This is a genomic window from uncultured Williamsia sp. (assembly GCF_947494875.1).
GTDB lineage: Bacteria > Actinomycetota > Actinomycetes > Mycobacteriales > Mycobacteriaceae > Williamsia_A.
Genome location: NZ_CANLWM010000004.1, coordinates 338,409 through 423,973 on the forward strand (window position 1 = coordinate 338,409; position 85,565 = coordinate 423,973).

Below are 85,565 nucleotides of genomic sequence, written 5' to 3' on the forward strand. Positions count from 1 at the left end.
TTGTTGGCCGGTGACCCCGAGGCGAGTGCCTGTTCCGCCATCACGGGAAGCCTTTCCTCCCACAGGCTCTCGTCGATGCCGTGGGACGCGGGGGTCGGCACCTCGACGTCGGCGCACAGCTGCGTCAGCTCGTCGACGAGTGCGTGCGCCGCGGATCGGTCGTCGGTGGTGTCGGAGACGACGCGCATCGCGCGGGCGCAGTCGGCGTACCGCGTGACCGCGGCGTCGACCGAGAAGCGGGTGACCGCGGGCAGCAGCATCGCGTTCGAGAGCCCGTGTGCGACATGGAAATGACCGCCGATCGGTCGGCTCATCCCGTGGACCAGGGCGACCGAGGCGTTCGAGAACGCCATCCCGGCCTGCGTGGCGGCCGCCATCATCGCCGCCCGGGCGTCGCGGTCGCCGCCGTCGGCCCACACCCGCCGCAGCGCGCCCGCGACGGTCCGCATCGCGGCCAGCGCCAGCCCGTCACTGAACGGGTTGGCCTTGCGGCTCACGTAGGCCTCGATCGCGTGGGTGAGCGCGTCGACACCGGTGTCGGCGGACAGTCGTGCCGGCATCGACAGCGTCAGGTCGACGTCGACGATGGTCGCGATCGGCAGGAACGACAGGCCGGGGCAGAGCATCTTCTCGTCGGTGGCGCTGTCGGTGATGACCGTGAACTGCGTCGCCTCCGACCCCGAGCCGGCGGTGGTCGGGATCGCGATGATCGGCAGTGCAGGCCCGGCGTACGACCCGGGCGCCCGGTGGTCGGCGATGGTGCCGCCCGTCCGGGAGAGGACGGCCAGCGCTTTCGCCGTGTCCATCGGGCTGCCACCCCCGAGCCCGATCACCGCGTCGGCGTCGGCGTCGCGGACCGCCCGGAGGCCGGGTGCGAGCGAGTCGGTGCTGGGGTCGGGGACGGTGCCGTCGAACACCGTCGGCGCCGCGCCCGCGGCGGTGAGGAGGTCGACGACGCGACCGGCGACGCCGTTGTCCACCATGAAGCGATCGGTCACCACCACCGGTCGCCGGACCCCGAGGGTCGTCACGACCGACCCCAGCCGATCGAGTGCACCGGACCCGATGTGGGCCAGGCGGGGCAGGGCGATCGCGGCGACGGCCGTCGGGTCGGTCATGGGACCGACCCTCCCACGTCGGGGTCCGTGTGCGGACCGTTCTCCCCGTCGGGGATCAGGCGCGGTACTCGCGCCCGGCGAGGAGCAGTTCGACGGTGAGCTCCAACCGGTTGGTGACGTCGACGGCGGTGACGCGCCGGGTGAGCCACTGCACGAGGTTCGACATCCACACGTCGGAGATGACGCGTGCGATCTTCAGGTCCTCCTCGGACGGCTCGCCCTCGGCGATCGCACCGGCGAGCAGCCGGTCGAGGATGGAGGCGACCGTGTCGACCTCGGTGGCCGCGGACGCGTCGGCGAACATGAACGCGCGCGTCATCGCCTCGGTCAGCAGCGGGTCACGCTGCATGGCCAGCGTGATGAGGTCGAGGACGTGGCGCAGTCGCTCGACGGCGGTGTCCCCCTGCAGCTTCGAACGGTCGGCGCGGGACTCGACGCGGGCCATCTCGCGGGCGAGGGCGGTGACCAGCAGGTGCACCTTCGACGGGAAGTAGCGGTAGAGCGTCCCGACGGCGACGTCGGCCTTGTCGGCCACGGCGCGCATCTGGACGGCGTCGTATCCTCCCTTGCTCGCCAGGGCGAGGGTCGCGTCGAGGATGCGCCGCCGACGCTCACGCTGGGCGGTGGATCCGAGGTCCGCGTCGGTGGCAGCGGTGGGCGCGGATGTCGTCGCGCCGGGTGTCGCCGGGGTGGCCATCTCAATTCCTCACTCGCGCGCCGTGGGACGAGACGGCCGACCGACGTCGACACCCCCGGAGCCCATCGGCGAACCCTGGTCCGTTCGCATCACGATATTCCCCGCGGTGGGGGAACGACGATTCGCGGCTCCGGACGGCATGGCATGATTAGAACACGTTCTAGTTCGTCTGACACGTACGACGAGGGAGGTCGCGACGATGTCGATCGCCGATTCCACCGACCACGCGTCCTTCACCGAGGCCGTCCGCACCTGGGCGGATCGCGCCGACCCCACGGCGGCCGTGCGCGGTGCACTCGACGGGCAGGGCCCCGCGATCATGCCCGGGGCCGCCGATCTCGGGCTGTTCGCGGTCACCGCACCCGAGCAGGCCGGTGGTCTCGACGCCTCCGTCGTCGATCTCGCCGTCATGTTCGAGCAGTGCGGCCACGACCTGGTCCCCGGCCCGCTCGTGTCGACCGCGGTCGTCGCCGATCTGCTGGCGCGTGCCGAGGGGTCCGTCGCCGCCGCGGCGTCCGACCTCGCCGGCTCCGTGATGGCCGGTGAGGTGCCTGTCGGCCTCGTCCCGAGCATGCTGACCACGCCGCAGTCGGTCACGGCCCGTGACGCGGGCGACGGTGGGCTGATCGTCGACGCCGACCACCTCACCACCGTCGGTCTGCTGGACGGGGGACTGATCCTGCTGGCGGCGACCATCGAATCCTGGACCCGGTGGATCGTCGTCGACTCCGGGAGCCCGGGCGTGGAGACCAAGTCCCTCACCGCGGTCGACGGGACCGATCCCGTGGCGGTGGTGTCGCTGCGGGGTGTCGGGGTGCCGCCGCACGCCGTCCTCGACGCCCCCGCCGCAACGGTCCGGGCGATGCTGGTCGCGGGACTGGCCGCGTACGCCTCGGGCCTGGCACGCTGGGCGCTCGACACGGCGACCGAGCACGCCAGGTTCCGCGAGCAGTTCGGCAAGCCGATCGGGTCGTTCCAGGCCGTCAAGCACCTGTGTGCCGAGATGCTCTGCCGCAGCGAGGAGATGACCGCCGCGGCATGGGACGTCGCGCACGCCGTCGAGGACGGACGTGGCACCGGCGACGCCGACCAGATGGCGCTCGCGACCGCCGTCGCCGCGGCGGCCGCCGCCGACCTGCCGGTCGAGAACGCCGCCGACTGCATCCAGGTGCTCGGGGGCATCGGATTCACCTTCGACCACGCCGCGCACCTGTACCTGCGCGCAGCGCTCGGACTGCGACAGCAACTCGGCGGTACGTCGGGGTGGCGTCGGGAGGTCGCCGATGCCGTCACCTCGGGGGTGCGTCGTCGGGTGGACGTCGACCTGTCCGAGGTCGACCACCTCCGCGACGAGGTCCGTGCGACCTGCGCGCGTATCGCGGCCGCGGACGACCGCCGCCGCGCGTTGGCGGAAACCGGCTACCTGATGCCGCACTGGCCCCGGCCGCACGGACTCGGTGCCGGGCCCGCCGAGCAGCTCCTCGTCGACGACGAACTCGCGAGGGCCGGCGTGACCCGACCGGACATCGTGATCGCGGGCTGGGCGATCCCCACGATCATCGAGCACGGCACCGACGAGCAACGGGAGCGGTTCGTCGGTCCCACCCTGGCCGGGGAGATCGTGTGGTGTCAGCTGTTCAGCGAGCCCGAGGCCGGTTCCGACCTCGCCTCGCTGCGCACGAGAGCGGTCCGGACCGACGGGGGATGGCTGCTCACCGGGCAGAAGATCTGGACGTCGGAGGCGCACAACGCGCAGTGGGCGATCTGTCTCGCCCGGACCGACCCGGACGCCCCGAAACACAAGGGCATCAGCTACTTCCTCGTCGACATGCACGCGCCGGGCATCGACGTGCGACCTCTGCGCGAGATCACCGGCAACGCGCTGTTCAACGAGGTGTTCCTCGACGAGGTGTTCGTCGGCGACGACTGCATCGTCGGCGCTCCCGGTGACGGGTGGCGTCTGGCCCGAACCACCCTCGCGAACGAGCGCGTCGCCATGGGCGGTTCGGGTCTGGGCAAGGAGATGGAATCGCTGCTCGCGCAACTGGACCGGTCCGACACCCCGCTCGACGCGGTGGCCACCGACCGCCTGGGTGATCTGTGCGTGCACGCTCAGATCGGCCGTGTGCTCGACGCGCGGTCGGTGGTGCGGCGACTGGCCGGGACCGACCCCGGTGCCATCTCGAGCGTGCGCAAACTGATCGGCGCGCGGCACCGACAGGAGGTGCCGGAGTTCGCGCTCGCGGTGCTCGGCACGGACGGGCTCGCGATGTCCGACGCCGCCGACCTCTACCTGCGCAACCGGTGTCTGACGATCGCCGGGGGCACCACCCAGGTCCTCGCGACCGCGGCCGCCGAACGCATCCTGGGCCTGCCGCGCTGAGAACGGCTGCGCGTCAGTCCGTCCCGGGCTCGTCCTCGTCGCGGAAGTCCGGCGCCGCCGACGACAGGTCGGGGGTACGGCCGGTGGCCGTCGCCCCGGCACGGGCGAGCGGCTCGATCTCGGCCAGGGATCTCGGGGTCGCGTAGTAGTACCCCTGCGCGAAGTCGCACCCGACGCCGGCGACCTTGACGGCCTGGCTGGAGGTCTCGACGCCCTCGGCCACCACGCGCATCCCGGTGGCATGCGCCATCGCCACGATGCTCGAGAGGATCGCCTGCGCCTCGACGCTCTCGTCGAGGGCGTCGACGAACGGCTTGGCCGTCTTCAGGATGCTGATGGGCAGACGGTAGAGCTGGTTCAACGACGATGCGCCCGTGCCGAAGTCGTCGATGGCCACCTGGATGCCCAGCTCGCGGACGGCTGCGACGGTCGAGGTGGCGCGGCTGTCGACGACACCGATCGCGCTCTCGGTGATCTCGACGCACAGTCGCTCGGGCGCGAGTCCGGTCGCGACCAGTGCCCGGTTCAGCCGGGACAGGAGGCTGCGGTCGGTCAGCTCGCGGCGGGACACGTTGACGCACAGGGTGATGTCGCCCGTCCACGACTGCTCGGTGAACTCCCGGGTGGCGGTGCGCACGACGAAGTCCCCGACGAGGCCGATGAGGTCGGTCATCTCGGCGATGGGGATGAACTCGGCGGGCGAGATGCGGCCGAGATCCGGGTGGTCCCACCGCAGCAACGCCTCGACAGCGACCAGTCGGTGGTCGGTGGTGGTGACCAGTGGTTGGTAGTCCAGGCGCAGACCCGTGGCGTCGGCGAGCATCGCCGATCGCAGGTCCTGCTCGATCCGCTGACGCCGCTGCAGGTCCTCGCGGTGCGCGACACGGAAACGCACGTACGGCGTCTGCGAACTGGTCTCCATCTTCGCCTGGAAGAGCGCGATGTCCGCGTCGCGGAGGAGATCGGTGGGGGAGCGGCTGTCACCGAGCGCGGCGACCACGACACCGATGCTGATGGTGAGACGTTCGCTGCGCGAGCCGAGCGCGATCGGGCCGCTCACCGCGTCGTGGATGCGGCGGCTCTGGCGCTCGATCGTGTCGGCATAGTCCGACGAGAGCGGGGACACGATGACGAACTCGTCGCCGCCGATCCGCCCGATGGAGCTGCCCGCCGGGGTGATCCCGTCCAGGCGCCGGGCGATCTCCTGCAGCACCTCGTCCCCGGCGGAGTGGCCGAGCGAGTCGTTGACGAGCTTGAAGTTGTCGAGGTCGAGGTAGAACACCGCGACGCGGTCGTCGGGCTCGGCCAGCGCGTCGAGCTGCACGGCCAGCCGCCGCAGCACGCCGCCGCGGTTGAGCAGGCCGGTGAGGAAGTCGTGGTTGGCCTCCCACGCGAGCTGCGACGTCCGCTCGTGCCGATCGGTGATGTCGACGATGGAGACCAGCGCCGCCTGCACGTCGACGTCGTCGTCGATGGCCCGCACGCTGCAGGACAGCCAGCGGCGGCCCGCGTCGGTGGTGAGGGAGGCCAGGCGGTCGACGACGGGGCGCCCCGTCCGCAGGCACGAGACGATCGGTGACGTCGCGTCGTCGGGGAAGTCGAGGTCCACCGAGTCGACGGTGACACCGGGGATCTGGGCGGCCGTGAGGCCCAGGATGGTGAGCGCCGCCGGGTTGGCCAGCGCGATCCTGCCGTCCTCCTCCACCACCATCACGGCCTGGTGCAGCGACGTGACGATCGTCCCGAGACGTTCGATCAGCGGGCGCCGTGTGGCCGCCCCGACGAGCAGGTAGCCGTCGCCGAGGGCGGTCACCGAGAGATGCACCAGGATGGCGCGGCCGGAGTCGCCCCGGTGGTGCACGGCGTCCACCGACCCGCCGGTGGCGAGGATGGACTGCGGGTCGACGTCGGCGTCGACCACGACGGTGAACGGCAGACCGACGGCCGCGGCCGGCGTGACGCCGTAGAGGCGGCGTGCGCCCTCGTTCCACGAACGGATCCGCAGCTCGGAGTCGAGGGAGATGACGGCGTCGCTGACGTGGTCGACGAGCGCCGCCTGGTGTCTCAGGGCGATCTCCGCGGCCTTCTGCGCCGCGACGTCGCGCATGATCACCTGATAGGCGGGCGCGTCGTTCCAGACGGTCCTGACCGACGTCACCTCCATCGTGCGCGTCTCCCCGGAGAAGTTGGTCATCAACATCTCCTCGGGCATCGTCGACGCCCCTGCCTCGTCGCCCATGGCGGTGATGCGTTCGAGCATGCGGGGCAGTGAGTCGGGGTGGACGAAGTCCGAGATGGGGCGGCCGATGAGCGACTCGGGGTTCTCGACCCGGGCGAAGTGCACCGCGGCGGAGTTCACGTAGACGATCTCGCCCGCCTGGTGCACGGCGATGGAGTCCGGACTGAGTTCGAGCAGCAGCCGATAGCGTTCGGCGACCGACGAGGACGCGGGTGTGGTCATGGGCACGGCCGCCGGCGCCACGATGTCCCGACCGTCATCGTCATCCACGACCTCTCCGAACCCTCGGTGTACGCGCGCATCCGGCGTGATCCACCTCGCATTGTCCCGCACAGCGATATCCCACCCAAGGACCCGCGCAAAGCGGACCGACCGCGATTTGTGAAATGTCCCGCACTCGCCATGTCCCCCCATTGTGGGACATCGTGGATATCGGCCCCTGACCTGGGCCGATGTGCGATATGCGATCGCTTATCGCGGAGGACGACAAGGAGTTCACGATGGGAAACACCACACACCGCGCGAGGATATCCGGGGTCGGTGCGGTCACCGGGTACGGATGGGGCCGGGCTCGTCTGTGGGATGGGCTCGTCTCGGGCAAGCCCGCCGCCTCCCTGCAGGCCGGGTTCGGGATGACGGGCGACGACCCGGGCTGGGTCTCGATGATCCCCGAGGGCGGCGATCCGACCGACGGGTACACCCGGTACACCCGGGCGCTTCGGTACGCCGCGCGCGAGGCGCTCGAGGACGCGTACGCGCGTGGCTGGACGCCGGGCCGCAGGGTCGGGGTCGTGCACGCGGCGGTCATGGGCGACACCGCGATGTACCCCATGTTCGCTGCTCCGGCGGGGTCCTTCTCCGGTCGGCAGTACGTCGCGGTGACCCCGTCGACGGCGCTGTCGCTGCTGATGGCCGAGCACGGGTTCCACGGTCCGGTGATGAGCGTGTCGTCGATGTGCGCGTCGGGCTCGGCGGCGGTGATCACCGCGCGGACGTGGCTCGACGCGGGGATGGTCGACGACGTCCTCGTCGTCGCCACCGACCTCTCGGCGACGCCGGAGATCGTCGGCATGTTCACCCGCCTGGGGGTGGCCATCACCGACGACGAACCGCTCTCGGCGTGCCGTCCCTTCCAGGAGGGCAGCCGGGGCTTCAGCTTCGGCGAGGCCGCCATCGCATTCACGATGACGAATCGCGATGACGTCGCCGGATACGCGGATGTACTCGGTGGAGCGATGACTCATGACGGATTCCACCCCACGTCCATCGATCCGTCGCTCGAACACGTGCGGCGGTGCGTCGACGTGGCGCTCGATTCCGCAGGAGTCGACGGCCGTGATGTCCGTTACCTCAACGCCCACGGGCCGGGCACCGCACAGTGCGACGCCGCCGAGGGCACGATCCTCGCCGACGTCACCCCGGGGGCGTCGGTCTTCTCGGTGAAGCCCCTGGCCGGCCATTGCCAGGCGGCGGCCGGTGCCGTCGAGCTGACGGCGTCGCTGCTCGGGTTCGAGAACGGACGGATCCCGGCGTCGCCACAGGTGTCGACCCCGACCACCACGGCCCTGCTCGACGGCGCGACCGACGCCGAGCCGGGGCTGACGCTGAAGACGTCTCTCGGGATGGGCGGATACACGGCAGCGCTGGTGGTGGCACCGACGGAGTGAGTCGATCCCGGGACCGGGGAGGCGGCGCGCTGGGGACGACGTACCGCCTCCCCGGATCACCCCTGTGTTTGCGCGGACATCGCTGATATAACTAGAACAGGTTCTAGATTTCGGCTGGGGCAGCGGTCTGACCAGGACCGCGTGCCCTCGCCGTCCAGCGAGAGGGAGCGCGCGCAGCATGGATTTCACGCCGGATCCGACCGCCGTCGCCGTCGCCGACGTCGCGACCGACGTGCTGCGCCGGCACGAGCCGGTCTGGGACGACCGCTTCGACCGCGCCGGCGGCTTCGAGGAACGACTGTGGTCGGCGATGGGCGACGCGGGCATGACCGTGTTGCCGCTCTCGGAGTCCCGTGGCGGGGACGCGGTCGGGGTCCTCGGACTGGCTCCCCTGTTACGCGCGCTCGGCCAGGACGCCGCCGTGACACCCGCCCTGGGGACGCTCGCGGCCGCCGTCGCCGCGGGTGACACGCCCGCGGCGGGGACCGTCGCCGAGATCGTCTCGGCCGGTGGCCATGTCGCCGTGGCGGTCTCGGAGCCGGGTGCCGCGCTCACCCCGAGTCCGCAGACATCCGTGGTCGACGGTCGGGTCACGGGCACCAAGACCGGTGTCCTGCACGCCGAGACGGCACGCGCGGTCGTCGTCACCACCGACACCGGAGCCCTCCTCGTCCCCGTGAACGCGCCCGGCGTCACGATGCAGCGCACCCCGACGTCCTCGGGATGGGGCGAGTACACGGTCACCTTCGACCGCACACCCGTCGACGTCGAGGCCGCCACCCTGGGCGGTGACGCGCGCGTCGTCCGCGATCTCCACCGCTTCGCGCTCGCCGCCTACGCCGACGGTCTCGTCGCCGGCGCCACCAGGATCACCGCCGACCACGTCACCCAGCGGGAGCAGTTCGGCAAGCCGATCGGCACCTTCCAGGCGGTCAGCCAGCAGATCGCCGACATCTACGTCATCGGCCGGTCGATGAACCTCGCCGTCACCGCGGCGGGATGGCGGCTGGCCGAGGGGCTCGACGCCGACCGCGACCTCGCGCTCGCGACGTGGTGGTTGGCCGCGGAGTTGCCCGCCACGGTCCGCACCATGACCCATCTGCACGGCGGCGTCGGTGTCGACATCACCTACCCGCTGCACCGCTACTTCTCCGTCGTCAAGGATCTCGCACGACTCGTCGGAGGGGCCACGGCCCGCCTCGACGAGCTCGCCGAGCAGGAGTTCTGAGATGTTCATCGACCTCACGCCCGAGCAACGCGCCCTCAAGGCCGAACTGCGCGAGTACTTCTCGTCGCTCATCTCGCCCGAGGAACAGGCGGTGATGCGCACCGAGCGCCACGGACCCACCTACCGGGCGGTGATCCGGCGGATGGGCGCCGACGGTTGGCTCGGCGTCGGCTGGCCGACGGAGTACGGCGGCAAGGGCTTCGGTGAGATCGAGCAGCAGATCTTCGTCAACGAGGCCGCCCGCGCGGACATCCCGCTGCCCGCGGTGACGTTGCAGACCGTCGGGCCGACGCTGCAGACGTACGGCACGCAGGAGCAGAAAGACCGCTTCCTGCCCGCGATCCTCGCGGGCGAGGTGCACTTCGCGATCGGTTACAGCGAGCCGGGCGCCGGCACCGACCTCGCATCGCTGCGCACCTCCGCCGTCCGGCAGGGCGACGAGTACATCGTGAACGGCCAGAAGCTCTGGACCACGGGCGGCCACGACGCCGACTTCGTGTGGTTGGCCGTCCGGACGGATCCCGACGCCCCCAAGCACAAGGGCATCTCGATCCTCATCGTCGACACCAGCGATCCCGGGTACAGCTTCACCCCGATCATCACCGCCGACGGCGCCCACCACGTCAACGCGACGTACTACTCCGACGTTCGAGTCCCGGTCGGGATGCTCGTCGGCGAGGAGAACCGCGGCTGGAAGCTGTTGACCACCCAGCTCAACCACGAGCGCGTGATGCTGGGGCCGGCCGGTCGCATGGAGGGCGTGCTCGCGCGGGTCGCGGCCTGGGCGGAACGGCCCGGGGCCGACGGCACCGTGCCCGCCAAGAACCCCGACGTGAAGCGGGCCCTCGCCGACATCGCCGGGCACGCGCGGATCAACGAGCTGCTGAACTGGCAGGTGGCGTCCTCGGGCAACGAGGCGATCTCCATGGCCGACGCCGCCGCCACCAAGGTCTTCGCGACCGAACGCATCCAGCGCATCGGCCGCCTCGTCGACGAGATCGTGGGCCGATACGGCGATTTCACCGACCCGGAGACCGTGGCCCTCGTCGACTGGCTCGACGCGCAGCAGAAGCGGAACTCGGTGATCACGTTCGGCGGCGGCGTGAACGAGGTCATGCGCGACATGATCTCCACCGCCGGACTCGGTCTGCCCCGAGCGGCGCGGTGAGCCGCCGGTGACCCTGCAGAGCGTGAGCCCCGCCGCCCTCGAGGCCGACCGGATCCGCGCGGCCGCCGACGCCATCCGTGCGCAGGGTGCGAGTTCCCCTGTCGCAGGACGTGATCCGGTGAACACGCCGATGATCGCGAACTGGACCGAGGCCATCGGTGACAGCAACGCGATCTACTCCGACGACTCCGCTGCCCGCGCCGCGGGGTGGGACGGTGTCGTCGCACCGCCGGCGATGGCACAGGTGTGGACGATGCGTGGACTGCACGGTCGTCGCACCGACGACGACCCGCTGGGCGCGGCGTCCGCGCTGTTCGACGAGGCCGGCTACACCTCGGTGGTCGCGACGAACTGCGACTCGACCTATCACCGCTATCTCGCGCCCGGCGAGGAGGTGACGCTCTCCGCCGAGCTGACCGACGTCGTCGGACCCAAGACCACCGGTCTGGGGGAGGGCTGGTTCTTCACCACCCGCAACGTGTGGCGGGTCGGTGACGAGGTCGTCGCCGAGATGAACTTCCGAATCCTCAAGTTCCGTCCCCCGGCAGCAGCGCCGGTGGCAGCCACGGGCATCGTCTCGTCGCTCGGAGCCGACACCGGTGACCTCGACGCCGCGACGATGATGCGTCCCAGCGCATCCCGTGACACGGCGTTCTTCTGGGAGGGTGTGCGCGAGCACGAGCTGCGCATCCAGCGCCGACCCGACGGCGCCCTCGTCCACCCACCCGTCCCGGCGTTGTGGGCACCGCCGGGCGAGCCGACCGATCACGTCGTCGCGACGGGACGGGGGATCGTCCACAGCTTCGTCGTCCACCACGCCCCCCGGGTACCCGGCCGCACGCTGCCGTTCGTCGTCGCCCTCGTCGAACTCGACGAGGGGGTCCGGATGCTGGGCCAGCTGCGCGGTGTGGACCCGTCGACGGTGCGCATCGGTCTACCGGTCGAGGTCGAGTTCCTCGACTTCCCCGCCGATCCCGACGGGCCACCCGGCGCCGACGGGCCGTGGACCCTGTACGCGTGGCGCGCCCGCGAGACCGGAGACGACGCATGACCGCCCCCACCGCACCACCGACGGTCGCCGTCGGTGACACGCTCCCGGAACTGCGGATCGAGGCGACACCGACTTTCATCGTCTCGACCGCCCTGGCCACCCGGGACTTCCAGGACGTCCACCACGACCGCGATCTCGCACAGGCCAAGGGGTCCAAGGACATCTTCGTCAACATCCTCACCGACACCGGTCTGGTCGGCCGGTTCGTCACCGACTGGGCGGGTCAGCGCGCGCAGATCCGGTCGATCACACTGCGACTCGGGGTTCCCTGGTACGCCTACGACGCGATGGTGATGACGGGGACCGTGACGGCCCTCGACGCCGGTGTCGCGACCGTCGACGTCGTCGGGACGAACGCGCTCGGCAAGCACGTCACCTCGACGGTCACGGTCGTCCTCGACCGCACCGCGCAGGACGCGTCATGACCCGCTTCGCACTGTCGGGTGCCGCGGCGATCGTCGGTATCGGTGCCACCGACTTCTCGAAGGACTCCGGCCGCAGCGAGCTGCGTCTCGCTGCGGAGGCGGTGACCGCGGCTGTCGCCGACGCCGGGCTGACGCCCGCCGACGTCGACGGTCTCGTCTCGTTCACGATGGACACCAACACCGAGATCGCCGTGGCGCGTGCCGCCGGCATCGGCGAGCTGACCTACTTCTCGCGCATCCACTACGGCGGCGGTGCAGCGTGTTCCACCGTCCAGCAGGCAGCGATGGCCGTCGCGACCGGTGTGGCCGACGTCGTCGTCGCCTACCGGGCGTTCAACGAGCGGTCGGGGATGCGGTTCGGGCAGGTCAACGCCGGCCTGGCCGCGCAGGACAACTCCTCGGGCACCGACAACGCGTTCAGCTATCCGCACGGGTTGTCGACGCCGGCGGCGTTCGTGGCCATGGTCGCCCAGCGGTACATGCACGAGTACGGCGCCACGAGTGAGGATTTCGGGCGGGTCGCCGTCGTCGACCGCAAGCACGCCGCGGTGAACCCGAACGCCTTCTTCCTCGGCAAGCCGATCACCCTGGAGGACCATCAGAACTCGCGGTGGATCGCCGAGCCGCTGCACCTGCTGGACTGCTGTCAGGAGTCGGACGGCGGTGTGGCGCTGGTGATCACGTCGCCGGAGCGGGCGAGGGATCTGCCGCACACGCCGGTGACGATCGCGGGCGCCGCATCGGGGAGCGGTCAGGACCAGTACATCATGACCAGCTACTACCGCGACGACCTCGCGGGACTGCCCGAGATGGGGCTGGTCGGCCGACAGCTGTGGGACCAGTCGGGTCTGGGCCCGGACGACATGGACGTCGCCGTCCTCTACGACCACTTCACCCCGTACACCCTGATGCAACTCGAGGAACTCGGCTTCTGCGGCCGGGGCGAGGCCAAGGACCTCGTCCGCGAGCCCGGCGCGCTCGAGGTGGGGGGCCGTCTGCCCCTCAACACCCACGGCGGGCAGCTCGGCGAGGCCTACATCCACGGGATGAACGGCATCGCCGAGGCGGTCCGTCAGCTGCGCGGGACCTCGGTCAACCAGGTCCCCGACGCCCACCGCGCCGTCGTCACGGCCGGTACCGGAGTCCCCACGAGCGGATTGGTTCTCACGCGATGACCGACACCACCCTGCCGCCCACCACCGAGAGCACCGCCGAGGTCGCGACCGACTTCAACCTCGGCGACATCTTCGAGGCCATCGCCGACGCCGTCCCCGACCGGCCCGCGATCGGCTTCGAGGGCACCGACGTCAGCTACCGCGAGCTCGACGAGCGTGCCAACGCCATGGGGCATCTGCTGCAGTCCCAGGGGATCGGTCCGGGCGACCACGTCGCCCTGTACCTGAAGAACAGCCTGGAACACGTCTACGCCATGGTCGCGCTTCTGAAGATCGGCGCGACGTCGGTGAACGTGAACTACCGCTACACCCCGGCCGAGCTGACCTACATCCTCGACAACGCGGACGCCACAGCGGTGTTCGTCGAGCTGCCCGAGCATCAGCGGACGCTTGCCGCGGTGCTGGCGGACAGTCGGGTGCGCACGGTCCTCGTCGTGGGCGACGTCCTCGACGAGCTCACCGAGGCGGCCGGAGACGGCGTGTCGGTGGTGCCTGTATATCTGGACGAGCACAGCACCGCACGGGATTTCCCGCCCCGCAGCGGTGACCAGCTCTACCTGCTCTACACCGGCGGCACCACCGGGTACCCGAAGGGCGTCATTTGGCGCCACGACGACTTCTTCCACAAGCCGCTGTCGGGCGGGAACCCGTACGGCCCGGAGTCGTTGACCGACCTCGCCGCGGTCGCGCACAACGCGAGCACGTTCGCGCCGCTGTCGTTCCTGCTCGCCGCCCCGCTCATGCACGGCGCGGCGATCTACTCCCTGTTCATGTTCTTCATCAACGGCGGGCGGCTGGTGCTGCAGCGCGACTTCGTCGCGTCGAGGGTCCTCGACGCCGTGGAGGACAACGGGGTGCAGATCATCCTCATCGTCGGCGACGGGATGGGTGCGCCCCTGGTGGAGGAGATGGAACGCCGCCAGGCCGCCGGCACTCTCGACGTGTCCGGGTTGCTGTCCGTCACCAACGGCGGTGCCATCTGGTCGACGTCGGTGCGGGAGCGGATGCGTGCGGTCAAGCCGGACCTGTGGTTCCGGGACAACTTCGGTGCCTCGGAGACAGGCAACGACGGCGAACTGTTCATGGACGAGCACGGCACGCTGCGCTCGGCGCCGAGCCCCGGGATGACCGTGCTCGACGAGGGGCTCGACCCGCTCGAGCCGGGCTCCGACGAGATCGGGTACATCGCCCGCGTCGGCCGCGTCCCGCTCGGCTACTACAAAGACCCCGAGAAATCCGAGCGCACCTTCGTGACCCTGCCCGACGGCCGTCGGGCTGCCGTCCTCGGCGACATGGGGCGCCTCGAGGCCGACGGGAGCATCGTCTTCCTCGGCCGTGGTTCGGGCTGCATCAACACCGGTGGCGAGAAGGTGTTCCCCGAGGAGGTCGAGGCGGCCGTCCAGGGTCACCCGGGAGTGCGCGACGTCCTCGTCGTCGGCGTCCCCGACGAGCGGTTCGGACAGAAGGTCGCGGCCGTCATCTCGGCGCCCGACGGAGCGCAGCCCCCGTCCCTGGAGGATCTGCAGGCGCACTGCCGTCAGACCCTGGCGGGGTACAAGGTGCCGCGCGTCGTCGTCGCCGTCGACACGGTCCGGCGGACCCCGGCCGGCAAGGCCGACTACCGATGGGCCGGTGCGACCGCGACCGCGGCACTGTCGCCGACCACCTAGCCATCTGTCGGGCACCTGGAGCCATTCGTTGGGCGTTTGGAGCCATTGGTTGGGCAGCGGGAACGACCCGTCGGGCACGTGGTGTCCATGGCCTGTCTCATGTGCCCAACGAACGGCTCCTGGTGCCCAACGAACGGTTCCGGGTGCCCAATGAACGGGCGCTCAGTCCTCCGTCGCGCGAGCCGCGCCGGTGTCGATCGGTGCGGCGTCCTGCGCCTCGGGCATCCGGGTGGGCGTCCAGAACGCCAGGACAACCGATCCGACGAGGACGATCGAGCCGAGCACGACGTAGGCCTGGCTCATGGGCTGCAGGAACGCGTTCCGCGCGCCGGATGCGATGGTGTCCGCGACTGGACCGGGGATGCGTTGGCGCAGTTGGTCGGACACCGCCGACGCCTCGGCCAGCGACCGACCGATGCGGTCGGTGATGACGTCGATCTGACCCAGGATCGACTGTCCCTCCGCGACGCGACCGGCCGACGAGAGCTGGTCGGCGACAGCCCGGAGCTGTTCGCGGGTGGCCTCGACCGTCCCGGCGATCCGGGTGGTGAACCCTGCCGCGACGATGCTGCCGCCCAACGCCATCCCGATCGCGGCACCGAGCTCGCGGGAGGTGTCGTTGACCGCCGATGCGACGCCCTGGTTGTCCGCGGGGGTGGAGACCATGATGCCGGTCGTCGCGGGTGCGGTGCTCAGCCCGAGCCCGATCGCCATCACCGACACCTGGGCGGTGATGACCCAGTAGTCGTCGGAGTCGAAGACACCGAGGATGACGATCCCCGCGCCGAACAGGAACATCCCCGTCGGCAGCACCGCGCGGAAACTGAACCGCACCGCGAGCCAATTGCCCAGGAGCGACGTCACCATGACGATCAGCACCAGCGGGATGAGCGCGACGGCGGACCGCAGCGGCGAGTACCCCATGATCAGCTGGAACCGCTGCAGGATCAGGAAGAACACCCCGAAAGACCCGACGAACTGCAGCGCGATCGCCAGCGATCCCGCTCCGAACGCGCGTCGCCGGAAGAGTCGGACGTCGAGGAGGGTGCGCCGCCCGCGCAGCTGCAACGCCACGAACACACCGCCGAGAGCGAGGCCGCCGATCAGGCCGACGAGGACGAGGGGGTCGGCCCAGCCGCGGACCGGGCCCTCGATCAGACCGAAGACGACCGCGGCGACGGCCGCCGCGGAGGCGATCGACCCGAGGACGTCGAACGGTGGCGGGTCGGAGTCCCGCGAGGTGCCGATGGTCAGTGCCAGGGCCGCCATGACCCCGGCGGCGATCGCGAAGGCGATGAAGATCGAGTGCCAGGGGAAGAACTCGAGCAGCAGGCCCGTCACGAAGAAGCCGATGATGGCGGCCCCGCCCGCTACGCCGGCCCAGATGCTCACCGCGAGAGGGCGTTTGCTCTCCGGGACACCGGAGGTGATCAGCGACAGCGTTGCCGGCATCACCAGTGCCGCACCCGCGCCGGCGACGACGCGGGTGGCGATGATCTCCGTGGGGGACGACAGCAGGATCGCCGCGACGGACGCCGCGGCGAACACCACCAGGCCGACGACGAGGACGCCGCGTCGGCCGAAGCGGTCGCCGAGCGCGCCGCAGGGAAGGAGCAGGGCCGCCAGGGTGAGCGTGTATCCGTCGACGAGCCAGGTGATCTGCGTGGACGACGCACCGATGTCGGGCGCGATCTCCGAGAGCGCGATGTTCAACGAGGCCATCGCCGCCACCACCGCACTGAGTGCGGAGCAGGCTACGACGAGGAGCCAGATGTCCCGCAGGGTGAGGCGATCGGCGGCCGTGGTGCTCGTCGCGGACGTGATGGTCATGCGTCAGGCCTCGGCGTCGTGGCGGTCGTGACCGCGGTGTTGTGTGATCGTGACCCCGCGACACGCCCGGCCTACCGTGCACCATATGTAACTTGTGTCACTCTGGTTGTCGCTAGTCACAAGATCACTCATTCCGGGTCGACGCAGCCCCGGGCGAAAGGAACTGTGATCATGGCCGCGACTCTCCCCCGCGACACATCCCACTCGAGCACGTCGGTCCGGATATGGCGGATCGTCGCCATGCTCGCCCCTCTCGCTGCACTGGTCATCGGAATGCTGCTGGTCGTCGGCTCGATGGGCTGAGGGCCATCGTCCCTCTCCGACCGAGACTAACAGCATTTTTGAGACAGGTAGTCTCGTCACGTCCGGACCCGATCCGGCCTTCGTGACAGGCGGTGTCCCACCATGCGACGGACCGATCCACGCCCCGCGCGGTCGCGGGCGAAGATCGTCGACGCCGCAGCCGCCCTCGTCCGTGACCATGGGCCGACCGCCGTGGCGGTAGATGCGGTCATCGACGCGGCGGGGGTGTCGCGAGCGACGTTCTACCGCCATTTCGCCGGCGTCACGGAACTCGTGGCGGCCGCCTTCGCGGTCGTGATCCCCTCCGCGTCGGCGCCGTCCGCGACCGGCTCCGTACACGAGCGGCTCACCGAGCTCGTGCTCTCGCAGGCGCGTCTGTTCGCCGAGATCCCCGCCACGACCAGCGTTCTCGCGTGGCTGTCGCTCGGCGTCGACCTGGACGCGAGTTCACTGGACCGGGTCCGCGGCGGGGAGGGTGCCGAGATGCTCACGCTGCGTGAGCGCGTGGCCGACCGGTTCCTGCGGCCCTTCGACGAGGTGCTGTCGAGCCCCGACGCGGTCGCGGAACTCGGTGACGTCGACAGCGTGTCGGCGGTCGCCCTCCTGCTCGGTCCGCTCGCCATGGGACGGCTGAGCACTCTGCCGTCGTTCGACTACGAGGCGGTGGCGCGGGCCGCGGTGGACGGGTTCATGGCGGTCCACACCCGCGACAGCTGACGGCTCAGGCCTTCTCGACGACGACGTTGGCGAGGACGGGAGACGCGTCCCGCTGGACGGCGACGGCGGTCGCGACGAGGTCGGATCCGCGGTCCCACACCGAGATCCGCAGGGTCTCACCGGGGAACACGACGCCGGCGAAGGTCGCGCCGAAGGACCCGACCGCGGTCGGGTCACCCCCGAACACCGCGTCGACCACCGCACGGCAGGTCAGCCCGAAGCTGCACAGGCCGTGCAGGATCGGCGCCGGGAACCCGGCCCGCTGCGCGAACGCGGGATCGGAGTGCAGCGGGTTGCGGTCCCCGCACAGTCGGTACAGCAGCGCCTGATCGGGGCGCGTCGGGACCGTCACGACGTGGTCGGGCGGGGTGTCGGGGTAGTCGACGCGGGTCGACGTGCCCCGGTCACCGCCGAAGCCGCCCTCGCCCTTGGCGAAGATCGCCGTGCGGGAGGTCCACAGTCGCGTCCCGTCGGAGCCGGTCGTCTCCGACTCCTTGACGATCACCGCCGCTGATCCCTTGTCCTGCACATCCGCGATGCGGGTACGCGTGGTCGCGGTCCCCGACGGTGGGATCGGTGCGTGCGCGATGACGTGCTGGCTGCCGTGGACGACCTTCGCGAGGTCGATCTCGACACCGGGGAACGACACCGCAGGCGGATCCGTGTCGTGGAAGCCCTCGGCGACCGTCGCGAACGTCGGCAGGACGATCGGGGAGTGGTCGTCGACATACCGCAGCCCCGCCGTGTCCAGTGGGTCCGCGGCCGCGCCCACGGCGAGGTTGTACAGCGCAACGTCCGACGCGGTCCACGAGAACGTGGACTCACCGAGGTCGGCGCCGAGCGCGACAGCGAGGTCGATCGGCATCAGACGGCGTTCGCGTCGGTGGCGACCGTCTGCGCGGCCATGTCGAGCGCGGCGAGGTAGCCGAACACCATGGCGGGTCCGATCGTCGCGCCGGGGCCGGCGTAGGTGTGGCCCATGACCGGTGAGCTCGTGTTGCCCGCGGCGTACAGGCCCTCGATGACCGACCCGTCGGCGCGCAGGGCGCGGCCGGAGGTGTCGGTGTCGATGCCGCCCTTCGTCCCGAGGTCACCCGGATACATCTTCACGGCCCAGAACGGCGCCTTCGTCAGTTCGCCCAGGCCGGGGTTCGGCTTGTTCGTGATGTCGCCGTAGTAGTGGTCGTACCCGCTCTCGCCGCGGTGGAAGTCCTCGTCGACACCGGAATTCGCGAAACCGTTGAAGCGCTCGACGGTGGCCTGCAACGCGTCCGCCGGGACCTCCATCTTCGCGGCCAGCTCGGCGATCGTGTCGGCCTTGACGATCGCGCCGGAGGCGAGCCACTTCTTGGGGAGCGGCTGCCGCCCTGCGACGCCGGCGAACAGATAGCGGTCGCGATAGCCCTGGTCGAAGACGAGCCAGGCCGGCACGTTCTCGCCGGGGCCCTCGCCCTGACCGAATTCACCGCCGTACATCCGGTGCACGGCCTCGACATACGGCAGCGACTCGTTCATGAACCGGTGTCCGCGCATGTTCACCATGAAGCTGCGCGGGAGCGAGCGCTCGGCGAGGGCGAACCACGGGCCGCGCGGGAGCATGATCGTCGGACCCCACCACGAGTCCTCCATGAACGACACGGCCGCACCGATCTTCAACCCCGCGTTGATGCCGTCGCCGGTGTTGCTCGGCGCACCGGTGGTCCACTCGGTACCGATCGGGTCACGCTGGTACTTGCGGCGCATCTCCTCGTTGTGCTCGAAACCGCCGCACGCCAACACGACTCCGCGGCGTGCGGTGATGGTGCGGCGCTCGCCGCGGTGTTCGACGACGACGCCGGTGACGCGGCCGTCCTCGGTGACGAGGTCGAGCAGCGGTGTCTCGAGGAACATCGGGATGCCCGCGCGGCGCAGGCCCACCAGCAACCCGGACATCAGCGCTGCACCCATGCCGACGATGCGCTTGCCGGTCATCTTCGCGGTCATGGTCCGCATACCGACGGCCATCATCTTCACCGGGCCCCGCCAGTGCCGCAGACCGGTGCTCATCCAGCGGTAGTCGGACTGCTTGACCACCACGTTCATCGGCGCCTTGGTGTACGGCGGGTGCATCGTCTTCGCGTCAGGCCCCAGCGTGCGGGTGTCGAACGGCCTCGGCTCGCAGGACCGCCCGTGCAGGCGACCCCCCGGCGCCTCGGGGTAGTAGTCGGAGTAGTTCTTCACCCACTCCAGGTTCAGTGCCGATCGCTCGATGAGGAAGTCGAGCGCCTCGGGCCCGCGGTCGAGGTAGGTGTCGATCTTCTCGGGCGCGACAGCGTCGCCCACGATCGAGGTCACGTAGTCGCGCGCGGCCTGGGGGGTGTCCTTGACGCCGTCGCGCCGCAGGACCGAGTTGTTCGGGATCCAGACGCCGCCGCCGGAGCGGGACGTCGACCCACCCCAGTAGGCCGCCTTCTCGACGAGCACCGTCGACAGACCGCGGGATGCCGCCGTGATCGCAGCGCTCATCCCGGCTGCACCCGACCCCACGACGACGACGTCGTAGGCCGACTGCAGCTCGGCTCCACCGGGAGCGTTCTCGCTGGTCATAGGGTGGCCCTTCCCTCATTTCTAGAACACGTTATAGAATTGCCGCTCGAGCCAGTTATACCAGCCCGCGGGCCGTTCTCCACCCCCGCGGATCGTCCCGGACGCCCGACGCGTTCACGACAGCAGGGAGTGCGCATGACGGTCGCCGACGACGTCCGGGGACGGATCGCCGACGACCTCGCGCGGGCGGAGCAGACGGGTGTGGCGGTCGATCCGCCGACGGCGTCGCATCCTGATCTCGACGTGGTCGACGCCTACGAGATCCAGTTGATCAACATCCGTCGTCGTCTCGATGCGGGTGCGCGGATCGCGGGGCACAAGGTGGGTCTGGCGTCGGAGGCGATGCAGCAGATGATGGGCGTCGACGAGCCCGACTACGGCCATCTGCTCGACACGATGCAGTACCACGAGGGCACGCCGATCGACGCCGGCGCGTTCTGCTTCCCCCGCGTGGAGGTGGAGGTCGGGTTCCTGCTCGGTGAGGACCTGCCCGGTGCGAACTGCACCAACGGTGACGTGATCGACGCGGTCGCGGCCGTGGTGCCGTCGATCGAGTTGATCGACAGCCGGATCCGTGACTGGAAGATCACCCTGTGCGACACGATCGCCGACAACGCGTCGTCGCTGGGATGGGTGCTCGGAGCCGAGCGGGTCGAGATCGACGAGATCGACGTCGCCGACATCGACGCGGTGCTCGAACGCAACGGTGAGGTGGTCGCGAAGGGCAACTCGTCGGCGGTGCTGGGCAATCCGCTGAACGCGGTCTCCTGGCTGGCCCGCAAGGTCGAGTCCTTCGGGGTGCGGTTGAGGGCCGGCGACGTGATCCTCCCGGGCACGGCGACGCGCGCGATCGACATCCGTCCGGGCGACCACTTCCGCGCCGAGTTCACCGGCCTGGGCAGCGTCACCATCGACTTCCGCTGACGCACAGCGACATCAGCGTTCACGAACAGGGCAGGAGAACACAGTGCCGGAGAAGGTCACCGCGGCCATCATCGGGTCGGGCAACATCGGGACCGATCTGATGTACAAGTTGGAGCGGTCGGAGGTGATCGCGCCCCGCTGGATGGTCGGTATCGACGCCGACTCCGAGGGCATGAAACGTGCCGCCGACCACGGGTTGATCACGATGTCCGGGGGTGCGGAGGAGCTGTTGGGCTCGTCGGAGTTGCCGGATCTGATCTTCGAGGCGACGTCGGCGTATGTGCACCGCGAGTACGCGCCGCGGTACGAGGCGGCGGGGATCACCGCGATCGATCTGACGCCGGCGGCGGTCGGACCGGCGGTGGTGCCGCCGGCGAATCTGCGCGAACACCTGGACAAGCCGAACACGAACATGATCACGTGCGGTGGTCAGGCGACGATCCCGATGGTGCATGCGGTGTCGTCGGTGGTGCCGGTGGCGTACGCGGAGATCGTCGCGTCGGTCGCGTCGGTGTCGGCCGGGCCCGGGACGCGGGCGAACATCGACGAGTTCACCAAGACCACCTCGCGGGGGATCGAGACGATCGGTGGCGCCGGCCGGGGCAAGGCGATCATCATCCTCAACCCGGCCGATCCGCCGATGATCATGCGCGACACCATCTTCTGCGCCATCCCCGCCGACGCCGACACCGACGCGATCGCGGAGTCGATCCATCGTCGGGAGAAAGAGATCCAGTCCTACGTGCCTGGATATCGGCTGCTGCAGGACCCGCAGTTCGACCCGCCGAGTGTGGTCAACGGCGGCATGGCGCGGGTGTCGATCTTCGTCGAGGTCGAAGGCGCCGGGGATTACCTGCCGCCGTACGCCGGGAATCTCGACATCATGACCGCCGCCGCGACCAAGGTCGGCGAGGAGCTGGCCAAGCTGAAGTTGGGAGTCCCCGCATGAGCACCGATCTGATGGCGAATGCCCGCGCCTACAGCGACACCCTGGACATCCGGGTGACCGATTCGTCGTTGCGCGACGGCAGTCACCACAAGCGTCACCAGTTCACCGTGAACGAGGTGCGATCGGTGGTGGCGGCCCTCGACGGCGCGGGGGTGCCGGTGATCGAGGTGACCCACGGCGACGGTCTGGGTGGGTCGTCGTTCAACTACGGGTTCTCCAAGACCCCCGAACAGGAACTGATCGCCGCGGCGGTCGAGACCGCGACGACGGCGAAGATCGCGTTCCTGATGCTGCCCGGGCTCGGGGTGAAGGACGACATCCGCGCCGCGCAGGACAACGGGGCGTCGATCTGCCGTATCGCGACCCACTGCACCGAGGCCGACGTCTCGATCCAGCATTTCGGGCTCGCCCGCGAATTGGGGTTGGAGACGGTCGGGTTCCTGATGATGAGTCACTCTCAGCCGCCGGAGGTCCTCGCCGCGCAGGCCCGGATCATGGCCGACGCGGGATGCCAGTGTGTGTACGTCGTGGACTCCGCCGGTGCCCTGGTCCTGGAGCAGGTGTCGGATCGGGTGGCCGCGGTGCGCGCCGAGCTCGGTGACGACGCGCAGATCGGGTTCCACGGCCACGAGAACCTCGACATCGCCGTCGCCAACTCGATCGCCGCGATCCGTGCCGGGGCGCAGCAGGTCGACGGGTCGGTGCGTCGGTTCGGTGCCGGTGCGGGCAACACGCCGGTCGAGGCGTTCGTCGGGGTGTGCGACAAGCTCGGCATCCGCACCGGTATCGACTTCGCGATGATCGCCGACGCCGCACAGGATGTCGTCGCCCCGATCATGCCGTCGGAGTGCCTGGTCGACCGCGCGGCGATGATGATGGGCTACGCCGGCTGCTACAGCTCGTTCCTCAAGCACGCCGAAGGCCACGCCGACAAGTACGGCGTCAAGGTCGCCGACATCCTCCTCGAGGCCGGCGCCCGCAAACTCGTCGGCGGCCAAGAAGACCAACTCATCGACATCGCCCTCGAACTCAAGAAGAAACAAGACGCCAACGCCGGCGTCTGACCGCGTTCCCGCCCCGATCTCGCCGATCCGCGCCGTGCACGCCGCGGGTCGACGCCGACGACGCGGATCCGCTGTCTCCGCGCGGATGCTGCCGCACCCGCGCCGTGCCGGCCGACCCGCCGCGGATCTCGCCGTCCCGCGCTGTACCCGCCCGCCCGCCCGTGCTCGGCGCGGGGAGACGGGGAGGGCGCGGGTCAGGCGGCGATCAGTCCGAGCCGGGTCAGCCAGTCACGGACCATCGGCACCACCCGGCCGTGGACCAGGTCGTCCCAGGTCCAGCGGATCACCATGATCCCCATCCGTCGGAGTGCGTCCTCGCGTTCCTTCTCGCGTCGCATGGCCTCGAACGGGGTCTCGCCGGGACGCAGGTGCTTCTGGTACTTCACCATCCCGTCGAACTCACCGACCAGGACGTCGCCCCACGCGAAGTCGGTCCGGGCGACGAGCTCGCCGCGATCGTCGACGAACTCGCGCTGGAGGTCGTCGACGGGCAGTCCGGCGTCGATCATCTGGGCGCGACCCCACGACTCGCCGGGGTTCTCGGCGCGGCCGTCCGCGTGGCGCAGAGCGCGCCGTGCCGGCCCCACCCCGCGTCGTGCCGCCAGCAACATCCCGGCCATACGATCGCGGTCGGCGCCCAGGCGTAGCGCCGAGTCGAACACGGCGAGGGCGCCCGCGAACCCCATCGACGACGTGCAGGCCACGTCGACGGCGGTCCGTTCCAGCGACGTCATCCGGACCCCGTCGCGCACCACGATGTCGTCGGGACCGAGGTCGGCCTCATGCTCGTGACGAGTCGCCGTGCGGTGCGCGCCCGTGCCGATCGGGACGCTGAGGTGCACGCGCTCGAGGTCGGGTCGGAGCACCTCGAGTCCCAGGACGGCCGCGGCCGACTGATGGCTCAGGACGGCGTCGGGACAGATCGCCGCCACCGCGATCGCCGCCAATCGGTGGTGCTCGCGCGGTCTGCGGTCCACGGCGACGGCGAAGGCGCCACGGGTCAGTCGGACGAGCTGCCCGCGGGCGACCGCCTGCGCCAACTCGCTGTCACTGACACCGGCGGCGACGGCGCGACTGCGGAGCACGATCCCGTGCCGATCGATGGGGATGTTCAGCATGTCCATTGGACGCGCCCGCGGCTCGTTCGGATCCGACGGACCATGAATCCGCGTCGAGCGAGAGAACCCGCGCCGGGTACGGCGCGGAACCGTGCGAACGACGCGGGACTGCGTGAACGGCGCGGGACTGCGTGAACGGCGCGGGACTGCGAGAACGGTGCGGGTTCTCCGGCTCACCACCGAACCCGCGTGGACCGTGCCAACCCGCGCCGGGCACGACTCGGGACTGCGAGAACGACGCGGGTTCGGCTACATGCCGGGCGGGGGAGAGGCGTAGCAGAAGATCGCGCCCATGGGGTCCTTGGCCGCCGCGAGGGTGCCGAAGGGGGTGTCCTCGCCGCCCATCATCACCTCGCCGCCGAGGTCGGAGACCTTCGCCGTGGCTGCCGCGACGTCGTCCACCGTGATGTAGAACTGCCAGAACGACGGCACCTCGGGCGGGAAGACCTTGGTGGCGTCCATGATCCCGGCGTACCCCATCTCGCCGAACATCAACTGCGTGTACCGCTCTGGCGCCTGCACGCTCTCGTCACCGCCGCTGCCTACCTCGAGCGGCGACGCCCCGGCCACCGACGAGTAGAACGCGACGGACGCGTCGTAGTCCTTCGACTGACACTCGAACCAGTATGGCGCGCCGTGCTCGCCCCACGTGGTGTAGCCGGGGTGCTGGTCGGGCTGCCAGAAACCGATCGCCGCGCCCGCGGGGTCGGACACGAGGAGCATCGTCCCCTCGGTCCCGACCGCCATCGGCGGGAACAGGACCTGGGCCCCGGCCTTCTCTGCTGCCGCGGCGGTCGCCGCCGCGTCGGTGGTGTGGAGGTACACCGACCACACGTCGGAGGGGACTCCGGCGCCGTCCATCACCGGGCTCATCCCCGCGATGCGACTGCCGGCGCGCGTGAAGTTCTGGTAGCCGCCGAACTCCGCGCGCGGAGCCTCGACATCCCAGCCGAACAGCGCGCCGTAGAACTCGGCGGCGCGGGCCGGGTCGGAACTCATCAGGTCGAACCAGATCGGTGCGCCGACAGGCGCGGAGTACTCGGGCATCGTCGGATCCTCTCGCGTGGGTGACACCGGTACAGACCGGGCCGGACGCGGGAAATCATCGCGGGAGACTAGAGGTATCCGTCAGGGTCTTCGGTCGGTCCGTGCGGAGGGATGATGCCCTCGGCCACGCCGTGGTCGATGCTGGCCGACAGCCGGCTGCACGTCGGTGTCATGGCCGGGTTGCCGCCGGACTCCCGCACCGATCGCAACTCGGAGCACGACGCCCGTGCCCCAGCCGTCCACTGCACGCTCGTCTGCGACGGCGAGGTCTTCTTCACCAGGACGCAGGCATGGCACGAGCGGCACTCGATCTCGTGCAACCCGCCGTCGAGATAGTGCGCCCGGTCGCGGCGCGTGTGCTCACGCACCGACTCCCGTCGCGCGGGGTCGTCGTCGAAGGCCGGGGCCTTCGCCCATCCCGACGACTCGACCGAGCGTGTCACGTCAGACCTTCGCCGCGTCGTTCGTGGCCGCGAGCTTCGCCTGCTCGGCGCGCACCGACGCCTCGGTGTCCTCACCGGCGGCCTTGCGGCGCAGGTTGTCCTCGATCTCGACACCCCAGTTCTCCAGGGCCTTGGTGGTGTCGATCTCGTACTCGAAGCGCTGGGTCATCTCCTCGGTGACGTCGGCGGCGTCGACGTAGAACTGCTCGTACCAGCGACGCAGCTGATAGACCGGCCCGTCCTCCTCGACGAGGAGCGGATTGTCGATGCGACTCTTGTGTTTCCAGATCTCGACGTCCTGGAGGAACCCCACCTCGACACCCTCGGCGATCTTCGCCGCCATCCCGGCCGCCTGCTCGGAGGTGAGGCCCTCCGGCTTCTTGGCCATGACGCCGAACATGAGCACGAACGAGTTGTTGTCGATCGGGTAGTGGCAGTTGGTGAGGATCGTCTCGATGGCGTACTCGCCGTACGTCTGATGCATCGGGTTGAGCATGTAGGACGGCCCGTAGTACGCGGCGATCGAGCGCAGGTAGCTGTCGCCGTAGGCCGACGTCAGCTCGATGTCCGGGCGGCCCCGCGAATTCATGTACTGCGCCGCGGTCTCGCCCTCGAAGACGTTCTTGAAGTAGTCGGGCAGGGCGTAGTGGATGTAGAAGAAGTGCGCCATGTCGACGACGTTGTCGATGATCTCTCGGCAGTTCGAGCCCTCGATGACGATGCGGTTCCAGGTCCACCCGGTCCACTCGTCGGTGCCGATTTCGGCGATCTCGGGGATGACGACGTCCTCGGGAGGCGGGTTTCCCTCGGGGTCGTTGTAGACGAACACCTGGCCGTTCCGGATCATCGTCGGCCACGACCGCGTCTTCGCCAGCTTGGGCGCGCGCTTGGCGTAGGGCACGCCGGCGCAGCGCCCGTTGCCCCTCCAGCGCCAGTCGTGGAACGGGCAGGCGATGTTGCCGTCCTTCACGCTGCCCTGCGACAGGTCGCCCCCCATGTGCCGGCAGTAGGCGTCGAGGATCTTGATCTCCACCGGCTCGGCTGTGACATCGGGCCCGCTCGCTTCGCTCCCGGCGCCCGCCCAGACGACGAGCTTCGTGCCGAAGGCGTCGACGGAATGCGGCTTCCCGTCGGTGAACTCCGAGACCAGGCCGAGGCAGTGCCAACCGCGTGCGAAACGGGTCGGTGGGGTGCCGGTGTCGATCTCGCGGACCGCGACGTCGTCGTGCGACGTGGTCATCGCCTACCTCCTGGTGGTCGCCGACGTGGGACGTCGATCGCGGACACGATGAGAACATGTTACAAAAACGGGGGTTTCGACGCCACTGGCATCGGAGCGGATTTCGGCGCTGACGTCGACAAAAGCCCAGTACTCGACACAAATGAGAACGTGTTCTAATATTGGTCGTCGAACAGTCACCGACCGTAGGAGTGCAACGATGTCGCAGCGGAGTGAGGCCGGCGCCGAGGTCCTGGAGCGGATCAGCGCCCTGCTCCCGGAGATCGAGAAGCGCGCGCAGGAGTGCGAGGACCAGCGTCGCATCCCCGTCGAGACCATCGACGCGCTCGACGAGGTCGGCTTCTTCAAGCTCGTCCAGCCCGCGCAGTGGGGCGGCCACGAGGTCGACCCGGTCACCTACTACGAGGCGGTGCGTCGCATCGCCAGTGCCTGCGGGTCCACCGGATGGGTCTCGTCGATCCTCGGCATCCACAACTGGCACCTCGCGCTGTTCCCGCAGCAGGCGCAGGACGAGGTGTGGGGCGACGACCCGACCGTGCGCATCGGCTCCTCCTACGCCCCGATGGGCATGGGCGAGGTCGTCGACGGCGGGTACACGGTCAACGGCGAGTGGCACTGGTCGTCCGGGTGCGATCACGCGCAGTGGACCTTCGTCGGCGGCCCGGTGTTCAAGAACGGCAAGCCGGTCGACTTCGTGAGCTTCCTGCTGCCGCGCAGCGACTACGAGATCCGCGACGTCTGGCACGTCTCCGGGCTCAAGGGCACGGGCTCCAACACGCTCGTCGTGAAGGACGCGTTCGTCCCGTCGCACCGGATGCTGAGTTTCAAGGACATGGCGATGGGCACGGCGCCGGGGTTGGAGAACAACACCGCGCCCGTCTACCGGATGCCCTGGGGCACCGTGCATCCCACCGTCATCTCCACGCCGGTCGTCGGCATGGGCTACGGCGCTTACGCAGCGCACGTCGAGGCGCAGGGCAAGCGGGTCCGCGCCGCCTACGCCGGCGAGAAGGCCAAGGACGACCCGTTCGGCAAGGTGCGCATCGCCGAGGCCGCCAGCGACATCGACGCCGCCTGGCGTCAGCTGACCGGCAACCTGCAGGACGAGTACGACTGCATCCTCGCCGGGCAGGAGATCCCGATGGAGATGCGTCTGCGCGCCCGCCGCGATCAGGTGCGTGCCTCACAGCGGTCGATCTCGGCCATCGACCGTCTCTTCGAGGCCGCCGGCGCCCGTGCACTCGACAGCGACCAGCCGCTGCAACGGTTCTGGCGTGACGCCCACGCCGGACGCGTGCACGCCGCGAACGACGCCGAGCGCGCCTACCAGGCGTTCGCCAACGGCGAGTTCGGCATCCCCATCGGCGACACGATGGTCTGAGGCATCCCTGTCGCCTCTCGCGCCGACTTCGCACACGACGACGGAAACGGTTCTGAGTATGACTGCGTCCTGCCCCATCTCCTCGCTCGGCTACATGCGGATCGAGGCCACCGACGTCGCCGCATGGCGGGAGTTCGGACTCAAGGTCCTCGGCATGATCGAGGGCACCGGTGCCGTCGACGGCGCGCTGTACCTGCGCATGGACGATTTCCCGGCGCGCCTGGTGATCGTCCCCGGTGAGCTCGACCGCCTCGCCTCCGCGGGCTGGGAGTGCCCGGACGCCGCTGCGCTCCAGGACGTCCGCGACCGGTTGTCGGCAGCCGGCGTCGTCTACCGCGAGGCCAAGGACGAGGAACTCGCCGACCGTCAGGTGGTGGAGATGATCGTCTTCTCCGACCCCAGCGGACACGTGCTGGAGGCGTTCCACGGTGTGGCCCTGCAGCATCGGCGGATCGTCAGCCCCTACGGTCACCGGTTCGTCACCGGCGAGCAGGGCCTCGGGCACGTCGTGTTGACCACCGACGACGATCGGGCCGCCCTCGAGTTCTACCGCGACGTCCTGGGTTTCCGGCTGCGCGACTCGATGCGGCTGCCCCCGCAGGCGGTCGGGCGCAACGAGGGTGATGAGGTGCCGTGGTTGCGGTTCCTCGGGTGCAACCCGCGACACCACAGCCTCGCGTTCCTGCCCATCCCGAACAGCACCGGCATCGTCCACCTCATGGTCGAGGTGGAGAACTCCGACGACGTGGGCCTCGCCCACGACCGCGCCCTTCGCAAGAAGGTGCCGATGTCGGCGACACTCGGCCGCCACGTCAACGACCTGATGCTGTCCTTCTACATGAAGACCCCCGGCGGGTTCGACGTCGAGTTCGGATGCGAGGGACGCACCGTCGACGACACCGCCTGGGTCGCCCGGGAGAGCACCGCGGTCAGTCTGTGGGGCCACGACTTCTCGGTGGGACTGAAGAACGCCTGAGCGACACCATGACCCACGTCTCCCACGGCAGCCAGGACTTCGACCCCCGCCAGTTCCGGACCGCGATGGGGCAGTTCTGCACCGGTGTCACGGTCATCACGACGCTGAACGACGCCGACGAACCGGTCGGGTTCGCCTGCCAGTCGTTCGCCGCGCTCTCGCTGGACCCGCCGCTGGTCCTGTTCTGCCCGCAGCGCACCTCCCGTAGCTGGAAGGTGATCGAGTCGACGGGGCGGTTCTGCGTCAACGTCCTCTCCAATCACCAGCAGGAGGTCAGCGCGGTGTTCGGAGCCCCCGGTGAGGACAAGTTCCGCACCGTCGAGTGGGACCCGTCGCCCAGTGGCCTCCCGGTGATCAAGCGCAGTCTCACCTGGGTCGACTGCACCGTCGAGCGTGTCGAGGACGGCGGCGACCACTTCGTCGTCATCGGTCGGGTGCAGACACTCGGGGACGTGCTGCAGGACAAGCCGCTCCTGTTCTACCGGGGTGGCTACCTGTCGACCGAGCATCCGCGGGTGACACCCGCCCAGGCCGAACTCGAGAACTTCCTCACCTGGACCGGAGGCGACACATGGCTGTGACCGACACCGTGACCGACCCGACGTCCACGGATGCGCCCGCCGCCGACCTCACCGAAGATCTCGCCGACGCCATCCGGGAGGCCGAGCGGCGCATCGCAGCTGCGGAGTTCATCCGTTCCGACGTCGACCGCGCGGAGGGGTACACCTATCTCGCGCAGTGTGTGCAGGCCGTCATGCAGCTCGCGTGGGCGCGCAACCACTCCCATCCGCATCTCGTCACCGCCACCGGACCGTGGACGAAGATGGGCCTCGACAATCCCGACACGCTGTACTGGAGTGCCGATCTCGAGCCTGGCGGTCACTACCTGATCCGGGGCCGACGAGGCACCACCGCCGACCTCAGCTTCCAGGTGATCGCCGGCCACTACGACGCGGACACCGTTCCGAACGGCGACACCGCGTTCGACGACCGCCGCCTCACGATCGCCGACGACGGGACGTTCGCGTTCACCCTCGGCCCCGAGGGCGCCGGCACGTCCGGCACCGACCACTTCGTCCTGCCGGAGGGCGCCACCACCCTCGCGGTCCGGGAGGTGTACTCCGACTGGACGGCGACGCGCGGCTCGATCGCCATCGAGCGCGTCGACACGGTCGGCACCGCCCCCGTCGAACCCGACATGACGCTGCTGCGCAAGCGGTATCGCGTCGCGGCGAAGATGTTGCTGTCGCGGATCGACACCTGGTTCAACTTCCCGAAGTGGTTCTACCTCGACCTCCCGGTGAACACGCTGACCGCACCGCGACAGACGCCGGGCGGGTTGGCGACGCAGTGGTCCTCCGTCGGCCACTTCGACCTCGCCGACGACCAGGCCATCGTGATCACCGTGCCGAAGTCCGCTGCGCCGTATCAGGGTTTTCAGCTCGGCAGCCTCTGGTACATCTCGCTCGACTACGTCCACCACCAGACGAGCCTGAACTCCCATCAGGCCCAGGTCGATCCGGACGGGATGATCCGGATGGTGGTCGCGCGTCGCGATCCAGGTGTGGCGAACTGGATCGAGACCACCGGCCGCACCCGCGGGATCATGCAGTTCCGGTGGCAGCGCGTCGACGAACCCGTCACCGACGGCCCGACCGCGGTGGTCGTGGACGTCGACGGCATACCCGCCCACCTTCCGTTCCACGAGCACAACGTCATCGACGCCGACGGCTGGCGGATGCGGATCGCCGCGCGGCAGCGCGCCTTCGCCGACCGGATGCTCGGGTGACCGGCCTGCTCGACGGCAAGGTCGTCGTCGTGAGCGGCGTCGGCCCGGGCTTGGGGCGGTCGATCGCGCTGCAGTCCGCCGGGGCCGGCGCCTCGGTGGTCATGGCCGCCCGCACCGAGGAGCGGCTGCGCGCCGTCGCCGACGAGATCGATGCCGCCGGCGGGCGGTCGCTGGTCGTCCCCACCGACATCACCGACGACGCCCAGGTGCAACGCCTCGTCGACACGACGGTGTCCGAGTTCGGCCGGGTGGACGCGCTGGTCAACAACGCGTTCGCGCTCCCGTCGATGAAGCCGCTGGCGCGCACCGACTTCCAGCAGATCACCGACAGCCTGGACCTGACCGTCCTCGGCGGCCTGCGGGTCACGAAAGCGTTCACCGACGCACTGGCGGCCACCGCCGGCGCCGTGGTGATGATCAATTCGATGGTGCTGCGCCACAGCGAACCGCGCTACGGCAGTTACAAGCTCGCGAAGGCGGCGCTGCTGGCGATGTCGCAGACCCTGGCCACCGAGCTGGGGGAGCGGAAGGTCCGCGTGAACAGCGTCGCCCCCGGCTACATCTGGGACGACCAGCTGAAGTGGTACTTCGGCGAGATCGCGAAGAAGTACGACATCTCACCCGACGACGTCTACGCCGACACCGCGAAGAACTCCGACCTCAAGCGCCTTCCCGAGCCCGACGAGATCGCCCGAGCCGTCGTGTTCCTCGCGTCGGACTGGGCGAGCGCCGTCACCGGCCAGACGCTCGACGTCAACTGCGGCGAGTACCACAGCTGAACAACGGAGGATCGATGACACCACGTACGGACGTCGGCACCGTCGAGGACCTGCACGCCTCCGCGGCGCGCGCTTCCGGTCTCGACGACTTCGGCGCCGACGATCCTGCCGAGGCGCTCGGGGTGCTGCTCGAGTCCTACCGTTCCGAGGCGGGTCTGACCGAACTGGGCAGCAAGATGTCCCGCTTCTTCCTCAAGGGGGCGCTGGTCGCGCGGCTGCTCAGCGAGAAGGCGTTCACCGACCACCCGGAGCACGCCGAGATCCCCGTCGAGCGTCCGATCTTCGTCACCGGACTGCCCCGGACCGGGACGACGGCCCTGCACCGCCTGCTGACCGCCGACCCCGACCATCAGGGTCTGGAGATGTGGCTGACCGAGTACCCCCAGCCGAGGCCGCCGCGCGACACCTGGGACTCCGACCCCGTCTACCAGGCCATCAACGCGAACTTCGAGCGGCACCACGTCGAGAACCCGGAGTTCATGGGCCTGCACTACATGAGCGCCGAGGACGTCGAGGAGTGCTGGCAGCTGCTCCGCCAGACCATGAAGTCGATCTCCTACGAGTCCCTGGCCTACCTCCCGACGTACTCGCGCTGGCTCGACGCGCAGGACTGGACCGACGCCTACCGACGCCACAAGCGCAATCTGCAGCTGATCGGATCCCCCGACGCCGAGAAGCGCTGGGTCCTCAAGAATCCCAGCCACCTCTTCGCGATCGACGAACTGCTGTCGGTCTATCCCGACGCGGTCATCGTCCAGACGCACCGCGCACCGCGCACAATCGTCGCGTCCATGTGCTCGCTCGCGGAGAGCGCCACCGCGGGGTGGTCCACCACGTTCGTCGGCGAGACGATCGGGCGGACGCAGCTCGAGCTGTGGTCGCGGGGTCTGCGGCGCTTCGCCGAGGCCCGATCACGCCACGACGCAGCACATTTCGTCGATGTCGACTTCGACGACCTGCGGCGTGATCCGGTCGGTGTGGTCGAGGGCATCTACGCGGCGGCGTCGATCCCGTTCTCCGACGCGGCGCGCTCGGCGGTGACGGAGATGGACGCCGAGAGCAAGAAGGGTCCCCGGGCGCCGAAGCACCACTACGACCTCGCCGACTACGGCCTCACCACCGACATCGTCGACGAGACCTTCGACGGGCTCGTGCCCACGCCCTGAGGCCCGGCGTCAGAGCGTCGCGCCGGGTCCCAACACCCCGAGCAGTCGGAGCGCCTCGGCGTCCCGCGATCCTGTCGGGGCGGTGTAGAGCACGAGGTGTTGGTCGACCTCGGGGAGCATGAGGACGGTGCAGTCGACCGTCACGTCGCCGACGACGCGATGCCGGAAGGTCTTGCGGAGCGCCGTCGGGGGTTGGATGTCGCGGCGCTCCCACAGCCGGACGAACTCCGGACTCCCGGCGAGGAGTTCGTCGATCAGCTGCGCCACCTGCGGATCGTCGGGGTAGCGGGTGTACGCGATTCGTAGCTGCATGACGGCACCCTGGCGGAACTCCTGCAGATCCGACACGCCGTAGAGCGCAGGCCGACCCGCCGGCGGCGGCAGGAACGCCTGACGGGCCAGGTTCCGCTCGGCGGGGGACGCGTCGGCGAAGTCGTCCATCAGCGCGCGGGCCAGGTCGTTCCAGGCGAGGATCTCGTACACCGCCGAGCTGACGAACCCGGCGGTGTCGGGAAGTCGGTCGAGGAGGGCGTGGATGCTGGGCCGAACCGTCCGGCACACGAGGGGGTCGCGGGGGCGCACCGTGTCCGAGAGGACGTGCAGGTGGTCGGTCTCGGCCGACGTCAGGCGCAGGGCCCGGGCGAGAGCCGAGACCACCTCCACCGACGGTCGCGGTGCCCGTCCCTGCTCGAGGCGCACGTAGTACTCGGTGGAGATGTGTGCGAGGACGGCCACCTCCTCCCGCCGGAGTCCTGGTGTCCGTCGGCGCAACCCGGAGATCAGACCGACGTCCTCGGGCCGGAGCCGCGCGCGACGACTACGCAGGAACGCGGCGAGCTCTGCGGTGTCCACGACGACAAGTCTGCCGCGATGAATGCCCGCGAGGGTGGTACCACCGCTACCTGTCACGCGCCGGGGGACGGTCCGAGACTGGGCTCATGACACAGACATCGGACCACGCACCCACCCCCCGCCCCGTCGGCCTGCTGGCCGGCAAGGTCGCGCTCGTCACCGGCGCCAGCCGCGGCATCGGAGAAGCCGCCGCACGGCTGTTCGCCGCGGAGGGCGCAGCGGTCGTCCTCGCCGCACGCAGCGTCGACGTCCTGGACGGCATCGTCGCCGACATCCGAGCCGAGGGCGGTGTCGCGGACGCCGTCGCGCTCGATCTGCGCGACCCCGACGGCGCGCGGGAGGTGGTCGAGCGCACCGAGCAGCTGCACGGTCGACTCGACGTCGCGTTCAACAACGCCGCCGTCGTCCAGCGACCCGGTCCCCTCGACGAGACGTCCGAGGACGACATCGAGACGCAGTTCGAGGTCAACTTCCGCGCGCAGTGGACGGCCATGCGCGTGGAGGCCGAGGCGATGCGGCGTGCCGGCGCGGGAGCGATCGTCAACACCTCGAGCATCGGGAGCAGGCGTGCCAATCCGGCGCTTCCCGCCTACGGGGCCATGAAGCGGGCGCTCAACAGCCTCACCGAGACCGCCGCGGTCACGTGGGCTTCGCAGGGTATCCGGGTCAACGGCATCACACCGGGCGGCACGGAGACGGCGATGATCGACGAGTGGGAGGACGCGACGCCGGGAGTCCGTGACGCGGTCATCGCGTCGATCCCGATGGGCCGTATGGCCGCGCCGTGGGAGATCGCCGAGGCGGCCGCGTGGCTTCTCAGCGATCGCGCGTCGTTCGTCACCGGGGCGGTGATCCCGGTCGACGGCGGCGCGGGGGCGTGAGGCGCGCGGCTCAGAGGTCGGGGATCACCGGGACCGGCCCCGGCCGCTGGAACAGGAAGCCTTGCGCCTGAGGGCATTTCATCGCGACGAGCGCACGGTTCTGTGCAGCGGTCTCGATGCCCTCGGCGATCACGATGAGCCCGTTGGCCGACCCGTGGTCGATGAGTCCGCGGATCAGGTGGTCGACGGCCGGGGTGCCCAGCGACGACGTCAGCGACGCGTCCAGTTTGAAGCCGTCGATCGACCAGTGCACCAGTCGTGACAGCGACGACCACCCACGGCCGAGGTCGTCGACGACGACGTGCACGCCCAGGTCACGCACAGTCTCGAGGGCTCGGTGCGTGTGGTCGTCGTCGCCGACGGTCGACTCGATGATCTCGACGGCCAGGCGCTCGGGCGGCATCGCGGCGCCACGGAGGGCATCGAGCAACCGCTGGAGCCGTGCCGACCGACGGAGATGCCCACCCTCGATGTTGACGTGCAGCACGAGCTCGTCGCCGAGGGTCGCCTCATGCGCCCGCATCAGGTCGGCTGCGGCCCTTAGGATGTCGAGGTCGAGGTCGAGCATGATGTCCGTCGCACGGACCGCCGGCAGGAAGTGCGCCGGGGTCAGCACCCCGTGGACCGGATGGACCCACCTGCTCAGCGCCTCGAAGCCTCGGACGGCACCGTCGGACGGGTCGACGATGGCCTGGAACCACGGTTGGATCTCCCCGCGCGACAGGGCGGCGGCGACGTCGTCGAGCCCGGTGTCGTCGGGGAGTCGGGTGCGGTCGCGCTGCAGTTCGAGTTGCTCCTCGACGACGCGCGCGTACTTCTGCAAGAGGGTCACGTCGGCGGCGCTGATCGAGTGGGGGACCGGGTCGGTCACGCAGAGGGTGCCGATGGCGGTGTGCTCCCGGCTGAACAACGGCACACCCACGTAGGTACGGAGGCCTGCGGCGGTGAGGGGTGTCGTGAGCGCGGGGTCGACCGGAGCGGTCTGCGCGTCGCCGATGACGAGGGGTTCGGCGCTGTCGACCACCGCACGACAGGTCGTCGTCGACCTGTCGACGACGAGCCCGACGCTGTCCGGATCTCCGTAGGCGGCGAGGACGTACTGGTGCTGCTCGTCGAGGATGTGGAGTCGGGCGTGCGAGAAACCGACCGCGAGTGCGGCGAGTTCGAGGGTGGTGGACAGCGTCGCGCTGACGGGACCGTCACCGAGGTAGTTGGTGGCGTGCCCGGCGCGGGACGCAGCACCGTCGTTCATCGTCCGAATACTAGTCGCGGCACGGGGGAGACTCTGGCGAGTTCCGCGGTGCGGCGTCTGTCTGTTCTGGCCGTGGTGACCTCCAAGGCCGGAACGGCGTGTCCGCTCGCGAGGGGGAGGACCTCCTCACGGAGTGGATGCGCCCGGCGTCCGTCTCGTGAGGGGCCCTCGTGTCCCATGCCGACGTCGTCCCCGGCCTGGTCGCCCGTCACCTGATGGCCGAGCGTGTCGCGGCTGGGTGGCCCCAGCCCGTGTCGGGGTCAGCGGAGGTCGACGGTGACACCACCCGAGAACACCGAGTCATGCAGTTCGATCTGCGTCGCATCGGTACCTGCGGGCAGGTCGTAGACCACCGTCACCTGCAGAGCGTTGCCGGGGTTGATCTGCTCGTAGAAGACTGCGGCGTCGTCGACCTGGATGGTGGCCGCCGTGTTGGGTGAATACTCGGTTCCCTGCGCCGACAGAACCTTCTGCGACGAGATGTCGAGGCTCTGCGCCTTGTCGCCGACGTTGCGCACGGTCAGGTCGACCAGCAGGAACTCGCCCTGGGCACGTTCGGCCATGAAGTCGGGGCCGATGCTGGTGCCGCCGGGGCGGACGCCCCGCACCACGAACTCGAACTTGCCGTCGCGCGCCGGTGCACCGATCCCCGGTCGGGGTGCGGCGGCGGACTCCGCGCTGGTCGCGGACGCGCCTGCCGAGGCGGGGGCGGTGCCGCCCGCAGGGGCCGCATCCGGCGAATCGGTGGAGCCGCCACCGCTCGTCGCGACCGAGATGACGACGATGAGCAGCACGAGGCCACCGAGCACGCTGAGCACCTTGTGGCGAGCGAACCAGTTCTTGCGCGGCGCCGGCGGCGGGTAGGGCGAGACGAAGGACTCGGGCTGGTGGGGATCGGACGGGTTCCGGTTCATGGCAGTACCTCTCGGGGAGTCGATGTTCTCGACCACTGCACCGTGACCGCCCGGTCCACCACATCCTCCGATCGGTCCGTCGGCCTCATCCGATCGGTCCGCGTCGACCCGTCCGATCGCCGGATGGTGGTCTGTCGGTCGCCACCCGTACCGTCGCGGCCATGATCCCCCTCGGCCCGGTGTCGCCACCGGCGTCGTCGTGGCCGCAGAAGGCTCCCACCGCTGCGCCCGGTCGCGTCCGCCGCCGGCTGGTGACCGTCGCGGCCGTCGCGGCCAGCCTGTTCCTGACGATGATGACCGCGGGGCTGGCGGGGGCCGCGGGGACGCCGGTGTGGAACGTGTCGCTCGGTTTCATCCTGAACGTCGCAGCGGCGGTCGCCCTCGTGTGGCGGCACCAACACCCCATCCGGGTGCTCGCCGCCGCGGTCGCCGGACCGCTCTTCTTCGCCACCGACGCGACAGCGGCCCTCATCGCGCTCTACGCCGTGGCATCGGTGGTACGCGACCGCCGGCTCCTCGTCGCCACCGGCGCGGTGTGGGCGGCGTGCGTGGTCTCGCTGCTCTACGACTCGTCTCGACGCCGGGACTACTCGGCGCTGACCATCGGTGTCCGGGTGCCCGAGGACGGTCCGGTGCCGGAGTGGGACCTGCCCATCTGGGTGGCGTTCCTGGTCGCCTCGGTGCTCGTCGCATTGGTGGTCGCAGTGGCCGTCCAGCGACGCACCAGCAGTCAGCTGAGCGTGGTCGCAACGGCTCTCGACGATCAGACGCGCGAGTCGGAGGTGATGCGCGCGGAGATGGCGGTGGCAGCCGACCGTGCACGGATCGCCCGCGACATGCACGACACGCTGGCGGCCACGCTGAGCCGGATCTCGTTGACCGCCGGCGGCCTCCAGGTCAACAGCACCGAAAGTCCTGAGCGGGTGGCGAACTCGGCGTCGCTGATCCAGAAGACGGCCCACGACGGGCTCGACGAACTCAAACGCATCATCGGCGTTCTGCGGGGTGGGGGCGACGCGGGGTCGGCGTCGGGCGCGCAGAACCTCGACGGAGTGTCCGATCTCGTCGCGTCGGCACGATCGGCCGGGGTGTACGTGACGTCATTCGTCGACGTGCCGCCGCAGCCGGTCGGCCCCTTGTCGGGACACGTGGCCTACCGGGTGGTGCGCGAGGCGCTCACGAACGCCTCACGGCACGCGGTCGGTTCGCCCGTGGGCCTGTCGGTCCAGGGGTCGCCTGACGACGGGCTTCGCGTCGAGATCCGGACGCGCACCGGTATCCCCGTCCCGTCGACGGATGGAACGGGGACGGGACTCCGCGGGATCGCAGAAGCGGTGACCGGCGCCGGTGGATCGTTCGGCGCCGACCGGATCGGCGACGAGTTCGTCGTGAACGCCTGGCTGCCCTGGTACTCCTGAGGAGTTCACCGCGGCGGTCGATCGGCAGAGGCGTTCCGGTCAGCACGGTGTCGGGATCCGTGCTGTCGGACGTGCTGCCTACCATCGGCACCACCATGACAGCGCCCATCGATCTCGTCGTCGTCGACGACGACCCGTTCGTGCGCCGGGGACTGCTCGACATCTTCGCCGCCTCGGGGGACATCCGCGTGGTCGCCGAGGCGGACGACGGTGACCAGGTCCCAGCGGTGCTCGCCCGGCACCGACCGCACGTGGTCCTGATGGATCTGAAGATGCGGCGTGTCGGGGGCATCGATGCCATCGCCGCGGCGATGGCCCAACCGAATCCGCCGCGCGTGGTCGCGATGACGGCGCTCGACGTCGACGACCTCGTCCTGGCAGCCATCCGCGCCGGCGCCCACAGTTTCATCCGCAAGGACGAACCGCCGCAGTCGTTCGGTATGGCGGTCCGCGCGGTCGCGGCCGGGACGACGCTGTTCAGCGAACAGTCGCTCCGCGAGATCGTCGCGGCCACCGGTCCGGGGGTGACCGGCGAACCACACGGCTCCGACCGCTCGGATGCGGCGCGCGCGGTCACGACGTTGTCCGATCGCGAGTCGCAGATCCTCCGGGCACTCGCCTCGGGTGCCACCAACGCAGCGATCGCCGGGGATCTGTACCTGAGCGAGACCACCGTGAAAACCCATGTGTCGCACATCTACACGAAGCTGCGCGTCACCACGCGCGTCGAGGCGGCGATGGAAGCCCTCCGCGGCGGACTGGTCATCTGACCCGCGCCGTCAGATCCCGGCGGCCTGCTCGATCGCGGCGGCGTGGGACCACGGCCGGTTGAGGAGCAGCGTGGTGGCGTGGGCACGCTTGAAGAACAACTGGATGTCGTGCTCCCACGTGATGCCGATGCCGCCGTGCATCTGCACGGCCTCACCGGCGACCGCGGTCACCGTCTCCGAACAGAGCATCCGGGCGGCGGCGACCGCCTCGTCGACGTCGAGGGTGCCGCGAACGAGAGCGTCGACCGCGTCGTACGAGACCGAGCGCGCCGTCTCGACGGCCGCGAACATGTCGGCCATCCGGTGCTTGAGCGCCTGGAACGAGCCGACGGGCCGCCCGAACTGGGTGCGGGTGGAGGTGTGGGCGACGGTGCGCTGCAGGGCACCGGCCGCCACACCGACCTGCTCGGCGGACAGGGCGACCGCCCCGACGGCCAGCAGGCTGTCGACGAGGTCGGCAGGTGCCGCGATGACGGACGACGGGGTCTCGTCGAAGGTGACCGACGCGAGGGCCCGCGTCGGGTCCATGAGGGGGAGCGCGACGCGCGAGACCCCGTCGGCGTCTGCGGCCACCTCGTGGAGGGTGGTCTGCTCACCCGAGCGGGCGACCACGAGCAGCACGTCGGCGAACTCGCCGTCGAGGACGTAGTGCGCGGTGCCCGTCAGCAGACCGCCGTCGGCGACGACACCGCCCCGAACCCACCCAGCGGCGTCGGCCCAACAGACCGACGCGACGGTCTCGCCCTCGGCGATCCCGGGCAGGAGGCGCTGCGCGGCCTCGTCGTCCCGGGTCAGCAGGACGGCCTGGGCGGCGAGCACCGCCGACCCCAGCATCGGGACGGCCGCGAGTTCCCGCCCCAACTCCTCGAGAACGATGTGCGTCTCCGCGAGACCCGCGCCGACGCCGCCGAAGCGCTCGGGGATGGCCAGCCCGGCCACCCCGACCTGCTGGGAGAGGGTGCGCCACAGCTCCCGATCGGTCCGTGGGCTGGCGGCCATCGCGGTGCGCAGGCGGTCGGACCCGCCGTGGCGTCGCAGGACGTCGGCCACCGCCGATCGCAGGGCGGCCTGCTCGTCGGTGTCCACACCCGGTGACTCGACGGGGCTGATCGCCTCGCTCACGGCGTGATCGCCTTCAGCACACGACGGCGATGCTGGGCGGGCGTGCCCCACGCGGTGAGGAGTGCGCGGGTCTTGGTCAGGTAGAGCGACAGGTCGTGTTCTCGCGTGTAGCCGATCGCGCCGAGGGTCTGCAGACCCGTGCGCGCCGCGAGATCCGCAGCGCGCCCGCAGGCGACGATCGCCGCGGACACGTCGCGGGTGACGTCGGTCGGCACGGCGTCGGCCGCGTCCTCGGCGTCGGCCGCGTCCTCGGCGTCGACCGCGAGGGCAGCGCCGTGGACGAGGGGTCGGGCCATCTCGATCGCGATGGCCACGTCGGCGAGGTGGTGCTTGACGGCCTGGAACGAGCCGATCGCCCGCCCGAACTGCGTGCGCGACCGGGCGTGGTCGGAGGCGAGCGTCAGCATCCCCGACGCGAGTCCGAGGAGCTGGGCGGCCGTCGCCAACACGCCGAGATCGCCCGCGCGTCGCGCGTCGACCCCGTCCGCGAGGGTGTCGCCCGGTGCGACGTCGGAGACCGTGCGCGCCGGGTCGACCGAACGGTGGGTGTCGAGGACCGTCGCGACGGTCAGACGGGACCCGTCGAGCGCCAGCACGGTCGAGCACAGTCCGGTGTCGGCGGCCCGACGGGCCAGAGTGGCGTGGGCGATCGTCGCCGGCTGCCCGGACAGGACCGGATCGAGCAGGTCGGTGCGACCGGCGGCGGCGAGGAGCCAGGGCACCACGGCGACCGACTCGGCCACGGGACCGGGCACACAGTGGCGTCCCAACTGCTCGACGGCCACCACCATCTCGATCGCGCCGGCGCCCATCCCGCCGGACTCCTCGCCGACGAGCAGCGCGGTGACGCCGGTGTCGGCCAGGCGCGACCACACATCGGCGGTGGGGCGCGCATCGCCGTCGACGAGCGCGCGGACGACCTTGGGGACGTCGGTGCGGGTCAACATCGCGTCGATGCTCGACGCGAGGTCGGTGTGCTCGGACTCGAGCAGGAATCTCATCGGTCACCCCGGGGCAGTCCCAGCAGACGTTCGCCGATCACGTTGCGCTGGATCTCGTTCGTGCCCGCGTAGATGGGGCCGGACAGCGAGAACAGGTAGCCGTCGAGCCAGCCGGCATCCGGACCGTCGGCGAGTTCGCCGTCGGGGCCGAGCAGATCGAGGGCGGTCTCGTGTGCGGCGATGTCCCACTCGGACCAGAACACCTTGTTGATCGACGACTCCATACCCAACTTCCCGCCGTCGAGCAGCCGGCTGACCGTCGCGTAGGTCGAGAGCTCATAGGCCCGCGCGCCGATCCAGGCGTCGACGACGCGATCGGCGGTTCCGTCGGGTGCGTCGTCCCGGGTCCGTCCCCACAGGGCGAGAAGGCGATCCGTCGTCGCGAGAAATCGTCCGGGTGATCGCAGCGAGAGGCCGCGCTCGTTGGCCGCCGTGCTCATCGCGATGCGCCACCCGTCGTTCGCCGCGCCGATGACCCCGGACTCGCCGGGGCGGTCGGGATCGTCGGGGACGAAGACGTCGTCGAGAAACAGTTCGGCGAAACCCGGCTCACCGTCGAGCTGGTCGATCGGTCGCACGGTGACACCGTCGGCGCGCAGGTCGAACATGAAGTAGGTCAGACCCCGATGTCGCGTCGCGTCGGGGTCGGAGCGGAACAGCCCGAACCCGCGGTCGGCGAAACTCGACCGCGAACTCCACGTCTTCTGACCGTTGAGCACCCAGCCGCCGTCGACGCGGGTCGCGGTGGACCGCAGGGAGGCGAGGTCGCTGCCCGCCTCCGGCTCGCTCCACGCCTGGCCCCAGATGTCGTCGGCGCGCGCCATCCGCGGCATGATCGCGGCGAGCTGGTCGGGGTGGGCGTGCTCGAACAGCGTGGGCGCCAACAGGAAGATGCCGTTCTGGCTGACGCGGCCCGGTGCGCCGCTGCGGTGGTACTCCTCCTCGAACACCAGCCAGTGGACGAGATCGACGTCGCGGCCGCCGAACTCGGCGGGCCAGCTCACCACCGACCACCGCGCGTCGGCCATGCGGCGCTCCCACTCGCGGTGGGCCTCGAACCCGTCCTTCGAGTCCATCGACGGTAACGGCTTGTCGGGGACGTTGTCGCGCAACCACTCCCGGACCTCGGTGCGAAACGCCACGACCTCCGGGTCGAACGTGAGGTCCATCAGGACGCCCCGCCCGCACTGGCCTTCATGGACTTCGCGTCCATGCCGCCCAGCGAGTCCCCGTCGGCCTCGGCGTTGGCGCTGTGCGCGAAGTGGTGCCACCCGAAGACGGAGTCCATGGCGGTCCGCAGGCCCATCTGGTCCTCGCAGATGTTGACCGCCTTCTTGCACAGGGCCAGCCCGAGCTGCGGCATCTCGGCGATCTGCGCGGCGATGCCGTCGACCGTGGACTGCAGCTCGTCGCGGGGGACGACGTGGTTGACCATCCCCCAACTCTCGGCCTGCGCCGCGGTGAAGCGCGTGCCGGTGAACAGCAGTTCCTTCGCGCGACGCGGACCGAGGACGAACGCATGCGCGAAGTACTCGACGCCCGGGATACCCATGCGGGCCACCGGGTCCGAGAAGAACGCGTCGTCGGAGGCGACGATGAAGTCGCAGATCCAGGCCAGCATGAGGCCGCCGGCGATGCACGCGCCGTGCACCTGCGCGATCACCGGCTTGGGGATCTCCCGCCACCGACGACACATCCCGACGTAGACCTCGATCTCGCGGGCCAGGCGCTGATCGCCACCGCTGCGGTCGGTGTGGTCCCAATAGAGGGACGCGGTGTTGGGGTAGCGCACGTGGAAGTCACGCTCGGGCGTGCCGATGTCGTGACCCGCCGAGAAGTGCTTGCCGTTCGCGCGGAGCACGATCACCTTCACCGCGGCGTCGTCGACCGCCCGGACGAACGCCGCGTCGAGGGAGTACGTCATCACCGAGTTCTGGGCGTTGCGGTACTCGGGGCGGTTCAGCGTCACGTAGGCCACCCCGTCGGCGACCTCGTACGCGACCGGCGTCGAGTCCGCGGTCAGGTCGTCGCCGGTCAGAGGCGGTGGGATGGGGGTCTCGGACATACCTCGGACAGTACCTAGCAAGTGCTTGGTTGGTAAAGCGGGTCCACGCTCGCGTTCGCATTGTCGAACGTGGGATTCGAGGATCGTCGTAGCATCGACGGCCATGGACACCGACGGCGCACGGGATCGATCGGTGTCGCCCCCGACCGACCGCGTCGTCGCCGTCATGGAGATGCTCGCGGTCGAGCCCGACCGCCGGTTCTCGCTCGCCCAGATCTGCCGGACCCAGGGCATCACGCGGGCGACCGGCCACGCCATCCTCGCGACGCTCGTCGACCGCGGCTGGGTGCACCGGGACGAGGCGGACACCACCTACGGGCTCGGCGATCGGATGGGTGCGGTGTTCGCCCGCGGGCGGGCGCCCGGCCGCGTCCTCGACGAGCTCCTGCGCGCGCTGGGCCGCGACCTCGACATGCCGGTCTCGCTGGCGACGTTGCGCAACCGGTTCCTCGTCGTGACCGACACGGTGTCGACGCCCTCGGTCGCGCCGCAGGTCTCGGCGGGTCTCGCGCTTCCGGTCGTCGCACCCTTCGGTCGCGAGTACGTGGCCTGGGCCGACGGCGACGTCAGGGCGGAGTGGATGCGAGCGGTACCCGACCGTAGTCCCGAACTGGTCGCTCGCCTGGACGCCGTACTCGCGACCATCCGCGCGCGAGGGTTCACCGTCGACCGGTTGTCCCGTCCCCTGGTCCGCGTCCACTCGGCGCTCCAGGCGCTCGGGGGCGACATCGTCGTCGACGAGCTGTCGGCCTCGCTGGCGGCCACCTACGCCGCGCTCGCGACGATCGACGTCACCGAGGAGGAACTCGACGCCGGCGACGACGTCTCGGTGGCGACGATCTCGGTGCCGATCGCGTCGCGCGATCGTCCGCAGGCTGTGACGATGTCCCTGGCGGCGCAACCGTTCGCGCGGCTGTCCCCGGGGGACATCAGGGGTGTCGCCGGGGCGTTGCGCGAGGCGGCGGAGCGAGCGCAGGTGACGCTGGCGGAGGCCGACTGAGGCCTGTGTCGTGCCGGATGGCCGGTTGACGGTGTTCGCGCCCGGACCCTACAGTTGCGTCGGATAGTCGACTGACAGGTTCGAATAGTCGACGGACGACAGATCGGACGCCCGCATGACCGCACCCGCCGCACCGTCCTACGAGCTCTCGCACCTCGCCGCGCTGGAGGCGGAGTCGGTCCACATCTTCCGCGAGGTCGCCGCGACGTTCGAGCGCCCCGGGATGCTGTTCTCCGGTGGCAAGGACTCGGTGGTGATGTTCCACATCGCCCGCAAGGCGTTCTGGCCCGCGCCGACGCCGTTCCCGCTCATGCACGTCGACACCGGGCACAACTTCGACGAGGTGATCGACTACCGCGACCGGGTGGTCGCCGAGACCGGCGTGCGTCTCGTCGTCTCGTCGGTCCAGGACGACATCGACGCCGGACGAGTGGTCGAGCAGACCGGTCGGGGCGCGAGCCGCAACCGCCTGCAGACCACCGCGCTCCTGCGGGGGATCACGGAGAACCGGTTCGACGCGGTGTTCGGCGGCGCGCGTCGCGACGAGGAGAAGGCGCGGGCCAAGGAGCGGGTCTTCAGCTTCCGCGACCGGTTCGGCGCCTGGGACCCGCGTGCGCAACGGCCCGAGCTCTGGAACCTCTACAACGGCAGACACGCGCCGGGCGAACACATCCGGGTCTTCCCGCTGAGCAACTGGACCGAGCTCGACATCTGGCAGTACATCGCCTCCAAACGCATCGAGCTGCCGACGATCTATTACGCCCACGAGCGCGAGGTGATCCCGCGCGACGGGATGCTGTTGGCGCGCACACGGTTCCTCGAACCCGAGGAGGGTGAGGAGACCCGGACCGAGACCGTCCGCTTCCGCACCGTCGGCGACGCCACCTGCACCGGGTGCGTGCTCTCGACCGCGGCGACCGTCGAGCAGGTCGTCGAGGAGGTCGCCGCCACCCGGCTCACCGAGCGCGGCGCGACCCGCGCCGACGACCGGATCTCGGAGTCCGGCATGGAGGACCGCAAGAAGGAGGGGTACTTCTGATGACGGTCACCGACCACGACATCGCCGGCGCGACCGTCGATCTCGGCCGCAAGGAACTGTTGCGTCTGGCCACCGCCGGCAGCGTCGACGACGGCAAGTCCACCCTGATCGGTCGACTCCTCTACGACTCGAAGTCGATCTTCTCCGATCAGATGGAGTCCATCGAGCGGACCAGCGCCGAGCGTGGTGACGAGTACGCCAACCTCGCCCTGCTCACCGACGGCCTGCGCGCGGAACGCGAACAGGGCATCACCATCGACGTCGCGTACCGCTACTTCGCCACGCCGCGAAGGAAGTTCATCGTCGCCGACACCCCCGGCCACGTCCAGTACACCCGCAACATGGTGACGGGCGCGTCCACCGCCGACCTCGCGATCGTGCTCATCGACGCGCGCAAGGGTGTGCTCGAGCAGACCCGACGGCACGCGTTCCTCTCGTCGCTGCTGGGCATCCCGCACCTCACCCTGGCGGTGAACAAGATGGACCTCGTCGACTTCTCGCAGGAACGGTTCGACCGGATCCGTGCCGAGTTCGCCTCGTTCGCGTCGAAGCTGAACGTGACCGACCTGACGTTCGTCCCGGTGTCGGCGCTGCTGGGCGACAACATCGTCGACCGGTCGACGAACATGCCCTGGTACCAGGGCAGCCCGCTGCTGCACCACCTCGAGGAGGTGCACATCGCCTCCGATCGCAACCTCATCGACGCACGCCTGCCCGTCCAGTACGTCATCCGGCCGCAGCGCGCCGACGGCTCCGACCACCGCAGCTACGCCGGCAGCGTCGCGGGTGGTGTGTTCCGTCCCGGCGACGACGTCGTCGTCCTGCCCGGCGGCTTCACCTCACAGATCGCGGAGATCTGGGGCCCGGGCGGGGCCCCCGTCGCGGAGGCGTTCCCACCGATGGCCGTGTCGATGTCGCTGACCGACGAGATCGACATCACGCGCGGCGAGATGATCGCCCGTCCCAACAACCGGCCGTGGGTCGGTCGCGACATCGACGCGATGGTCTGCTGGTTCTCCGACGCGACCACGCTCGCCGAGGGCAACCGCTATGTCATCGCCTCGACGACGACGCAGTCACGTGCGCAGGTCACCGCGGTCGAATACCGGCTCGACGTCAACACCCTCCACCGCGACGAGGCCGCGACGACCCTGACGCTCAACGAGATCGGGCGCGTCACGCTGCACGCGCAGCAGCCGCTCATGTTCGACGCCTACCGCCGAAACCGGGACACCGGCAGCTTCATCCTCGTCGACGAGGCCACGAACCAGACCGTCGGCGCCGGGATGATCACCGGGCCCGTGAACCACGACGCGAACATCGTCTGGCACGGGTCGAAGGTCGGTCGCGAGCAGCGTCCCCATCAGGGTGCGACCATCTGGCTCACCGGGTTGTCGGGGTCGGGCAAGAGCTCGATCGCCGTCGAGCTCGAGCGTCGACTGGTGGCCGCCGGGCGTCCCGCGTACCTGATGGACGGCGACAACCTCCGGCACGGGCTGAACTCCGACCTCGGCTTCGGCGACGCCGACCGGCGCGAGAACATCCGACGTACCGGCGAGGTCGCCGCGTTGTTCTCCGATTCCGGCGCGATTGCCATAGTGTCGTTGATCAGTCCGTTCGCCGCGGAGCGTCAACGCGCTCGCGACATCCACGACGCGAGCGGGTTGACCTTCCACGAGGTCTTCGTCGACACGCCGCTGGAGGAATGTGAACGTCGAGATCCCAAGGGCCTCTACGCCCGTGCGCGTCGGGGCGAGGTCGCGAACTTCACCGGCATCGACTCACCCTACGAACGGCCCGAGCGCGCCGATCTCGTCGTCACCCCGGACGACGGGACCCCCGGCGACGTCGCCGACGCGATCATCCGTGACCTGGGCCTGTGACCGGGTGTCTCGGTGACCGCTGACGCGCGCCTCGCCGGCGAACTCGCCACCGCCGCCGGGGAACTGCTGGTCCGACTCCGCGCCGACAGTGGGTTGTCGGGAAAGGAACTCGGCGCCGCGGGGGACGAACAGGCGAACGACCTGCTGGTCTCGCGGGTTCGCGAGGAACGCCCCGACGACGCGGTGCTGTCCGAGGAGAGCGCCGACGACCGCAGGCGCCTCGCCGCCGACCGGGTGTGGATCATCGACCCGCTCGACGGCACGCGGGAGTTCAGCATGCCCGGCCGGGCGGACTGGGCTGTCCACGTCGCCCTGTGGCACAACGGCTCCGGTCTCGTGGCCGGCGCCGTGGCCCTGCCGGATCTCGGCGTCACGTACACCACCGACGAGTCGTCGGTCGCGCCCGTCGTCGGGTTGCTGCCGGACCGCCCGTCGTCGACGCCCCGCGTGGTGGTCAGCGCCTCGCGCCCGCAACCGCTCGCCGAGCGGGTCGCCTCCGCCGTCGACGGCGAGGTGGTGCAGCTCGGTTCCGCCGGCGCGAAGACGATGGCCGTCGTCCGCGGCGAGGCGGACGTCTACGTCCACTCCGGCGGCCAGTACGAGTGGGACTCGGCCGCACCGATCGCCGTCGCGCGGGCTGCCGGCCTCTGGTGCAGCCGGGTCGACGGGTCACCGCTGGAGTACAACAACGCCGACGTCTATCTCCCCGACCTCGTCGTGTGTCGCGCCGACCTCACCAAGAAGGTGCTCGCGGCGATCAGGTGAGCAGCCGCCGTCGCCGCGTCAGTCGGTGTCGTCCGGGCCGGTGCGGTGACGGTCGAGCACTCCCTGCGGTCCGGGGTCCTCGGCGGCCGCGGCGGTGAGCGCGGTGATGTGTCCGCCCAGCTCGGCGAACGCCCGACCGGCTGCCGCGGTCGCGGTGTCGACGACGAGCTGTCCGAGTGCCTGCGGGGGCGTCGACATCGCGGCCTCGGCGATCCGGAGGTCGACCATCGCCCCGGCGCCGTCGACGACGACCGTCACCAGGTCGTCGGGGTCACTGTGCTCGACCCGGATCGCGGCGATGCTCTCCGACGTCGTCTGCAGGCGGTCGAGGGCGCGCCGGGCACTCGCCTCGATGTCGTCGAACGTGATCGGGAACGACGGCGGCATCGGGGGCGTGTCGGGCAAGGGGGCCCGCGGCGGGAACTGCTGCTCGCTCATGCCCGCCTCATCCATGTGCTCGGCTCCTCGTCGTCGAAGAAGTCGTCGACCTCACGGTCGACGGCCGCGGCATCACGCTCGGAGGGCAGTCGCAGGTAGGACACCGCCTCGAGGGGATGGCCCTGCGCCAGGAGTGCGGCGCGATGCGCGGCGCCGGCCCGGGCCCCCGCCTGCCGGCACAGCAGGAGGATCGTCCGGGAGAGCCGGGTGGCAGAGCGGTCCATCTCCGAGGGTTCGATGTGGATCGCGGTCGGCAACCCCTGCATCGTCGTCCGGACCTCCACCGAACCGGTCGGTGTCGCCGCGCGGCCGACTGTGGGCAGCGCCACATCGCCCTCGGCCGGCTGCGCGTCGTCTCCCGCGTCATCCGACGCGGGTGGGGCGACCTCGTCGTCCCACGGGTCGTCGTCGAGGTCGTCGGGGTCGATGTAGCGGCGCACGCAGTCATGATGGCACCGGACACGCGTGCGGTCGCAGGGTGTCCGGGGGTTGTCCACAGGGCCCCGCCACCGACGCCGTCGAAGTCGGGTGGAACCGATCGAGGGTTTCCCGCGTCCAACGAGGTGAGCGATCGTGGGAGATGATGAAGATCCCTAAAGATCGTGTGGAACACCTGTCCGTAGTCGGATAGGCTGCCACCGAATCCGCTCGCCGGACATGCGTCCGGCGTCCGAGAACAGACCTGGGAGTCCACCATCATGACGAACCTGTCCGTCGAACCCGACGCGATCCGCACCTACGGCACCACCGTGTCGGCGGTCGGCGCGGCGATCGACAGCGCGAGCGCGATGGACCTCGCGGCGAACGTCGCCGTGATGGTGCCCGTGTTCGGGTTGATCGGCCAGGACTTCCTCGCGAGCTTCGGCGGCGCGCAGTTCGCGAACGCCGTCTCGACGGCCGCCCTGGTCGCCGTGCACCAGGGGAGCGCGGCGTCGGCGTTCGCCGCCGCCGAGAACTACCAGGGCACCGACGGCGACACGCGTCAGGCCCTGAACTCGGCGAGCGCACCGCTGTGACCGAGGGTGCGGGCCACGCGCCGGCACCCGGACACGGCCCCAGCGTCATGGACATGCTGGAGAGCAGCAGCGTCGCGCCGCTCCTCCACATGCCGGTGAGCGACATCCTCACCAAGCATCTCGGCCTGCCGCCGCTGCCTGCCATGCCGTCGATGCCACCGCTGCCGGCCATGCCGCCGCTGCCCACCATCGACCTCGCGTCGCTCTTCAAGCCGTTGACCGACCTGCTGTCGGGATTCGGGTCCGGCACCATGGCGAGCGCCCCGTTCGACCCGACGCAGCTCTTCGACGGTCTGCAGAAGGCGTTCGAGAGCGTCTTCGGTGTGCTGTCGCAGGCCATGTCCGCGGTGACGCCGTTCTGGGCGGGCGCCGGTGGATCCGCGGCGATGGCGACCGGCGCCCAGGCCAACGTCAACAACGTCGAGACCGGCGGCCAGAGCGGGGACATCTCGCGCATCGTCGCGACGGCCACAGCGACTGTCGCGAAGGGCGTGGCAATGCTCCAGGGAGTCATCGCGAGCTTCGCGGCGTCGCTGGCCCCGCTCATCCCGGCGGCGATCACCCCGATCGGGCAGGCCGGGATCATCGCCTCCGCCACCGCGCACCTCAGCGAGGGGCTCGCCGTCGTCGCGGAGACCCGCGCGGAGCTGACCGCGCACACCGCCACCATGACGATCTCCGGTCACCCGATCCCCATCACCGCGGCGCCCCAGGCCGCGGCCGCCGTGCCCGGTATGGCGTCGTCCGCGGTGCAGGCGGTGACCAGCCCGGTGCAGTCGATCATGGGCGCGGTCGGGGGTGCGGGCCTGGGTGGTGGACTCGGACGCGCCTCGTCGCTCGGCCGGGTCGCCGCGGGTGCGGACACCCTCGCGGCCCGCTCCGACGGCGCTGCCGCCGCCCGGGCGGCCGGCGCTGCCGGTGGTGGAGGTGCCGGTGGCGGAGTCGGGGGCGTCGGGGGGATCGGCGGTCTCGGCGGTGGGGCGGGCAACGCACCGCTCACCACCCGACCGGCCGACGCGCCGGTCGCACCCTCCTCGTCGCGGGCGGGATCGTCCTCGCAGGACGAGGTGGTCACCCGCGGGGCCACGACCACCGGGACCGTCGGTCCCGCCGGGATGCCCATGGGTGCAGCCGGCGCGGGGGCCTCGGCCTCGAGTTCGACGAGTCACACCGCCGACCGCGAGACATCGGTCGACGCCCGGCACACCGACGAGGTGGTCGGGGAGAGCCCCACGGCCGCGCCGTCGGTGCTCGGTGGGGTGGAACCCACCACCGCGCAGTCCATCTGGGACAGCCCCGACGAGCTCGACACCTGACCGACCCGCCACAGGAGGAGAACCGACCATGAGCGACATCGCTGTCGACCCCGCCCATCTGCAGAAGGCCGTGAGCCGACTCGAGGCCATCGCCGCCGAACTCGAGCGCACGATCGCCGCCCACGGCGACGACCTGCGTACCGCGCCCGCGGGATCCGACGAGGTGTCGCGCGCCGCGGCTCGGTCGTTCACCGGATCCGCCGAGGCGTTCGACGCGGAGATGACGAAGGGGGTGGCCGGCACCCGCGACGTGGCGGCCGCGCTCCGTGACGGGTCTACCACCATCACCACGACCGACCAGCAGGTCGCCGGCGAGCTGTCCGGCATCTGAGTCGGACGCCCTGCACGACACCCTGATCGACGCGATCGAGAGGACGGCGAGACCATGGTCGGATTCACCGGAGTGCGGTGGGAGGTGCGGCCTGCCGAGGAGCTGAGCCGGCAGCTCACCACCGGCGCCGGCGAACGACCGATGTTCGAGGCCGCGATGGCCTGGGGGTCGATCGCGTCCACGCTGCAGGAGCTGCAGCAGGAATTCGTGGCGGTCCGCAAGATCGTCGACGAGGGGTGGACGGGCTCCACCCGCGGTGGCGTGCTCGCCGCCGTCGACAAGCTCGGGGCGTGGGTGCAGGCCGTCGCCGACGACGCGCGCGCCAACGCCAAGGCCGCCGAGCGGCAGGCCATCGCGCACACGGTCGCCGTCGCCGCCATGCCCGACGCCGGCGTCATCGCAGCGGTCGGTCAGATGGAGGCGGCACTCAAGGCCGTCGTCGCACCGCCGTCCGCGCTGATCGCGGGCGGGATCGCGCGACTCGACGACCAGGCGATGGGCATGAAGGCGCAGGCCGCCCGGGTCATGCAGACCTATGAGCAGGCCACGACCCCTGTCGCGAAGCCGTGGGAACCCGCGCCCGTGCCCACCGGTCTCGTGCACGCGCCGGCGGCCTCCGCTCAGCGCGACGCCGCGCAAGCCCGTCTCGCGGAACAGGATTCGGCCGCCGTCGCCGCCGCCCAGGGCGCGATGATGGCGATCGCCGCGATGAGTGGAACCAGTCTGGGTCCGCGTGCGTCCAATGAGTACGTGACGCAGACCGCCCGTGCCGCACACCAGGGCTCGGCGTTCGCCGCGAGCGAGGAGGTGACGGTGGTGGGGCAGTCCGCTGATGCGACGACCGTCGCCGGATCCCCGGTCGCACCCGTCGCGCCGATGGCCTCCGCATCCCACACCGGCGTGACCCCCACGCCTGCTGTGGCGACGAACTATGATTCTGTACAGGACGCCGTCGCCGAGGGTCATGTGCCCGCGGCGCCGTCGGTACTCGGGGTGCCGGAGCGGGAGGGAGGGTGATGGTCATCGACACCGATGTGGTCCACTCCTTCTCGCTCGTGGAGATCCTCACGCTCTGTGAGCATCTCGGGCTCCAGACCATGCCCACGGTTCTCCGCATCGAGGAGACCGTCGAGGACGGGCTTACGGCGTCGTCCCGGTCCGAGGCACGCGCGGCCCTCGTCGAACGCGAGGTCATCGACGACGCCGACAACGTCGACCTGCATGTGCGGACGATCCTGGCTGCCGCCGCGCGTCCCGACTGGGCCGTCGAGGTCCGTCGGATCGACATCACCCAGATCCTGCGGGTGTGCCTGGCGGCGTCCGGAGACCGTCGTTTCTTCCTGTCTCGCACCGGTTCCGACTTCACCGTCCGCGAGGTCGTCGCGGGCGACGATGCTCGGTTGGTCCGGTCGGAGCTGGTGGCGCTGATCGGCGAGACCGCCGGGGCTGACCTCCCCGAGACGCGGTTCCCCAGCAACGTCCTCGACCGCGCTCTGCGCGGCTGCATCGACGAGACCGACCACGCCGCCGCCTTCTTCGCGCTCGGGCAACCGGAGGCGACGGCACGCGTGCTGGCCGCGACGCTGTGCGACTGCGTCGGACAGACCGAGATCGTCGCGCTCGCGGGCGATCCCGCGCGTCGCACGGTGATTGCCGTGTTCGACACGCCCCGCGGCCGTGCCCTCTCCGTCGCGACCCCGTCCGAGTCCGGTGAGCGGTGGACGTCCATCGCACCGGGCGACGGCGGTCGCGTGACCGCCGCGCTGCGTCAGCTCGCACACACACTTCCCGGGGGCGTCTGATGACCGCCGGCTGGGATCGGCGGGGGAACGTCTCCCGTCACACCACAGGCGTCCGTGGATTCGGACACGACGAAGGAAGAGATTGATGGCACAGGGCACCAATATCGACACCGGGTCAGTCGACCAACTCCGGCAGAAGGCCGAGGCGCTCCAGGACCACATGCGGTCGGTGCTGCGGCAGACCGAGTCGGTCGTGCAGCAGGCGGGTCACGCATCCATCTGGGCCGGTGACGCCTCGCGAGAGTTCCAGAACGTGAACGCGCGCTACCAGGCCGGGTCGACCAAGCTGCAGCAGACCATGCAGGAGGTGCTGCAGAGCGTGAACGCGGGCACCAAGAACTACTCCAGCACCGACACCGACGCCTCGGCCGGCCTGCGCAGCGCCGGCGGCGGCCTCAACCTCTGATCTCCTCGACCCACAGAAAGGCATCGACACCATGAGCGCAGACGGACTCATCGTCTACAACACGGCCCAGCTGACCGGGCTGCTCGAGGAGATCTCCTCGAAGATGAACCAGTTCAACCAGCTGAACAACGAGATGGAGGGCATCCGCCGCCAGATCGAGCAGAGCTGGGATCCCCAGTCGGAGGCGTCGGCCGCCTTCCGCACCGTCCACCAGAAGTGGACGAACGACGTCACCGAGATCCAGGGCGTCCTCGCCCAGATCATCCGCGCGGCGACGGACGGCCAGGGCAACATGTCCGACACCGAGCGTGCGGTGGCGCGGACCTTCAACGCCTGAGCTGCATCAATCTCACCGCGACGGGCGGTGCGCCGAGTGATCGGTGCACCGCCCGTCGGCGTCAGAGCTCACCGATCTCCCCGTCGGTGAACCCACGGTGTCCGGCAGCAAACCGCTGCGTGAACGCCGCTCTGCGGGGGTGCCGAGCACGCGAGTTACCGTGGTCACACGAACACGACACCAGAGCGGCGGTCGTACACAGCGATGCCGTTCCGATGTCCGAGCACACCGGGGGACGATGGCGGAGACCACGCCTGGCTCGCTGACGGCCGAGCAGCACCACATCCTGTCCGCGATCCCCGTGGACAGGCGTCCACTTCGGCGAGCCGTCTGCGTCGTCATCCTGCTCTTCGGCGTCGTCGGTGTGTCCGCGGTGTTCTCACCCGGTCTCATCACCACCCTCACCGGCCAGATCACGACCCTGGTCGTCTGTGCGACCACCATCCCGATGGCGCTGTGGTTCCGCTCGACCGACATGGACACCCTGTGGTGGTCACCGGAGGACCCGTCCGTGCGGTGGCGCGGGTTCGGGTTCCTCGTCTGGGCGGACATCGGAACATCGTCCGTGCACGCATCGCTCGCCAACCCGCTGCTCGGCCTCGTCGGCGCACCCCTGTTCGCCCCGGTGTGCGCGTTCGGCGCGTTCTTCGGGACGCGCGCGACCCTCGCGTTCCACACGGTGTGGATCAACGGCTATCTCATCGTGATGGCCGTCCGTCTCGTCGAGTCGGACCTCGTGCCCAGCACGCCGGCCGCCATCGGTGCGGCGGGCTGCGGCGTCATCGGTCTCAACGCGACCACCCTGCTTTTGGCGGTGTTCTCCAAACACATCAAGAACGGCCTGCGGTCCCAGCGGCGCGAGACGGACACCGATCCCCTCACCGGACTGTGGAACCGGCGAGGGTTCGACTACCACGCCGCACGGTTGGTCGAGACCACCTCCGCCGACGCGCCGATCTCGGTCCTGCTCGTCGACATCGACCGCTACAAGAAGTTCAACGACACCCACGGTCACCACCGGGGTGATCTCGCCCTCCGCGAGGTGGCGGCCGTGTTGGGCCGCTTCGGCGACTCGTCGGTCGTCGGTCGGCTCGGCGGCGACGAGTTCGGCATCGTCTCGGTGGCCGACCGTCCGACCTTCGCCGACGAGGTGTGCCGAGCCGTGCGCGCCGCCGACATCGCCGGACTCACGGTCAGCGTCGGGGGCACGACGTTGCGCCGCGGCGGCGTCGACGATCTGCAGGTCGCCCTGGTCATCGCCGACAACGCTCTCTACGTGGCGAAGCGCGACGGCGGCGGACGCTCACACCAGATCGCAGGCGCATCCGCTCTCGGCGACCTCTGACGTCGCAGGTCGACGGCGTCACCGGCGCGGGTTGTTCACCGTGTCCGCATCGATGTCCAGTCGCCCGGTCGGCGGGAACGCGACAGCCTCGAGAAGGGGATGGGCGAGCACCGCATCCGCGGTGATCTGATCGCAGGCGACGATCGTCGAGTCGTAGTCGATCCCGGTCGCGACGAACCATGCCCGGTCCTCGGGCCAGGCGATGTGCGCGCCCAGCATCTCGTGACCGCCGTCGCCGAAGTGGTCGCCGACCTCTGCCATCGCATCAGCGGGACCCGCGAGGAGGACGTACCGACAGTGACCATCAGACATCATGGGGCCCTGCGCCATCCGTGCGATTCGCCTGTCCATGTCGTCCCCGTGATCGGGATGCCTGACGAGGTCGTCGTGCATCGCCCACCCCGCGCCCTCCCAGACGCCGAAAAAGCAGTGCTGAGGGGTCGTCGTGCGGTCGACGAGCACTGACATCAGGGCCTTCGTGGTCGCCCGACCGAGACGGCCCACCGACGGGTGCCCCACGCACGATGTGATCGATCGGCGATCGTCAGCGTCGGCGCCCGCGACACACCACCACTGCGCCTCGGAATGCAGAACAGCGCCGCTCGCCTCTGCGACCGACGACCACGTGCGTGTCCGCCCTGTGTGGTCGCGAACCGGGTGAAGGACACGCACGTAGGACTCGTACCCCGACGGCGTGATCATCGTCGCGGTGGCGAACGGTCCGGAGAGTCGCAGTCGGATCCACCCGCCGATTGCCTCGACGTCGGTCACCTCGTCGAGTCGGCTCGCGCTCTCGTCCACACTGCGTGTCCTGTCAGTCGGAGAGGTATCCGGTCTCGGGGTCGATCTCGGCGAGGAAGCTGCGGATGGACCGACGATGGTGCGCGATCGGGGGGAGGGGTTGCGGGAGCGGAGCCGGCGGCCGCCCGCCGGCCGACTTCCACGCGACGCGCACGGGACCGGAACTGAACCCGTAACCGGGGTTCGGCCCCGAGACCCAGGTGTAGCGACAACCGCCGTCCGCCTGCATCTCCACACGGAACCTCTCGCCGTCGACGACCACGACGATCGGGCCGTCGGCCGCAGAGGGACGCCACTCGTCTGGATACGTGTCCGGTCCCATCGCGGTCCTCCTCTCGAGCGGCGTCGACGTCGTACGACGATGCGCGACGGCGTCATGGGGGCGCAAGGCAATTCCGTGGCTCGCCGGGTCATCGACCCCTACCCTTCCCGGGATGGACGTCGTCGCCTCGAGGCTGAACAGCCTGCCACCGCCCGCGTGGGTGGTGTTCGACGACCTCGCGAACCCGCTGCGGCACAACGGCCGCCCGTGGTTGACGCTGCTCGACGATGAGATGGAGCCGGACATCGTCGTCGCCGAACGGCCGTCGCTCGTCGTGTGGTCGTCGATCTGGACGAGCCGTCCCGATGCGCGGATCCGCTTCGACCTGGAGGGGTCGATGGACGCGACGGTGCGCTGGACGCTCATGGTCGATCCACCGAACCCCGACGACCGGCAGGTTCGCCACATGGGCAAGCGCATCGGCGATCTCGTCTTCGCGAGCCTGCGCTACACGTACGGGCAGTGACTGCGGGGGTCCGGCGTCGCCCTCACTCGTCGCCGAGGGAGTGCCGGCTGCGACGCTCGTCGACCGGTGGCGGAGGCGCCGCGGGTCGTTGGGGATTCGCGGAGGGTGGGGGACGGTGGTCGTCGAGACCCGGTCGTCCCGCGCCGACGGGCGCCGGCGGCTGCTGCGGTCGACGGACCTGGCGTCCGCCGTCGATCAGAGAGCCCTCCGCGGGGAGCGCGACGAGCGAGGCGGCACACGTCTCGGTCCTCGTCACGACGTAGGCCCGCGTCTGATCGCGGTTGTCCTGATAGATGGCGACGTCCGACGTCTCGTCGAGTCGCTCGGGGATGCCGGCGGTCCGATGGACGCGCAGCTGGGTGCCGACCGTCGGGTCCTCGGTGGCCTCACGGGCGTCCAGGATGCACAGCGAGTAGTGGGCGACGGTGTGCCGCTGCTCGATCGGTGACGAGAACATGTACAGCGTGCGGGGATCGTTGACGTTCGTCACGAGCGGTGCCCACGTGTCGGGGCGGTCGGTGCGGACGACGACGCGTGCCCCGACCGCGATGGCGCGCACGACGATCTGTTGCGCGAGGAAGGCCGACCCGTAGACGTCCACGCGGCGCACGTCGGACCCGAAGAGGGGGATGGCCAGGGCCTCGCCGTTCATGTTGGCGCCGAACAACTGTCCGTGCCCACCGTCGACGACACGGATGCCGTCGAGCGCGTCGAGGTCGAGGACATCACGCGGCAGGGCTGCGATGTCGTCACGACCGATCGGCAGGGTGCGGTTCAGCGCGGCGCGCTGCCGACCGTCGAGACGACGGAGCTCGGCGGGCGGGGTCAGCGCGAGCTCGCCGACCGCGGCGAACCGGACCACCGTCGAGACCTCGTAATCCGTTCCCTGGCGGCGCAACCGGGTGGCGCATGTCGTCGCCAGGCTCGGGGTCATCCAGATCTTCGTGCCGAGGTCGTCGTCGATGGTCCGGGTGAGCGCGTAGGAGGTCGTCGAGTAGGAGCCGTCGGCGATGGAGGTCCACCCCTCCGCGGCGTCCTCCACCCGGGCGTGGTCGACCAGTTGTGCACCCATGGCACTGATCCCGGCGGCGGAGAGGATCGACGGCCGGTACCCCTCGTGGGCGAGGTGGTTGGCGACGCGGCGGGTGGCCGTGATCGCGGTGCGCAGCACGCCGGTGGGCCCGCCGCCGCGCGCCTCGATGGCGTCGGGACACAGCAGTGGATCGAGTCGGAGCACCACCCACACGTCCTGCTGCGGGACCGTGGGCAGGTTGGCGGTGAGCGTCGAGTACGGGCCGGTGAGATGCGCCGCGGCGCGTGATCGCCACCCGTGCGCGACGACGTCGATGGACTCCAGCTCGATGTCGAACTGCGACAACGCCCGTGCCACCACACCCAGCGACAACCCCGAGGTCGACACGACGGAGTTCGTCGGGACCAGCGCCGTCGGTGCGACCGGGCGGGCGATACGGACGACGGTGATCAGGCGGTCGTCGGCCCAGCGCGCTCCGATCGCCGTGCCGTCGGACTGGGGCAGGTCGAAGGGGACCGGTGGGTCGTCCGGGGTCCGGGTCACACGTCGCAGGTAGGCGAGGCGGCGTCCGACACGGCCGTAGACCGAGATGTCCGCGGGCGCCCGGACGGCCAGAGCCGCACCGATCACGCCGACGACGACGGTGGCCGCGACAGCGGGGAGGAACGCGACCCCGACCGCCCGCAGGACGGCGAAGACGACGACGGCGACCACCTCGGCGGCGATGACCGACCACAGGGGCAGCACCCGGACGAGAGACGAGGTGCGGGGCGAGGAGCCGGGCCGGGTCGGGTGCGACACGTCGGCTACCTTAGCAACGGTTCTGTACAGCTGAATGGCTGCCGCGGCGAGCGCCGACGCGGCCTGCCGGCGGTCGGACGGGGCAGGGCGGAGCGAGCTCGGACGGGGGTCGATGATGGCACAGCGGACGACGAAGTCGCAGGTCAGCGGCTACCGTTTCCTGCTGCGACGGCTCGAGCACGCTCTCGTCCGTCGAGACATCCGCATGATCCACGACCCGATGAGCGGGCACGTGAAATCACTGATCGCGGGGCTGGTCCTCACCCTCGTCGTGGTCGGTGGCGCGGTGGCGTTCAGCATCTTCAAGCCCCAGGGCTCCGTCGGCGACTCGACGATCGTGATGAGCAAGCAGTCCGGTCAGCTCTACGTCATCGTCGACGGACGCCTGCATCCCGCGCTGAACCTCGCGTCGGCGCGGCTCGTGGCCGGGAAGGCGGAGAAGCCCAACTCCGTCAGCGACTCCGTGCTGGCGGGGTACCCGCGGGGGGCGCAGCTCGGCATCCCGGGTGCGCCGAGCGATCTGTCGGCGACGGGCGGCCCCGGACTCTCGATCTGGTCGGTCTGTGATCGCCTCGACGAGCCCCGCGACCCGGACGGCACCCCGACGGTCGGTGTCGTCGCGGGCAAGCCCGCACCGGGCCTGGGCGCCCGTCAGCTGGGCGGGTCCGATGCGCTCTACGTGCGCAGCGGCGACGAGTACTTCGTGGTGTACCGCGGTACCCGCGCGCAGATCGATCCCGACGATCTCGTCGTCCGTCAGGCGCTCGGGCTGCAGTCGGTGCAGGCCCGGTCGGTGAGTCCTGCACTGCTGGATGCCATCCCGCCGTCACGCGCCATCGAGGCGCCGCGGATCCCGGGTGCGGGCGACGCGTCGCGGTTCGCTCTCGACGGCGCCCGAATCGGATCGATCCTGCGCGTCTCCAGCCTCGACACCGGAGCGGGCGAGCAGGACCAGCTGTACGTGGTGCTGTCCTCGGGGATCCAGAAGGTGTCGCCGTTCGTCGCGGACCTGATCCGTGCCGCCACCCCCACCAGCGGACAACCGATCACCGTGAGCCCGGGTGCGCTCACCGCTATCCCCCAGGTGACGTCGCTCGACGTCGACGGCTACCCCGACACCGCCCCCGACGAGGTCGACGGCACCGCCCAGAAGGCGCTGTGCTTCCGCTGGAGCAAGGACGGCGACGCGGAGGCGTCGACGGCGGTCGCGCTGGAACCCGACTTCCCCGTGGCGAACGAGAAATCTCTGTTGCCGACGGTGGGCGCTCGCAACGACGGCCTCGGCGCCGACGTCACCTACGTCCCGCCGGGGACCAACTACTTCGTCCGCACCACCGGCAGCAGCCCGGGCAGCGATCGTGCCGCCTCGGACTTCCTCGTCGCGGACACGGGCGTGCGCTACGGCGTCCCCGACACTGCGGCCGACGACCTCGGGATGCCGAAACCCCTCACGGCGCCCTATCCCATCGTGAAGTTGATGCCGCCGGGTCCGGCCCTGGCCCGCAACTCCGCGCTCGTCGAACGCTCGGACGTCGCGCCCGACGCCGGATCCTGAGCCCGGGCAGCGTCTACAGGTCGAACGACGCGTGCATCTCCCAGAACAGGATCTCCGCGTCGTCCGTTGCGATCAGCGCTATCTCGTCGGCGTCGGTGGTGCGGACCGCGTCGCCGGTGTCGAGGCGCCCGGTCCCGACGAGTTCCACCGCACCACGCGCGACGAAGAGGTGTCCGAACGGCGCGGCGGGCAGCGTCACACCCTGCCGGGCGCGGGGACGGGCCGCGTGCAGCGCGACGAAGCGGTTGCCGATGTCGAGTGCGGTGGTGCCGCGATGTCCGGCCCGCCCGGACACCACCGGGATCAGTTGCCCGCCGGCGAGTTCGTCGGTGAAGTCGTGTTCGGCGTAGGACGGGTCGCGTCCGTCGCCGTCGGGGGGAAGCCACATCTGCACCACGTGGGCGGCGACATCCTCGGCGCGCGTCGAGGCGTTGCGTTCGGAGTGGGTGATTCCCCGACCGGCGGACATCCGCTGGACCAGGCCCGGCGTGAGGATCCCGGAGTTGCCGTTGAAGTCGCGGTGTTCGACGGCCCCCTCGAGGACCCAGGTGACGATCTCGACGTTCTCGTGCCGGTGGGTGTCGAATCCGGCGCCTGTGTCGACGACGTCCTCGTTGTGGACCATCAGCACACCGTGGGCATTGGCGGGGAGATCGAAGTTGCCGGTGGCGGGGAACGATTGGGCGGATGTGACGGACCCGTCGCTCCAGTGGTGCCGAGCTTGGTCCCGGATGACCTCGAGGATCACGGCTGTTCACCGTGCCTGCGGCGCACCGTGTTCACCACGCGGTTGAGGGTCGACGCGAACCGGGCGGCGTCGACGCCCATGGCGACGCCCGGCTCGTCGACGATCAGCAGGTAGCGGCCGTCGCCGGGGATGTCGCGGTAGCGGGCCTCGATCACCGACGGTCGGTGACCGTCGACGGCGGAACCGACCTGGATGCGCAGTGACCCGCAGGTCGCCGGGTCGTCGCGGGCGAAGGCGGCAGCGGCCGACGGCCTCGGCGGTGGCTCGACGACGGCGATGGTGCTCGCGTCGATGCCGGGCAGCTGTCGGAACGTCACGTCGGTGTCGGTGGGGAGGGAGCCGGCGCCGTCGGAGCGGGGCAGCATGGCCACGATGTCGCGGGTCCAGTCCGACGCGGTGTGCCGCGTGATCGACACGGTCCCCCCGAGACTCACGGATCCGGTCAACTCCTGACGCGCGACGATCACCGTCTGCATGTCCCGTGTCGCCGACACCACGCGACGGTGGTGGCCGGGGTCCTCGAACGGCTGTCGAGCGTCGAGGCCGGCCACCGCGATCGTGACCAGCGGCCGGGTGAGGGCGGCGATCGCCGCCCGGCGCGGCTCACTGAGCTCGGCGAGTGGCCGGCCGGGGGACTCGTCGCCGGTCGAGGCGGTGCGCGCGTCGGCCGCGGCGAACTCCGACGGGAAGTCGATGCCGTCCGCCTCGGCCCAGAGCTGCCGGAAGTGCAGCGTGCGCAGGGTCCACGCATCGCCCGTCGGCATCAGTAGTCGATGCCCTCGCGGAGTCGCCGACGGTCACCCGTGCGGCGTCGCACGAGCATCCAGGACAACACGGCGAGGAGACCCGCACCCGCCGCGACCCCGATGGCGACGTACCGGGGCACGGCACTCGGGGCCGGTGTGGCCGGTGCCGGACGCAGCGGCTCGGCGGCGAACACGTTGCGGGAGTCGCCCGTTCGTGGGTCGGCGGAATCGGCCCCCGACGGGAGGGCGTCGGGGGTGGTGGTGGTGAGCGCGGCGACGGGATCGATGAGGCCGTACCCGACCGCGCCGTCGCGCCCGTCGGCGGGATGGTGCGCCGTACGGGTGATGCGGTCGATGACCTGACGCGCGGTGAGTTGCGGGAACTTCGACCGGATCAGCGCCGCCAGACCGGAGACCAACGGCGCGGCGAAGCTGGTCCCGGTGATTGGAATGGGCTTGTCCGGGTAGCGCGTGGCGTCGATGACGGCGGGGTTCGGGGACGTGTTGAGCGACTCCATGTCCCGACCGGGGGCGGCGACGGTCACCCACGGACCGGCGAGTGAGAACGTCGCGGGCGTCCCGTCGTCCTCGACGGCCCCGACACTCACCACGTAGGGCGTGAAGTACGCAGGTGAGGACTTGGTGGACACCATCGACCACGGATCCGGGTCGCGACCGCCCTGCGCCGCCGCGGCGTTTTGCGCGCACGCGCCGCCGTTCCCGGGCGACGTGTTGTCGGCCGCGGCGACCACCACGACGTTGCGGTCATAGGCGAATTTCACGGCCGCGCCAAGCGCCCGGTCACCGAGGTCGCTCCCGGCGGGGCCGCACGCCGAGACCGAGATGTTGATGACGGTGGCGCCGAGATTCACCGCACGCACGACGGCCCGCGCGAGCGTTGTCACGTCGCCTGCGCCCTCCGAGGCACCCTCCGGTAGCACCGGCGCCGACGACGACGCTTGCTTGGAGTCCGCGGGACCGTAATTCGCCGACGACTGCCGGATGGCGATGATCGTCGCGTCCGGCGCGACACCGGCGAACCCGTCGTCGGGCGACTGCTTCGCGGCGATGATTCCCGCGACCTGGGTGCCGTGACCGTCGCAGTCCGTGGTCCCGTTGCCCGACGACACGTAGTCGCCACCCGGGATCACCGAGAGTCGAGGGTGGCGAAAGACCCCGGTGTCGATGACGGCCACCCGCTGGCCCGCGCCCCGCGAGAACTTCCACGCCTGGTCGATGTCGAGCATCTGCAGGCTCGTAGGAGGTGCGATGTGATCGGCTTTGGTCGAGACCATCTCCGAACACAGCGACGTCTGGCGTGTCGGTGCGGACGGGGCGATCGGGCTGTCGGAGGGCACCGGACCGGCGATCGTGGGCGGCGTCATCGCTCGGGCGACACCGACCATTGCCGAGTCTGTCAGCGGCAGTGCGGAGGTCGCGGCCACGCCGACCGCCGCGGCCAGACCGACGCGCAGGAGCGCGGTGCGCCCGCGCCGAGCAACAGCACCGCTCACCACGCGCCGCGGGCGACGGAGTACAGCCCGATGACCCATGCCGCGATGGGCACCGTGGCGGTGATGACGAGGTATTCGAGGATCTCGCCGATCCGCCGCATCACCGGCGAGAACTCCATCGACGGCGTGATGACCCCGAAGGCGAACGCGGCCGCCGCGACGACCAGCGTCAGGCCCACGGCGAGGACCGCCCACATCGAGTCCGCGAGCGACTGCGTCGCGACGACACCGAGGAGCCCCACCGCGCCGAGCCCGATCATCCCCGCGGCCTGCACGAGGTCACTGTGCGAGCGGCCACGCAGCACGATCGCGGCGGTGACGAGCACGCCCAGGAGCAACGACTTCCAGTCGACGCCCGCGCGGGGCACCGCGAGTATCACCGAGCACGTCGCGGCGACGGCCGCGGCACCGAGCATCAGCCCGGACATGTGGGCGTTCGCCGCCTTCGCCCGCAGCTCCAGGGCGGCCGTCTCGGGCAGCGCGACGGCACCGATCGCGGCGACGCCGGCGTTGATGTTCGGGGTCTCGGGCGGGTCGATGTCGTCGAGCGACGCACCCGCGGACGGGACGGTCGGGATCGGCAGGCGCACCAGCAGGATCGTCAGCCGCGGCGCGATGAGCGCGACCAGCAGCGCGACGACCGCCACGACGGCGGCGGTGTGCTGGACCGGCGCGCCGACGAGCAGCTGCCCCAGCGCTCCCAGCCCGACGAGGGTCGAGACGGTGATCAGCGCGAGGTGGGTGAAGGGTTCACCCGCGGTCACCCGCAGCGCGACGACGCCCACCAGGACCGCCACACCCGCGCCGAGGAGCACGTTCGCGGAATGGTCGGCCGCGGGCAGCACGGCGAGGCACCCGACGAACACCGCCAGCGCCGACGCCACCGTCAGTGCGGCGCCGACCATCCGGTCGCCCGTCGAGCGGGCGACGATGTCGGCGACGAAGAACACACCGAACGCTGCGAACGCGACACCGGCGAGGTCGTAGCGGTGGTCGGACCAGGACGCGACCGCGGTCAGCACGGCCGACACGGACACGGCGGCCAGGAAGGCGATCACGCCGACCCACCGTGCCGCGGCCGCCGACCACGACCGGAACTCGCGGCGGGTGATGCCGGCGACCGCGTCTATGACGTCGTCGTAGACCGTCGGGAGCTCGGCGGTGCCCTCGGACCGAAGGACGAGGAGGTCGCCGTCGTGCACGCCCGACTCGATCAGCGTGCGGGTCTCGTCGAGGACGGGTTGACCCACCCGACCGAGCGTCCACCGGACGGCGAGGTCGTCGGGGACGCGTTCGGGTTCACCGAACTGGTTGCGCAGCAACAGGCCGGCGAGCTCGGGGACGAGCGAGGCGACCGGGACGTCGGCGGGCAGCGCGACGTCGACCTGGGTGCGACCGCTGAGCACGGAGACGCGACACAGTGCCGGTTCGGTGCGTCGGGGAGGTGCGTCGCGTCCGACGGGGTTGGTGGCCAGGCCGGTGGACATGGCCGCGCCCACGGTCGAACTGCCCGGCATCGGCCCCGGTCCGGGCGGGTAGGTCGTCATCGGCAGCCAGCGCCTCCCTGTCAGCTGTGCGAGAACGTACGATAGCCGACGCAATGATCCGGGGTAGTGGGGAGGGCGCGTCATGACCACCGAGGGTTTCGTCCGTCGAGCGCGCGCGCCGCGCCCCCGGCTGCCCGGTGGCGAGATGGCGGTCCAGGCGCCGCCGGAGATCCCGCGCGCCGTTCCCGCGAGCATCGTGGTGCGGCTGTTGCCGGTGGTCATGGTCGTCGCGATGGTCGGGATGATGGCGCTGTTCTTCACCGCCGGCTCGTCGGCGCTGCGCAACCCGGTGACCCTGCTGTTCCCGATGATGATGCTGATGTCGATGGTCGGGATGTTCGCGACCAGCGGTGGGCGCGGTGGCGGCCCGCGGGCCGCCGAGCTGAACGAGGAGCGCAAGGACTACCTGCGCTATCTCGGACGTCTGCGCAAGGACGTCGACGAGACCGCTCACGATCAACTGCGTGCGCTGTCGTGGTCGCATCCCGCGGCCGGGTCCCTGCTCCCCGCCGTCGGATCCCGCCGGATGTGGGAGAGGCGTTCCGACGACGCCGATTTCGCGCACGTACGCCTGGGTGTCGGTGCGCAGCGACTGGCGACGCGGCTCGCCCGGCCGGAGACCGGACCGCTCGAGGACCTCGAACCGGTGTCGGTGATGGCGTTGCGGCGGTTCATCCGCATGCACGCCGTCGTCCGCGGTCTGCCCACCGCGATCTCGCTGCGGGCGTTCCCGGCCGTCACCGTCGAGGGGATCACCGACGAGGTCAACGCCCTCGCCCGCTCGATGATCCTGCAGTTGTGCACCTTCCACGGACCGGACCTGGTGCGCGTGGCGATCGTCTGCCCGGATCCTGAGACGACCGACTGGTCCTGGGCGAAGTGGCTGCCGCACGTCCAGCACCCCACCCGGCGCGACGGCGCGGGCCCGGCGCGGATGCTCTACCACTCGTTGCGCGAGTTCGAGGAGGATCACGACCCCGAGCTGACCGAGCGACCCCGGTTCTCCCGCAACGCATCCCCGTCGGACGGCCGGATCCAGTGGCTCGTCGTGCTCGCCGGCGGTTACGTCAACGGAGACGAGCGGTCCATCAACGACGGCGGGCTCGACTCGGTGACGGTCCTCGGCCTCGCCGACAACCCGCTGACGCTCGCCGCGCGCCGCGGCACCCAGCTCGTGCTCGACAAGGGCGCCCTGGGCGCGCGGTCGGCGTTCGGGGTGGAGAACTTCGCGGTCGCCGACCAGGTGTCGGTGGAGACCGCCGAGGCCGTCGCCCGGCGGATGGCGCGGTACTCGCTGGCGACGGCGGCGCAGCTGATCAACCTCGACGCCGAGACCGGGCCGCGCGATCCGGGACTCATGCGCCTGATCGGCGTCCCCGACGCCGGCAACGTCGATCCCGACCGCGTGTGGCGTCCGCGGACCCCGCGGGATCGCCTCCGGGTGCCCGTGGGCGTGACGGAAACCGGTCAGCCCCTCGAGATCGACATCAAGGAGGCGGCCGAGAACGGGATGGGGCCGCACGGGCTGTGCATCGGCGCAACGGGTTCCGGCAAGTCGGAGTTCCTGCGCACACTCGTGCTGTCGATGGTGACCACCCACGCCCCCGAGTCCCTGAACCTGGTCCTCGTCGACTTCAAGGGCGGCGCGACGTTCCTCGGGCTCGACGGGCTTCCCCACGTCGCGGCGGTGATCACCAACCTCGAGGACGAGCTGGCGATGGTCGACCGCATGCGTGACGCGCTCGCCGGCGAGATGAACCGCCGTCAGGAGCTGCTCCGGTCGGCGGGCAACTTCGCGAACGTCGCCGACTACGAGCGTGCGCGGATGAACGGGGCCGCGCTGGACCCGTTGCCCGCGCTGTTCATCGTCGTCGACGAGTTCTCCGAGCTGCTCTCGCAGAAGCCTGATTTCGCGGAGCTCTTCGTGATGATCGGCCGTCTGGGACGGTCGCTGCAGATGCACCTGCTGCTCGCGTCCCAGCGACTCGAGGAGGGCAAGCTCCGCGGACTCGACTCCCACCTGTCCTACCGCATCGGACTGAAGACGTTCTCCGCCAGTGAGTCCCGCGCCGTGCTCGGGGTCCCCGACGCCTACCACCTGCCCGCGGTCCCCGGGTCGGCCTATCTCAAGTGCGACTCCTCCGAGCCGGTCCGGTTCAACGCCTCGTACGTGTCCGGGCCGTATGTCCCGTCGACGACGACCCGACGCAACGACGTGACCGGTCGGTCCGGTCCGGCGGTGCCCATCCGGTTCTTCACCGCGACCGAGGTCCCCGACGTCCGTCCGGCCGGTGACGGGATCGCCGAGGTCCTGCCCGAGCCGGTCGTCGAGGACCCGGTGCTGCGTGACGGACGCGCCGTCACGGTCCTCGACACCGTGGTCGCCCAGCTGGAGGGTCACGGCCGTGCCGCCCACGAGGTCTGGCTGCCGCCCCTCGACGAGTCGCCGTCGGTGGACGCGTTGCTGCCGGTGCGCGACTGGCGGTCGACGGCCGCGTCCTCGACCTCCGCGCTGCGGTTCCCGATCGGCATCGTCGACCGCCCGTACGATCAGAGGCGCGACGTGCTCACGCTCGACCTCGCCGGTGCGCAGGGCCACGCCGCGGTGATCGGCGGTCCGCAGTCGGGCAAGTCAACGACGCTGCGGACGCTGATCCTGTCCGCCGCGGTGACCCACACCCCGGAACAGGTGCAGTTCTACTGCCTGGACTTCGGCGGCGGCACCCTGGCGGGCCTGGCCGGACTGCCGCACGTGGGGTCGGTCGCCACACGCCTCGACGAGGACCGGGTCCGTCGGACCGTGGCCGAGGTGGTCACCGTGCTGCGGCGCCGGGAGGCCCGGTTCCGCGAGCTCGGCATCGACTCGATGCAGGAGTTCCGTCGGCGGCGCTCCACCGGCGACGCCAGTGTCGCCGACGATCGCTTCGGTGACGTCGTCCTCGTCGTCGACGGCTGGGCGACCATCCGCGCGGAACACGAGGCGCTCGAGGACACCTTCTCCGCGCTCGCCGCGCAGGGCCTGTCCTACGGCATCCACCTGGTGATCAGCGCGTCGCGGTGGATGGAGATCCGCCCGGTGGTCAAGGACCTCCTCGGGACGAGGATCGAGCTGCGACTGGGTGATCCGGCCGACTCGGAGATCGACCGCAAGGTCGCCGCGACGGTGCCGATCGGACGTCCCGGTCGCGGCCTGAGCCCGGACCGGCTGCACATGCTCATCGGCATCCCCCGCCTCGACGGCTCGTCCCGGACCGACGACCTGTCGGCCGGTGTGGTCGGCGCGGTCTCCGCGGTGTCGGCGTTCCACCCCGACCACAAGGCACCCGCGGTGCGCATGCTGCCCGAACGTGTCGACCGCGACGAGGTCGTCGCGCGGGCGTTCGGGCCGGTGGGGCCCCGGCCGACCCAGGTCGCGATCGGGATCGACGAGGCCGAACTGTCGCCGGTGGTGCTCGATTTCGCCACCCAGCCGCACTTCCTCGCGTTCGCCGACGTCGAGAGCGGCAAGACGACGCTGCTGCGCACGATCGTCCGCGGGCTCGTCGAGAACGGACGTCCCGCCGACACGAAGATCCTTCTCGTCGACTACCGGCGGTCGCTGCTGGGTGAGGTCTCGGGCAACCACCTGGCCGCCTACGCGACGTCGGCGCAGCAGGCGGAGCCGCTCGTGCAGGAGCTCGCCGGCGTCCTGGCCGGTCGCGTGCCCGGGCCGGATGTGACCGCGGCGGAACTGCGGGACCGCTCGTGGTGGGAGGGGCCGGAGATCTACGTCGTCGTCGACGACTACGACATGGTCGCGGTCGCGTCGGGCAATCCGCTGCTGCCCCTGGTCGACATGCTGTCGCAGGCCCGGGACATCGGTCTGCACCTCATCGTGGTCCGCCGCAGCGGTGGAGCCTCGCGGTCGCTGTTCGACCCCGTCATCAGCCGACTCAAGGACCTGTCCGTCGACGGACTCATGATGAGCGCGCCGAAGGACGAGGGCGTGCTGCTCGGTTCGACGAAGAGCGCACCGCGGCCGCCCGGGCGGGGCGTCCTCGTCACCCGGGCCGGCGACCGTCTGATGCAGGTCGCCTGGTCGCCGCCGCTCGAGTGAGCCCGGGTCAGCCGATCTCGTGCGCGGGGGTCGGTGTCCAGACCCGGTCGAGCGTCGTCTCGTCGGTCGGTCGGACGTGCGCGGCGGTGACGCGCCACTCCCCGTCGAGGCGCGCGATGTCGTAACGCCCGGCCAGGCGCAGGACCTCGGCGCCGTCGGCCGCACGGAGCGACCACATGACGTCGACCGCACCGGCGAGATCGCCGTACGCGGTCACGCAGCAGTCCGGGGCGAGGACGTGGTCGACCCCGGCGGGACGGAGGGACTCGATGAGCGTGCCGAGGAGACAGGTCAGGTCGGCGTGGTCGCGCGCGCGGACGAGCGAATCGCAGGTGTCCACGATCATCGGGGTGGCGCAGAGGTCGGCGATCACCTGCGGGCCCACCGATCCGGCGAACGCGGCATCCCATCGCGGCAGCATCTCGTCGAAGAACCACCGGAGCATCTCGGCTTCCCTGTGGTCGTCGGCCATCCCGGTCTCGTGACGGTCTGCCTGCACGGTCATGATTCGCCCCCTGAATCCGCATTCATCTCTGCGCGTGTCCGGGCCACGATAGGGAACACGGGGTTGCATGTCAGTTGCGCCGGGAAAGTCCGACGTTGGTGAACGTTGGTCGGCAGGTCAGAGGGGCTGATCACGGCGGTCGATCAGTGACGCCCGCCCCTCGGCCCGCGTCGCGGTGCGCGGGTCGTCGGACAGCTCCGCCAACCGACGCCAGGCGCCCTCGTCGCGCCGACCCCACACCGTCGACGTCCACATCTCGAGCGCCGCGACGTCGGGTGAGGCCAAGGCGGCACTGCCGACGTCCGAGACGACCTCGTCCACGATCTCGATCACCCCGGGCGCGGTGCTGTGGGCGAGCACGCACCCCGACGACAGCACCGACACGGCGCGCTCGAGTCGCCCGGCCGTCGCGTCCGTGGCGACGTCGACCAGGTCACAGGTCACCGTCGGGTCGAGGCGGTACGGCCGCGAGCGCAGCAGTTCGCCGCCGACGGTCGCGCGCAGTCGGGACACCTCGGCCCGGACCGTGACGGGATCGAGCGACGTCTCCGACAGCGCGACGGCCAGCCGCTCGGCGCTCAGACCCGAGGACTGCCACACCAGCAGCACGAGGATCTCGCACTGCCGGCGGGTCAGGGGACGGTCGGTGCCGTCGGAGAGGACGACACGGGGCGCATCAGGCCCGCACGTCACCACCCGCGCACCGTCGGCGGCGGTCCCGGCGGCGAGAACGGGTGCGACGACGTCCAGCGCCTGGCCGTCGGTGATCAGCCGCACGATCGACCGGAGGGCGATCAGCGAGACCTTCTGCGCCGTCGGTTGGTCGCCCACGGTGGCAACACAGACCGTCCCGATGACACGTCCCGTCGCCTCGTCGCGGATCGGCGCCGCCGCGGCCCAGAGGTTCGCGAGTGCGTGGAGATAGTGCTCGGGTCCGTCCACCTGCATCTCGCTGCCGTACAGCAGCGCCAGCGCCGGTGCGGTGGTGCCCGCCGACTCCTCCGAGAGCAGCACGGCGAGCGAGCGGCTGTGCAGCTGTGCGCGGGGGCCCTCCCGGTCGGACGTCCACAGGCCACCGGCACGTTCGTCGGTGATGAAGACGAAGCTGTCGGTGCCGACGCTCTCGTCGCCGATGGTCTCCTCGAGGAGAGCCTGGACGGCGTGCATCGCGTGCGACCGGCGGTAGTCGAAGAACGCCGGGCCGATCGGTGACGAGCGGGGGTTCGCCCCGCGGTCGAGTCCGATCGCGCGACACCGCTGCCAGGACTCCGCTATCACCGCACGACGCTGTTCGTCATCGTCGTCCGCGCGTGCCGCCGCGCCCTCGACGTCCCCCGACCCCATCGCGCCATCATGCCGCGCCGTCATCAGGGTCGGAGGGTAGATCGCTCAGCAGACATGACCCGTGTGTCGCACCACGTGACGATCGGGCCCATCGGACAATCGGGGCATGACATCTCGCGTGGTGGGCAGGTTCTCAACCGCCCTCGCTGTCCTGGTCCTCGCCGTCGGTGTGCTCGTCGCGGCGCCGACCTTCGGTGGCGTGCCCGCAGCCTCGGCGGACACGGGCGTCGCCCACTCCGTCAGCGACGGATGCGGATCGGGGTACTACGAGAACTCGCGCGGCCGATGCATCCCGACGCCCGACGGTTCGACGAGCTCGATCCGGTGCAAGGACGGCACGTACAGCCACGCCGAGAACCGAAGCGGTGCATGCTCCCGACACGGTGGGATATCGGGCGGGTCCGGGGGTGACAGCGGTGCCGCAGACGCGGGAGTCGCACTCGGTGTACTCGGGGTGGGCAGTGCCGTCGTCGGCGTCGCGACGCTGCTTCCTCTGCTCCTCGGCGGACTACTGTTCGGTAGCTGACCCGGTCAGCGTTCCTGTTCGCTGGGTCGGATGACGATCTCGCCGACCGCGGCGTGGTCGGGCCGGGTGACGATGTAGAGGATCGCGTCGGCGATGTCCTCGGCGACGAGGGGATCACCGTGCGTCGCGTCCGGCGCGCCTTTGCCGCCGCCGGTGGTCATCTCGCTTCGCACGACCCCGGGCTCGACGAGGCCGACCCGGACCCGGCGCGGCACCAGTTCGCGGCGGATTGCCTCGGAGAACGCGGTGACCGCGTGTTTGGTCGCGGAGTAGACGTTGCTCTCGGGGGTGGGGACGCGTCGGCCCGCGAGCGAGCTGACCGTGACGATGTCCGCGACGCCGCGCGCCCGCCCGACCGCCGCGGTCACCAGCGGCAGCGCCGCGTGGGTGGTGTTGAGGACGCCGGTCACGTTCACGTCGACCATGCGGTGCCATTCGTCGAGGTCGGCCTCCAGGGCGGGCCCGTTCGCGAGGAACCCGGCGTTGTTCACGAGGATGTCGATGCACCCGAACTCCTCGCCGACGTCCCCGACGACCTCGGCCACGGCGGCCGCGTCGGTCACGTCCACCTCGCGGGCCCGTGCCTGCCCACCGTCGGACTCGATCGCCTCGACGACCTCGCTCAGCCGGTCGAGCCGTCGCGCGAGCAGCACCACCGTCGACCCCTCGCGGGCCAGCGCGTGCGCTGTGGCCTCGCCGATCCCGCTCGACGCCCCGGTGATCACCGCGACCGTCCCGGTCAGTCGTCCCTGCGTCATGGCAGCCCCCTCGTGTCGTCGTGTGTCGGTCAGTACCGACAGTCGTGGACCGACGGGCATTCCCTGCGCCGGGCCGAACGACGTGTCACAGCGGGCTGTCCGGCGGCACGCCCGGATGCGTGTAGAGGCAGAACGGGTGGCCGGCCGGATCGGCGAGGACGTACAGGGGTTCGTCGGGGTCGTCCGTGCGGTGCCTACGGAGGGTCGCGCCGAGGTCCTGCGCCCGCTGCGCCTCGCCGTCGAGCCGGTCGGGATCGTCGACGTAGAAGCACAGGTGCAGCTGCATCGGGACGTCCGGCGACGGCCATGTGGTCTCGCGGAGGTCGTCCGCCTGCTGGAACGCGAGCAGACGATGGCCGTCGCGCGTATAGAGCACGAGCCAGTCGGCGGTGTCCGTCCCGTCGGCGGGTGGCTCGTCGCCCTTGCGGTACGCCAGGTCGAGCAACAGACGGTAGAACTCCGCCGTCCGTCGGACGTCGCGCGTGTCGACGACCACGTTCGCCAGGCGGGGGAAGCGGGTCATGTCGTCTCATCTCCTGGGGGTCGGCCGAGGGTGTTCCCGCGGGGCGCGCCGACGAAACGCCCTCCGACCGTGGGGTCGGAGGGCGTTCACGAGGATCACCTCAGCGCGTGTGGCGCACGACCTGTCCCACCCGCAGCACCCCGGCGGGGTCGTACTGCTCGGCCAGGGCGGCCAGCCAGTGGCGGGTGTCCTCGTCGTAGCACCGCGCGATGCGCGCGGCGTCCGCGGAGGCGCCGAAGTTCGGCAGTTGGCCGCCCGTCGCCCACGGCGCCATCGACGACATCAGGGCCGCGGAGTGCACCGGGACGATCGCGGCGATCTCCGGCGCGAGGACGCCGATGGTCATCAGCGTGTACTCGGCGCCGCGCTGGCAGAACGCGCTGTCGATGGCGGCCGGCCGGGCGAACGCCCCACCGAGGCGACGCATCTCGACGACAACCTGCGGCGATCCCGACTGCGGTCCGGCGCCGGTCAGCACGGCGTCGACCGCTGCATCGGGCAGCTCGGACAGCAGCACGTGCTGTTCGACTGCGGGCATCGGGTCGAGGGGGTCGGCGTGCACGGCACCGATCGCCGCGTAGGGCATCACGTCGACCATGTCGATGATCGGTTGTGCCACGGCACGCATCGGTGCGATCCGGGCCGCGGCGTCGACCGGATCGGCGACCGACGTGTAGCGCACCGCGACGGTGAACCTGCCTGCCAGCGGCGGCGGTACGTCGGGCAGCGGGGGCAGCTGAAGGAACGCGATCGAGGTGTTGGTGTCCTCGGGCAGGTCCGCGCTCCAGTCGCGCCAGGCACGCAGCACCGCTGCCGCGTCTCCGCCGTCGAAGTACAGTGCGCCACCGTAGAACTCGGACAGTGGCATGAGGTCGATCTCGACGGCGGTCACGATCCCGAGCGTCCCCTTGCCGCCGCGCAGTCCCCAGAAGAGGTCGGCGTGCTCGTCGGGGGTGACGCGCATCTGCTCACCGCTGCCGGTGACGAGCTCGAACGCGCGCACGTGATCGGAGGACAGGCCGTAGGTGCGCACCAGCGGCCCGATCCCGCAGCCGGTGAGGAAGCCGACGACACCGACCGCCGGCGACGAGCCGACCAGCGGTGCGAGACCGTGCGGGGTCGCCGCGTCCATCACGCTCTGCCACTGGAGGCCGGCGCCGACCCGGGCCGTCCGTCCGGCCGGGTCGACGACGCAGTCGGTGAGGGCGCTGGTGTGCACGAGGATCGAGGTCTCGTCGACGGGCACCGCGCCGTGGCCGGTGGCGGCGACCGCCACGGTCAGGCCGTGCGCCGCCGCGACTCGCATGGTCGACGCGACGTCGTCGGCGTCGGCCACGATGACCACCGCGCAGGGGGTCACGGGGACCGAGACGCTCCACGGCACCGCGCGCTCGTACCCGGGCTCGCCGGGGGCGGCGACGATGCCCGTGACGGCGTTTCGCAGCGCGGTGACCGCATCGGTGCCGGCAGCCTCGGCTGCCTCGGTGGTCATGGGGGGCAGGACTGTGGTCATGGTGTCTCTCCTGTTGGCGCGGGCCCGGATCCGCGGAGTCGTCGTGGGGCTCGGTCAGAACAGTGCGCGGGACCGCTTGGAGAGTGCTTGGAGCGGGCTGGGACGCCTACCCGGCTCTGACCGCGGCGGCCACGCCGAGCATGTCGAGCTCGCGTGCACGGCTGCCGATGTCGGCGAGTTCGGCGTCCCGGGACGGCGAGGGGTCGGCCAGCCGGGCGAGCAGCAGGCGGGCACGCAGCACCGTGGGGAAACCGTCGGTGCGCTCGCCCAGGGCCAGCGCGAACCGAGCCTGCTGTCGCGCCTCGTCGACCGCGCCGAGTGCGGCATGCAGGCGGGCCAGCGCGATCGACACCGGTCCGACGCAGCCGACCTGTCCGATGATGGCGACGCGGTCGGCGTACGGGGCGAGGTCGTCGACGAACCGGTCGAAGTGATCGGTGAGTTCGAGGTCGACGGCGACATGTGCGAGCAGTGTCGCCGTCCCCAGCGTCGTCCACACGTGCGCACCGCGATTCGCCCACCACCGCGACAGCATCGTCTCGACGACACGGCGGTCGCCGCGGGCGCCGGCGATCGCCGCGGTGCCCGCGACGACGACGCCGACCATGCCGTTGTCGCCGCCCTCGTCGACGACGCTCTGCATCCACCGCAGCGGGTCGTCGGAGGTGAATCCCAGTTCCGCCAGGGCTCCTCGTTCCCAGGCGTAGGTCATGAGCGCGATCATCCCGCTGCCAGCCACGTAGAGCTCGGTCTGTTCGTGGACCTCCCGCGCGACCTGGTACTGGTGGCGTGCTCCGGCGAGATCGCCGTGCCACAGCGCGATCGTCGACTCCATCCACCGCAGCTGGGCACGGACCACCGGCAACCGGAGTTCCTCGCTCCCGGCGATGCCGGCGGCGAGGTGACGCTCGGCGAGCGCGACGTCGCCCAGGCTCATGGCTGCCATGGTGGCGACGGAGTGGCCGATGACGGTGTCGACGCGCGACTGTGCGTGGTCGAGTGACTGCAGGTGCGCGATGCGCTCGAGGCTGTCCTGGCTGTGGTGCGCGACCCCGGAGTAGGTGAGCAGGTAGCCGAGCAGTGCGTCGGCGGTCAGGTCCGTCGAACCGGAAGCGGCTGCGAGTTCGTCGGCGCGCGAGAGACATTCGGCGGGGACGGTCGAGTCGGGGTTGTAGCAGTGGCCGACGGCGAGCGCGGCGAGGACCGAGGTGTGCGCCACCGGGTCGTCCTCGGTGAAGCGCCGTGCGCGTTCGAGGACGTCGAGGATCGGGCCGGGGTCGGCGGTGGGTGCCTGCCAGGGCCATCCGCCGCTCGAGCGGAGCAGTGCGGCGGCGAGCTTGCCCGTCGTCGCGACGCGTCCGGCGTCCATCGCCTCGAGCATCTGGACCCGCGCGGTGTCGATGACGGTCTGGCCGCGTCCGGCCCGCGACTCGGCTTGCAACAGCGACATCGTGAGGTCGTCGCGGACCGAGGCCACCTGGCGGTCGGCCTCGACGAGCCCGTAGGTCTCGATGGCCGTCCGCCACCAGCGGGCCGCGACCTCCGAGCTCCAGCGGGCGGCGGCGTCGTCGGCGGCGGCCGAACACGCCGCGACGACGTCGAGCGGGTCGACCAGCGGGCCGGCCGCGACCATGTGGTGTGCGCGCCGGCCCAGGACGTCGCCCGTCGGCCGCAACGTCCCGAGGTGGTCGGCAACGCGCGCGTGGACACGGCCTCGCGCCGAGGACCGCATGGTCGCCAGGACCTCCTGCCGCAGCAGACCGTGCGCGAACACGTAGCCGTCGGCGTCTCCGGCGGCGGTGATGATGCGGTGGTCGGCCGCCTGGTCGAGGAGCTCGGCGATGGCCGGTGCCGGGGTCCCGGAGACGGCGGTGAGTGCGCGCAGGTCCAGTTCGTCGCCGATGACCGCGGCCACCTGCAGCACCTCGCGGACGTCGTCGGGAAGGGACGCCAGGCGCCGGTCGAGCACTGACCGGACGGCGACCGGGATGTCGCCACCGGCGCGTTCGTCGCTGGAGAGGCGCGCGTACTCCGAGACGAACAGGGGATTCCCGCCGGTGCGTTCGGCGAGGTCGGTGCGCTCGCGATCGGTGAGCGACTCCTCGGCCACCTGATCCGCGAGCGTCGCCACCTCCGCCGCGCTGAGCGGCGGCACCGCCAGATGCCGGTTGCCGGTGTCCCGGGCCGTCGCGGCGAGCAGACGGGACACGGACGCGTCGTGCTCGCCCTCCCGGACAGTGAGGACGACGAGGACCGCGACCCCGTTCAGGGCGCTGCTGAGGAACGCCAGGCAACCCACCGACGCCGGGTCGGCCCACTGGATGTCATCGATCACCAGCGTCAGCGGCGCCTCGCGGGCCGCGTCCTCGATCAGTGACTGCACGCGTTCGTAGATCGCGAAGCGCGCGGTGTCCGCGTCGACGCCATCGGGTGCCGCGGCGACGGAGTCGACGTCGACGTCGAGCCCGCGCACCACCTGACGCAGCGTCCACCAGGCCGGGGTGGTCTCCTCGGGATTGCGTGCCCACACGACCCGCCCGCCGGCGCCACCGGCCTCGGCGCTCGCGTGCTGGGCGAGTCGGGTCTTGCCGATCCCGGGCGGTCCGACGAACGTCAGCCACCGCGTGGTCCCCGCGCGGGACTCGGCGACGGCGCGGTCGATCGCGTCGACCTCCCGTCGGCGGCCCACGAGGGAGGTGGGGGAGGTGCGGACCGTCGCTGTCGGCTCCTCGGGAGGCGCTTCGGGCGCCTGTGCCCCGTGCGCGCCGGTCCAGCCCGGTCGGCGCGGCCAGGCGGCCAGCTCGGGGTCGTGGGTGAGGATCGACTTCTGCACCGCCCGGAGTTCGGGCCCGGGTTCCAGGCCGAGCTCCTCGTCGAGTCGACGGGCGTGCTCGCGCAGCACTTCCAGTGCGTCGGGCGCACGTCCCGCACGGTAGAGGGCGACCGCCGAGAGCCACGACGACCTGTCCCGCAACGGGTTCTGATCGCGCAGGGCCGCGGACTCCTCGACGGCGGGGGCGAGTTGTTCGGCCGCGAGCAGCGCCGCGATCCGGCTGTCCCGGCAGTCGGTCTCGATCTCGGCGAGGCCGGCGGCGTACACCGCGACCCACGGCAGGTCGGCGAGATCGCTGAGCAGTGGACCCCGCCACAGCCCGAGTGCGGTGTCGGTCGCGGCGAGAACCTCCGTCCATCGACCCTCGTCGCCGAGCGCGCGAGCCCGCGTCGTCAGATCGCGAAAACGGGTGAGGTCGACGGCGTCGGCGGGGATGTCGGCGAGGTACCCGGGCGCCTGTCGGACGATCGGGGACGTGCCGGACTCGGGGTCACGCAGGATCCGTCGCAGGTTGGAGATGTAGGCGTGGAGGCTCGACATCGCGTTGCCCGGTTGGTCGTCGCCCCAGATCGCCTCGCACAGCCGATCGGTCGACACCGCACGGCCCCGCTCGAGGAGCAGCATCGCGAGGACCGCCCGCTGTTTGGGCGATCCCAGTTCGCACCGGGACCCGTCGCGGACGACCGTGAGCGGCCCGAGCACGCGGTACTCCATCGAACTCCCGACGACTGCACGATGACCTCGACGCGCACCCCCGTGCGGCGCCTGACACCGGTTATATCGGACAGGTGCCCGTCGTGTGCGGTGGATGGGTCAGCGGACGCGCGCGTGCAGGTTCATCGACGTGAGGATCTGGTCGATCGCGGTCTGCACGTCGCGTGGCTCGATCCGCATCAGCGCGTCGGCGTCGAGGTCGGTGATGTCGACCTCGCCCGAGCTGAGACGGAACTCGCGCTCCTCCTCCGCGGACTCGATCACGTTGCGGATGAACCGGCCGTTGCCCGCGAGATCGATCAGCCTGACGTCGTTGCCGCTCTGATCGGTGACCGCCGTCGAGTACAGCGGCATGCACGCCTCCTGGATCACGCGCACCGATTCCGCCGGGAGCTGCGAGTCGCGGGCCTTCGCGATGACCTCAGCGATCTCGGCGAGCTCGTTCGGCTGGTAGGAGTCGAAGCGGATGCGACGCGCGAACCGGGACGCCAGGCCGTCGTTGGCGGCGAGCAAGCGGTCGATCTCCCCGTCGTAGCCGGCGATGATCACGACGAGCCGGTCGCGGTTGTCCTCCATGCGCGCGAGCAGCGTGTCGACGGCCTCCCGGCCGAACGCGTCGCCGCCGGAGAGGCCCGTCTGGATGAGCGTGTAGGCCTCGTCGATGAACAGGACGCCGTCGAGCGCGCGGTCGATCAGGGCCGACGTCTTGGGCGCGGTGCTGCCGAGGTGTTCGCCCACCATGTCGCGTCGGCTCGCCTCGACGATCGAGTCGGACTTGAGCAGCCCCAGCCCGCAGTAGGTCTTGGCGATGATGCGGGCGATGGTGGTCTTGCCGGTGCCGGGAGGGCCGGTGAATGCGAGGTGCAGGCTGCGGGACTGGCTGGCGAGGCCCTTGTCGGCGCGGACCTTGGCCAGGGCGACGGCCGACGACAGCTTCGCGACCTGGTTCTTCACCGACGCCAGGCCCACCTGACGGTCGAGTTCGGCCTTGGCCTCGGCGAGGCGGTCGTTGCCCGCTCCGGACGCCGCGGCGTCGATGCCGCTCGGCTCCTCGGGCACCGACGACGGGTCCCACTTCTTCGTCCGCCGCGCGATGCGCTCGGGGTCGACGACGACGAGTCGGTAGCGCGGGTCGCGTAGCGCCTCGGCGTTGGCCGCGAAGTTCGGGTCGCGGGAGTACACCTGCTCGAACAGTGCCCGTGCCTTGTCCTCGTGCCCCTCCTCGCGTATGACGAGCCCGTGGGTGAACATCGCGGCGGTGACGGCCGCGGGGATGGGCCCGACCTCGGCCTGCTCGAGCCGTCGGTTGGCCTCGGTGAACATGCCGAGCTGCGCACACGCCGACCCGATCATCACGTTCGCACCCGCGAGCATGTAGTCGTCGGTCCAGGTGGCCGCGGCGCTCGACAACACCGACAGCACGTCGGGCCACCGCTGCGTCGTGAAATGCAGCATCGCCCGGACGTAGGTGACGATCGGCGTGGCCTCGTGGGCGGGGATCTCGTCGAGGACCTCCTCGGCGCCGTCGTGGTCGAGCCCGGTGATCAGCGACGCGGCGTATCCGGCGACGACGTCGGTGACCGAGGTGATCGGGTAGTCGATGTAGAGGCCGGTCGCGAACCGCCCGACGAGCGTGCCCGCCGGGAGTCCGAGCCGCCGCAGTTCGTGGTGCAGGACGCCGCGGGTGCGGTAGAGGTTCGCCAGGTTGTGCGACGCGTCGTCGCCGCACGCGATCCGGCCGAGCCAGGCGTCGGCCATGTCCGGTGCATGCTCGGACGCGCGCTGGAAAGCCAGTGCCGCCTGGCCGGGGTCGCGGGCGGCCTCCTGGCCGTCGACGGGGATGCCGAGCGACAGGATGCCGAAGTCGAACAACTGTCGTGCCTGACGGATGTCGGCCACCGCGCCCCCTCGCTGCACAAACCTACGAATGTCCGCCGACAACCCTAGCCGCGGCGACCGCCGGCGCCCACCGGCCGGGCAGGAGTCGGGTGGCCCTCACCCACTACGATGGCGCGGTGAGCGCACAGGTCGATACCGTCTCCTCCGCCGCCGAATCCCCCGACACCCCGCAACCGTTCCGCGAGCTCGGACTCAAGGACGACGAGTACGCGCGGATCCGCGACATCCTGGGTCGTCGCCCCACCGACGCCGAACTGGCCATGTACTCGGTGATGTGGTCCGAGCACTGCAGCTACAAGTCGTCGAAGGTCCATCTGCGGTACTTCGGCGAGACCACCACCGAGGAGATGCGGTCGCCGATGCTCGCCGGGATCGGTGAGAACGCCGGCGTCGTCGACATCGGCGACGGCTGGGCCGTCACGTTCAAGGTCGAGTCGCACAACCACCCGTCGTACGTGGAGCCCTACCAGGGAGCGGCGACCGGTGTCGGCGGCATCGTCCGCGACATCATGGCCATGGGTGCCCGGCCGATCGCGGTGATGGACCAGCTGCGGTTCGGTCCGGCCGACGCCCCCGATACCCGCCGCGTCGTCGACGGCGTGGTGCGCGGTGTGGGTGGCTACGGCAACTCCCTCGGCCTGCCCAACGTCGGCGGCGAGACGGTCTTCGACCCCAGCTACGCCGGCAACCCGCTCGTCAACGCACTGTGCGCCGGCGTGCTGCGTACCGAGGACCTGCATCTGGCGTTCGCCTCCGGCGCAGGCAACAAGATCATCCTGTTCGGCGCCCTCACCGGCCTCGACGGTATCGGTGGCGTATCGGTGCTGGCGTCGGAGACCTTCGACGACGACGGCGAGACCTCCGGCCCGAACCGCAAGAAGTTGCCGTCGGTGCAGGTGGGCGACCCGTTCACCGAGAAGGTGCTCATCGAGTGCTGTCTCGAGCTCTACCACGCGGGTCTGGTCATCGGCATCCAGGATCTCGGCGGTGCCGGACTGGCCTGCGCGACATCGGAACTCGCGGCGGCCGGCGACGGTGGGATGCACGTCGACCTCGAGAAGGTGCCGATGCGCGCCGAGGGGATGACACCCGCGGAGGTGCTCTCGAGCGAGTCGCAGGAACGCATGTGTGCTGTCGTCGGCCCCGACAACGTCGAGGCGTTCATGGACGTCTGCCGCAAATGGGACGTGCTGGCCACGGTGATCGGTGAGGTGACCGACGGCGATCGGCTCGAGATCACCTGGCACGGTGAGCCCGTCGTCGACGTCCCGCCCCGCACGGTCGCCCACGAGGGCCCGGTCTACGAGCGCCCGGTGCAGCGTCCCGATTGGCAGGACGAGGTCATCGGTTCCACCACAGCCGGGCTCGCGCGGCCGACGACGTCGGACGAGCTGCGAGAGACATTGCTGCGCATGATCGCGTCGCCCGCTCTGTGTAGTCGCAAGTTCATCACCGAGCAGTACGACCGCTACGTCCGCGGGAACACGGTGCTGGCCGAGTACGCCGACTCGGGTGTCATCCGCATCGACGAGTCGTCGGGTCGGGGGATCGCCCTCGCGACCGACGCGTCCGGGCGCTACACCTACCTCGACCCGTACCGCGGTGCGCAGTTGGCGCTCGCGGAGGCCTACCGCAACGTCGCCGTCACCGGCGCGGCCCCGACCGCGGTCACGAACTGCTTGAACTTCGGTTCGCCCGAGGACCCGGCGGTGATGTGGCAGTTCTCGCAGGCGGTCCGCGGATTGGCCGACGGCTGTGCCCATCTCGGCATCCCGGTGACCGGCGGCAATGTCAGCTTCTACAACCAGACCGGCTCGACACCCATCCTCCCGACGCCGGTCGTCGGCGTGCTCGGCGTCATCGACGATGTGCATCGCCGCATCCCCACCGGGTTCGGCGCCGAGCCGGGCGAGACGCTGATCCTGCTCGGCGAGACACGTGACGAGTTCGACGGGTCGATCTGGGCTCAGGTCGTCCACGACCACCTCGGCGGTGTCCCGCCGGCGGTCGACCTCGACCGTGAGCGTCTGATCGCCGAGATCCTCACCGCCGCATCGCGGGACGGGCTGATCTCGTCGGCTCACGACCTGTCCGAGGGAGGACTGGCGCAGTCGGTCGTCGAGTCGGCGTTGGCCGGCGAGTCCGGCTGTCGGATCGTGTTGCCCGAGGGCGCAGACCCGTTCGTGTACCTGTTCTCCGAGTCGTCCGGCCGCGTGCTCGTCAGCGTCCCGCGCTCCGAGGAGACCCGTTTCACGGCGATGCTCGACGCCCGTCAGCTGCCGTGGGATCGCGTCGGCGTCGCCGACCAGGCGATGGACTCCGTCGAGATCCAGGACCATTTCACGGTGTCGCTCGAGGAGTTGCGGTCGGTGCACGAGGGCACTTTGCCGGCCCTCTTCGGCTGACCTCCCGGCCCGCACCCCGGCACCGTTCGTTGGGCACCCGGAGCCGTTCGTTGGGCGGCAGGCGCAGTCGAGTGGGCGGTCTTCCCGCCCGGGCGTGTCCCACCTGCCCAAACCAGTGGTTCCTGGTGCCCAACCGACGGCGGGGAGTCGGTGAATCCGACCCGACAGAACTAGAACGTGTTCTACCCTCGCCTCGCGGGGCAATCGATGACGAGAGGTGACGATGACGCTGCGAGTGGTGGAGTGGTCGACGGGGACCGTCGGACGGCATGCGATCGCCGGCATCGACGCCCGCACGGAACTCGAACTGGTTGGTGTGTGGGTCTCGGATCCGGCGAAGGTCGGTCGTGATGCCGGTGACCTCGCCGACCTGGGTCGCGACCTCGGTGTGCAGGCGACGAACGACCGCGACGCGCTGATCGCGCTGAAGCCTGACGCCATCGTGCACACGGCGATGACCGACGACCGGATCTTCGAGGCCATCGACGATCTCGTGTTCTTCCTCGAGAACGGCATCAACGTCGTGTCGTCGGGGCCCGTGCTGCTGCAGTTCCCGACGGGCGTCGTCCCCGACGACCTCGTCCAGCGGGTGCACGCGGCCGGGGTACAGGGAAACGCGAGCCTGCACGTCAACGGCATCGACCCCGGGTTCGCCAACGACGTTCTGCCTCTGTCGTTCACAAGCCTGTCGCAGCGGATCGACCAGGTGCGGTGCTACGAGATCGCCGACTACTCGACCTACTACCAACCCGTCGTCATGCGCGACATCTTCGGCTTCGGCAAACCGCTCGACGAGACCCCGATGCTGTTCACGCCCGGCGTGCTGTCGATGGCGTGGGGGAGTGTGGTGCGTCAGATCGCCGCCGGCCTGGATCTGGTCCTCGACGAGCCGCTGGTGGAGCACGTCGAGAAACACGCGGCGGAGCAGGACATCTCGACGGTCTCGGTGGAAATCGCCGCCGGCACGATGGCGGCCGTGCGGTTCCAGGTGGCCGGCCTCGTCGACGGCGTGGAGCGCGTCGTCCTCGACCACATCACGCGAACGCACCCGGCGCAGCGCCCCGACTGGCCGACGCCGACGAACGGTGACGGCTGCTATCGCGTCGAGATCACCGGAGAGCCGATGATGACCGTCGACTTCGTCCACAAGGGCGAGAACGGCGACCACAACATCTCTGGCATGATCACGACCGCCATGCGCCTGGTGAACGCCGTGGAGGCCGTCGTCGCAGCCCGTCCGGGACTGGTGACGGCCCTCGACCTGCCGCTCGTCACCGGACGGGGTCTGGTCAGCGGGCCAGTGAGCGACTGATGACCAGGCGCTGGATCTGGTTGGTGCCCTCGAAGATCTGCGTGATCTTCGCCTCGCGCATGTAGCGCTCGACGGGATAGTCCCGCGTGTAGCCGTATCCGCCGAACACCTGCACCGCATCGGTGGTGACCTTCATGGCGGCGTCGGTGGCGATCAACTTCGCGACCGAGGCCTGCCGCGAGTACGGGGCTCCGGCGTCTCGACGCCGGGCGGCGTCGAGGTACGTCGCCCGCGCCGAGTCGACGGCGGCGGCCATGTCGGCGAGGACGAACCCGAGTCCCTGGTGGTCGATGATCTTGCGACCGAACGTGGTCCGCTCGTGCGCGTAGTCGACCGCGGCATCGAGCGCCGACTGGGCCAGGCCCACCGCGACGGCGGCGATCCCGAGGCGCCCGGAATCGAGGGCGCTGAACGCGATCGGGAGGCCCTGTCCCTCGGCACCGATGCGGCGCTCGGCAGGGATGGTGGCCTTGTCGTAGTAGGCGGCGGTGGTCGGGACGGCGTGCAGGCCCATCTTGTCCTCGGGGGCACCGAAGGTCAGGCCTTCGGTGTCGCCGGGGACGAGGAAGCACGAGATGCCCTTGGATCCCTCGCCCGTCCGTGCGAAGAGGTTGTAGAAGTCGGCCAGCCCGCCATGGGTGATCCATGCCTTCGTCCCGCTGATCACGTAGTCGTCCCCGGTGGGCACGGCCTTGCAGGTCAGTGCGGCTGCGTCGGACCCGGCCTGTGGCTCGGAGAGGCTGTAGGCGCCGATCGTGGTGCCGCCCAGCATCTCCGGCAGCCATCGCTGTTTCTGCTCCTCGGTGCCGAACGCGAAGAGCGGGTGACACGCGAGTCCGTGCACGCTGACCGCGACGGCGACCGTCGCCCAGCGGGCGGCGACCTCCTCGAGCACCTGCAGGTACACCTCGTAGCCCTGGCCGCCACCGCCCCACTCCTCGGAGTACGGGAGGCTCAGCAGCCCCGCCTCGCCGAGTCTCGCGAAGACGCCCGCGGGGTATGTCGCCGACTTCTCGTGCTCGTCGACGATCGGCGCGAGCACCCGATCCGCGACGTCCCGCGTGAGCGCGATGAGGTCATGGGCCTCGTCGGTGGGCAGGAGGCGATCGACGGGCACGCGGGCTCCTCACGGGGTCGGACAGTACTGCGGCACGTCCGAAAGTACTATCCGGTGGGGCAGTACTGCAAGAACCTCGCCAGTATCATGAGGCGCATGACCACGACGCCGACCTTCGCGACCCGTCGGCGCGGCGAGCTGTTCGACAACCTCCTCGACCTGTTCCTCGGCGAGGGCTTCGCCCACCTCACCCTCGACGAGATCGCTGCGCGACTGCGCTGCTCGAAGACGACGCTGTACACGCTCGCGGGCAGCAAGGAACAGTTGGTGCGGGCCGGGACGGTGCACTTCTTCCGCCGCGCCACCGACGCCGTCGAGGCCCGCGTCGCCGAGGTGAGCGACCCCCGCGACCGGATCGCCGCGTATTTGTCCGCGGTGGGCGAGGAGCTCGGGACCGCGTCCGCGCAGTTCATGGCCGACATGGACGCGTTCGCGCCGGCTCGCGAGGTCTACGAGCAGAACACCCGACTGGCGGCAGACCGCGTTCAGGAACTCATCGCCGAGGGTGTGCGGTCCGGTGCGTTCCGTGACGTGCACGCGGCGTTCGCCGCCGACCTCGTGGCGACGATGATGGTGCGGATCCAGCAGCGTGGGGTCCACGCCGCCACCGGACTCGACGACGCCGCTGCCTACCGCGAACTGGCGGGCATCCTGACCTCCGGCATCACGCTCTGACGGCACCTCGGCCGCTCGCAGCGTGAGAGACCGAGTGATGGGTGGTGCGCCGAAATCGCTGGACACGACCACGCCGTGCGAGGCAGGCCGTCGCTGCTATCCCACCCGCAGCGTCAACATCTTCTCGGACCGTTGACCTTGCGGCGGGCCGACCGAGACCCTTCGACTGCCGACATGGGTTCGGTGAGGACGGGCAGGTCGACGCCCGGCGACACCTGACGGAGAAGGGAATGCCCGCCATGCGGATTCGAGTGGACTTCGACCTGTGCGAGTCGAACGCGGTGTGTGTCGGGATGGCTCCTGATGTGTTCGATCTCGACGACCAGGACTATCTGCAGATCCTCCAGGAGGACGTCCCGGAGGATCGGCGCGACGAGATGCGCCAGGTCGTCGCGAACTGTCCCAAGGCGGCGATCTCCCTCGAATGACGTCGTCTCTGCGATGACCGACCATCCCTCAGCAGGAAGCGATCTCCCCGATGGCGCATGTGATCACCCAGCCGTGTTGCAACGATGCGAGTTGTATTGCGGTGTGCCCGGTCAATTGCATTCATCCGACGCCGGATGAGCCGGAGTTCCTGACCGCGGAGATGCTCTACATCGATCCCGACACCTGCATCGATTGTGGCGCGTGTATCGATGAGTGCCCGGTGGAGGCGATTTTCCCCGACGATCAGCTCGACGAGAAGGGCGAGCGGTACCTGCAGATCAACGCCGACTACTACAC

77 protein-coding genes (1 of these 77 only partly in view) are annotated in these 85,565 nt (G+C 70.4%); 43 read left to right on the forward strand and 34 right to left on the reverse strand.

The window, feature by feature from the left end; all coding sequences use genetic code 11:
* Together Q1A98_RS11995 and kstR are read right to left on the reverse strand one after the other, a co-directional pair.
* A protein-coding gene (locus Q1A98_RS11995; RefSeq protein WP_299573601.1) for an iron-containing alcohol dehydrogenase crosses the window boundary here: on the reverse strand, window positions 1-1,118 show its 5' portion. The gene continues 58 nt to the left of window position 1, outside the view; 1,118 of the gene's 1,176 nt are visible here — the first part of the coding sequence; its start codon is at window positions 1,116-1,118; the stop codon falls past the left edge of the window.
* A gap of 55 nt (window positions 1,119-1,173) precedes the next feature.
* The gene (gene kstR, locus Q1A98_RS12000) at window positions 1,174-1,815 is read right to left on the reverse strand and encodes a cholesterol catabolism transcriptional regulator KstR (protein ID WP_299573604.1); all 642 of its coding nucleotides are present in this window, start codon (window positions 1,813-1,815) and stop codon (window positions 1,174-1,176) included.
* A gap of 199 nt (window positions 1,816-2,014) precedes the next feature.
* Between kstR and Q1A98_RS12005 the strand changes: the two genes are divergently transcribed.
* A complete protein-coding gene (locus Q1A98_RS12005; RefSeq protein ID WP_299573606.1) occupies window positions 2,015-4,198 on the forward strand; it encodes an acyl-CoA dehydrogenase in 2,184 nt (727 codons plus the stop codon).
* Window positions 4,199-4,211: 13 nt separating this feature from the next.
* On the opposite strand, the gene Q1A98_RS12010 is transcribed toward Q1A98_RS12005, so the two are convergent.
* Window positions 4,212-6,707 carry an EAL domain-containing protein gene (locus Q1A98_RS12010; protein WP_299573609.1) on the reverse strand — a complete coding sequence of 832 codons (2,496 nt, stop codon included), beginning with the start codon at window positions 6,705-6,707 and terminating at the stop codon, window positions 4,212-4,214.
* Window positions 6,708-6,937: 230 nt separating this feature from the next.
* Here Q1A98_RS12010 and Q1A98_RS12015 point away from each other — a divergent pair, with 230 nt between their 5' ends.
* The 7 genes from Q1A98_RS12015 (at window position 6,938) to Q1A98_RS12045 (ending at window position 14,821) form a co-directional block, all read left to right on the forward strand.
* Window positions 6,938-8,104, forward strand: coding sequence for a beta-ketoacyl synthase N-terminal-like domain-containing protein (locus Q1A98_RS12015; RefSeq protein ID WP_299573611.1), 1,167 nt, complete (start codon window positions 6,938-6,940; stop codon window positions 8,102-8,104).
* A gap of 178 nt (window positions 8,105-8,282) precedes the next feature.
* Entirely contained in the window at window positions 8,283-9,332 is a 1,050-nt protein-coding gene (locus tag Q1A98_RS12020; protein ID WP_299573613.1) for an acyl-CoA dehydrogenase family protein, read from the forward strand.
* Between the two features lies 1 nt (window position 9,333).
* Window positions 9,334-10,500, forward strand: a complete 1,167-nt coding sequence (locus tag Q1A98_RS12025) for an acyl-CoA dehydrogenase family protein (protein WP_299573616.1) — start codon at window positions 9,334-9,336, stop codon at window positions 10,498-10,500.
* 13 nt (window positions 10,501-10,513) lie between these two features.
* Window positions 10,514-11,551: a bifunctional MaoC family dehydratase N-terminal/OB-fold nucleic acid binding domain-containing protein gene (locus Q1A98_RS12030; protein ID WP_299573850.1), complete on the forward strand. Its 1,038-nt coding sequence runs from the start codon at window positions 10,514-10,516 to the stop codon at window positions 11,549-11,551.
* A complete protein-coding gene (locus tag Q1A98_RS12035; RefSeq protein WP_299573618.1) occupies window positions 11,548-11,976 on the forward strand; it encodes a MaoC family dehydratase in 429 nt (142 codons plus the stop codon). The genes Q1A98_RS12030 and Q1A98_RS12035 overlap by 4 nt, the downstream gene beginning before the upstream one ends.
* Window positions 11,973-13,151: a lipid-transfer protein gene (locus Q1A98_RS12040; RefSeq protein WP_299573620.1), complete on the forward strand. Its 1,179-nt coding sequence runs from the start codon at window positions 11,973-11,975 to the stop codon at window positions 13,149-13,151. The genes Q1A98_RS12035 and Q1A98_RS12040 overlap by 4 nt, the downstream gene beginning before the upstream one ends.
* Complete coding sequence (locus Q1A98_RS12045) at window positions 13,148-14,821, forward strand: AMP-binding protein (protein WP_299573622.1); 1,674 nt, start codon at window positions 13,148-13,150, stop codon at window positions 14,819-14,821. Before Q1A98_RS12040 ends, Q1A98_RS12045 begins: the two co-directional genes overlap by 4 nt.
* Before the next feature lie 162 nt (window positions 14,822-14,983).
* Here the strand turns inward: Q1A98_RS12045 and Q1A98_RS12050 are convergent, their stop codons facing one another.
* A complete protein-coding gene (locus Q1A98_RS12050; RefSeq protein WP_299573624.1) occupies window positions 14,984-16,651 on the reverse strand; it encodes an MFS transporter in 1,668 nt (555 codons plus the stop codon).
* Between the two features lie 171 nt (window positions 16,652-16,822).
* On the opposite strand from Q1A98_RS12050, the gene Q1A98_RS12055 reads away from it, so the two are divergent.
* Window positions 16,823-16,954, forward strand: a complete 132-nt coding sequence (locus Q1A98_RS12055) for a hypothetical protein (protein ID WP_299573627.1) — start codon at window positions 16,823-16,825, stop codon at window positions 16,952-16,954.
* A 102-nt stretch (window positions 16,955-17,056) separates the two neighbouring features.
* Window positions 17,057-17,671: a TetR/AcrR family transcriptional regulator gene (locus Q1A98_RS12060; protein ID WP_299573630.1), complete on the forward strand. Its 615-nt coding sequence runs from the start codon at window positions 17,057-17,059 to the stop codon at window positions 17,669-17,671.
* A gap of 4 nt (window positions 17,672-17,675) precedes the next feature.
* On the opposite strand, the gene Q1A98_RS12065 is transcribed toward Q1A98_RS12060, so the two are convergent.
* Both Q1A98_RS12065 and kstD read right to left on the reverse strand, forming a co-directional pair.
* The gene (locus Q1A98_RS12065) at window positions 17,676-18,536 is read right to left on the reverse strand and encodes a MaoC/PaaZ C-terminal domain-containing protein (RefSeq protein ID WP_299573631.1); all 861 of its coding nucleotides are present in this window, start codon (window positions 18,534-18,536) and stop codon (window positions 17,676-17,678) included.
* Complete coding sequence (gene kstD / locus Q1A98_RS12070; RefSeq protein WP_299573634.1) at window positions 18,536-20,257, reverse strand: 3-oxosteroid 1-dehydrogenase; 1,722 nt, start codon at window positions 20,255-20,257, stop codon at window positions 18,536-18,538. Before kstD ends, Q1A98_RS12065 begins: the two co-directional genes overlap by 1 nt.
* A 135-nt stretch (window positions 20,258-20,392) precedes the next feature.
* On the opposite strand from kstD, the gene Q1A98_RS12075 reads away from it, so the two are divergent.
* The 3 genes from Q1A98_RS12075 to dmpG are packed head-to-tail and all read left to right on the forward strand — an operon-like array spanning window position 20,393 to window position 23,194.
* Window positions 20,393-21,181 (forward strand): 2-keto-4-pentenoate hydratase, encoded by a 789-nt coding sequence (locus Q1A98_RS12075; protein WP_299573636.1) that lies wholly within the window; start codon window positions 20,393-20,395, stop codon window positions 21,179-21,181.
* Window positions 21,182-21,224: 43 nt separating this feature from the next.
* A complete protein-coding gene (locus Q1A98_RS12080) occupies window positions 21,225-22,130 on the forward strand; it encodes an acetaldehyde dehydrogenase (acetylating) (protein WP_299573639.1) in 906 nt (301 codons plus the stop codon).
* Window positions 22,127-23,194 (forward strand): 4-hydroxy-2-oxovalerate aldolase, encoded by a 1,068-nt coding sequence (gene dmpG, locus Q1A98_RS12085; RefSeq protein ID WP_299573642.1) that lies wholly within the window; start codon window positions 22,127-22,129, stop codon window positions 23,192-23,194. The genes Q1A98_RS12080 and dmpG overlap by 4 nt, the downstream gene beginning before the upstream one ends.
* A 194-nt stretch (window positions 23,195-23,388) precedes the next feature.
* Here the strand turns inward: dmpG and Q1A98_RS12090 are convergent, their stop codons facing one another.
* The 4 genes from Q1A98_RS12090 to Q1A98_RS12105 all read right to left on the reverse strand — a co-directional run bounded on the left by Q1A98_RS12090 (window position 23,389) and on the right by Q1A98_RS12105 (window position 27,042).
* Complete coding sequence (locus tag Q1A98_RS12090; protein WP_299573644.1) at window positions 23,389-24,312, reverse strand: type IV toxin-antitoxin system AbiEi family antitoxin domain-containing protein; 924 nt, start codon at window positions 24,310-24,312, stop codon at window positions 23,389-23,391.
* 249 nt (window positions 24,313-24,561) lie between these two features.
* Window positions 24,562-25,359, reverse strand: a complete 798-nt coding sequence (locus tag Q1A98_RS12095; protein ID WP_299573647.1) for a VOC family protein — start codon at window positions 25,357-25,359, stop codon at window positions 24,562-24,564.
* Window positions 25,360-25,427: 68 nt separating this feature from the next.
* Window positions 25,428-25,802: a hypothetical protein gene (locus tag Q1A98_RS12100; protein ID WP_299573649.1), complete on the reverse strand. Its 375-nt coding sequence runs from the start codon at window positions 25,800-25,802 to the stop codon at window positions 25,428-25,430.
* 1 nt (window position 25,803) lies between these two features.
* Window positions 25,804-27,042, reverse strand: coding sequence for a Rieske 2Fe-2S domain-containing protein (locus Q1A98_RS12105; RefSeq protein WP_299573652.1), 1,239 nt, complete (start codon window positions 27,040-27,042; stop codon window positions 25,804-25,806).
* 199 nt (window positions 27,043-27,241) lie between these two features.
* Between Q1A98_RS12105 and hsaA the strand changes: the two genes are divergently transcribed.
* The 6 genes from hsaA to Q1A98_RS12135 are packed head-to-tail and all read left to right on the forward strand — an operon-like array spanning window position 27,242 to window position 33,133.
* A complete protein-coding gene (gene hsaA, locus Q1A98_RS12110; RefSeq protein WP_299573655.1) occupies window positions 27,242-28,423 on the forward strand; it encodes a 3-hydroxy-9,10-secoandrosta-1,3,5(10)-triene-9,17-dione monooxygenase oxygenase subunit in 1,182 nt (393 codons plus the stop codon).
* A gap of 58 nt (window positions 28,424-28,481) precedes the next feature.
* Window positions 28,482-29,399 (forward strand): iron-dependent extradiol dioxygenase HsaC, encoded by a 918-nt coding sequence (hsaC, locus tag Q1A98_RS12115; RefSeq protein ID WP_299573657.1) that lies wholly within the window; start codon window positions 28,482-28,484, stop codon window positions 29,397-29,399.
* 8 nt (window positions 29,400-29,407) lie between these two features.
* Window positions 29,408-29,980, forward strand: a complete 573-nt coding sequence (gene hsaB / locus Q1A98_RS12120; protein ID WP_299573659.1) for a 3-hydroxy-9,10-secoandrosta-1,3,5(10)-triene-9,17-dione monooxygenase reductase subunit — start codon at window positions 29,408-29,410, stop codon at window positions 29,978-29,980.
* On the forward strand, window positions 29,971-31,188 hold the full coding sequence (locus Q1A98_RS12125) for a hypothetical protein (RefSeq protein ID WP_299573662.1): 1,218 nt from the start codon (window positions 29,971-29,973) through the stop codon (window positions 31,186-31,188). Before hsaB ends, Q1A98_RS12125 begins: the two co-directional genes overlap by 10 nt.
* On the forward strand, window positions 31,185-31,967 hold the full coding sequence (locus Q1A98_RS12130) for an SDR family oxidoreductase (protein WP_299573665.1): 783 nt from the start codon (window positions 31,185-31,187) through the stop codon (window positions 31,965-31,967). Before Q1A98_RS12125 ends, Q1A98_RS12130 begins: the two co-directional genes overlap by 4 nt.
* Before the next feature lie 14 nt (window positions 31,968-31,981).
* A complete protein-coding gene (locus tag Q1A98_RS12135; protein ID WP_299573667.1) occupies window positions 31,982-33,133 on the forward strand; it encodes a sulfotransferase in 1,152 nt (383 codons plus the stop codon).
* A 9-nt stretch (window positions 33,134-33,142) separates the two neighbouring features.
* Here Q1A98_RS12135 and Q1A98_RS12140 read toward each other — a convergent pair whose 3' ends face one another.
* Window positions 33,143-33,985 (reverse strand): helix-turn-helix transcriptional regulator, encoded by an 843-nt coding sequence (locus tag Q1A98_RS12140; RefSeq protein ID WP_299573668.1) that lies wholly within the window; start codon window positions 33,983-33,985, stop codon window positions 33,143-33,145.
* Between the two features lie 86 nt (window positions 33,986-34,071).
* Here Q1A98_RS12140 and Q1A98_RS12145 point away from each other — a divergent pair, with 86 nt between their 5' ends.
* A complete protein-coding gene (locus Q1A98_RS12145) occupies window positions 34,072-34,866 on the forward strand; it encodes a glucose 1-dehydrogenase (RefSeq protein WP_299573671.1) in 795 nt (264 codons plus the stop codon).
* A gap of 10 nt (window positions 34,867-34,876) precedes the next feature.
* Here Q1A98_RS12145 and Q1A98_RS12150 read toward each other — a convergent pair whose 3' ends face one another.
* Together Q1A98_RS12150 and Q1A98_RS12155 are read right to left on the reverse strand one after the other, a co-directional pair.
* Entirely contained in the window at window positions 34,877-36,118 is a 1,242-nt protein-coding gene (locus tag Q1A98_RS12150; protein WP_299573674.1) for an EAL domain-containing protein, read from the reverse strand.
* Between the two features lie 260 nt (window positions 36,119-36,378).
* The gene (locus tag Q1A98_RS12155; RefSeq protein ID WP_299573677.1) at window positions 36,379-37,032 is read right to left on the reverse strand and encodes a DUF4352 domain-containing protein; all 654 of its coding nucleotides are present in this window, start codon (window positions 37,030-37,032) and stop codon (window positions 36,379-36,381) included.
* A gap of 161 nt (window positions 37,033-37,193) precedes the next feature.
* Here Q1A98_RS12155 and Q1A98_RS12160 point away from each other — a divergent pair, with 161 nt between their 5' ends.
* Together Q1A98_RS12160 and Q1A98_RS12165 are read left to right on the forward strand one after the other, a co-directional pair.
* Complete coding sequence (locus Q1A98_RS12160) at window positions 37,194-38,450, forward strand: histidine kinase (protein WP_299573680.1); 1,257 nt, start codon at window positions 37,194-37,196, stop codon at window positions 38,448-38,450.
* Window positions 38,451-38,545: 95 nt separating this feature from the next.
* Window positions 38,546-39,220: a response regulator transcription factor gene (locus tag Q1A98_RS12165; protein ID WP_299573682.1), complete on the forward strand. Its 675-nt coding sequence runs from the start codon at window positions 38,546-38,548 to the stop codon at window positions 39,218-39,220.
* Between the two features lie 9 nt (window positions 39,221-39,229).
* Here Q1A98_RS12165 and Q1A98_RS12170 read toward each other — a convergent pair whose 3' ends face one another.
* Genes Q1A98_RS12170 through Q1A98_RS12185 form a run of 4 tightly spaced genes read right to left on the reverse strand, consistent with a single transcriptional unit; the run spans window position 39,230 to window position 43,408 of the window.
* A complete protein-coding gene (locus Q1A98_RS12170) occupies window positions 39,230-40,342 on the reverse strand; it encodes an acyl-CoA dehydrogenase family protein (RefSeq protein ID WP_299573685.1) in 1,113 nt (370 codons plus the stop codon).
* Window positions 40,339-41,343: an acyl-CoA dehydrogenase gene (locus Q1A98_RS12175; RefSeq protein ID WP_299573687.1), complete on the reverse strand. Its 1,005-nt coding sequence runs from the start codon at window positions 41,341-41,343 to the stop codon at window positions 40,339-40,341. Before Q1A98_RS12175 ends, Q1A98_RS12170 begins: the two co-directional genes overlap by 4 nt.
* The gene (locus Q1A98_RS12180; protein WP_299573690.1) at window positions 41,340-42,512 is read right to left on the reverse strand and encodes an acyl-CoA dehydrogenase family protein; all 1,173 of its coding nucleotides are present in this window, start codon (window positions 42,510-42,512) and stop codon (window positions 41,340-41,342) included. Before Q1A98_RS12180 ends, Q1A98_RS12175 begins: the two co-directional genes overlap by 4 nt.
* Window positions 42,512-43,408: an enoyl-CoA hydratase gene (locus Q1A98_RS12185; RefSeq protein ID WP_299573692.1), complete on the reverse strand. Its 897-nt coding sequence runs from the start codon at window positions 43,406-43,408 to the stop codon at window positions 42,512-42,514. The genes Q1A98_RS12180 and Q1A98_RS12185 overlap by 1 nt, the downstream gene beginning before the upstream one ends.
* Window positions 43,409-43,511: 103 nt before the next feature.
* Here Q1A98_RS12185 and Q1A98_RS12190 point away from each other — a divergent pair, with 103 nt between their 5' ends.
* The 4 genes from Q1A98_RS12190 to Q1A98_RS12205 all read left to right on the forward strand — a co-directional run bounded on the left by Q1A98_RS12190 (window position 43,512) and on the right by Q1A98_RS12205 (window position 48,095).
* On the forward strand, window positions 43,512-44,408 hold the full coding sequence (locus Q1A98_RS12190) for a helix-turn-helix domain-containing protein (RefSeq protein WP_299573695.1): 897 nt from the start codon (window positions 43,512-43,514) through the stop codon (window positions 44,406-44,408).
* A 115-nt stretch (window positions 44,409-44,523) separates the two neighbouring features.
* Entirely contained in the window at window positions 44,524-45,447 is a 924-nt protein-coding gene (cysD, locus tag Q1A98_RS12195; protein WP_299573698.1) for a sulfate adenylyltransferase subunit CysD, read from the forward strand.
* Window positions 45,447-47,330 (forward strand): adenylyl-sulfate kinase, encoded by a 1,884-nt coding sequence (gene cysC, locus Q1A98_RS12200; protein ID WP_299573701.1) that lies wholly within the window; start codon window positions 45,447-45,449, stop codon window positions 47,328-47,330. Before cysD ends, cysC begins: the two co-directional genes overlap by 1 nt.
* Window positions 47,331-47,342: 12 nt before the next feature.
* Window positions 47,343-48,095: a 3'(2'),5'-bisphosphate nucleotidase CysQ gene (locus tag Q1A98_RS12205; protein ID WP_299573702.1), complete on the forward strand. Its 753-nt coding sequence runs from the start codon at window positions 47,343-47,345 to the stop codon at window positions 48,093-48,095.
* A gap of 18 nt (window positions 48,096-48,113) precedes the next feature.
* On the opposite strand, the gene Q1A98_RS12210 is transcribed toward Q1A98_RS12205, so the two are convergent.
* Both Q1A98_RS12210 and Q1A98_RS12215 read right to left on the reverse strand, forming a co-directional pair.
* A complete protein-coding gene (locus tag Q1A98_RS12210; protein ID WP_299573704.1) occupies window positions 48,114-48,533 on the reverse strand; it encodes a YbaB/EbfC family nucleoid-associated protein in 420 nt (139 codons plus the stop codon).
* Entirely contained in the window at window positions 48,530-48,973 is a 444-nt protein-coding gene (locus Q1A98_RS12215) for a hypothetical protein (protein ID WP_299573706.1), read from the reverse strand. Before Q1A98_RS12215 ends, Q1A98_RS12210 begins: the two co-directional genes overlap by 4 nt.
* A gap of 258 nt (window positions 48,974-49,231) precedes the next feature.
* Here Q1A98_RS12215 and Q1A98_RS12220 point away from each other — a divergent pair, with 258 nt between their 5' ends.
* The 8 genes from Q1A98_RS12220 (at window position 49,232) to Q1A98_RS12255 (ending at window position 55,086) form a co-directional block, all read left to right on the forward strand.
* Entirely contained in the window at window positions 49,232-49,549 is a 318-nt protein-coding gene (locus Q1A98_RS12220) for a type VII secretion target (protein WP_299573708.1), read from the forward strand.
* A 53-nt stretch (window positions 49,550-49,602) separates the two neighbouring features.
* Window positions 49,603-50,865 (forward strand): hypothetical protein, encoded by a 1,263-nt coding sequence (locus Q1A98_RS12225; protein WP_299573710.1) that lies wholly within the window; start codon window positions 49,603-49,605, stop codon window positions 50,863-50,865.
* 28 nt (window positions 50,866-50,893) lie between these two features.
* A complete protein-coding gene (locus tag Q1A98_RS12230; protein WP_299573713.1) occupies window positions 50,894-51,196 on the forward strand; it encodes a PE domain-containing protein in 303 nt (100 codons plus the stop codon).
* Between the two features lie 54 nt (window positions 51,197-51,250).
* The gene (locus Q1A98_RS12235; protein ID WP_299573715.1) at window positions 51,251-52,213 is read left to right on the forward strand and encodes a PPE domain-containing protein; all 963 of its coding nucleotides are present in this window, start codon (window positions 51,251-51,253) and stop codon (window positions 52,211-52,213) included.
* Window positions 52,213-52,998, forward strand: coding sequence for an ESX secretion-associated protein EspG (locus Q1A98_RS12240; protein WP_299573718.1), 786 nt, complete (start codon window positions 52,213-52,215; stop codon window positions 52,996-52,998). Before Q1A98_RS12235 ends, Q1A98_RS12240 begins: the two co-directional genes overlap by 1 nt.
* A gap of 85 nt (window positions 52,999-53,083) precedes the next feature.
* On the forward strand, window positions 53,084-53,404 hold the full coding sequence (locus tag Q1A98_RS12245; protein ID WP_299573721.1) for a WXG100 family type VII secretion target: 321 nt from the start codon (window positions 53,084-53,086) through the stop codon (window positions 53,402-53,404).
* A 31-nt stretch (window positions 53,405-53,435) separates the two neighbouring features.
* Window positions 53,436-53,741 (forward strand): hypothetical protein, encoded by a 306-nt coding sequence (locus tag Q1A98_RS12250; RefSeq protein ID WP_299573723.1) that lies wholly within the window; start codon window positions 53,436-53,438, stop codon window positions 53,739-53,741.
* A gap of 238 nt (window positions 53,742-53,979) precedes the next feature.
* Window positions 53,980-55,086, forward strand: coding sequence for a diguanylate cyclase (locus Q1A98_RS12255; protein ID WP_299573726.1), 1,107 nt, complete (start codon window positions 53,980-53,982; stop codon window positions 55,084-55,086).
* Between the two features lie 18 nt (window positions 55,087-55,104).
* Here the strand turns inward: Q1A98_RS12255 and Q1A98_RS12260 are convergent, their stop codons facing one another.
* Together Q1A98_RS12260 and Q1A98_RS12265 are read right to left on the reverse strand one after the other, a co-directional pair.
* Window positions 55,105-55,887, reverse strand: a complete 783-nt coding sequence (locus tag Q1A98_RS12260) for a hypothetical protein (protein ID WP_299573729.1) — start codon at window positions 55,885-55,887, stop codon at window positions 55,105-55,107.
* 13 nt (window positions 55,888-55,900) lie between these two features.
* Window positions 55,901-56,209, reverse strand: coding sequence for a hypothetical protein (locus Q1A98_RS12265; RefSeq protein WP_299573730.1), 309 nt, complete (start codon window positions 56,207-56,209; stop codon window positions 55,901-55,903).
* A 112-nt stretch (window positions 56,210-56,321) separates the two neighbouring features.
* Between Q1A98_RS12265 and Q1A98_RS12270 the strand changes: the two genes are divergently transcribed.
* Window positions 56,322-56,675, forward strand: a complete 354-nt coding sequence (locus tag Q1A98_RS12270; protein ID WP_299573732.1) for a hypothetical protein — start codon at window positions 56,322-56,324, stop codon at window positions 56,673-56,675.
* Between the two features lie 22 nt (window positions 56,676-56,697).
* Here the strand turns inward: Q1A98_RS12270 and eccE are convergent, their stop codons facing one another.
* On the reverse strand, window positions 56,698-58,509 hold the full coding sequence (gene eccE / locus Q1A98_RS12275; RefSeq protein ID WP_299573735.1) for a type VII secretion protein EccE: 1,812 nt from the start codon (window positions 58,507-58,509) through the stop codon (window positions 56,698-56,700).
* Window positions 58,510-58,543: 34 nt separating this feature from the next.
* Between eccE and eccB the strand changes: the two genes are divergently transcribed.
* Window positions 58,544-60,064: a type VII secretion protein EccB gene (gene eccB / locus Q1A98_RS12280; protein ID WP_299573738.1), complete on the forward strand. Its 1,521-nt coding sequence runs from the start codon at window positions 58,544-58,546 to the stop codon at window positions 60,062-60,064.
* Between the two features lie 13 nt (window positions 60,065-60,077).
* Here the strand turns inward: eccB and Q1A98_RS12285 are convergent, their stop codons facing one another.
* The 4 genes from Q1A98_RS12285 to eccD are packed head-to-tail and all read right to left on the reverse strand — an operon-like array spanning window position 60,078 to window position 64,619.
* The gene (locus Q1A98_RS12285) at window positions 60,078-60,812 is read right to left on the reverse strand and encodes a pirin family protein (RefSeq protein ID WP_299573740.1); all 735 of its coding nucleotides are present in this window, start codon (window positions 60,810-60,812) and stop codon (window positions 60,078-60,080) included.
* Complete coding sequence (locus tag Q1A98_RS12290; RefSeq protein ID WP_299573743.1) at window positions 60,809-61,576, reverse strand: hypothetical protein; 768 nt, start codon at window positions 61,574-61,576, stop codon at window positions 60,809-60,811. The genes Q1A98_RS12285 and Q1A98_RS12290 overlap by 4 nt, the downstream gene beginning before the upstream one ends.
* Entirely contained in the window at window positions 61,576-63,072 is a 1,497-nt protein-coding gene (mycP, locus tag Q1A98_RS12295) for a type VII secretion-associated serine protease mycosin (protein WP_299573746.1), read from the reverse strand. The genes Q1A98_RS12290 and mycP overlap by 1 nt, the downstream gene beginning before the upstream one ends.
* Entirely contained in the window at window positions 63,069-64,619 is a 1,551-nt protein-coding gene (gene eccD, locus Q1A98_RS12300) for a type VII secretion integral membrane protein EccD (protein ID WP_299573748.1), read from the reverse strand. Before eccD ends, mycP begins: the two co-directional genes overlap by 4 nt.
* A gap of 82 nt (window positions 64,620-64,701) precedes the next feature.
* On the opposite strand from eccD, the gene eccCa reads away from it, so the two are divergent.
* Window positions 64,702-68,715: a type VII secretion protein EccCa gene (gene eccCa / locus Q1A98_RS12305; protein WP_299573749.1), complete on the forward strand. Its 4,014-nt coding sequence runs from the start codon at window positions 64,702-64,704 to the stop codon at window positions 68,713-68,715.
* 7 nt (window positions 68,716-68,722) lie between these two features.
* Here the strand turns inward: eccCa and Q1A98_RS12310 are convergent, their stop codons facing one another.
* The gene (locus Q1A98_RS12310) at window positions 68,723-69,220 is read right to left on the reverse strand and encodes a hypothetical protein (protein WP_299573752.1); all 498 of its coding nucleotides are present in this window, start codon (window positions 69,218-69,220) and stop codon (window positions 68,723-68,725) included.
* Between the two features lie 117 nt (window positions 69,221-69,337).
* The gene (locus Q1A98_RS12315; protein ID WP_299573754.1) at window positions 69,338-70,588 is read right to left on the reverse strand and encodes a hypothetical protein; all 1,251 of its coding nucleotides are present in this window, start codon (window positions 70,586-70,588) and stop codon (window positions 69,338-69,340) included.
* Between the two features lie 82 nt (window positions 70,589-70,670).
* Here Q1A98_RS12315 and Q1A98_RS12320 point away from each other — a divergent pair, with 82 nt between their 5' ends.
* Window positions 70,671-71,090 (forward strand): DUF3761 domain-containing protein, encoded by a 420-nt coding sequence (locus Q1A98_RS12320; RefSeq protein ID WP_299573756.1) that lies wholly within the window; start codon window positions 70,671-70,673, stop codon window positions 71,088-71,090.
* A 5-nt stretch (window positions 71,091-71,095) separates the two neighbouring features.
* Here the strand turns inward: Q1A98_RS12320 and Q1A98_RS12325 are convergent, their stop codons facing one another.
* From Q1A98_RS12325 to eccA, 5 genes are all read right to left on the reverse strand, one after another.
* The gene (locus Q1A98_RS12325; protein ID WP_299573761.1) at window positions 71,096-71,848 is read right to left on the reverse strand and encodes an SDR family oxidoreductase; all 753 of its coding nucleotides are present in this window, start codon (window positions 71,846-71,848) and stop codon (window positions 71,096-71,098) included.
* An 85-nt stretch (window positions 71,849-71,933) separates the two neighbouring features.
* A complete protein-coding gene (locus Q1A98_RS12330) occupies window positions 71,934-72,371 on the reverse strand; it encodes a VOC family protein (protein WP_299573764.1) in 438 nt (145 codons plus the stop codon).
* Between the two features lie 100 nt (window positions 72,372-72,471).
* The gene (locus Q1A98_RS12335) at window positions 72,472-73,884 is read right to left on the reverse strand and encodes an FAD-binding oxidoreductase (RefSeq protein ID WP_299573767.1); all 1,413 of its coding nucleotides are present in this window, start codon (window positions 73,882-73,884) and stop codon (window positions 72,472-72,474) included.
* A gap of 106 nt (window positions 73,885-73,990) precedes the next feature.
* Window positions 73,991-77,419 carry a BTAD domain-containing putative transcriptional regulator gene (locus Q1A98_RS12340; protein WP_299573770.1) on the reverse strand — a complete coding sequence of 1,143 codons (3,429 nt, stop codon included), beginning with the start codon at window positions 77,417-77,419 and terminating at the stop codon, window positions 73,991-73,993.
* A gap of 111 nt (window positions 77,420-77,530) precedes the next feature.
* On the reverse strand, window positions 77,531-79,330 hold the full coding sequence (eccA, locus tag Q1A98_RS12345) for a type VII secretion AAA-ATPase EccA (protein ID WP_299573773.1): 1,800 nt from the start codon (window positions 79,328-79,330) through the stop codon (window positions 77,531-77,533).
* Between the two features lie 116 nt (window positions 79,331-79,446).
* Between eccA and purL the strand changes: the two genes are divergently transcribed.
* Both purL and Q1A98_RS12355 read left to right on the forward strand, forming a co-directional pair.
* Window positions 79,447-81,735: a phosphoribosylformylglycinamidine synthase subunit PurL gene (gene purL / locus Q1A98_RS12350; RefSeq protein WP_299573776.1), complete on the forward strand. Its 2,289-nt coding sequence runs from the start codon at window positions 79,447-79,449 to the stop codon at window positions 81,733-81,735.
* Between the two features lie 223 nt (window positions 81,736-81,958).
* The gene (locus Q1A98_RS12355; RefSeq protein WP_299573778.1) at window positions 81,959-83,047 is read left to right on the forward strand and encodes a diacylglycerol kinase; all 1,089 of its coding nucleotides are present in this window, start codon (window positions 81,959-81,961) and stop codon (window positions 83,045-83,047) included.
* Here the strand turns inward: Q1A98_RS12355 and Q1A98_RS12360 are convergent.
* Complete coding sequence (locus tag Q1A98_RS12360) at window positions 83,025-84,164, reverse strand: acyl-CoA dehydrogenase family protein (RefSeq protein ID WP_299573781.1); 1,140 nt, start codon at window positions 84,162-84,164, stop codon at window positions 83,025-83,027. The genes Q1A98_RS12355 and Q1A98_RS12360 overlap by 23 nt on opposite strands.
* Window positions 84,165-84,260: 96 nt before the next feature.
* Between Q1A98_RS12360 and Q1A98_RS12365 the strand changes: the two genes are divergently transcribed.
* The 3 genes from Q1A98_RS12365 to Q1A98_RS12375 form a co-directional block, all read left to right on the forward strand.
* Entirely contained in the window at window positions 84,261-84,839 is a 579-nt protein-coding gene (locus Q1A98_RS12365) for a TetR family transcriptional regulator (RefSeq protein WP_299573783.1), read from the forward strand.
* 239 nt (window positions 84,840-85,078) lie between these two features.
* Entirely contained in the window at window positions 85,079-85,267 is a 189-nt protein-coding gene (locus Q1A98_RS12370; protein ID WP_299573786.1) for a ferredoxin, read from the forward strand.
* Window positions 85,268-85,317: 50 nt separating this feature from the next.
* Window positions 85,318-85,565 (forward strand): ferredoxin family protein (locus Q1A98_RS12375; protein ID WP_299573787.1); only part of this gene is annotated, 248 nt, incomplete at its 3' end.

Coding starts and splice junctions, on each gene's coding strand:
- kstR (WP_299573604.1), bottom strand. CDS start 1,815: ATGGCCACCCCGGCGACACCCGGCGCGACGACATCCGCGCCCACCGCT.
- Q1A98_RS12005 (WP_299573606.1), top strand. CDS start 2,015: ATGTCGATCGCCGATTCCACCGACCACGCGTCCTTCACCGAGGCCGTC.
- Q1A98_RS12015 (WP_299573611.1), top strand. CDS start 6,938: ATGGGAAACACCACACACCGCGCGAGGATATCCGGGGTCGGTGCGGTC.
- Q1A98_RS12020 (WP_299573613.1), top strand. CDS start 8,283: ATGGATTTCACGCCGGATCCGACCGCCGTCGCCGTCGCCGACGTCGCG.
- Q1A98_RS12025 (WP_299573616.1), top strand. CDS start 9,334: ATGTTCATCGACCTCACGCCCGAGCAACGCGCCCTCAAGGCCGAACTG.
- Q1A98_RS12035 (WP_299573618.1), top strand. CDS start 11,548: ATGACCGCCCCCACCGCACCACCGACGGTCGCCGTCGGTGACACGCTC.
- Q1A98_RS12040 (WP_299573620.1), top strand. CDS start 11,973: ATGACCCGCTTCGCACTGTCGGGTGCCGCGGCGATCGTCGGTATCGGT.
- Q1A98_RS12045 (WP_299573622.1), top strand. CDS start 13,148: ATGACCGACACCACCCTGCCGCCCACCACCGAGAGCACCGCCGAGGTC.
- Q1A98_RS12050 (WP_299573624.1), bottom strand. CDS start 16,651: ATGACCATCACGTCCGCGACGAGCACCACGGCCGCCGATCGCCTCACC.
- Q1A98_RS12055 (WP_299573627.1), top strand. CDS start 16,823: ATGGCCGCGACTCTCCCCCGCGACACATCCCACTCGAGCACGTCGGTC.
- Q1A98_RS12060 (WP_299573630.1), top strand. CDS start 17,057: ATGCGACGGACCGATCCACGCCCCGCGCGGTCGCGGGCGAAGATCGTC.
- Q1A98_RS12065 (WP_299573631.1), bottom strand. CDS start 18,536: ATGCCGATCGACCTCGCTGTCGCGCTCGGCGCCGACCTCGGTGAGTCC.
- kstD (WP_299573634.1), bottom strand. CDS start 20,257: ATGACCAGCGAGAACGCTCCCGGTGGAGCCGAGCTGCAGTCGGCCTAC.
- Q1A98_RS12075 (WP_299573636.1), top strand. CDS start 20,393: ATGACGGTCGCCGACGACGTCCGGGGACGGATCGCCGACGACCTCGCG.
- dmpG (WP_299573642.1), top strand. CDS start 22,127: ATGAGCACCGATCTGATGGCGAATGCCCGCGCCTACAGCGACACCCTG.
- Q1A98_RS12090 (WP_299573644.1), bottom strand. CDS start 24,312: ATGCTGAACATCCCCATCGATCGGCACGGGATCGTGCTCCGCAGTCGC.
- Q1A98_RS12095 (WP_299573647.1), bottom strand. CDS start 25,359: ATGCCCGAGTACTCCGCGCCTGTCGGCGCACCGATCTGGTTCGACCTG.
- Q1A98_RS12105 (WP_299573652.1), bottom strand. CDS start 27,042: ATGACCACGTCGCACGACGACGTCGCGGTCCGCGAGATCGACACCGGC.
- hsaA (WP_299573655.1), top strand. CDS start 27,242: ATGTCGCAGCGGAGTGAGGCCGGCGCCGAGGTCCTGGAGCGGATCAGC.
- hsaC (WP_299573657.1), top strand. CDS start 28,482: ATGACTGCGTCCTGCCCCATCTCCTCGCTCGGCTACATGCGGATCGAG.
- hsaB (WP_299573659.1), top strand. CDS start 29,408: ATGACCCACGTCTCCCACGGCAGCCAGGACTTCGACCCCCGCCAGTTC.
- Q1A98_RS12125 (WP_299573662.1), top strand. CDS start 29,971: ATGGCTGTGACCGACACCGTGACCGACCCGACGTCCACGGATGCGCCC.
- Q1A98_RS12135 (WP_299573667.1), top strand. CDS start 31,982: ATGACACCACGTACGGACGTCGGCACCGTCGAGGACCTGCACGCCTCC.
- Q1A98_RS12145 (WP_299573671.1), top strand. CDS start 34,072: ATGACACAGACATCGGACCACGCACCCACCCCCCGCCCCGTCGGCCTG.
- Q1A98_RS12150 (WP_299573674.1), bottom strand. CDS start 36,118: ATGAACGACGGTGCTGCGTCCCGCGCCGGGCACGCCACCAACTACCTC.
- Q1A98_RS12155 (WP_299573677.1), bottom strand. CDS start 37,032: ATGAACCGGAACCCGTCCGATCCCCACCAGCCCGAGTCCTTCGTCTCG.
- Q1A98_RS12160 (WP_299573680.1), top strand. CDS start 37,194: ATGATCCCCCTCGGCCCGGTGTCGCCACCGGCGTCGTCGTGGCCGCAG.
- Q1A98_RS12165 (WP_299573682.1), top strand. CDS start 38,546: ATGACAGCGCCCATCGATCTCGTCGTCGTCGACGACGACCCGTTCGTG.
- Q1A98_RS12175 (WP_299573687.1), bottom strand. CDS start 41,343: ATGAGATTCCTGCTCGAGTCCGAGCACACCGACCTCGCGTCGAGCATC.
- Q1A98_RS12180 (WP_299573690.1), bottom strand. CDS start 42,512: ATGGACCTCACGTTCGACCCGGAGGTCGTGGCGTTTCGCACCGAGGTC.
- Q1A98_RS12185 (WP_299573692.1), bottom strand. CDS start 43,408: ATGTCCGAGACCCCCATCCCACCGCCTCTGACCGGCGACGACCTGACC.
- Q1A98_RS12190 (WP_299573695.1), top strand. CDS start 43,512: ATGGACACCGACGGCGCACGGGATCGATCGGTGTCGCCCCCGACCGAC.
- cysD (WP_299573698.1), top strand. CDS start 44,524: ATGACCGCACCCGCCGCACCGTCCTACGAGCTCTCGCACCTCGCCGCG.
- cysC (WP_299573701.1), top strand. CDS start 45,447: ATGACGGTCACCGACCACGACATCGCCGGCGCGACCGTCGATCTCGGC.
- Q1A98_RS12210 (WP_299573704.1), bottom strand. CDS start 48,533: ATGAGCGAGCAGCAGTTCCCGCCGCGGGCCCCCTTGCCCGACACGCCC.
- Q1A98_RS12220 (WP_299573708.1), top strand. CDS start 49,232: ATGACGAACCTGTCCGTCGAACCCGACGCGATCCGCACCTACGGCACC.
- Q1A98_RS12225 (WP_299573710.1), top strand. CDS start 49,603: ATGCTGGAGAGCAGCAGCGTCGCGCCGCTCCTCCACATGCCGGTGAGC.
- Q1A98_RS12230 (WP_299573713.1), top strand. CDS start 50,894: ATGAGCGACATCGCTGTCGACCCCGCCCATCTGCAGAAGGCCGTGAGC.
- Q1A98_RS12235 (WP_299573715.1), top strand. CDS start 51,251: ATGGTCGGATTCACCGGAGTGCGGTGGGAGGTGCGGCCTGCCGAGGAG.
- Q1A98_RS12240 (WP_299573718.1), top strand. CDS start 52,213: ATGGTCATCGACACCGATGTGGTCCACTCCTTCTCGCTCGTGGAGATC.
- Q1A98_RS12245 (WP_299573721.1), top strand. CDS start 53,084: ATGGCACAGGGCACCAATATCGACACCGGGTCAGTCGACCAACTCCGG.
- Q1A98_RS12250 (WP_299573723.1), top strand. CDS start 53,436: ATGAGCGCAGACGGACTCATCGTCTACAACACGGCCCAGCTGACCGGG.
- Q1A98_RS12255 (WP_299573726.1), top strand. CDS start 53,980: ATGGCGGAGACCACGCCTGGCTCGCTGACGGCCGAGCAGCACCACATC.
- Q1A98_RS12265 (WP_299573730.1), bottom strand. CDS start 56,209: ATGGGACCGGACACGTATCCAGACGAGTGGCGTCCCTCTGCGGCCGAC.
- Q1A98_RS12270 (WP_299573732.1), top strand. CDS start 56,322: ATGGACGTCGTCGCCTCGAGGCTGAACAGCCTGCCACCGCCCGCGTGG.
- eccB (WP_299573738.1), top strand. CDS start 58,544: ATGGCTGCCGCGGCGAGCGCCGACGCGGCCTGCCGGCGGTCGGACGGG.
- Q1A98_RS12290 (WP_299573743.1), bottom strand. CDS start 61,576: ATGCCGACGGGCGATGCGTGGACCCTGCGCACGCTGCACTTCCGGCAG.
- eccD (WP_299573748.1), bottom strand. CDS start 64,619: ATGACGACCTACCCGCCCGGACCGGGGCCGATGCCGGGCAGTTCGACC.
- eccCa (WP_299573749.1), top strand. CDS start 64,702: ATGACCACCGAGGGTTTCGTCCGTCGAGCGCGCGCGCCGCGCCCCCGG.
- Q1A98_RS12310 (WP_299573752.1), bottom strand. CDS start 69,220: ATGACCGTGCAGGCAGACCGTCACGAGACCGGGATGGCCGACGACCAC.
- Q1A98_RS12315 (WP_299573754.1), bottom strand. CDS start 70,588: ATGACGGCGCGGCATGATGGCGCGATGGGGTCGGGGGACGTCGAGGGC.
- Q1A98_RS12320 (WP_299573756.1), top strand. CDS start 70,671: ATGACATCTCGCGTGGTGGGCAGGTTCTCAACCGCCCTCGCTGTCCTG.
- Q1A98_RS12325 (WP_299573761.1), bottom strand. CDS start 71,848: ATGACGCAGGGACGACTGACCGGGACGGTCGCGGTGATCACCGGGGCG.
- Q1A98_RS12330 (WP_299573764.1), bottom strand. CDS start 72,371: ATGACCCGCTTCCCCCGCCTGGCGAACGTGGTCGTCGACACGCGCGAC.
- Q1A98_RS12335 (WP_299573767.1), bottom strand. CDS start 73,884: ATGACCACAGTCCTGCCCCCCATGACCACCGAGGCAGCCGAGGCTGCC.
- Q1A98_RS12355 (WP_299573778.1), top strand. CDS start 81,959: ATGACGCTGCGAGTGGTGGAGTGGTCGACGGGGACCGTCGGACGGCAT.
- Q1A98_RS12365 (WP_299573783.1), top strand. CDS start 84,261: ATGACCACGACGCCGACCTTCGCGACCCGTCGGCGCGGCGAGCTGTTC.
- Q1A98_RS12370 (WP_299573786.1), top strand. CDS start 85,079: ATGCGGATTCGAGTGGACTTCGACCTGTGCGAGTCGAACGCGGTGTGT.